The sequence below is a fragment of the Stutzerimonas sp. R40042 genome (genome assembly GCF_026642215.1).
In the GTDB taxonomy this organism is placed as follows: Bacteria; Pseudomonadota; Gammaproteobacteria; order Pseudomonadales; family Pseudomonadaceae; genus Stutzerimonas; species Stutzerimonas frequens.
Genome location: NZ_CP113258.1, coordinates 2,326,023 through 2,439,835, shown reverse-complemented (window position 1 = coordinate 2,439,835; position 113,813 = coordinate 2,326,023). Strand labels below are relative to the sequence as shown.

Sequence of the window (113,813 nt, the reverse complement as noted above, 5' to 3'; positions counted from 1 at the left end):
TCCAGTGCGCCAGCGGTGGCGAAGGGCAGCGGCGGCTGGTCGACCACGCGCGCGGCAAAGCCCAGGCGGCGCGCCGCTTCGGCTTCCTCTTCGATGGCTGACCGCCAATCGGCGGAGCAGGCGTAAGCGAAGGCGGACTGCCTTTGATAGTCGCAGTCGATGGCGTGGCTCGTGACCCAGTGGCGAATCCGCTCCACCGCCTCACGGTTGGCGTCGGCGTAGCACTGCGCCAACTCCTGGCCGAAGGTATCGATCAGGTAGCGATAGATCAGCGCATGCTGGGTGGTGATCTTTGCGGTAGAGCGTCCGGTGACCTGGCCACCCACTTCACGCGCCTCGAGTACCACCACGGACTTGCCGGCTTCGCACAACGTCATGGCGGCGCTCAACCCGACAATGCCGGCGCCAATCACCACCACATCGCACCGACTGTCGCCGGTCAGACGCGGAAAATTGCCTGGCGGCGCGCTGGCGCTCCAACAGCATTCAGGAATGGCGGATAGGGCAGGCATGGCAAGCTCCTTGTCGGCTGAGTCGATGGCTGTCCAGTTTCGCTAACCGTTGCAGCAACGGTGACGGGGCGCCCGGCACGGTGGCTGCCGGGCGGAGCGTGTGCGAAACATCAAGACCTAGGCAGTAGAACGACTCGCTCCGGTCAGGTTCCTGACCATCGGGCAGGGCATCAATGTGCAGCGGTTGGCTGCCGCGGATAGCCCCGTGTTTTGTCAGCCCTTGTTCAAGGGACGAGGGGCCGCGACGCCGCGGCAGTATCGAAACAATCGAAACAGACGTCTCCGCGGGCGTGCGCCACCTGGTCAGCGAGTGCGCACGCTAGCTGCGGGCGCGCTTCATGCACGCGAGATGCCGGTCATTGACCCGGTTGGCGAACCAGGCGGTGGTCAGGTTGCGGGTGATCTTCGGGCTCTCCAGCCGGATTCCCGGCAGCACCGCCCGAGGCAACGGCTTGCCGGCGCGCTTTTCGGCCAGTGCGAAGACCTTTTCATACAGGTCGGTTTCCTCGAAACCGTGGCTGTCGCCGCGCTCCAGCGCGTTGCGAATCGCCGTCTCGCTCATGTCCAGCTTGCCGGCGAGCGCGCGAACCGCACGCTCGGTCTGACCGGCCTTGCTGCTGCCGTGAATGATCAGATCGCCGTCGAGGGCCAGTTTGATGCCACTGGCACGGCTGACTGCGGCCTGAAACGCGGCGTTGCGGCTGGCGTACCAGCCGGCATTGAAGTCGGCGAAGCGGTACAGCGGTTCGCGATAGCTGGTCGGGTAGTCGAGCAGGTGGGCGATGCCGAAATACATGCCACCGCGGCGTGTGAAGACTTCGTCGCGAATCGAGCCTTGCCGTTCATAGGGGTAGGTCCATCGGCGGTCTTCGGCAAAGGCGATGCTGACCTGCATCGGGCCGCCGGTCTTGACCGGGTTGAGCGTGCCGAACAACTGCTTGCCGAGCGGCATGATGCCGACGAAATCATCGAAGATTGCACTCAACTGCTCTTCGGTGCGCACCGCCGCAATACGCTGGCTATAGGTCTTGCCGTTGGGCGACTTCACGTCCAGCGCCGCATCCACCACGAACCGTGGGACGTGCAGGCGGCCGGCACGCCGGTAGATTTCCTCTCGCGCGATCTTCGCCAGGCCGGGCACCGGCGGGGTCGCCTGGAACGTCGATTCCTGCACCGTCACGGCCAATACCGAGCAGATGTTTTCATCGTTCGGCGGAATATCCAGCGCATCGAAGGCTGAGTAGATGTCCCGAGCCCAACCCTGACGATCGGGAATGTCGGCGGGGATCAGGCGAACGATCTTGGCGCGGACTTCTTCCGGCTTGGGCGCGGGAGTCTCCGGCTGCTGGGAGCCACAACCGGCAAGCCCGAGCAACGCCGCTGCGGCGATTGCCGACAGGAATGAGCGGGTGTTGCCAGGTACTGCTCGGGTAGCGGCAGGGCGGTACGCCGTGCGGCAGGTAGAGATCGGAATGGTCATGCGGTCCTGAATGTAATGAGCCCTGGGGCTCGGACAGTAAAACAGCCGAAACCGTTCTGCCTCATTCAGAAACCGCTTGCCGGACACGGGCGTGCACCTGGCCCGTCCATGAGCCAGCGCTGCGACGCGCGGTCATTGCGGATCGGATACGCCACAAGGGCCTAGAAATCGTGGCAGTCCGGGCCTTGGCGCAGGTACGTGGTTTCGTGGGTTTCACCCTTGGAATCCACATAGGTCATCCGGGCCGTCACGACCTCGCAGCCGCCGGCAGGCACGTCTATCGAAATCACCTCGGCGATATCCAGTGTGTCGCCATATTTATAAGGCTTGGCTTCATCGGCGGCATACGCCAGCTGGGCACTTAGTGCCAGGCCGGCAATCCAGATCAGTTTGTTCACAGGTAACCTCCAGAGCGCTGCGCGCCCAGGTCGCTGGGACAGGGGGCAGCTTCTTGCGTGCAGCACCTGCCGGATGGCAGACGCCGGGAAATAAACGAGGCTGCCATGTGGGGAGGCAGCCAAAAGGTGGCAGGACGATCGATCGAAGGAGCGCTCGACCGACGAAGGAGCGGACTGGCTTCTAGCGTCTGTTGCCACCCGACAATTTTAGTGACCGACCAGCAGCGGAAAAACCGCACCAGCGGTGAAGCACCTTTACCCGCAGCGCAACAATCGGTCAGGCCCAATGGGCCGGGTCCTGCAGGATGCGGTGGTAGCCGGCGAATGCGCGCGGCAGCTCCAGCGCGAGAAAGTCGACCCAGGTCTTGATCTTCGCGTCGAGAAAACGCCGGGACGGGTAGAGCGCGTGGATCTGCTTTTCCTGCAGACGATAGCGGGGCAACAGGCGCAGCAGTGCGCCGCGCTGCAGGGCCGGAGCCGCGACATAGTCGGGCAGCAGGCAGATGCCCATGCCGGCCTCTGCTGCGCTGGCCATGGCCTCAGCAACGTTGACCTTGAACGCTTCGCCTGGACGAATCACGTCTTCGGCACCGTCTGCGATGAAGCGCCATTCATCCGCGAAGACCGGGTCTGCCAGACGCAGGCAGCGGTGCTGTTGCAGGTCGCACGGTCGCTGCGGCACGCCATGCTGCTGGAGATAGCCGGGCGCCGCGCAGACAACGTTGCCAACCTCACCCAGTCTCTGGGCGATCAGCTCGGAATCCGGTAGCTCGCGGGACAGCGTGATGATGACGTCGAGCCCGGCTTCCAACAGGTCGGGCTGGTGTTGCGAAAGGCTCAGGTCGAGGCTCACGTCGGGGTAGCGCTCAGCGTATCTCCCAGCCAGTCCCGCCAGCAGCTGGATGCCCAGCCCCGTTGTCGAGTGCACGCGCAGTCGCCCGCGCGGTGTCAGATGAGCCCCACAGGCTTCCGCCTGCGCCTGGTCCAGCTGCGCCAGGATCTCGCGCGATCGTTCGAGAAAACGTGCGCCGACCTCGGTCAGCGCCAACCGCCGCGTGGTGCGGTTGAGCAGGCGCGCATGGAGGTGGTTCTCCAGCTCCGCCACCAGGCGGGAAACCTGCGCGGTGGACATGTCGATCAGCTTCGCCGCGGCGGTGAAGCTGCCGGCGTCGACTACCCGGACGAATACCCGCATCGCTTGCAGCATGTCCATCGACTAGAACCTCGTTGGGTTATTGGCCAGGCACGTCCGGCAATGGTTTTTCAACACGCGCCGCCGCTTGCATGCTTTGCCAGCCGCCCCCCAGCGCGAGGAACAGGTTCACCTGATCCTGCGAAAGCTGAGCCTGGGATGCCGCCAGGGCGGCCTCGGCCGTTGCCAGGGTGCGCTCGGCGTCGAGGCTGTCGAGATAGGCCAGTCGTCCTTCCTGGTACAACCGGCGTGTGTGGTCCGCGGCGGCTCGCGCAGCATCGCGTGCTTCGCCCAGCGCCTGGTCACGATGCAGGTCATGGGCGTAGTGCGTGAGCAGGGTCTGGGTCTCGCGCAACGCGTCGAGCACAACGCCATCGAAGCGGGCGAGGGCGGCAGCGGCTTCGGCCTCGGTGGCGCGAATGCGCGCGCGATCGACCCGGGTCGGAAAATGCCAGCTGATCGACGGGCCGAATTCCCATCGACGGGTCACTGGATTACCGAGGTGTTCGAGCATTCCGGTGTAACCGGCCGCAGCGCCGAGACTGACCTGCGGATACATCATCGCCGTGGCGACGCCGATCTGTGCTGTGGCGGAGGCGAGTGCGCGCTCGGCCGCACGGATATCCGGACGGCGCTTGAGCAGGGCGGTGCCATCACCCAGCGGGATCGCCTGGCGCAGCTGTGGCGCGTGACTGCAGGCGCTGATCGTCTCGGGAAGGTCTCCGGGCGTGCGGCCGAGCAGGGCGGCGAGCTGATACAAAGCGGCCGCCTTCTTCGCTTCGAATGGCGGCAGTTCGGCACGCAGGGCCTCCAGCTGGGCGCGGGCGCGGGCCACATCGACTTCGTTGCCACGACCGCCCACGAACAGGCGCTCGGCGACATCCAGCTGTTGCTGCTGAATCGCCAGTGAATGCTTCGCTATCGTCAGTTCCTCGCTGGCATGACAGGCCGTCATGTAGCTGCGTACCACCCCGGCCACGGCAGTTATGCGGGCCGTGTCGAGCAGCGCGGCACTGGCGTCGGCATCGGCTCCCGCTGCTTCCGCGGCGCGATGCAGCTGACCGAACAGGTCGAGCTGGTAACCCACGCTGAGGCCGGCGTCAGCGAGGTTCATCACGGAAAGTTTTTCCTCCAGGGCCAGGGCTTCGCTGGACAGCTGGCCGCGTGCAACCGAGCCGTTGCCGCCGACCACGACTTCCTGCGCGTGGTGTGCCATCTGGAAGCCTTCATAGGCGCGACGCAGGTTGTGATACGCCTGGCGCACGTCGGCATTGCCGATCAGGGCTTCACTCACCAGCTGATTGAGCGTCGGATCGTCATAGAGCCGCCACCAATCGTCCGGCAGCGGCGCCTGTTCGACCCGCTCGTTGCCGGCCAGATCGAAGGGCTTCTGCGCAGCGGGCTGCAAGACCACGGCTTCGTCTGGCACGCGGTAGTCCGGGCCCACCGCGCTGCAGGCGGCGAGCAGCGTAGTCAGCGCGAACGGCAGCGTGCATACCGTGCGCCTCATTGGCTGACCATCGCCGATGTGTCGTGCGACCACGGCAGCACGGATAGCGTCGCCGTACGACCGACCACCAGGCGAATGTCGCTCTGCTGGCCGTCGTCCAGCACAACGCGAACCGGAATTCGCTGCGCCAGGCGCACCCAGGTGAAGCTCGGGTCGATATTCGGCAGCAGCGAGTTGCCGCGCACACGGTCGCGATCCTCGATGCCTGCGGCGATGCTCTGCACATGGCCACGCAGATGCTGCGCTTCGCCCATGACGTGGATGTCCACCGGCTGCCCGATCTCGATGGCGTGCAGCTTGGTTTCTTCGAAGTAGCCTTCGACGCGCAGTGAATCGGTATCGACGATCGACAGCACCGGTGTACCGGTTTTCACGTAATCGCCCACGCGCATCGTCTGGTCGCCGAGATAGCCATCCACCGGGCTGAGCACGGTGGTGCGTTCGAGATCCAGACGCGCCACGCCGAGGGCGGCCTCTGCCGTGGCCAGGGCGGCAGCGGCGCGCTTGACCTGGGTGTCGCCGATCTCGACGGTTTCCGCGGCGATCAGGTCTTTCAGCACCCGATTACGCCTGGCTTCGCGTTGCGCCTGGTCCAACTGCGCGCGGCGTTCGAGCACCGCGGCTCGGGCTTCGTCGACCGCCAGTTCGAAGCGTGCCCGGTCGATCACGAACAGCACCTGGCCGCGGCTGACCTTCTGGTTGTCGCGCACGTGCAGTTCGGTCACCAGCCCGGACACATCCGGTGCGACCTGAATGATGTCGGCGTGCACGTGGCCGTCGCGGGTCCAGGGTGCCTCCATGTAGTAGTCCCACAGGTGCAGGCTGACGACGACGGCGATGACAACCGCCAGCAGGGTCAGCAGCACCGAGCCGGCGGCGGGTATCCATTTCTTCACGATTCACATCCGGGGTAGGAGATTGAACAGGGCCCCGAGCACGATGATGTACAGGGCGAGGTTGAACAGCGGCGGATGCCAGACCCAGCGGTAGAAGCCGGTGCGCTGCAGCACGTTGGCGAGCAGGCTCTTGACGCCGTAGGCGGCCAGCATGGCAACCAGCAGGACCGGTACATAGACGCCGTACACATCGAGGTGACCGGTCATGCGTGCGCTCCAGCGGGGGAGAGGCCGGCTTCGGGTGGGGGGCCTCCCGGTGCCGCACGCACGCTGGCCGATGCGTCGGCGAAAAGCGCCAGTCGCAAGCCGTGCACCACCTGCGCCGCCTGGTGTGCGCTGGGCGAAGCATCGCGCTGCAAATCCAGCAATGTGGCCTCGAGTGCGTCGCGTAAGGGCTCCGGTGCCGGCAGTTGGCTATGCGCGGTGGCGCAGGCAAGGAAATGCGCGCGGATCATGCCCAGCACCGGCTCCAGCTTCCGCTCGATGGCGGGCGTCAGCCGCAGTTCACGCAGTTCCAGCAGGCGAAAACCGACGCGCAGCTCGCGCGTGGCGTCGTTCAGCGCCAGGCGATCGTCATCCAGCTGAGCCAGGCGTGGCAGCAGCTGGGCGATACGGTCGATGAAGCTTGAGACATCATCGGCTTCGTTGCGCCAACGTCGCAGGTCTGCCAGCGCCGCCAGGCTCAGCCAGCCGTGGCGTACCAATCGCCGCGCCGCCCAGAGCGTACCGAACGGCCGGGTCAGACGGGCCCAGACGAAGGCGAAGAGCACGCCCAGCGCGGTGGACAGCGCGATGTCGGCAAACAGCTGAAAATCGGCGCGGTAGCTGTCCTGAAGGGTGATGTTGGAGATCGTCTGCACCGCAATCACGATCACTGTTCCGGCGTGTTGCGGTCGACCGGCGAGGGTGCCCAGCAACAGCAGCGGCACGGCGAGCAGGATGGCCAAGCTGCCGAAATCGTGCACGTTGGGCATCAACGCGAAGAGGTAGATGCCGGCGGCCGTCGAGGAAATGAGCGTGGCGACCAGAAACGACTTGATGAACGGCGCCGGATTGTCCTGACTGGCGAAGAAACAGCCAGCCACCGCGGCGATGAACACGCCGCTATAGCCGTGCTCCCAACCGGATACGAACCACAGCATGCTCAGGCAGAACACCGACAGCGCTACCGAAGCCGCGGTGAATGCCAGTAGGCCGTAGTCATAGTGGCGTGGCCCGCCGACCAGTTGCTGTACGTGATAGCGCAGCGTCGGTACCGCCTCGGGATGGCCCTCATGAAACTGCTGGTAGAGGTCGAGGCAGTCCTGCCACAGGTCGATCAACGCGCGCAGCTGGCGCAGGCCACTGTCGATCGCCAGGGCATGCGCCGGATAGCTGTCGCCCAGCCAGGCCGCCAGCTGCAGGCTGCGTTGGCGCAGATGCTCGCCGTGCACAGCCTCGGCGTCGGACTGGATCCAGCGATCCACCTGCTGCAGGTAATACACCAGTTCCGGCAGCAAGCCCTGTAGCTCGGTTTGAAGTCGGTGCAGCGAGTCCGCGGTGGAGATTAGCTGGGGCATCAACATCGCCATCCGCGCGCGAAATTCGCGAGCATGAACGGTGGAGAAATGACTGCCGCTGTCGTGGCTGAGATGGCTGATCATCGCGTCCAACCCCATCACATCCATCAGCAGCGCATTCAGCGCACGCTGGTCGGCTTCGCCCAGGTGCTGGGTGTTGAGCATCCGGCTGACGGCACCACGCCCATCGCGCAACAGCAGGTGCATCTTCGCGGCAAGGGTCGGCGCGATGCGGCTGGGAAACAGCACAGCGTTCACCACGCTGGCGCAGACGATACCGAGCAGAATCTCCTCGGAACGCGCCAAGGCGACATCGAAGATGGTCGCCGGGTGGTTGACCTCGGCGAGGCTGATCAGCGGCACCGTATAGGCAGCGAGTAGAAAGATGTAGCTGCGTGGCGAGCGGTCCAGCAATGAGAGAAAGAGCAGGGCGCCGATCCACAACGAGATCGCCAGGCTCAGCATCACCGGTTGCTGAGCGAACGTCGGCAGAAGCACGACCGAAGCGGCTGCCCCGAGCAACGTACCCAGCGCGCGATAGATCGCTTTCGAACGCGTCGCCCCGGACAATGGATGCGACACGACATAGACCGAGGCCATGGCCCAGTAAGGGTTTTCCAGCGGTATCGCCAGTGCGATGTACAGCGCAAGCAAGGCGGCAATCAGCGCCTTGGCCGAAAACAGCCATTCACGCCAGGTCGGCATATTCATAGAGTTCGTTTTTTTGGGGCGTGGGCCAGAGGCGGGAGAGGGCGCGGCCGTCACGCTGCAACACAGATGGTTACATTTAACGTCAAAGGCGTATGACAGACTGAACAACCACTAGGACAAACAGTGCAATTTTTTCGCGCCGGGCACCGGCACGACGGCAGGAATTCATGAGTAAACGCATTCCCAACTATGCCTTGTACGGTCAGGCTGCATTGCCCGCATGGCAGGACCTGCTGCACCTGGAGTGGATCAACGAACGCGGCGACATGCATCAGCGCGAAATCAAGCCGCATCAGCATGACTCGCTGCTGCAGATCGTCTATGTGCGAAGTGGCGAGGGGGAAGTTTCGCTGGAGAACAGCCGCATGGGCTTCCGTGCGCCGTGCCTGATCCTGCTGCCGCAGCGCACCGTGCATGCCTTTCGCTACAGCCCCGAAACTGACGGGCCGGTCATCACGGCAGCACAGCGCCCGCTGGAGTCGATGGCGCGGATCCTGTCCAGTGAGCTGCTGGCCTTGATGCAACGTCCGGCCGTAGTGCCGCTGCCGTGGGATGCAGACGGCGAAGAGCCGATTTGGCCGCTGATCCAGCTGATCCAGACTGAAGCGCAGAGCCAGGAACGCGGCAATGTCGCCGCCGGGCACGCATTGTTGCTCGCGCTACTCGTACATGTCGTCCGGCTGGAACAGCCAGTGCCGATGGCTCGTCCAGCCAATGGCAGGCGGTCCCGGCTGCTGATCCAGTTTCGCGAGTTGGTCGACACGCATTTCAGACAACATTGGCCGCTTGGCCTGTACGCCGAAGCGCTGGGAATCACGCCAGTCACGCTGGGCCGAGCCACTCGCGAAGGTCTGGGTGAATCGCCGACCGCGATCATCAGCGAGCGAGTCGTTCGCGAAGCACAACGTCAGCTGGCGTATACCGCGCTCGACATCCAGCAGATCGCCCGCGATCTGGGGTTCGACGACGCGGCATACTTCAGCCGTTTCTTTCGCAAGCAGACCGGCCTCAAACCCAGCGAATTTCGCTCAGCGTTTCGAAATGCGGAAACTGGTCAGCCGAACAGGCAGCATGCTCAGGCAAAGGATTCACCTGAGAGCTGAAGCGCTTTGGAGATATTGAGGCGAAAGTGTCGTAAACACTTAATTGCAAGAATACTTATATCATTGATTTTTCTGATTATTTTTTTACGCACCTGCGCCAGCTGTCTGAAAAATGTGCGTTTTTTTGCATTTAGATATCATTCTGCTTGAATTATTGCATTTAGATAAAATGCAGATCGTTAATGATTATTCAAAAAAGCGACCGCTTTCTCTATGAAGGGAAGGTGTGGACCTACGCAGCGTCCCTTACAGAAACATCAGTGCAGCTGTACTGCGAAGCAGATCATCTTTTTGTTGAAGCCGACTTATCGGATATTGAACTTATTTCTTTTGCCTCCCCATCAAACGAGCGGCCAAGTAAAGATTTGGCTGGAGCATCGTGGGAGGAGTGGGAGCTGGCTGAGTATCGGTATCTTGCGATAAAAGAATATTTTCATAATATTGAAGATAATGAGGCGTTCGAAAAACTGCAGGCAGCTTTATCGTTAAGTGAGTCTCGTGTTTATGTGCTTTTAAGAAACTATAATGATGAGGAAGGGCCAAGTAGCCTTTTGAGATCAAAAAAGGGGAGGAAAACAGGTTCTAAGTTTATCGCTTACAATATAGAAAGCATAATAAGTTCGGCTATTGATCACGAATGGAAAGGCCCTGGTAGCACAATTAAGAAGGTTTTTCTAAGGGCCGAAGAAATGTGTCGGGCAGCTGGTGTGCCTCGCCCCTCCTATGGAACCGTTAAAAAAAGATTGAAAGAGCGCCCCGAGTCGGATTTGGCAAAATTGTCCATAGGCGTCAAGAGGGCAAATGATAAGCACTCAGCTCGACCCAAGCATAACAATTCACAAAGGCCACTCGCAAAGTGGCAGATGGACCACTGCGTTATAGACTGCATCATCGTGGATGAAAAAACACGCAAACCGTTATGTCGACCTTGGGCGACGTTGATTATTGATTTGCATAATCGAGTCGTCCCCGGCTATTACTTATCGTTAAATGCCCCAGGGGCATATAACGTGGCAATGGCAATCACACATGCGGTATGTCCTAAGGGGAAATGGATTGAGGCACTTGGTGATGAAGATATTAAATACCCCTACTACGGTAGGCCAGAAGAAATCGCCATGGATAACGCCAAGGAGTTTAAGTCACAATTCTTTAGAATTGCCGCCAAGAAGAATAAAATACACTTAGCGTGGCGACCAATTGGTAAACCTTGGTGGGGAGGGCATATAGAGCGTCTGAATGGCACTTTGGCGATGAGCTATATTCACTTTCTTCCAGGAACGACACTTTCAAACGTAGTGCTGAGGGGGGACTATGACAGCGAGGGAAAAGCCTGTCTAACGTTTGCCGAGTTTAGATTATGGTTCGCACGTGCAATCCAGTCGTACCATCACAGTGAGCACCGTATGCTGGATGGCATGACACCTCATGAAAAGTGGATTGAAGGCTGGACAGCAGAAAATGGAAAGCTGTCTCACCCAGCCTTGCTCGCTAATCCACAAGAATTTTTTATTGATTTTCTACCTGAAGAGTCGAGGGTCATAACGCGCCAGGGGATAATGCTTTGGAATATCAACTACTGGTCGCCGTCATTGGCTTCCTGTATATCGGGTAAAAAGTGCTCGATCAAGTACAACCCCAATTCATTGCGGCATATATGGGTTAATCCTACTGGGGAGCGATATATACAAGTACCGTATAGCGACATAACCAGGCCGGATATAAGTATTGAAGAATATCGAGCGGCCAAAAGGGAGGTTAGAAGGGATAGGCGCGGTGCGGCCAAAGTAACCTCTGATGAGGTTTTTTTGATGATTCAGAAAAATAGAGCGCTGGTCGAAAATTCAAAGAAATTAACTAAGCAAGCTAAGAAAAAAATAGAACATCGGGAAAACGCCACTGGTTTCGACCGTGCCTCTGGGGTGATCGAAATGCCTGTCGCGACTGTTAATATCGATGACGATGATTATGATTCCCCACCCAAAATATTTCCTGTGGATGCATGAGGCATTAAATGAGCGAGTTGGAACGCTACCCGCATGTAATTCCAAGTCGTCGTAGCATTGTCGACGCTGATGACGCTACGCGCATCCGTATGATTAACGAAGATGTTTGGATTGAATACCCGCTCGCTGCAAAAATTTTGGGACATGTTAAATACATGTTGCAGCTACCTATAAAGCAGCAATCACCTTGCTTGCTGATTCATTCAGGTGGGGGGATGGGTAAAAGCGCTCTTTATCAAAAAATATTGAGCTTGTATGGATTCGGGCGAAGCTCAGGGGCTACGCTGGCGTCCATGACTATCCGAGCAAAGCATGCCGCAGGCCATCGTATTTTTAGTGATGACCTTATTGGTGCGGTTACGGGTAACATGTATAGGAGTAGTCGATTAGAGGACGAGAAACTTTCTGCTGCTATTGCTTCCAGAGATGTTAGGGGTATCGTATTGGATGAGGTCAACGATATGCTACACGCTAATCGATCTGATCAAGCCAGAAATATGAAATTTATTAAGGAGTTGTCGGGTGCTCCGTACCATCTTATGGTCATTGCGATTGGCACCCATGAATGCAATGAAGCAATCAATTCAGATCGACAGTTTGCCAGACGGTTTTCTAGAATTGAATTGACGCCGTGGCGGGATGAGCAAGCACTGCGATCTTTTATAGCGACGTACACGATGACTTTCCCGCTGAAGTCGCCCTCTGATGTGGGTAAATCGGCAATCGTCAAATACTTGGTGAGCGAATCAGATGGTGTGCTTGATACTATTGTGAAGATGCTTTGCAATGCCGCCTCTTGGGCGGTACTTGAAGGGCGTGAAGAAATTGATCTGGAGTTGATAAAAAAAGGGCGGGAGATGCCGATAGCGAAAAAGGACTAAACAGTGAATGAGATGCTTGGCGATGAAACTATTTCTTCTTGGGTGGAGAGACATTTGTTTTATGCGTCTCTGGGTGGAGAAAATCAAATTTTTCGCGGTATGAGAGAATACTTAGATAGTCGGACTAATAGTGACGCCGACTATTATACCGATCAGGACTTTGGTCGCTTGGTTTCGACGCTGCCTTGTATTCCTCGGGATCTTAGTTTGCATAGGACCCCCATGACTTCATTTATGCTAATTCCTTCATTAGAGCGAATTAATTTCTGCCCAGCTTGCGTGAAGGATGACCTTAAAACTAAGAAAACTGCCATTTGGCGAGAGCAATGGGCATTTGGATGGTATGTGATTTGTGTGAAGCACCAGTGCGCGTTGTGTTCATTGGGTACAGAATATCGTTGTGGAAGCACGAAGTACCGGGCTGAAAACGCTTGTCGGTTTTTGATCGAGAATAGGTATATAAGTTCTGAAAGTCACTTGGAAAACGAATGTCATTTTTCGTCAGAGTTATCTAGCTACAGGCCGGCGGGAGCGCTCGTTAATGAAATTAATGGCCTTGCTTTTATAATGCAGGCAAGAATTCAACTGCTAATCACATACAAGCCATCTATAGCAAACGCTGAATTGACTCTCATCTATGATTTGATGAAGGTTATGCTGAGAAGTCATGTGAGAAGGATTGAGGCTCCACCATTTTGTTATCAGCTGGTCAAAAAAATCACAGGACGGAACTTTTCAATCCCTCGCCAGTTTTCTGGTGATGCCTCAGTTGCGTTGCTTGGGGTTGCACAGGTGATCGAACCTTACCCTCGTTTGCTTGCGATGGCTTTAAGCGCGTTTTTACTTGAGTTGCCTGGGTCGCAAGCGCGCTGGTTGCGTGCCAGTAAATTGTTTGCCGAAATGGGTATGTTAGTCCCAGGAGAGAAGAAACTGCTGTACACGGCGCTCGCCGGCCCCTCCGAATTTGGGATTAAAAGCTGGTTTTCCAAACGTACTTTAGTGTATCCCATTGAACTTCGGGGGCTATGTCGAAAGTTTTGTCTCGATTCATGATGCCTGCGGCGAGCGCTGCGCTCTAGAGCCTAGACATGACGGCTCAGGTAACCCTGCCAACCTGCATGCGCGAGTATTGATTCCCGATCCCAACTTCCGCCCCCTTCGTTAGCGGTCAATCCATTACGCAAACCTGTGCTGGTGATGCGAGCGTTAACCCCCGAATTACTCGCAATCGTTTCAAGAATAAGATTAATCGACTGCGAATTAATTTTGTCATTTTTAATCTCTCCCCATCTATTTATTGGCCGCAACAGAGGCCCTCTATTAGAGAGTATCACTGCCATCCATTCTTTAGTCGCCCTCACTGGGCAATGATGCTTCAGGTAGGGAACCAGCACTTTAACTTGATGATTAGTGGAGGAGGAAAGATTGATCAGCATGCCTTGGGTGTTTGATATCTCTAGATCGGTTATCTCCAAGCCCACGATTTGCTTGGCTGAAAGCGAGCACCAATAACCCAGGAGCAGGATCACTCGGTCACGTAGCGACCGTAATTGTTCGTTGCTGGGTGGGAGCAGCAGGTTGCTATGCTCATCGTGCGCATCCTCATTAAGATAATCATCCATTATAGTTAAGTCATTAAATGTCACCGACTGGCGACGACAGGGAACATGGCCGCTTGTTCTTTTGATGTGAGCCATGAATTCACGGATGACCTTATCCTTTGTTGGGTCTGCGAAACCTTGGTTGCTATGCCAGTTTGATAGAGCGGACAAGTGGATTTGAAGCGTGCCCGGTGAAAATGAATTTCTGGAGGCCGATAGGTAATCTACGATTGCTGCTACAGAGGTGGGCAATTGTCTCCCACAAGTGTAGCGGTAGTAATTTACGGCCGTTTTGTAGGCTCTGGCGGTTTTGGGGCTGAAATGCGGCGGAGTCGCTAAGCGCTCATTAAGAAAACCCTTGTTTATGAATGCTTGCTCAGAGCTTGATTCATCACCTTTATTGCCGCTCATGCTTGTTAGCTCTTCAATATTTTTTAAATGGTAGTCACTATCAGCTGCCTTCCAAAATCAACGGGGTTGGGTGCGGGTTAGCGCTGTATGGACTCATCTTGGGTGGCGCGCTGAGTGAATGTCGGAATTTACCTAATAAGTTGTGATGAAGGTTGTCCGTACTGTACTCATCCTTGAGATTAGCTAATGGTAGAGGGTGATACCACTACGGAAGGAGCATTGTGGCTTTGCTGTTTAGTAGTGCGCCAGCTTCAAAGTAGCTCATCACGGTGTCAACACTGCGGTGCTCGGTCATCGCCATCACCTCGCCCAACGGCACGCCCTGACGTCCGGCCTCTGTGACAAACCCCGACCTCAAGCTGTGCGCCGCCCAGTCGCCGTCGAGGCCCGCCAGTAGCGCTCGGCGCTGGACAATACGCGCCACCTGGTCACAGGACAGTCCAGCGCTTCCTACCTTGCCGCCCTTATACAGCCGCCGGAACAGCGGGCCGGATTCGGCCGGTGCGGCCTCCAGCCAAGCCGTGAGGGCCTGTGCTGCCGGCCCGCGCAGCGGTTTCTCGCGGCGGACTCCGCCGGTATCGGTCTTGGTCGTGCCCAGCGCATAGAACCAGGTATCAGCATCCAGTTGCCGCACATCAGTGACTTGCAATCCGACCACTTCGGAACGTCGCCGCCCGCCACCACTCCAGGCTAACAAAAGCAGGGCGCGATCGCGGATCCCGCGCACACCGTCGGTGCAAGTGGCGAGCAGCGCTTGCAGCGGCTCGAGGACGATGGCGGTTTTCTTGCGCACCGATACGCCTTGACGCGACTGGGCTTTGCGCGCTTCGCGCAGCAAGGTCTTCAGTGCCGCCGCCTCGGTTGGACTGTCCCAGCCGTTAATCCGGTGCCATTTACCGAGTACCGCCAGGCGATGGCTGACGGTGTTGTAGGCCAGGGGGCCGAGTTTGGCTTTGACCCTCGCAGCCACCAGCGCGGCGTCGATGGTCGGTGGCAAAAGGTGCACCCAGCCACCGTCAGCAGTCGGACGAGCCAGGTGGTCAACCACAAACTGTACGGCCACCGTGGAGGGCAGGGCCTCAGCGCCCAGCGCCTGGCCGTAGCGCAGTTGCAGCCACGCCGACCAGTAGGCGAGGGCGCTGCGGTAGCTGCGCACGGTGTTGGCTGCAGTACCAGCGGCGATGAACGCCGCTGCTGCTTCCTGAGCGTTGATCGCTAGAAAATGCAGATCCAACGGCGTTTCGCTAACCAGCGACAACTGATCTGTAATATTTAATACGTTCAACGTATTATATTTCCAATATTAAAAAAATAAGATCGGATAATATTTCATTATCAGACCTAATATAGCCGGAGGTGACCCGTGGCGATAGGCGTACCCGAAACTGACGTATTCGCTGCTGCAGACGCTGTGCTTGCCCGAGGGGAGCGACCGACTGTTGAGCGAGTTCGGCAGGAGCTAGGTCGCGGTAGCCCGGCGCGAGTGGGAGGGCTGCTCGATCAATGGTGGGCGCGGTTGGCTGAGCGGCTGAATGGCGAGACCCGCCTGCCGGCGCTGCCGAGCGAGGTGTCGCAGGCCTTTGTCGCCATCTGGCAGCAGGCGACACACTTGGCCCAGGGTGCCGCTGAACAAGCGCTGGCTGAGCAACGCCAGGTGCTGACCGCCGAGCGCGAGCAGCTCGCGGCGCTTGAAGACCAAGCCCGCCAGGATGCCGCCCAGTACCGTCAGCTGGCGGCCGAGGCGGTGGCCGGCCGCCAGGCGGCGGAGACGCGCCTGGCCGATCTGGAGTTGCTGTTGGCCCAGCGCGTGGCACAGATCGAGGACTTGCGCCAACAGCGTGAAGAGCTAGTGCGCGAACGAGGCGAGGCGCACCTACACGGCCAAGGACTGCAGCAGCAAGTGCGGGATCTGGCGCTCAAGCTCCAACAGGACCGGGTTGACCACGCGACCTACGTGCGCGGCGTTGAGGAGCGGGCCTACCGCGAGATCGACCGTGCCCGGGAGGAGAGCAAGAGCCGCGCTGTGCAGCTTAAGGCAGCACGTCGGCAACTGGACGACCTGCAACGCCGCCTGGAGGCGCTGCACAGCGGACTGAGCGAAGCCAAGCAACAGGCGGCAGCACAGCAGGCGCGGGCCGACACCCTGGCCCAGCAATTGTTGCAGCGACCTGCTGGGGCGGGGGTAAAGCCCAAGATGCGCAAACGCACCACCTCGGCCTCTAAGCGCTCAAGCTGAGTAGGCGAGGGCGGCGGCATCGTCTGCAACCGAAAACTCAGCGCCCTGCGCAATTTAAAATACTGAGCACATTCGATGCATCTCTGGGTGCCAGGCTGCATCGGCCCCTCCATTGCGAGGGCTTATTGTTGGCGAGCCGATTACACAGCCAGGCAACACGCAGGAATAAACAAAGGCTGGGTTGCAGCAAGTCGTAGTTTCGTGAGCGGCGGACCGGAATTTGGTGAGCGCTGCTGACCTGAAATGCAACCGATATGTGATGAACGCTCCAATTTTCGTGACCTCTATAGCCATTGGAGCATGCCAAACGTCCGAAAATCGCTGAAATCAGGGCACCGGAATTAGCTGAGCGCTTAAACAGCACTATTGGGTTCCCGAACCCAGCATCAAGCACGCTATCAGCCACAAATCTGCAGCTGGGTTTCATGACATTCTCTAAACGCTACCCTGGCTTACCCCCGCTCCGGTAGACATCCCCGGCCTATGCTTTGAGCATAGGAGGAAGTCTATGAGCGTCTGCACTGCCCCCTGAAAATAAAGTGCCCGACGCAGTGCATCGGGCATGTTGCGTACTTCGAATATAGCTAAACAATGTAAATCTATATTAGAACCAAATATCTAATCGATACCTTAAAGACAGGCCTACTCAGGTTTTTTCCATCGACCCGGATTCCATGCCTTGTGGTCAAGGTCAAGATCTGGAAATTTGCCAGGATCGAAAAGCGGCCTCTCGATACCCGCTTTCAACTGCGTGCGAAAATCATTAATCACGCGTATCGCCGTGGGGAACAACATCAGGATCGCCACTAGATTCACCAATGCCAGAATGCCCATCATCGGGTCGGAGAAAAAAAATATCGAAGTTGCGCCTGGGGCTGTCGCGCCTACGAAGATCAAACCGAGGATCAGTACACGCAGTATCAACAACGCCCGTTTGGACTTTGTGATTGCTGCCAGTGCACTCTCCCCCAAATAGACGTTGTAGATGATCGACGAAAACGCGAAGAGAAGGATCGCGAACGTCAGTGCATAGCTCGACCATTCGCCAAGATGACTGACCAACGATTGCTGTGTCAGAACCACACCGTCTACTGCGGCCGCACCGGGAACATACACGTCGCCTAACAAGATGATGAAAGCAGTGCAAGAGCAGATCACTATCGTATCGATGAAAACTGAGAATGATTGCGTGATGCCCTGGCTGACTGGATGGTGTACGAGTGCAGTCGCTGCCACGTTCGGCGCGGAACCCAGACCTGCCTCGTTAGAGAACAACCCACGTCGCAAACCCTGTGCAATTGCAGCCCCCATACCTCCGGCGACTACTTCTTCAAAGCCAAAGGCGCTCGAAACGATTTGGGCAATAAGAGACGGAATCTCGCCGAGATTCATCAGGATAACGATCAACGCAAGGGCTAAGTAACCAAGCGCCATAATTGGTACAACGACATCGGCAGCCTTGGCGATGCGCTTGATGCCGCCGAAGATTACAAATCCCGTGACGATAGTCAGCAGAGCGCCCGTGACATAGCGGCTAATGCCCAGCGAGTCCTGTACCGCGCCTGCAACGGTATTACCTTGAAACGCATTAAAGCCAAGTCCAAATGCCGCCAATAGACAGACCGCATAAATAATTGCAAGCCAATTGTATTGCGCCCCTAGACCATGCCGAATGTAGTCTGCTGGGCCGCCCCGAAAGGAGTTTTCGCCATCCGTACGCTTATAAAGCTGGGCAAGTGTGCATTCGACAAGGCTTGTCGCCATACCCACTAATGCTATGCACCACATCCAGAACACGGCACCAGGTCCGCCGAGTGTTATCGCTACTGCTACACCGGCAATGTTACCGCCACCAACACGCCCTCCCACAGATACCAATAGTGCTTGACGGGCGCTCAAACTGTTTGGGTCGTTGTTTTGATACTTCGGTAGCAACACCCGGAACATACGGCCAAAGAACTCGACCTGAACGAATCCGGACATAATCGTGATAAATACGCCGAAGACTACAAGAATGGGGATGAGTGACCACCCCCACGTAAGGCTGTCGACGTAGCCGAACAGTGTTTGCAAAGATTCCATCTGTCTCTCCGATTATTGTTTTTGCGGGAGCTGTTTTGATAACGCCGCGAATAGTTGGTGAGGGGTGTTACATCGATAGATCGATCCATAAACGCGCGAGTGCTGCTTCCGGCGTCTCTGTGCCGCCGTTTTCCACTCCGGCGCGCCATAAGGCTCCACCGGCTGCGTATGCTCCTGGATGAAGCCCACCTGCCTCGCACTGGCTGACCGCACGAATGCGGCAACCACTTGCGACAGCCTCCTTCAGAACTGACTCGAGAAGTGGATCCGACATGACCGTTCCTGCTCCAAAAACCCGCAACACAGCACCGTCGAGCTTTTTCAGAGCAGCGCCCACAGCCGAGGCAGGTAAGCCAGGGGACAGAGTCAGGATTGCCAGATGTTTAGCCTTAAAGCAGCATCGACGTGGCAGCTCGGCTTCAGGGAGCTGTGGCACAGAGCGAAAAGCGTCGGCATCATGAGAGTTGTGTTTGATCAGCCCACCGGCTGGTAGGAGCTTGCTGGCGAAGGCAAGCCAGACTCCGGCTCGATTCTCGCTCGCCGCCTTGAGCGCCAGTAAAAGGTTTCCTTCGGCGTCGCCACCGGTATTCAGTGGGAGCATGGAGCCGCAGAGAACAACTGGAACGTCAATTCCGCTCAGAGCTAGAGACAGTGCTGCCCCAGTGAAGGCCATCGTGTCTGTGCCGTGGGTGATGACGAACCCATCGCACTCAGAGCCGGTGATGAGATCGATCATCCGGTTCCAGTGCGTGAAGCTGACTTCTGCGCTATCCACGAGCGGATCAAATGCCAGTACCGTGACATTGACATCGTCTGGCGAGAGACTTTCGATCGCTTGTTCAAGTACACCTTGCGCAGGCGTCAACCCATCCAGCCCAGGCACCATGCCGATAGTTCCGCCGGTATGCAGTACAACCAGCTTTTTTACAGTTTCTGTATCGGGGGCCTGATCCAGTGTCGGCGACCTCGAAGCCTGTAGCATGTTTACCCCGTGACTCAAGGTGATATTCGCGGCCGTTCCTGTTGAGGTGCTAGGGAACTGCATCTTGTTCATACCTGCAGCTCCACATCACGCCCGACCTTTGGTGTGGTAACAATTTCGCCTGAACATGAGCAGGCGACTAATGCGTCAGCAACCAAGTTGGTTACATCAACGAGGGTCTTTTCAGTTTGTATATCTGCAATCAGCGGCAGCTCCGTGCACGCCAGAATCAGGACATCCGAAGTGAGAGCATCAATGATCTGCTTGAACCTCGGACGAAGTGAGGGATCGTCGCTGCCCAGACGTTTCACGTCTTCGATGAGGACATGCAGATCCTTTGGGCTTTCAGGAAGCTCCACTTCTGTCAATTTGCTCAGGTCGCGATAAGCTGACCACTCGCCCATTTCTGTGACAGGAGCTGCGCCAAGAAGCGCCAGGCGAGTCACCCCGGAATCATTGATCCAACGCTCAAGCACCGACTGAAAAGAGATGAGCTCTGCACTCAAGTTCAGCTCGGCGATACGCGGCGCGAACCAATTCAATGTGTTGCAGGCTATGGCATAGGCATCAACCTGAGGTGCAAGTATGTTCAAAGACTGGCGCATGGCTGACCACACTGCTTCTTCGTTCGCAGCAAGGTCCATGGACAACCCCAACAATGGTTCCGAGACCACTACCATTCGTGGCGCATCGAGGTCGCCCTGAAAGCTTTTACCAATCGATTTTTTGTTACGTTTGAGGATCTTTGCCCACAGATCCAAGCCTGCTTCCGGGCCTGACCCTGTGATAATTCCGATAGTCGCGCGGGAGTGGGTACTAAGCATGACTTCCGACCGCATGAGGTGCTCCGAGAAATGGGTGGATTCCCGGACAAGGTTACTCAGAGCTCGGAGTGCTCAGTATTTGGCAAACAAATGAATTTTGATGCATTGTGATGCTTTTAGAGAGCCACTTAGCACCATGTGTTGGCGCTGATGGAAAATTGACCCACCCTGCCGATTGAAATTTGACCCAGGGCGGATTGCTGATTTTGTTACCAGCAACTGTGGATAAGTCTACCAGCGCAGCTGCTTTTGAACCCACTCCCTCGCTGTCCCAGTTCAGCTGTTGAAGACCTGCCACATGCAGCCATGCAGCAGGCCGTCGTCACCATGAAATCAGAACGACTCATCGTCCTCCGGTTCCTGGCCGCCCTTACGCTTTCGCTCCCGTGATTTGATCTTGGCCTGGGCCGCCAAGCTACTGTGTTGCAGGCGATAGGACTCGTTACCGGTTTCGACGATGTGGCAGTGGTGGGTCAGCCGATCCAGCAGGGCGGTGGTCATCTTGGCGTCGCCGAACACGCTCGACCATTCGGCGAAGCTCAGGTTGGTGGTGATCACCACGCTGGTGTGTTCGTACAGCTTGGACAGCAGGTGAAACAGCAACGCACCGCCAGCCTGGCTGAACGGCAGATAACCCAGTTCGTCGAGGATGACCAGATCCATGCGCAGCAGTGCCTGGGCGATCCGCCCGGCTTTGCCGTCGTGTTTTTCGCGCTCCAGCAGATTGACCAGATCGACCGTGGAGTAGAAGCGCACGCGCTTGCCATGCCGGGTGATGCCGGACACGGCCAGCGCGGTGGCTAGGTGGGTTTTACCGGTGCCTGGCCCACCGATCAGCACCACGTTCTGCGCGGTGTCGGTAAAGGCCAGGCTGGCCAGCTCGCTGATCAGGCGTGCGTCGGCGCTAGAGGCGTTGAAATCGAAGCTGGCCAGATCGCGGTGCATCGGCAGCTTGGCCATGTTCATCTGGTGGCTCACCGAGCGCATGGCGCGATCTGTGTGCTCTTGTTCCAGCAGGTGTTCGAGCAGCCACTTGGACGAGGCTGTGTTCGACTCACCCTGTGCAGTTAACTCCGCCCAGGCCGTGGCCATGCCGTGCAGGCGCAGCTCCTTGAGTTCCGCCATCAAATCACGCATGACCGACCTCCTCGGCCTGGCCACGCAGGCGGTCGTAGCGCGCCGTGTTAGCGACGGGGGCTTCCTTGAGCGACAAGTGGGTTTCGACGCTGGGTGGTGGTTCGGTCGCGGCCAGGCGCGCCACGACATTGAGGATGTGTTCGGCGCTCAGGCTGCCGCTCTCCAGTACCAGCTCAACGGCTACCAGCACGGCATCGAGCCCGGCGACCGGTACGGCAGCCAGAACTTGCGCCATGATCCGGTCACCGCCGGCATGACGCCCCAGACCGTGCTTAAGCTGACGCAGCGGCGCCGGCAGATCAGCAAAGGGCGCGCCGTTGCGCAGCGCACCGGGCTTGCGTTCGATCAGCGGGAGGTAGTGCTGCCAGTCATAGCTGACCTGGTCGCGATCCAGCAAGCGGACATGGCTGGCGATCAGCGCGTCGTCAGCCACCACCTCGATTCGCGTCGGATACAAACGGCTGCTGACCCACTTACCCGCGTACTCACACGGCACCGAGTAGCGGTTGCGCCCGACGCTGACCAAGCAGGTGCTGGAGACCCGCGCAGGCCGCTCGACGTAACCGTCGAATGGCGCTGGCACAGGCATCAGTTCAGCGCGCTCCAACTCAAGCACTTCGGCCACACTCAGCCCGCTGTATTGAGGGTGCGTCAGCTCGTTCCAAAGCGCGCGGCAGCGCTGGCCCAGCCAGGCATTGAGTTCCTCGAAGGAGTGAAAATGACAGTCCTGGGCGTCTAGCCAGATGCGCCTACGGCTGTCTTGCACGTTCTTTTCAACGATGCCCTTTTCCCAACCAGCGGCGACGTTGCAGAAGTCCGGATCGAACAGGTAATGCGCGCACATCACCGCAAAGCGCGCATTCACCGCCCGGCCTTTGCCCTTATTGACCTTGTCGACGGCGGTCTTCATGTTGTCGTAGATGCCCCGGCGCGGCACGCCGCCCAAGGCGCCGAACGAGCGTGTATGGGCGTCAAATAACATCTCATGGCCCTGGCTCGGATACGCCACAAGCCAGAACGCACGGCTGGCACACAGCTTCAGATGTGCCACCTGCATACGCCGGTAAATGCCGCCGACCAGCAAGTCTTCCTCGCTCCAGTCAAACTGAAACGCCTCGCCAAGAGCAAAGGTCAGCGGCACAAAGGCCTGCGACGCCTTGCCCTGTCCCCCTCGCCAGGCACGGATAAACGCGGTGAGCTGGCTGTAGCCACCGTCATAACCTTCGGCTTTGATTTGCGCCAACAGCGCCTTGGCACTGCGCCGCTGTTGCTTGGGCCGCAGCGAATCGGCTTTTAGCGCCTGCTCCAGCGTGGCGTGAAAAGGGCTGAGTTTGTTGAAGATCGCGCGGCGTTGGTAGACCGGCGGCTTGGCCTCAGGTGCTCTGACCCACTTGCGAATCGTGTTGCGCGCCAACCCGGTGCGCTTGGCTATCTCATGCAGCGACAGCTTGTCGCGGAAATACATCCGGCGGATTTTGCCCATCATTTCCATACTGATCACCCTGTGTTCTCCTGCTCAAAAATTGAGCAGAAGCAGTTGAACACCTGGGTCAGTTTTCAGTCGGCAGAACAGCCTCTACTGGGTCAGTTTTCGGTCAGCGGCAACACGCAAATCCAACTGTAGATGGTGGGTTCGGGCTTCATTACGCCTAAATCACAGCTAAATGCATATGCGTCTAGCATGGGGTAGCAACGCAGGACGGCTTGCCGGTACGGGAAAGCCAAATTCGAGCAAACACCGATTCGAATGCCTTGCTCTTGGAGCAGTTTCACCGCTTCGAGCCCGTCAGGATATGCCTCAACGGCTGCGATCTCTTCTGCCAGGACAGTTTCCAGAGTGCTCAATTGTTCAGGGCTTGCAGTGATCCCCAAATGCGCTGCGGCTTGCGTCAACGTTATCGCAGATTTCATCAGGAAAGACGCGTCGTCCGGGCGGGGGCGCCGCCCATGCGCCTTTCCGATCTTCATCAACTGTCGGTACGGATGCGACCCATCTTGAATCTTTATCAGTGTCCCGAAAGCATCAAAAATGACGGCTTGTATGGTCATTAGACATCCCGTCACGACAGGGTATCGAAGGCTGGCGCATTCAACCGACGTGCTTGATTGGCCCCGAATACTTCGCTATAGCATGATTATTGGTTACTAGGATGAAGCCTTCCGAAGCTGCTTGTCCAATGAGCATCCGATCAAATGGGCGCTGTGAAGGAGAGGCGAGGCCGCAGCCTTAATGGCGTGTCGGCTGGTCATGGACAGCTCCTTGTAGTCGCCGTCCAGAAGAGACCTTCTTAGTACTCCTGAATCGAACTGAAAGCTGGCTTTGCTCATCGCGTTTTTGGCCGATTTTCCAGCTGCTAGCGGCGCTGATGAACAGCTCATTGGCGCGATCCTCGATCATCTCCACAGCCCCGAGTTAGCTAACCTACTTAGTCTATCCCCTCGTTGGAGGGGCAGCTGTCATGGTCAATTGCAGGCTGTAAATAATTGCGGTTTTTCCGTGACGCTGCGGTTATATGAAATTATGGCTCAGCCATAATTATTGCTGAGCCATAATTTTCATCATTTTGTGGCCTCGCCGTACAGCTCGACGCGTGGCGCGCTTCGTGCGTGCACTAGATGGGTAGCTAGGTGTTAGTGAGCAGATCTCAGCGTACGCAGACTTTCTCGAACCTGCCCCTCGCTACAAATTACTCAGATCATCCGCTTTCGTTTGCAATTTAAGCAGTCGCGAGGAGTCGCGGTACCCTTCCGCGTCACCGACGCGCCTCGCTTGTGGTGATTACCAACGGTGCGAAATTTCAAAATTCGAAAAGAAGACTCCGAGCCGGTTGGATCAGCTTCGCATCGTCCGTGGAGATATGTCTTGATCTCAAATAGTCATTGACCGCGCCCAGGGTAAGTCCGATAAGGATTATCTTCTTGCTCTTCTGGTGCATGAGTTCTGGCAATCCTTGTCAATATATACGTATTACAAATACCGACGGTCAGTGGTTGGCTTTTTCTTTTCTAAAAGTGCTTGACGGGCGGTCGTTGGAGCTGGATTATTTTATTGCATTGGTTTCAGGTTGCTGTTTTTTGTCCAATACTGAGCGTAGTGGGGCGACGCCATAGGCTTGCATTGATGAATAAAGTACTTAGTTTAATAATGGAGGTTGATGGGGTTGCGCTGTTCGCCTTTTAGACTCAGGCCATATATCAAAAGTCAGAACTGACGCTCATTGGGAAGCAAGCTTTTCATACTTGGTAATTTTGTCAAGGTAGGGAAGTTTTGCCCAGATTCTGCCTCTAGACATCTATGGTTCAGATAGAGAGACGGTATGGACGATTTAAAGAAAATATCTCATTTGTTATACGCCCCGGGTGAGGTAATGCCTGGTATCGAGATGTCGTTAGCAGAAGCGTGCGCGCGTGGTTCAGCGGCTGCGTTGCATGACGAGGTGCCTTTCTGTGTTGTGCGTGACTGGATCTGGATCGATCTCATCGTGCCTGACGCGATACGAGAAACGTTACAGGCGTCCGGGCAACAGCCCGCGATGGTGTATGCCGGCCGCGTGTTGTACGACAGTGCCAACCGTTTCCAAGAGGGTGACTGGGTGCGTACAACACAACTGATTGAGTTTGCCGATGGGTGCATTTTCAGAACGCGCAATACGCGATATGTGCTTGCTGGCCCAGGGGCTCGCAAAAGCGCCGAGCTCACTACTGTGTTGAAGATTTTTTGATGCGTAGACAGATATTGGCGGGCATGGACGTACCAGACAACCGACACCCCGATGTGCCTTGCGACGTCTGTGGTACCTCCATGCGAGTGCCTGGGTACGGCGAACAGTTCGGTGTGCTGCAAGCGCACTGGGGATACGGCGCGCGACATGACGGTGAGCGTTATCGCGTACGGATGTGTGAAACCTGCTTCTTCATGACCTTGGCGTATTTGCGACAGGAGCGACGCATACATCATTTGTTTGGCGACGCCCCGCAGCATGAAGACTACAAGTTTGGGCGTATTGCTCGAGACGATTATTGGTTGGACAGCTAGCCGTTAGTGGGGGGGAGGCAACGAGTTTTGATCCGAATTTGGGTGCTGACGTGATGGGTTCAACTAAACGAAGTATCAACCAAGCACGTGATGTATCTGGCGCGTTGTCGCGAGCAATGGATATGTCTTTTGGTAGGGAAGTTACGGCGTATCTCACGGACGCTTATTTAATCGCAGGCTGTTGTATCGGCGTGGTTCATCGTCACGTGCGGGCGGATGTGTATGGAAGGTTTCAGGACGGTCACCGGGTTCGGACCTCCGATGTACTGAAAGCTCATGAGCAAGGCGGGTTTTGGGCGCTGTTTACCGCCACGGGCAGCTTGTACGTTATTGTGACTTTCAAAGAAGACGGCGGGCGTCTGTCACTGGATTGGCTGTTGGCACAGAGGGCAAAAGGCTTACACGCAACCCCGGTAACGATTCAGTGATCCGTTTCTCGTGTCACTACTATAAAACGGAGCCCACGGTCCGTGCTGATGCTCGTAGGTTTATATCCTCTGAGGAAAAGAAGGGCGGGTGTCATGCAGGTAAAGCGTTGGGGACAACTTGATGCGCTTCGTCAACAACTTGGCGAAAGTCGCTGGTTACTTTGCGTGGATCTGGAAGCGACTTGCGATGACTACCCTGCCGACCTAAACGAGGCGGCCCGGAACGCTCACGTATTGGAGGTCCAGCGCGACGAGATGGAGACGATCGAAATTGGCATCGGGCTGTTGGATGTTCAGTTGGAGTACAGGATTGTCGATCATTTCGGACAGTTTGTCTGGCCGCTACTTCGCCCCACGCTAACTGAGTTTTGCACGGGGCTGACCGGCATATCTCAATCTGACGTCGATACTGCAAAGCGTTTCGCGGAGGTACAAGATCAGCTTGGTGAATGGCTGAGGCCGCGAAATACAGAAGGCTGGCGCTGTGCCGTGGCGGCGGCTGCGGTGTGTGCAAGGTGCAGATCACCCAGGGCAGCTACGAGGCGAAGGTGATGAGCCAGGCCCACGTCAGCGCCGAGGAACAGGCGCAGGACATAGTGCTAGCCTGCCGGATCATGCCGCACAGCGACATTTGCCTGCAGGTGCTCGGCAAGATGAAGGAGCGCGTATGCGCCCGAGCGGCGCCAGTTTCGGAAGCTTAAGGACCGAGGCGGCCGCTGCAAGGCTAATGGACCACACCGTTGTTTCTCGTTTTCTTGCATGGCCATTCGGTCTGGACGAGCTCCCTAGTACCGGGTGCTTACGTTATAGAGGCTGCTATGGGGGTACCGACGAGAACTCGCGCCATCAACTCTTGGATCAATCGAGGAAGGCCCGGCGGGTCTATAGAGATTCACGAGGTAGCTGCTCAGATTGTTGACATTCAGGCACTCCTCGACGCTGCGCGTGAAGTGCTAGGCGGACGTGATTTCGGGATTGAGCGACTAGAACAGGCGTTGCTGTTCTCCCAGCAACTGCCCCTATTTCAACAGGACCAACAGGACCAACAGGAATCATCGCTGGCGTCTTGGCTGAACACGATGTTGCGCGACGTCCTTGGGGGCGCGCATATCATCGTGGAACGAGGAGCTGCGTTGATTCATCACCTCCAGCCAGCCTTCCAGAGTCGACGGTTAGCCCTTCCTTCTCGCGGCTGTTGAGCCGGGCGCCGCGGAAGGTTGTTGCAATGGCCTGCTGTAGTTGTTCATCAGGACTGGCTTTTCTAGTCGCCCGCACTGGCCACGCGGACCAATGCGGGGAGGTTTGGGGGCGGGCGGCGGTCAGTCGGCTTCGCTGGGGCGCTGGGCGCGCACCCCGGGGGAGGCGAAGCGCAGCAGGTGGGTGCGCTCGATCAGCAGGTACAGCACGGCGCCAGCGGCCAGGCCCCAGCCCGCGCCGTACACCGCCAGCACCACACCCATGGTGCCGGCGATACCGCGTTCGGCGTTGTTGTTGAGCTGCTCGAAGCCGACCATCAGGCAGATGTAGCCGGTGAGGATCAGCGTCAGCGACAGGGCGATCGGCAGCACCGGCTGGAAGAAACTCACCAGCGGCAGGACGAACAGCGCGAGAAAGCCGGTGATCCAGAAGGTGCCGGCGCCGCTGTAGATCGACTCCATCGCCTTGCGGCCGTACTTGTAGCGCTCGGCCATGGTCGCCGCCACGGCCGTCCACAGCGGGCCGGCCAGGCCCGGGTAGGGCGCGAAGAAGGCATGCAGGGCGTTGCGGATGGCGCACACCAGGTGGATGCGGTCGACGTTGATCTCGATCTTCTCGTCGGTGCGCAGCTCGTCGGCGCGCTGCATCAGCGACTGGCCGACGATGATGTCGCCGAAGGCGATGATGTAGGCGATCACCGCGGTGGGCACCGCCAGCATGAACACCTGGGCGTCGGGGAAGCCGGCGGTGAAGGGCAGGTACTGCCAGAGCTGGTCGAAAGCCGGCGCGGTGATGCCGAAGCGCACGTCCGGCATCCTGTACTCGCCCACCGCGATGCCGGCGACGATGGCCACGATCATCCCCGGGACCATGCCGTAGTTGACGATCTTGCGCGCCAGCGGCACCCGCTCGGTAAGCCCGCGGAACGACACCGAGAACATCAGGTACAGGCAGATCAGGCTGCCCAGCACCAACGAGATCGGCGTGTTGGCCAGGCGCCCGCCGGTCTCGATCTCGCCGATCAGCGCGGCGATGCCGGCGCCGATGATGATCCCGCCCTTCATCGAGTTGGGCACGATGCGCACCATCACGCTGCCCAGGCGCGTGACCCCGAGCAGGAAGAAGATGACGCAGACCAGGATCTGCAGCGCGAACAGCGCGCGGATCGCCTCCGGCCCCGGCTCGAAGTTGCCGAGAAACAGCAGCACCACCGGGATGCCGGGGGTGATCCAGCCCGGCACCAGCGGCACGCCGAGCAACGCCGGCAGCATGAAGCCGATGCCGCACACCACCACGTAGGCCAGCGCCACCTCGTAGGGCAGGCCGAGGTATTTCTCCAACAGCGGGATCATGCCCAGGCTGACCACGAACATGATCAGCGCCTGGAGCATCTCCGCGGTTTCCCAGCGGTAGTGCACGAAGGGCAGGCGAAGCTTGAACGGTCCGGCCTTCCAGCAGGGTTGTTCATCGCCGTCGTTACGTTTGTACAGTTGCATGGAGCCTCCGTTGACGCCGCGTGGCGCCTTCTTGTTGTTGTGAACGGATGCCGCCGGCAGCCGCCATCCCTGCAACGGGATGGCAGTACCAGGCAGAAAAAAGAGGGGTCAGGCCAGATTGCGCAGAGGTGCAGGCTGGGGTGGCGACAGGTCGCGTGCCCGTTCGCGCAGGACGTACTTCTGGATCTTGCCGGTCGAGGTCTTGGGCAGCGCCCCGAATATGACGGTGCGTGGCACCTTGAACGAGGCCAGGTGCTCGCGGCAGAAATTGATGATGGCGTCTTCGTCGACGGCCTGGTGATCGGCCTTGAGGTTGATGAAGGCGCAGGGGGTTTCGCCCCATTTCTCATCCGGTCGAGCCACCACGGCAGCTTCCAGCACGGCAGGATGGCGGTACAGCACACCTTCGAGTTCGATGGTGGAAATGTTCTCCCCGCCGGAAATGATGATGTCCTTGAGCCGATCCTTGATCTCCACGTAGCCGTCCGGGTGGCAGACGGCCAGGTCGCCGGTATGGAACCAGCCACCTTCGAACGCTTCGGCCGTTGCACTGGGGTTCTTCAGATAACCCTTCATCACCGTGTTGCCGCGCATGAAGATCTCGCCGATGGTCTGGCCGTCGCGCGGGGTCGGCTCCAGGGTTTTGGGATCGGCCACCATCAGCCCTTCCAGGGTCGGGTAGCGCACGCCCTGGCGTGCCTTGATTTCCGCGCGCTCCTCCAGAGGGCGTTCGTCCCATTCGGCATGCCAGGCGCAGATGGTGACCGGCCCATAGACTTCGGTCAGGCCGTAGACATGCGTCACCTTGATGCCCATTTCCTCGACTGCGCCGATCACCTTGGCCGGCGGCGCGGCGCCGGCGACCATGGCGTGCACGGGGTGGTCGATGGCGGCTTTGGCCGAAGCGGGCATGTTGACCAGCGCATTGAGCACGATCGGCGCGCCACACAGGTGAGTGACCTGATGCTCGCGAATCAGCCCGAGAATCTTCTGCGGGTCGACGCGGCGCAGGAACACATGGACGCCGGCCAGCGCGGTAATCGTCCATGGGTAGCACCAGCCGTTGCAGTGGAACATCGGCAGCGTCCAGAGATACACCGGATGGTTGCCCATCGCCCAGGTCATCTGGTTGCCCAGCGCGTTCAGATAGGCGCCGCGGTGGTGATAGACCACGCCCTTGGGGTTGCCGGTGGTGCCGGAGGTGTAGTTGAGGCTGATCGCCTGCCACTCGTCTTCCGGCCACTGCCAGGCGAACGCCGGGTCGCCTTCGGCGAGCAGCGCTTCGTAGTCGAGGCTGGAAACCGGCTCGCCTTCGCCGTACTCGGGGTCGTCCACATCGATCACGAGCGGCGGGTGATCGAGCATCCCGACGGCCGCGCGCACGACCGAGGAGAACTCGCGGTCGGCGATCAATACCCGGGCCTCGCCATGCTGCAGCATGAAGGCAATGGCTTCGGCATCCAGTCGTACATTGAGCGTATTGAGCACCGCGCCGATCATGGGCACGGCAAAATGGGCCTCGAGCATCGAGGGGATATTGGGCAGCATCACCGCGACGGTATCGCCCTTGCCGATACCACGCCCGGCCAACGCAGAGGCCAGGCGTCGGCAGCGCATGTAGGTTTCGGCCCAGGTGCGACGGATCGAACCGTGGATCACGGCGGGGTAATCGGGATAAACGCTGGCGGTGCGCTCGATGAAGCTGAGCGGACTGAGGGCAACATGGTTGACTGCGGCGGGCGCAAGGCCCTGTTCGTAGATGGTCATGCAAGACACCACTTGGCTGATTATTAGCTCTTGTTCTGCATCGCCTGGGAGCTTCTCCCGGGCGGCTTGCAAATCTTATAGATCAGTCGGAAGGCATATGGAAGTATTGCTGGGCGAATATGGTAATACTCCTATATCTATTTCCGTGCGGGCCAGGGGGTTTCTCCCGGCCAACCTTTCAGACGGATTGCTTATGAGCACAACTCCCGTTCGCCTTCACACCTGGCTGCGTCTGCAGCGTGAACAGGTAGCGCTCGACGCGCGCGCCGATGCCCTGTGCCGGGTGCTGCGCGGCTGCGCCGGGGTACGCCAGGCGTACTACATGACCTGGCAGGCCGGTGCCGGCATCTACACCCATGAGGGCAGTGGCGCACAGCTGCCTCCCGGCCTGGGTGATCCGCTGCAGGCCAGTGATCGCCTGCTGCATGAGCGGCTCGGCGGCGAGGGCCTGCTCGACCTCGCCGTTGTCCGTGGGCTGGACTGCTGGCTTGCCGGCCGCCTGCGCCGGGCAGGTATCGTTCAGGGCGCCGTGCTGGCGCTGGATCTGGATGAAGCCGTACCCGGGTTGTTGCTGCTTGCCACCGATGGCGATGTCGGTCCCTGCTCGCTGAGCTGGGTACGCGAGCTGTTGCTCAGCCTGCTCGCATGCGCGAGCGGCCTGGCGCGTCAGTCGCCGTTGCTCGGCCTGGATCCGCAACCGAGCCTGCTGCTGGACGAGCACGCGTATCCCGTCGAGCTGAACGCTGCCCTGCTGGCGCTGCTGGCCGATCGCCCTCTGGATGAGCTGCTGCGCTTTCTGCCCGTCAATCACGCCGCGCTGGTCGGCGCTTGTCTGGCGCAACAACGGGCTATCGAAGGGGTGGAGGCCGAATACGACCAGCGCATCCTGATCTGGACCTTTGTTCCCGACCCCGCGCAGAACCGGGTGCTCGCGCGCTGTCGAGAGGCGACCGCACAGGTCCTGGCCGAGCGGGATGCGGCACGCGCCCGGCGTCTGTATCGGCTGATCACCGAAAACACCACCGACCTGATCTCCCGGCACGCGCCCGATGGACGCTTTCTCGACGCCTCGCCAGCGGCCTGGCGGCTGCTCGGCTATTGGCCGGAGCAGTTGCGTGGCCAGCTCGTGGAAACGCTGTTCCACCCCGAAGACCGGGCCCAGTTGCCGGCGCGCAGCCGCGACGCGCTGGAGGTGGACGGCTATCACACGATGACCTACCGGGTGCGCCATCGGGATGGTCACTACCTGTGGTTCGAGACCGCCAGCCATGCCATCCGCGAGACCTATACCGGCGCGGTGGTCGAGGTGGTCAGCGTGTCGCGCGAAATCACCGCGCGGGTGCAGGCCGAAGAGAACCGCCGGCGTCTGGCCGAGGTGGTGGAAGTAAACACTGACCTGGTGTTGTTCATCGATGCCGAGGGGCGGGTGACGTATCTCAATCCGGCGGCAAGGCGAGCGCTGCGTCTGCAGGATGGGCAGATGCCGGCGCTCGATGCGCTGTTCGATACCGAGGTACTGGCGCTGCTGCACGGAACCGGCCGCACGACCGCCGAGCGCGAGGGCGTCTGGAGCTGCGATTCGCGTCTGCTCGCACAGGACGGCGGTGCCTCGGTGCCGATTTCCCTCGTGCTGCTGGCGCATCGGACGACCGGCGGCGAGCGTTATTACTCGCTGGTGGCCCGCGACATGAGCGAGCGTGAGCTGCGCGAGGCGCAGCAGCGGCGCCACCAGGACGAGCTGGCGCATACGGGGCGCCTCATCACCCTCGGCGAGCTGGCATCCGGCATCGCGCATGAGATCAACCAGCCGCTCGCGGCGGTGGTCAACTACGCCAGCGCCAGCCAGCGCTACCTGCAGAGCCTGGGGCAGAATCCGCAAGCAGCCGAGCGCGTGGCCCAGGGCCTGGAGCGGATTACCGAGCACGCCAACCATGCCTCGGAGGTGATCAAGCGCTTGCGGGCGTTCCTGCGCAAGGGGCAGCGGCGCATGCAGCCGCTCGATGTCGCCGAGGTCGCGCGCGACGCGGTGCGCCTCTGCGCGTGGGAGACCGCTGCCGCCCAGGTGACCGTCGAGCAGGTGCTGGCCGCCGACCTGCCACGGGTCTATGCCGACCGCGTGCTGCTCGAGCAGGTCTTGATCAACCTCTTGCGCAATGCGATAGAAGCGAACCGCGAAGCCCACCCGGGGCAGCCGTCGCGTATCGTATTGCGCGCCGAGCGACAGGCCGATGAGGTGGTCCTGGCCGTTGCGGACCAGGGCCGTGGGTTGGATGAGCAGGAACTCGAGCAGGCCTTTACGCCGTTCTTTACCCGCAAGCCGGACGGTCTCGGGCTCGGGTTGCCGATGAGCCGCAGCATCATCGAGGGGTTTGGCGGCGCGTTGCAGGGCCAGCCGGGCGAGAACGGAGGGCTCTGCATGCGCTGTTGCCTGCCGATCAAGACAATAACAACAGAGGAACGCTGATGAGCGATGCTCACGAGCAGGTGGTGTATATCGTCGACGACGACCAGGGCATGCTCGACTCGACGGTCTGGCTATTGGAGTCGGTGGGGTTGTCTGCCAGGCCGTTCATCGGCGGGCGGGAGTTTCTCGAAGCCTGCAATGGCGCGGATAACGCCTGCGTGCTGTTGGACGTCAGGATGCCGGGTATGGGCGGTCTGCAGGTTCAGGAGGCCATGCGCGCGCGCGGGCTGCAGTTGCCTGTGATCTTCGTCAGCGGCCATGCCGATGTGCCTATCGTGGTTCGCGCATTCAAGGCCGGCGCGGTGGATTTCATCGAGAAGCCCTACAACGAGCAATTACTGCTCGATAGCGTGCAGCAGGCACTCAGTCGTCAGGAACGTGCCGGCGGCACCGGCGAGCACGTCAGCCTGCAGGCCCGCCTGGACAGCCTGACCCCGCGAGAGCGCGATGTACTGCTGCCGCTGGTGCAGGGCTACACCACCAAGGAAATCGCTCGCCAGCTCGACATCAGCATCAAGACCGTCGACCTCTATCGGTCCCGGGTGATGAAGCGCATGCAGGCCGAGCGCCTGGCCGATCTGGTCGGCATGGCCGTAGCGGCACGCCTGGTGGATCCGCTGCGCTTGCGCGGCTAGGCGTTCAGGCCCGCGCTGCTTCCCGATAGGCGCGTGGGCTGTCGCCGGTCCACTGACGAAAGGCACGGGTGAAAGCCGAAGGTTCGGAGAAACCGAGACGCTGGGCGATTTCACTGATCGGCAGCCCAGCCTGACTGAGGTAGTGGATGGCCAGGTCGCGGCGCAGGCCATCCTTGAGCGCCTGGAAGCGGGCACCTTCGAGGGCAAGACGCCGCCGCAGGGTGCGCTCGGTGATATGCAGCGCCGCTGCCGCGGCTTCGATACCGAGGTCCCTGAACGCGCCATCGTATTGGAACAGGTCACTGACGCTGCGCGTGAAGGCGGCCTGGTAGGACGGGCGCGTGAACCATTCCAGCGGCGCCCGCCGCAGGTGTTCACGCAGCGTGGCGGGCGTCTGGACCACCGGCATGTCCAGGCATTGAGGGTCGAGCACCAGGCGGCAATCGGGCATCGAGAAGCGTGCCGGGCAGGGAAACATCAGCCTGTACTCGGCATGGTTGGCCGGTTGCGGGTAGTCGAAGTGCACCTCCCGCAATCCGATGCGCTGGCCCACCAGCCAGCTGGCGAAACGATGCCAGAGCAGCATGAACACTTCCCGCAAGAGATGCTCCGGGTCATGCTCCGGATCGGCCAGGCGCATCACGAAAGCGGTTTGCCCGCCATCGGCGGTCAGCTCCAGACGCAGCGAATCGTTGACCAGATTGTAAAAGCGCGCCATTCGGTAATAGACCGAGGCCAGGCGACGACAGCCGATGACCTGGCGGGCCATCAGGGCGAACACACCGTGGCGGCTACGGGAGGGCGCAAGGCCCATGAATTCGTCGTCGCCAACGCGCCATAGCGCCAGCATCAGCCGGCTGAACTGCAGTGAGGTCATGCGCATCTGCGCGTTGTCGAGCAGGCGCTGGCCGATGCCGGCTTCCTGCAGCAACGCCTGTTCGTCGAGCCCACTGCGCTGCGCCGCCTTGATGGCGCTGCAGGCGAAGTGGACCGAAATGCTGTAGCCCTCGTAAGACATGTGAGGCTCTCGGATTGTCCGTTTATGTCAAGTATTAGTCAGCTTTGGTTATGGCTGGCGCCTGCGTGAGCGGCGAAGCTAGCGGCGCTTTACGAACGAGCGAGCGGCGACGTGCTCGGCTGGTGCAGTGGCCGGCTCGAGGCCTTCCTGCGCGCTATCCGGCAACTCTACCTGAGCAGGGAGCCTTCCATGCAACTACGAGAGGTGGTGATCACCGGCGCTTTGCGCACGGCGATCGGGGATTTCGGCGGCAGCCTCAAAGACGCCAGGCCGAGTGAGCTGGCAACCCAACTGGTTGCCGAATCGGTCAAGCGCTACGGCGTGGCCCCGGCGAGCGTGGGGCACTGCGTGTTCGGTAACGTACTGCCGACCGAGTCGCGCGATCTGTATCTCTCGCGGGTGGCTGCGCTGGAAGGGGGCCTGACCGAGCGCTGCGTCGCCATGTCGGTGAACCGGCTCTGTGGTAGCGGCCTGCAAGCGGTCATCAGTGCGGCGCAGCAGCTTCAACTCGGCCTTTGCCAAGCGGCGATCGCGGGCGGCGCCGAGTCCATGAGCCGCGCGCCCTACCTGCTGCCCGCGGCCCGCTTTGGCCAGCGGATGGGAGACGGCCAGACACTCGACCTGATGGTTGGCGCGCTGACCTGTCCGATCAACCGTTATCACATGGGAATCACGGCGGAAAACGTCGCCGAGCGCTACGGCATCAGCCGTGCGCAGCAGGACGCTCTCGCCCTGGAAAGCCACCGCCGGGCGGCCCGCGCCATCGCCGAGGGGCGCTTCGCCGGGCAGATCGTCCCCGTGGAGCTGAAAACCCGCAAAGGCACGCGGTCGTTCGACACCGATGAGCACGTGCGCCACGACTGCACGCCGGAAGAGCTGGCGGCTCTGCGCCCGGCGTTCAAGCGCGAGGGCGGCACCGTTACCGCGGGCAACGCGTCTGGCCTGAACGACGCCGCCGCGGCGCTGTTGCTGATGGACCGCGATTACGCCGAGGCCAACGGCCACCAGGTCATGGCGCGGCTGGTGGACTACCAGGTGTCCGGCGTGGCACCCGAGATCATGGGCATCGGCCCGGTGCCGGCGGTGCGCGAGCTGCTGGCGCGCAACGGGCTGGAGATCGGGGATATCGATTTCTTCGAGCTCAACGAGGCGTTCGCGGCACAGGCGCTGGCGGTGGTGCAGCAGCTCGACCTGCCGCTGGAAAAGGTCAACCCCAACGGCAGCGGCATCTCCCTTGGCCACCCCATCGGCGCCACCGGGGCGATCCTGATGGTCAAGGCCGTGCACGAGCTGCACCGCAGCGGCGGCCGCTTCGCCGTGGTCAGCCTGTGCATCGGTGGCGGCCAGGGCATCGCCGCATTGCTGGAGTGCCTCTGATGACTCTTTATCAAGGGCAGGCGCTGCGCCTGGAAATGCTTGGCGACGGCTTCGCCGAGCTGGTGCTGGATGTCGACGGCTCGTCGGTTAACAAACTGGACCGCGCCACCCTGGCGGATCTGCGCGCGGCGCTGGAGGTGCTCGAGCACACCGCGTTGCGCGGGCTGCTGGTGCGTAGCGCCAAGCCGGCGTTCGTGGTCGGTGCGGACGTCAGCGAATTCCCCGCGCTGTTCGAGGCCGGGGAGGGCGCGCTGCACGCCTGGATCGAGCAGGCGCTGGACAGCCTCGGGCGCCTGGAATCGCTGCCCTACCCAAGCGTTGCCGCGATCAACGGGTTCGCCCTTGGTGGCGGCCTGGAGCTGGCGCTGGCCACCGACTACCGGGTGCTGGCCGAGGATGCGCAGGTCGGCCTGCCGGAAGTCACCCTGGGCATTTGCCCCGGCTTCGGCGGCACGGTGCGGCTGTCGCGCCTTGTCGGCGTGGCCGATGCGCTGGACTGGCTGCTCGAGGGCAAGCCGCGGAAGGCCGGGGCGGCGTTGACGGCCGGTGTCGCCGAACGTGTGATGCCCCCGGAAACCTTGCGCCAAGAGGCGCTGGCGCTGCTCGGTGAGGTTGCCGAGGGCGGCGACTGGCAGGCCTGGCGCGCACGCAAGCGTCAGCCGGTGGCTGTGCCGGACGGCATCGCCGCCCGTGGCGATACGCTCGACCCGCGCTACCCGGCGCCGCAGGCGATTCTCGCCGCGGTGCAGACCCACGCCGGGCTGCAGTTCGCCGAGGCGCTGCGAGTCGAGCGCGAGACCTTCGTGGCCCTGGCGCGTGGGCCCGAGGCGGCCTCGCTGGTCGGGCTGTTCCTCGCCGATCAGGCGGTGCGCAAGCAGGCCCGTCGGCATGCCGAAGGTGCCGCGCCGGTGCGCCGCGCCGCAGTGCTCGGCGCTGGCATCATGGGCGGCGGCATTGCCTACCAGGCGGCGGCCAGCGGCACGCCGATCCTGATGAAGGACATCCGTGCCGAGGCGCTGGAGCTGGGCATGCGCACCGCCACCGCCCAGCTCGACCGGCAGGTCGCCAAGGGCAAGCTGAGCGAGGCACAGAAGGCGGCGATCCTCGAGCGGATCACCCCGACGATGGACTGGCAGGGCTTCGCCGAGGTCGATCTGCTGGTTGAAGCGGTGGTCGAGCGGGCCGACGTCAAGGCCGCGGTGCTCGGCGAAGCCGAGGGGCTGGTGGCCGACGCCGCGGTGCTGGCCTCCAACACCTCGACCATTTCCATCGACCGGCTGGCCGAAGGGCTGCGCCACCCCGAGCGCTTCTGCGGCATGCACTTCTTCAACCCGGTACCGATGATGCCGCTGGTGGAGGTCATCCGCGGTCGCCACACCGACGACGCGACGCTGTCGCGCACCGTGGCCTTCGCCCTGGCGCTGGGCAAGACGCCCATCGTGGTCGGCGACTGCCCGGGCTTTCTGGTCAATCGGGTGCTGTTTCCCTACTTCAACGGCTTCAACCGGCTGCTGCAGGACGGTGTCGATTTTGAGCGTATCGACCGGGTCATGGAAGCCTTCGGCTGGCCCATGGGCCCGGCCTATCTCGCCGACGTGATCGGCCTGGACACCATGGTGCATGCCGACCGGGTGCTGCAGGAGGGCTACCCCGGGCGCATGGGGCATGACGGCGAGCCGGTGATGGAGCAGTTGCTCGCGGCCGGCTGCCTGGGCCAGAAGAACGGCCGCGGTTTCTACCTCTACGGCACCGATGAGCAGGGCCGGCGCCAGCGCGAGCCGTCGGCCGAGGCGCGGGCGCTGCTGGGTACGCCGGGCGCCGAGGTGAGCGACCAGGACATCGTCGACCGGCTGATGATCCCGCTGTGCCTGGAAACCGTGCGCTGCCTCGAAGACGGCATCGTCGCCAGTGCCGCCGAAGCGGATATGGGCCTGGTGCTCGGCCTCGGCTTCCCGCGCTTTCGCGGTGGCGCGCTGCGCTACATCCAGAACCAGGGGCTCGCCGAGTTCGCCGCCCGCGCCAGGCGCCATGCACACCACGGCGGGCTGTACCAACTCACCGACGAGTTCCGCGCGCGGCTGCACAGCGGCCAGCGCTACCACTAACGCACCGAGAGAAACGCACATGGCCGATTACGTCCATCCGTACCGCGACACCGAGTTCGTGCTCAATGAAGTACTGGGCTTCGAGCGCCTATGCGCCGAGCTTGGCCTGGGCGATATCAACAGCGAGCTGGCGGCGGCAGTGCTGGCCGAGGCGGGAAAACTGGGCGCCGAAGTGCTGGCGCCGCTGAACGCGATCGGCGACCGGGAAGGCGTCCGGCTGACCGAGCACGGCGTCAAGGAGGCGCCCGGTTTCGCCGACGCCTATCGGTTGTTCAGCGAAGGGGGCTGGTGTTCGCTTACCGCGCCCGAGGCGTTTGGCGGGCAGGCGCTACCGAGTGTGCTGGGGACCGCGGTCAGTGAGGTCTGGCACGCGGCGAACATGGCGTTCGCGCTTTGCCCGCTGCTGACCCAGGGCGCCATCGAGGCACTGGCGCATCATGCGTCGGCACCGTTGCAGGCACGCTATCTGCCCAGGCTGGTCAGCGGCGAGTGGACCGGCACGATGAATCTCACCGAGCCGGATGCCGGCTCCGATCTGGCGGCTGTCAAGGCGCGCGCGGTTCCCGAAGGCGAGCACTACCGCATCACCGGGCAGAAGATCTTCATCAGCTGGGGCGACCACCAGATGACATCCAACGTGATTCATCTGGTGCTTGCTCGCCTGCCGGATGCGCCTGCTGGCGTAAAGGGTATCTCGCTGTTTCTGGTGCCCAAGTTCCTGCCGAACGCCGCAGGCGAAGCCGCCGAGCCGAACGATGTGCGCTGCGTGTCGCTGGAGCACAAGCTCGGGATCCACGGCAGCCCGACCTGCACCATGAGCTTTGGCGAGCAGGGCGGGGCGATCGGCTACCTGGTCGGCGAGCCGCACGCCGGGCTGGCCTGCATGTTCACGATGATGAACCACGCGCGTCAGGCCGTGGGGCTGCAGGGCCTGGCGATTTCCGAACGCGCCTGGCAGGAGGCCCGCAGCTATGCCCGCGAGCGCTTGCAGGGCACCCAGCGCGACGGCAGCCGCTACCCGATCATCCGCTTCCCCGATGTGCGCCGCATGCTGATGCAGATGAAGGCCTCGACCGAGGCCATGCGCGCCCTGGCGCTGCTCGCGGCGTCCGAACTGGACCGCGCCCGCCATGCGCCCGACCCGGCCAGCCACCGTGCCCGCCAGGGCCGCGTGGATCTCTACACGCCGATCATCAAGGGATGGCTGACCGAGCTGGCGCAGGAGGTGACCTCGCTGGCCGTGCAGGTTCATGGCGGCATGGGCTATGTCGAGGAGACCGGTGTTGCGCGGCATTTCCGTGATGCGCGCATCCTGCCGATCTACGAGGGCACCAACGGCATCCAGGCGATGGACCTGGTAGGGCGCAAGACCCTCGCCAACGAAGGAGCGTTGCTGGCCGAGCTGCTCGATGACATCGACACGACCCTCGGCCACCTGCGCCAGGATGCGCGCTGCAGCAGGCTGGCGGCGCCGCTGGCCGAGGCGCTGGCAGCTGCACGGCGAGCGCGCCAGTACCTGCTGGAAGGTGCTGCAAGCGATCCCGCGCTGCCCGGCAGCGTCGCCTTCAACCTGATGATGCTGTTGGGTTACCTGTGCGGGGGCTGGGCCATGGCGCGCTCGGCGCTGGCCGCGTCCGCCGCGCTGGCCGCAGGGCGCGGCGATCCCGCCTTTCTCGAGGCCAAGCTGGTCACCGCGGGCTTCTACACCGACCACCTGCTGCCTCGCACCGGCGCCCTGCTTGCCAGCGTGCTCGCCGGTAGCCACAGCACCATGGCGCTCGTCGAAGAGCTTTTCTGAACCGACCCGGCAGGTGCTCGCCTTACCCGCCGGCTGGGCGGCGGGCATCCGCTCCCGTGAGATCGAGAGGTTTTCCACATGAAAGTACTGATCGCCGTCAAACGAGTGGTCGATTACAACGTCAAGGTCCGCGTCAAGGCGGACAACTCCGGCGTTGACCTGGCCAACGTCAAGATGTCGATGAACCCCTTCTGCGAAATCGCCGTGGAAGAAGCCGTGCGCCTGAAAGAGAAAGGCGTGGCCAGCGAAATCGTGGTCGTCTCCGTCGGCCCGAGCGCTGCCCAGGAGCAGCTGCGTACCGCCCTGGCGCTGGGCGCCGACCGCGCCGTGCTGGTCGAGTCCGCTGATGAACTCAATTCCCTGGCGATCGCCAAGCTGCTCAAGGCCGTGGTCGACAAGGAGCAGCCGCAACTGATCATCCTCGGCAAGCAGGCGATCGACAGCGACAACAACCAGACCGGGCAGATGCTCGGCGCGCTGACCGGCTACGCCCAGGGCACCTTCGCCTCCAAGGTGGAAGTCGCTGGCGACAAGGTCAACGTCACCCGCGAGATCGACGGCGGCCTGCAGACCGTCGCGCTGAACCTGCCGGCGATCGTCACCACCGACCTGCGCCTGAACGAGCCGCGCTACGCGTCGCTGCCGAACATCATGAAGGCCAAGAAGAAGCCGCTGGAAACCCTGACGCCCGAGGCGCTGGGCGTGACCACCACCTCGACCGTGAAGACCCTCAAGGTCGAAGCGCCGGCTGCCCGCAGCGCCGGTATCAAGGTCAAGTTCGTGGCTGAACTGGTCGAGAAACTGAAGAACGAGGCGAAGGTGATTTGATGGCTATCCTGGTTATCGCTGAACACAACAACGCGGTCCTGGCGGCTGCAACCCTGAACACCGTGGCGGCGGCCACCAAGATCGGCGGCGACATCCACGTGCTGGTCGCCGGCAGCGGCTGCGGCGCCATCGGTGAAGCGGCGGCCAAGATCGAGGGCGTGTCCAAGGTGCTGGTCGCCGACGACGCGGCCTACGCCAATCAGCTGCCGGAAAACGTCGCGCCGCTGATCGCGCAGCTTGTAGGGGAAAGTGGGGCGAAAAATTACAGCCACGTGCTGGCTCCGGCCACCACCAATGGCAAGAACTTCCTGCCGCGCGTGGCGGCGCTGCTGGATGTCGACCAGATCTCCGAGATCATCGCCGTCGAAAGCGCCGACACCTTCAAGCGCCCGATCTACGCCGGCAACGCCATCGCCACCGTGCAGTCCAGCGCCCCGATCAAGGTCATCACCGTGCGTGCCACCGGCTTCGGCGCGGTGAACGCCGAGGGCGGCTCAGCGGCCGTCGAGCAGGTCTCCGGCAGCGGTGACGCCGGCAAGTCCGCCTTCGTTGGCGAAGAGCTGGCCAAATCCGACCGTCCGGAGCTGACCGCGGCCAAGATCGTCGTTTCCGGCGGCCGCGGCATGCAGAACGGCGACAACTTCAAGCACCTGTACTCGCTGGCCGACAAGCTCGGCGCCGCAGTCGGTGCCTCGCGAGCCGCGGTCGACGCCGGCTTCGTGCCGAACGACATGCAGGTCGGCCAGACCGGCAAGATCGTCGCGCCGCAGCTGTACATCGCCGTCGGCATCTCCGGTGCGATCCAGCACCTGGCGGGCATGAAGGACTCCAAGGTGATCGTCGCGATCAACAAGGACGAGGAAGCGCCGATCTTCCAGGTCGCCGACTACGGCCTGGTCGGGGATCTGTTCGAGATCCTGCCGGAGTTGGAAAAGCTCGTCTGAGTCGAAGTAGGTATCATTAATCGAAACCATCGGCCTGTAGCCAACGGTAATAGGCGAACTAGGCGGCTGTCTGCGTTCCTTTGCCTGTCCTGAGAAATAGACCACTAAGGAGACGCTGAACAATTAGCCAATTCTCACCGTCCCCCTTTTTCAACCCGGTTTTTTCAACCTACCGGCCTTATTCTGCGTTTCTTGGGCCGATTTCTACCCTGATTTTGCTGATTAGCGGGCCAGCCCCGCCTTTCGGACGGACTTATCCCGCCGTCCGTTGCAAATACCGCTTGGCCAGTACCAGATTGGCCAACCCAAACAGACTGAACAACTGCGCCGTATTCTTTTCCAGTCCACGGTAGCGAACCTTACGATGATTGAAGCGCACCTTGATCACCTGGAAGGGATGCTCGACCTTGGCACGCAGCTGCGCCTTGGCGTATTCGACTTTGCGCTTGACTCGGTACAGCACGCTGTCTTTGCCGTGATGTTTGTAACTGCTTGGCCGTGCTGCAATCGACCAGACAACGTCCCGTTCAGCATGCTCCGGTCGCTTGGCCGCACCAGTGTATCCAGCGTCACCCGAAACATAGGTTTCGGCGCCGTGCAGCAACTGATCGACCTGGGTGACATCCGCCACGTTGGCGGCAGTCCCTACCACGCTGTGCACGAGTCCCGATGTGGCGTCGACACCAACGTGGGCCTTCATCCCGAAGTGCCATTGATTGCCTTTCTTGGCCTGATGCATCTCAGGATCACGCTTACCTTCTCGGTTCTTGACCGAGGGCGGCGCGGCGATCAGGGTAGCGTCGACGATAGTGCCTTCCTTGAGCAGCAGACCCCGGCTGGCCAGATGCTGGTTAATCGTTTCAAACAGCACCCGCGTTAGCTGATGGGTTTCCAGCAAGCGGCGAAATCGCAACAAGGTAGTGGCATCCGGTGCCGACTCACGGCCCAGGTCGATGCCGATGAAACCACGAATGGCCTGGCTGTCGTAGACGGCATCTTCGGTACCTTCATCGGAGAGACCGAAACACTGCTGCACGACATACATGCGCAGCATGCGCGACAACCCAATCGCAGGGCGTCCACGCTTGCCTGTGGTGTCGCTATAGAACGGCGCCACTTGCGCCTCCACTTGTGCCCAGGGCACCAGCTGTTCAAGGTCAGCCAGGAAGCGATCTCGGCGAGTCTGCTTTTTCTTGCCGGTATATTCGAGTTCGGAGAAGGTCTTCTGCACGCGCGTAACAAAGCTCATGGAGGGGGCTGGTTGAGGGGGCTCAGTGTGCCAAGGGTGGGGGCGGCTGGCTATTTATGCAGTGTCTCCCTAACGGTTGTTTCAGGGAAATACGGTGGTGTACGAATTGACGACGGTCTTCGCAACTCTCTGCGGAGCAAGCACTTGCTCCGCTATGTTGTCTGCTGGCTATAGTATTGCTTAATGGTTATATGGGGCGCCTCGAGGCGGAAATACTGGATGACGGTACTTCTGCTGTAGATGAACCATGATCCATGCGCCTTTGTTGGTTCAATCTATAAAGCGTGCGTCGGTTGCCGAGCATTGCTAAACGAAAGGCTACCGCGAGACAGAAAAGATTTGAAGTGAGCAGCCTTCAAGTTAATCAGGTGGACTACAATAAAGCCAACGTCTAACCGAGTCGGATGAAGTCAATTTAGTCGGTTAAACGTCTTTATCTATAGCGCGCCTGCGGTTGCATGCGGCTTTTGATTAGGAATGCAATGGCGGGACATTAGCGCTTGCACGCTTACCGTGACGCATTGAAACCTAAAATATCCAGTTGCTCGGTCAGCCAGCGATGTGCCTGATATGTACTCTGAAATTTACGAGCTAGGATGCGTACACCTTTATCTACGTTACAGTCACGGAGCGTGAGGCCAAGACCTTCTTCGTCGATTTCGTAGGTCTTTGCTTTCATATCGCCGAGCCGCATTGCAAGCAGCTTAACATCATCGAGTGAATGAATGGGGGCGATGCTGTGCTTGCGCACGTAGGAGCGTACCTGCTCTGAAAGCTCATTGAAGTCATCTGCATTAATGCGGTGGACTATATCATCTGAATCTGGGATTTGCTCCGGATAGTCATCATCAAGTGATACGTAGTGTTCCACACCGTGAATGCTTGCTACTAGGTATTGACCGCCGACTTCGTCGCGCTCGCAGTTAAGAATTAGGACAGACATGTTTTTTCCTCAGGTTGTTGTTCTGTTCATAATTCTAAGTTGCTCCGCTTTAAAAAGGCAATAGGCTATACTGTATTTTTATACAGCTCTCACGGTTAACGCCCCGGAGGCCGTTCGGCTGGCTATCTAGTAGCGTGTCCGACCCAAACCCATAATTTAAAATTGGCACAAGCAGTATGCCGTGGGCAGTGGTGTCTCGGTAGGCGATTGCCCCAGTCCGTCGCCGACCCAAACTGTGAGCACAATTTAAAATCACTCCACTTGCTTCTGGCATTTTAAAATGTGAATCGGCTGTAAGAATGGGAGCACCTGCTCATACCCAGCGCTATCCAGTCGGCCTATGTGCTGCTCCCGGCCGGTCGTCTTGTGGGATCCGGTTAACATGGTGCGTCCTTGGCCAACGAACCAAAGTCCGGAATGCGATATAGAAAGGATAGAATTTTTGCACCTTTGCAATGTTTGGCTTTTGGGGTTATATAAAAAATAATGCTCTGGTTGTTGTTTTTTTGTTTTCGTATTTGCAATAATTGATTGTGTGGCATGTGTCACGCAAATAATAATTAGAAGAATAATATGAATGCAGAGACTCAAAGCGCCTATATTAGTTTGGCCAGTAATTTTTATGCGACTCGGATGCAGGGCGTTGAGCTTGATGAGCTCAATATTATTGGTGCTTTACTACGGGCGGCCCCTGATTACCGCCCGGATTATTATCGGCGCCTACGTAACGCTTTGGCGTTTGATCAAAAGCATCGAGGAAATTTCTGGGCTGCCCAAGAAATCAATCGTACGCTCAATCCGGTCACTGTGTTAAATCTGCCGCGAAAGAAAAAGCAGCGACGTCCGCAGAAGCTTTCTACCGCTGATTTCGAAGCGTGGCTACGGTGTCTGGCTGAACGAGATATGCCTGTCGAAGCGGGAGCTTTAATGGTGATATCTCTTACCGGAGCGCGACCATGCGAGCTTAACGGAATTTCTATCGATGGCCGGCGCATCCATATATCCGGTGCAAAGCTTAGCCACAACGGTTTACGCGGCGCTAGCCGAACGCTTGAGGCTGATGGAGACGTCTGCAATATCTTGAGAAACGCTCTCGCTGCTTTTAAATGTCAGCCGCGCAGTATGGATTCAATACGCGTTGCGCTTCACCAAGTCGCTACTGAGCTATTCGGTAGGAGGAAGGTGCCGAGTATGTACACACTTCGTCACCAGTTCGGCTCAAATCTGAAAGCCTCAGGCATGTCCGCAATAGAAATGGCATACGTCATGGGGCACCAGGCTACCGATTCGATTAGCCGCTATGGCGATAAAAGATTTGGACGTGCAGAAGCGGTTAAGGTTAAGCCTGCAAGCGATGCTGACTTTTCAAAGGTGAGAGATACAGTGCCTGCTCGAATGCGTGCGGACGCCGTGGCTCTTAATGATCAGCGAGACTTGGATCGTAGGACTGAGGTCGCTGACGGCTGAGGTGATGTGGTCATTTCAGCGGACAATCATGAATTCCTTAGGCTATAGAGCGTTTGTATCTAGCTCTGGTTTTGATAGCGGTTTCCACCTTTACGTCGTCAACGCTCAGGTATCTGTTCGTTTTGTCGAACCATTGCATCGCCCTTTGTGATTGGCGTATAAACACACAAACACCTATTAGCGGAGAACGCTATGAATACCATTCGCTGGAATGTCGCCGTCTCGGCCGACACCGACCAGTCGCTTCGGATGTTTCTGGCCAGCCAGGGCGGCGGCCGTAAGGGCGACCTGTCGCGCTTCATCGAAGAAGCGGTACGGGCACACATCCTGGAGCTGAGCGCTGAGCAGGCCAAGGCCGCTAACGCCCATCTGAGTGAGGCAGAATTGACCAACGCGGTTGACGAAGCGCTCGACTGGGCACGTAAGCGCTGATGCGGGTCGTGTTGGATACCAACATCCTGTTCAGCGCCCTGATCTCGCCACATGGCGCGCCCGATGCGATCTACCGTGCCTGGCGGGCGGCGCGTTTCGAGGTGGTGACCTCGCGGATGCAACTCGATGAAATTCGTCGAGCCAGCCGCTATCCCAAGCTTCAGGCCATCCTACAGCCCGCCAAGGTGGGCGCCATGATCAATAACCTGCAACGGGCTGTGGTACTGGAGCGCCTGACCATCGAGGTCGAAGCCGATGATCCGGATGACTCGTTTTTGCTGGCCATGGCCTTGGCGGGCGATGCGGACTACCTGGTAACCGGTGATCGCCGCGCCGGCCTGCTGCAACGCGGGCACATCGAACGCACGCGGATCGTCACGCCCGCCGTGTTCTGCGTCGAGGTGCTGTGATCAATGCCGGTCGGTTTTCTGACTCAAGAGCAACGCGACGGTTTTGGCCGCTATGTTGATTCGCCCAGCCGTGAAGAGCTGGAACGTTACTTCCACCTGAGCGATGAAGACCGTGAAGCCATCCAGGTGCTGCGGGGTAACCATAACCGTCTGGGTTATGCCGTTCTGCTGACCACCGTCCGCTTCGTTGGCGTTCTGCCGGACAAGCCCGCCGCCGTGCCGGTGGAAGTCCTGCAGGTGCTTTGCCGACAACTGGCGATTCCAGACCCCGACTGCCTCCAGCGCTATAGCGATCATCGCCGCTGGATACATGCCACCGATATTCAGAACCGCTTTGGCTATCGTCATTTCACCGATCCGGGCATCGGCTTTCGCTTGAGCCGCTGGCTGTATGCCCTCTGCTGGACGGGCACCGACCGGCCGGGAGTGCTGTTTGAGCGAGCCACCTCGTGGCTGTTCACACAGAAAGTCCTCCTGCCTGGTGTGTCTCAACTAGAGCGCTTTATCGCCCAGTTGCGCAGTCGGGTCGAAGAACGCCTCTGGTTTACGCTGGGCCGCAGCGTGACTGAGGAACAGCGATTGCAACTGCAAGACTTGCTGACGGTGGCCGAAGGCAACCGCAGCTCCCGGCTGGATCAATTGCGCTCCGGCCCGGTCATGGTCAGTGGCCCCGCGTTGATTCGGGCACTGCGCCGGCTCGATGACGTGCGCGGCATCGGCATCACCTTGCCGGCGGCGGCGCACATCCCTCCCAGCCGTATCGCCGCCCTGGCCCGCTTCGCCAACACGGCCAAGGTCACCGCGATTAATCGGCTGCCGGCGTCGCGGCGGATGGCGACACTGGTGGCCTTCGCACTCTGCCTGGAGGCGACTGCGCACGACGACGCACTGGAAGTCCTGGAGGCCTTGCTGCGCGACCTGTTCAGCAACGCGGAGAAGGCCGACAAGAAAGCCCGCATGCGCAGCCTGAAAGACCTGGATCGGTCGGCCGCGACGCTCGCCGCCGCGTGCAAGGTCGTGCTGGACAGCTCGATCAGCGATGACAACGTGCGCGCCCGGCTGTTCAACGACCTGCCGAGGACCACCCTGGAAAAGGCCCTGGAAGAGGTCAACGCGCTGATCCGCCCGGTAGATGACGTCTATTTTCTTGCATTGGAAGCGCGCTACCGCAGCGTGCGCCGCTTCCTGCCCGACCTGCTCAAGCACATCCGCTTCGGCTTCAGCCCGGCCGGCAAGGGCGTGGCGGCTAGTCTGGAGTGGCTGCAACTGAACCTGCCGCGCCGGAAGCCAGAGGATGACGCGCCGCAGGAGATCGTGGCCAAGGCTTGGCAGAAGCACATCACCCGCGAAGATGGCTCCCTCGACATGGGTGCCTATGTGTTCTGCACGCTCGATGCGCTGCGCACGGCCCTGCGCCGCCGCGATGTCTTCGTCTCGCCCAGTTGGCGCTATGCCGACCCGCGCCTTGGCCTGCTCGACGGTGCCGAATGGCTGGCGGCGCGACCGATCATCTGCCGGTCACTGGGCCTGACCATCGACGCCAAAACCACCCTGGACGCCTTGTCCGTCGAGCTGGATGCAACCTGGCTGGCAGTAGCCGCGCGCCTGCCCGACAACCCGGCGATTCAACTGAGCGAGAACACCGAGGGCAAGACCGAACTGTCGCTCGGGGCGCTGGACAAGCTGGACGAGCCCTGCTCGTTGCTGCAACTGCGGGCGGCCGTGTCTGACCTGATGCCGCGTGTCGATCTGCCGGAAATCCTCTTGGAAATCGCCGCCCGCACTGGCTTTTCCGAGGCCTTCACCCATGTCTCCGAACGCAATGCACGCGCCGACAACCTGGTCACCAGCCTCTGCGCGGTGCTGTTGGGCGGGGCCTGCAACACCGGCCTGGAGCCCTTGATCCGCACCGACAACCCGGCGCTGCGCCGTGACCGGCTGTCCTGGGTCAGCCAGAATTATATCCGCGACGACACCCTGTCAGCGGCTAACGCCATCCTGGTCGGAGCGCAAAGCCAACTGGAACTGGCCCAAGTCTGGGGTGGCGGCGAGGTCGCCTCCGCCGATGGCATGCGCTTCGTCGTACCGGTGCGCACCGTGCATGCCGGCCCCAATCCGAAGTATTTCGGCACCGGCCGGGGTGTCACCTGGTACAACCTGATTTCCGACCAATTCTCCGGCCTCAACGCCATCACCGTGCCCGGCACGCTGCGCGACAGCCTGGTGTTGCTGGCGGTCGTGCTGGAACAGCAGACCGAGTTGCAGCCGACGCAAATCATGACCGACACCGGGGCCTACAGCGATGTGGTGTTCGGGCTCTTCCGCCTACTTGGCTACCACTTCAGTCCGCGGCTGGCCGATGTCGGCGGTACCCGCTTCTGGCGCACGCGCCCGGACGCGGACTACGGCAAGCTCAACGGGCTGGCCCGCCAGTCGGTCAAACTCGACCTGATCGCCGAGCACTGGGACGACCTGCTGCGCCTGGCCGGCTCGCTCAAACTCGGCCGGGTGCCGGCGACTGGCATCATGCGCACGCTGCAAACGGGAGATAGACCCACCCGGCTGGCCCAGGCGCTGGCCGAATTCGGGCGGATCGAAAAGACTCTGCACACGTTGACCTATATCGACGACGAGTCCAAGCGCCGCGCCACCCTGACCCAGTTGAACCGAGGCGAAGGCCGGCACAGCCTGGCCCGCGCCGTGTTCCACGGCAAACGCGGCGAGCTCCGCCAGCGCTACCGCGAAGGCCAGGAAGACCAGCTCGGTGCTCTGGGCCTGGTGGTGAACATCATCGTGCTGTGGAACACCCTCTACATGACGGCGGCCGTGGAACGGCTCAAGCAGCACGGCTATCCAGTGCTGGAAGAGGATTTGGCCCGGCTATCGCCGCTGATCTACGAGCACATCAACATGCTCGGGCGGTATTCCTTTGCGGTACCGGAAGAAGTTGCGCGCGGCGAGCTGCGGCCACTGCGTAATCCAGACGACGACCTGTGATCCCCCTAAACGCTATGAGCAACACCCAAGCTGCTGCTGGATCGGCGGGCACTTCACCGAGCCGAACGAACAGAAAACGCAGCAATCCCCTGGGTTGGGGCGCAGCAGCGCCTTGCAGTTGCTGCACTCGTAATAGAACTGGCAGGCGTCCGTGGGCATGGTTTCCGGCTTGGCGAAGCCGCAGCGCGGGCAAGTCAGCACGGACTCAAGGACAATGGCGCTCATCGTGACCTCACTTCTGCACTGTGGAGGGGTATCCCGCGTTCGCGGTCGCCTCAGTCAGTGCCTCGGGCTGGGCCTTATCGGGATCGTAGGTGACGGTCGCCGTCTTCTGGTCGAAATTGACCTGGACGTCACTCACGCCGGACACCTTCTCCAGCGACTTCTTGACCGTGATCGGACAGAGTCCGCACGTCATGTTCTGCACGTCGAGCGTGACGGTTTTCGGGGGAGCCGCCAGCGCCACGAAGGGCAAGGCGAAAAGCACGGCGATCAGCAGTTTGCGCATGGTTAATCTCCTTCAGTAGAACAGCGGGGCGAGCCACGGCACGGCCAATAGGCCGAGCAGCAGCACGCTGACGATCCAGAACACGAGTCGCTGTCGCACGAGCGTGCGCGGATCGGCGCAGGGTGTACCTGGCGTACAAACCTGTGGCACCAGGTAGAGCTTGCGGAATGCCAATCCCAGGAACAGTAGAGTCAACCCGATGAAGAGGGGGCGTAGTGGCTCCATCATGGTCAGAGCGCCCACCCACGTACCGCCGACACCGAGTGCCAACAGCACCAGTGGCCCGACACAGCACACCGACGCACCGATGGCGGTCAGCGAACTCGCGACCAGCGAGCCTTTCCCGGTGAGTTGCATCCCCATTCCCATCTCCTGAGCCTGATTGCCTAGGTGCTATTCTAAACTCCGTACCAAAGTACGGAATCAAGGAGAAAGTGATGGCCACAGAGCTGACCATTGGCAAGCTGGCAGACGCCGCCGGGGTGAACGTCGAGACGATCCGCTACTACCAGCGACGCGGGCTGCTGGATGAACCAGCCAAACCCTTGGGTGGCCATCGGCGCTATCCGGTGGACATGGTGAAGCGACTGCGTTTCATCAAGCGGGCTCAGGCGCTGGGTTTCACGCTCTCGGAAGTCGGTGGACTGCTGACGCTGGATGAGTCGTGCGCCTGTGCCGAAACGCGAGCACGGGCTGCACGCAAGCTCGCGTTGATCGAGCAGAAGATGGCCGACTTGGTCGTCATGCAGCAACTGTTAGGCGAACTGGTGCAGCAATGTGATGCGGGAGACGGCGGAACGATCTGCCCGATCATCGAGGCACTGATCAGAGAGTAATGCCTGGCGGGTGAGCTGGAGATCGGAAAGCCCCTTTACGGTGGGATTCAGAGCTTACGTTGGTTTTTGGTTCCATTGCTCCCCAAACCCCGAGTTCCTTGACGTGCTGCAGCAGGGTGCCGCCCACGCCGTGGACGATGCACTTGGGCACGCCGGTGGTGCCGCTGGAGTAGAGGATGTATAGCGGCTGGTCGAAGGGCACGGCGGTGAATTCGGGTTCGCCGCCGGGGCGGTAGAAGTCCTGCCACAGCGACACTCGGGCCTGGGTGCTGAAGTCGGCGGGCTTCGCCTCGGGCCGGGAGTAGGGCACGACGACGAGTTGCTCCAGGCTCGGCAGGCGTTCGAGGATTTCACCCAGCTTGGCGGCCAGGTCCAGATTCTTGCCGGCGTAGCGGTAGCCGGCAGCGGCGATCAGCACCTTGGGCTCGATCTGGCCGAAGCGGTCGATCACCCCCTGGGTGCCGAAGTCCGGCGAACAGGACGACCAGGTGGCGCCGAGGCTGGTGGCGGCGAGCATGCCCACCACCGTCTGCCAGGTGTTGGGCATAAAGGCCGCGACCCGGTCGCCGACGCCCACGCCAGCCGCGCGCAGGCTGCGCTGCAGGCCAGCGACATGCCCGGCCAGCTCCAGGTAGCTGAGCTGCTCGCGGCTGCCGTCTTCGCCCACGGCCACCAGCGCCGGATGCGGGTCGCGGCGGCGCAGCAGGTGTTCGGCGAAATTCAGCCGGGCGCCGGGGAACCAATCGGCGTCGGGCATGGCCGGGCCCTCGCGCAGCACCCGCTCGGCGGGCGCGCTGAAGCGAATCTCGAAGAAATCGACGATGGCCTGCCAGAAGGCCTCGCGCTGTTCGATGCTCCAGGCGTGCAGGGCCGGGTAGTCAGCCAGTTCGAGGCCGTGGCGCCGGTTGATCAGGCGGCGGAAGGCATCCAGGCGGGTAGCGGCGATACGTTCGGCGGAGGGCGTCCAGAGAGGCTGCTGCATGGCCGGTCCTCGTCGTTGCTTGTCGGTACTTTCTACCCTAGCGCAAGCGGACGGGGTTGCCTTGACGCGCAGCGACGCTTATCGCCACGCGACCGACCTTCTGCCGCAGTGACGCCACCACGGCAACTGGCGCGAAACGCAAGGTGGCTCGGAGCGTAGGGTGGATCACGCTTCACCGATCCACCATGGCGTGACACCGTGGTGAGGATTGGTGGATGAACAAAGCGTCATCCACCCTACGGGCTTATCGGCTCAGGCGTGCGCGCGCCACCCGCGAACCGTTGGCCTTGCCCAGCACCTCGCAGATGCGCTGGCCGGCGGCGATCAGCTTGTCCATGTCGATGCCGGTGTCGATGCCCAGACCCTGCAGCATGTAGAGCACGTCCTCGGTGGCGACATTGCCGGTGGCGCCCTTGGCGTAGGGACAGCCGCCGAGGCCGGCGACCGAACTGTCGAACACCTGGATGCCTTCGAGCAGGCTGGCGTAGATATTGGCCAGGGCCTGGCCGTAGGTGTCGTGGAAATGTCCGGCCAGCAGGTGGCGGGGGATGTCGCGGCCGACCACGTTGATCAGGTGGCGGGTCTTGCCCGGCGTGCCGGTGCCGATGGTGTCGCCGAGCGATACCTCGTAGCAGCCCATGGCGTACAGCTCGCGGGCGACGCTGGCGACCTGCGCCGGGTCGATCTCGCCGTCGTAGGGGCAGCCGAGCACGCAGGACACATAGCCGCGCACGCGCACCTTGGCGGCCTTGGCCGCCTCCATCAGCGGCACGAAGCGCTCCAGACTCTCGGCGATGGAGCAGTTGATGTTCTTCTGCGAAAAGGCCTCGCTGGCGGCGGCGAATACCGCCACCTCTTCGACCTCGGCCTGCAGGGCGGCCTCGAAGCCTTTCAGGTTCGGCGTCAGCGCGGCGTAGGTGACGCCCGGCTGGCGCTGGATGGCGGCGAAGACGTCGGCGGAGCCGGCCATCTGCGGCACCCATTTGGGCGAGACGAAGCTACCAACCTCGACATAACCGAGGCCGGCGGCGCTCAGGTCGTCCACCAGGCGCACCTTGTCGGCCACGCTGATCGGCTGTTTCTCGTTCTGCAGGCCGTCGCGCGGGCCGACTTCGACCAGGCGTACGGATTTGGGCAGGCTCATCGGGGTTCCTCGTATGTATCCGTTGTCATCGCGCGTGCGCGGTGGCGTAGGGTGCGCCGTGCGCACCATGGGGTTTGGCTATCTTAGGGCGCTTGCTGCGCATGACGCACGACAGCGTAGGGTGGATGTCGCTTTTTACATCCACCAACGCAGCCGTTGGTGCGCAAAGCCTAGGCGGCCCCGCGACACCCTACGACAATTCCACCAGCACCGCGCCGTCGCCGACCAGCTCGCCTTCGCGGCAGTAGATGGCCTTGACCGTGCCGGCCTCGGGCGCGCGGATGCTGTGTTCCATCTTCATCGCTTCCAGCACCACCAGGGCGGTGCCGGCCTCCACGGCCTGGCCCGGCTCGACCAGTACGCGGACGATGCTGCCGTTCATCGGCGCGGTCAGGCCGCCGTGCTGATGATGGCTGGCCTCGGCGGCGGCGATCGGGTCGAAGCGGCTGACCGCGTGCAGTTCTCCCTGCCATTGCAGGTACAGGGTGTCGCCCTGGCGGATCGCGGGCAGGCGCTGCTGCGCCGCGCCGGGCACCAGCAGGCTGTCGCCCTGCAGATGCGCCTGGCCGCTGGCGCGCACCTTGCGGCTGCTGCCCTGGCAGCTCAGGTGCAGTTCGATCTCCGCCGGGCCGCCGCTGCGCCAGCCGCTGCGCGCGGCCCAGGGCGAATGGGCGTCGTCGGCGCGACGGTGTGCGGCTTCGCTCTGGATAAAGGCATCGGCCGCCAGTTGCCAGAAGGCCTCCGGCAGCTCGCTGGGCGGTGGCAGCAGCTGCGCCTCGTGGCGCGGGATAAAGCCGGTGTCCAGCTCGGCGGCGGCGAAGGCCGGATGGGCCAGCACGCGACGCAGGAAGGCCAGGTTGGTCTTGACCCCGCCGACCAGGGTTTCGTCGAGCATGGCCAGCAGGCGCAGGCGCGCTTCCTCGCGGTTCTCGCCCCAGGCGATGACCTTGCCGAGCATGGGATCGTAGAAGGGCGAGACCACATCGCCCTGGGCCACGCCGCTGTCGGTACGTCGGCCGGGGCCGGCGGCGGCTTCGCGGTACAGCGCCAGGGTGCCGGTGGCCGGGAGGAAGTCGTGGTCCGGATCTTCCGCGTACAGGCGCACCTCGATGGCGTGGCCGTTAAGCGGCACTTGTTCCTGCGTGATCGGCAGCGCCTCGCCGCGGGCGACGCGAATCTGCCAGGCCACCAGGTCGAGGCCGGTGATCAGCTCGGTGACCGGGTGTTCCACCTGCAGGCGGGTGTTCATCTCCATAAAGAAGAAGTCGCCGCGCTCGTCCAGCAAAAATTCCACGGTGCCGGCGCCGACGTAGCCGATGGCCTGGGCGGCCTTGACCGCCGCCTCGCCCATGGCGCGGCGCAGTTCGGGTGACAGGCCGGGGGCGGGGGCTTCTTCCACCACCTTCTGGTGGCGGCGCTGGATCGAGCAGTCGCGCTCGTTCAGGTACAGGCAGTGGCCGTGCTGGTCGGCGAATACCTGAATTTCCACGTGGCGCGGTTTGAGTACGTATTTTTCCACCAGCATGCGCGAGTCGCCGAACGACGACTGCGCCTCGCGCTGGGCGCTGGCCAGGGCCTCGGCCAGCTCGCTTTCGCGCTCGACCACCTTCATGCCCTTGCCGCCACCGCCGGCAGCGGCCTTGAGCAGCACCGGGTAGCCGATGCGCTCGGCGGCCTGGCGGAAGGTGTCGATATCCTGCGCTTCGCCGTGATAGCCGGGCACCAGCGGCACGCCGGCGGCCTCCATCAGCGCCTTGGCCGCGGACTTGCTGCCCATGGCGTCTATGGCCGAGGCGGGCGGGCCGAGGAAGATCAGCCCGGCTTCTTCGATGGCGCGGGCGAAACCGGCGTTTTCCGAGAGAAAGCCGTAGCCGGGGTGGATGGCCTGGGCGCCGCTGGCCCTGGCCGCGTCGATCAGCTTGTCGATCAGCAGGTAGCTTTCCGCCGGCTTGGCGCCGCCCAGATTCACCGCCAGGTCGGCCTCGCGCACATGCCGCGCCGTGGCGTCGATGGCGCTGTGCACCGCCACGGTACGGATGCCCATGGCCTTGGCCGTGCGCATCACGCGGCAGGCGATCTCGCCGCGGTTGGCCACCAGCAGGGTGTCGATAGGCTTGAGGTTCATGCTTGTTGCTCCTGCCAGGCGGGCGTGCGTTTGTCGAGGAAGGCGCGCAGGCCTTCCTGGCCTTCGGCGCTGACGCGCAGACGGGCGATGGCGTTCTCGGTATAGCGGCGCAGGGCCGGCGTCAGTTCGCCGCTGCCGACTTCGCGCAGCAGGTCCTTGCTGGCGCGCATGGCCTGCGGGCTATTGAGCAGCAGGTTGGCGATCCAGGCCTCGGCCTGGGTATCGAGTTCGGCGGCCGGGCAGGTCTCGGCGAGCAGCCCGAGCTCGCGGGCGCGGTGGCCGTCGAAGCGCTCGGCGGTCAGTGCGTAGCGCTTGGCCGCGCGTTCGCCCAGTGCTTGGACCACGAAGGGACTGATCACCGCCGGGGCCAGGCCGATACGCACTTCGGACAGGGAGAACAGGCTGTCCTCGGCGCCGATGGCCATGTCGCAGCAACTGACCAGGCCCACCGCACCGCCGAAGGCCGCGCCCTGCACCACGGCCAGGGTGGGGATCTTCAGGGCGGCCAGGTTGTACATCAGCTCGGCCAGCTCGCGGGCGTCATTGAGGTTGGCGTTGTAGTCGAGCTCGGCGGCCTGCTGCATCCAGGCCAGGTCGGCGCCGGCAGAAAAGTGCTTGCCGCGGCCGCGCAGCAGCAAAAAGCGCAGGCTCTTGTCCTCGCCAACGGCGTCGAGGGCGAGGATCAACTCGCGGATCATCGCGGCGTTGAAGGCGTTGTTCTTCTCCGGGCGGTTGAGCCACAGGGTGGCAAAACCGCGCGGGTCTTTTGCAAGCTCGATGGTGGTGAAGTCGGTCATGGTCATTCCGTAGGGTGCGCCGTGCGCACCGATACATTGGATTCGGTGTGGGAGGGGCTTTAGCCGCGACCTGTAGCGCGGTTGTCGCGGCTGAAGCCCCTCCCACGGATTACATGCGGAACACACCGAAACGGGTCGGCTCGATCGGTGCATTGAGGCTGGCCGACAGGGCCAGGGCCAGCACTTCGCGGGTCTGCGCCGGGTCGATCACGCCGTCGTCCCACAGTCGGGCGCTGGAGTAGTATGCGTGCGCCTGCTTCTCGTACTGCTCGACTATGGGCTGCTTGAGGCGCTGCTCGTCCTCGTCCGAATAGTGCTGACCGGCGCGCTCGGCCTGCTCGCGCTTGACCTGCACCAGCACGCCCGCGGCCTGTTGCGCGCCCATCACGCCGATCTTGGCGTTGGGCCACATCCATAGAAAACGCGGGTCGTAGGCGCGGCCGCACATGCCGTAGTTGCCGGCGCCGAAGCTACCGCCGATGATCACGGTGAACTTCGGCACCTGGGCGCAGGCCACGGCGGTGACCAGCTTGGCGCCGTGTTTGGCGATACCGCCCTCTTCATATTTTTTCCCGACCATAAAGCCGGTGATGTTCTGCAGGAACAGCAGCGGAATGCCGCGCTGGCAGGCCAGTTCGACGAAGTGCGCGCCTTTCTGCGCCGACTCGGCGAAGAGGATGCCGTTATTCGCCAGGATCGCCACCGGGTAGCCGTCGATGCGGGCGAAGCCGCACACCAGGGTGGTACCGAACAGCGCCTTGAATTCATCGAACTGCGAGTCGTCGACGATACGGGCGATCACCTCGCGCACGTCGAACGGCTGCTTGGCATCACTCGGAATCACCCCGTACAACTCCTCGGCCGGGTAGCGCGGGGCGATGGGCGCGCGGGCGTCGAGCTGGCCGAGCTTGCGCCAGTTGAGATTGGCGATGCTGCGCCGGGCCAGGGCCAGGGCATGTTCGTCGTCGTCGGCATAGTGGTCGGCCACGCCGCTGGTCTTGCAGTGCACATCGGCGCCGCCCAGCTCCTCGGCACTCACCACTTCACCGGTGGCGGCCTTGACCAGAGGCGGGCCGGCCAGAAAGATCGTCGCTTGCTGGCGCACCATAATGGTCTCGTCGCTCATCGCCGGCACGTAGGCGCCGCCGGCGGTGCAGGAGCCCATCACCACGGCGATCTGGGGAATCCCCATTGCGCTCATATTGGCCTGGTTGAAGAAGATCCGCCCGAAATGCTCGCGGTCGGGGAACACCTCGTCCTGGCGCGGCAGGTTGGCGCCGCCGGAGTCCACCAGGTAGATGCACGGCAGGCGGTTCTCGCGGGCGATGGCCTGGGCGCGCAGGTGCTTTTTCACGGTCAGCGGGTAGTAGCTGCCGCCTTTTACCGTGGCGTCGTTGGCCACGATCATGCACTCGACGCCTTCGACCCGGCCGATGCCGGCGATCACCCCGGCGGCGGGTACCTCTTCGCCGTAGACCTCGTGGGCGGCGAGCTGGCCGATCTCCAGGAAGGGCGAGCCGGGGTCGAGCAGGCGGTTGATGCGTTCGCGCGGCAGCAGCTTGCCACGCGCGGTGTGGCGCGCCTGGGCCTTCTCGCCGCCGCCTTCGTGCAGGCGGGCGAGCAGGGCGCGCAGGTCGGCGACCTGCTCGAGCATGGCCGCGCTGTTGGCGGCGAACTCCGGGGAGCGGGTATTGATCTGGGTATGCAGGATGGCCATGGTCGCTTCCTGTAGGGTGCGTCGTGTGCACCCTGCCGTTGTTTTGGTGCGCATGGCGCACCCTACGGATTACTTGGTTTCGTTGAACAGCTCGCGGCCGATCAGCATGCGGCGGATCTCGCTGGTGCCGGCGCCGATCTCGTAGAGCTTGGCGTCGCGCAACAGGCGGCCGGCCGGGTACTCGTTGGTGTAGCCGTTGCCGCCGAGCAGCTGGATGGTGTCCAGGGCCATCTTGGTGGCCATTTCGGCGGTGTAGAGGATCACCGCCGCGGCGTCCTTGCGCGATTCCTCGCCGCGGTCGCAGGCCTTGGCGACGTTGTACAGGTAGGACTTGGAGGCGTTCATGCCGGCGTACATGTCGGCCAGCTTGCCCTGCACCAGCTGGAATTCGCCGATGGACTGCTTGAACTGCTGGCGCTCGTGCACGTAGGGCAGCACCACGTCCATGCAGGCGCTCATGATCCCGGTGGGGCCGCCGGAGAGCACGGTGCGCTCGTAGTCCAGGCCGCTCATCAGCACGCGCACACCGCCGCCTTCGCTACCCAAGATGTTTTCTTCCGGCACCTCGCAGTCTTCGAACACCAGCTCGCAGGTGTTGGAGCCGCGCATGCCCAGCTTGTCCAGCTTCTGGTGGCGGGAGAAGCCCTTGAAGTCGCGCTCGACGATAAAGGCGGTCATGCCGCGCGAGCCGGCGTTGATGTCGGTCTTGGCGTAGATCACGTAGGTGTTGGCGTCCGGGCCGTTGGTGATCCACATCTTGTTGCCGTTGAGCAGGTAACGGTCGCCGCGCTTCTCGGCGCGCAGCTTCATCGACACCACATCGGAGCCGGCGTTGGGCTCGCTCATGGCCAGGGCGCCGACGTGCTCGCCGGAGCACAGTTTGGGCAGGTACTTGAGCTTCTGCTCGTGAGTGCCGTTCTTGCGGATCTGGTTGACGCACAGGTTCGAGTGCGCGCCGTAGGACAGGCCAACCGAGGCGCTGGCGCGGCTGATCTCTTCCATGGCCACCACGTGGGCCAGGTAACCCATGTTGGTGCCGCCGTATTCCTCTTCCACGGTCATGCCCAGCAGACCCATGTCGCCGAACTTGCGCCACATGTCCATGGGGAACTCGTTGTCGCGGTCGATCTGCGCCGCGCGCGGGGCCAGCTCGGCCTGGGCGAAGTGGTGGACCGCATCGCGCAGCATGTCGATGGTTTCGCCGAGGCCGAAGTTGAGGGTGGGGTAGCTCATGGGACACCTTTTGTTGTTTTGGGGTGCGCCGTGCGCACCGGGTCGGTTGGGGGGGCGCGACGCACCCTACATGTCGGTTTCGGCCAGGGCTGCCAGGCAGCGCTCCTCGGCGGTATCGAGCTCCAGCTGCATCTGCCGGATGTCCAGCAGCTGCTGCTCGAGCTGGGCGCGGCGTGCGGCGATCTTTTCCATGAAGGTTTCCAGCTGCTTGCGGTTGCCGCTGCTGGGGTCATAGAGGTCGATCAGCTCCTTGCACTCGGCCAGGGAAAAACCGATGCGCTTGCCGCGCAGGATCAGTTTCAGGGTGACCAGATCGCGGGGGCTGAAGATGCGCTCCTGGCCGCGGCGCTCGGGGGCGAGCATGCCTTGCTCCTCGTAGAAGCGGATGGCGCGCGGCGTCACGTCCAGTTCGCGGGCCAGGTCGGAGATGGAGTAGGTGGTGGGCATCGGGGTGCTCTCGTTTACCTTTACGTTAACGTAAAGCTGGAAAAGCACCCCTGTCAAGTACGGACGATGCCGTCAGAAGGTGTGAACGGCCATGCCGAGCGCGCCAGCCAGCGCGCCCAGGACCATCTCCTGCTGCAGGCGCAGGCGGCTGGCGGGCTCGTCGCAGGCAGCCTGGGTCCAGGCCGGCAGCTGGTTGAGCAGCGAGACGATGGCCCGTACCGCGCCGCGACGGACAGCGTCTGGCGCCTGGCCGCACAGCGGCGCCACGGCCTGCAGCCAGTGCTGTTCGTAGCGCTCGCGCAGCTCGAGGATCTGCTCCAGCGGCTCGGGTGGCAGGCAGCACAGCTCGTATTCGGCCAGACGAAAGTGCAAGGGCATGCTCTGGTGCAACTGCAAGTGGCGTTCGAGCAGCGCGCGCAGCCGACTCCTGGCGTCGGGCTGGCTCTTGAGCAGTTGTTCGGCGCCCAGCGTCAGGGCGCTGTAGAACTCCTCGATGAACTCGAACAGCAGCGCTTCCTTGCTCTCGATATGGTTGTACAGCGAGCCGGCGGCGATACCCATATGGGCGGCCAGGTCACGCATGCCGACGCGACTGAAACCACGCTCGGCGAACAGCTCCAGCGCCGCACGCTGGGCATCCTGATAGCGTATTCCGGCCTTGCTGCGCGGCGCCGGGCGTGCCACCGGGCTAGACACGGAACTGCTCCGGGGCGCTGTCCTCGGCCTGGGTGACGTTCTGGTTGATATCTTCGCTCACGTGGACTTGCTCCAGGGTAGTGCTGGCGATGGATGTGGTGAGGTCGCCGAGATTGCGCAGCGCCTCGCCGCTTGCAGGTCGAGCCCGGACAACTCCGCGGCAGGTTCGGCAGAAGGGCGGGTGCGTGGCGCCCGCCGTTGCGTCAGAGCGGGTAGTGCGCCAGCTCGCGGGCGATCAGCAGGCGCTGGATCTCGCTGGACCCCTCGTAGATCTGGGTGATGCGCGCGTCGCGGTAGTACTTCTCCACCGGGAAGTCCTCCAGGTAGCCGTAGCCGCCGTGGATCTGGATGGCCTTGGAACACACCCATTCGGCCATTTCCGAGGCGAACAGCTTGGCCTGCGAGGCCTCCGACAGGCAGCTCAGGCCGGCGCTCTTCAGCTGCGCGGCATGCAGGATCAGCAGGCGCGCGGCGTTGAGCCGGGTGTGCATGTCGGCCAGCAGGTTGGCCACGCTCTGGTGCTCGGCGATCGGCTTGCCGAACTGCACGCGCTCGCGCGAGTAGCCCAGCGCCGCCTCGAAGGCCGCGCGGGCGATCCCCAGGGCCTGGGCGGCAATGCCGATACGCCCGCCCTCGAGGTTGGCCAGGGCGATGGCCAGGCCCTTGCCGCGCTCGCCGAGCAGGTTGTCTTGCGGAATGCGGCAGTCCTGCAGGGTCACCGCGCAGGTGTCCGAGGCCTTGATGCCCATCTTGTGCTCGCTGCGCTCGACCACGAAGCCGGGAGTGTCGGTCGGCACCAGAAAGGCCGACAGGCCCTTCTTGCCCAGCGCAGGATCGGTGACCGCGAAGACGATTGCCAGCTGCGCACGCTTGCCGTTGCTGACGAACTGCTTGGCGCCGTTGAGCACCCAGTGACCGTCCTGCAGCAGCGCCTGGGTGCGCAGGTTGTTGGCCTCGGAGCCGGCCTGCGGTTCGGTCAGGCAGAAGCAGCCGATGGCCTGGCCGCTGGCCAGCGCCGGCAGCCAGGCGTCCTGCTGGGCCGCGCTGCCGTACTTGAGCAGCGGCCCACAGCCCACCGAGTTGTGGATGCTCATCAGCGCGCCGAGGGCGCCGTCGCCGGCGGAGATTTCCTCCACGGCCAGGGCATAGGCCACATAGTCGGTGTAACTGCCGCCCCAGGCATCCGGCACCACCATGCCGAGCAGACCCAGTTCGCCCATCTGCGCCACCACGGCGTCGTCGATCCAGCCGGCCTGCTCCCAGGCCTGGGCGTGCGGCGCCACCTCGCTGCGGGCGAAGTCGCGCGCCATGTCGCGGATCATGCGTTGTTCTTCGGTCAGTTGCAGATCGTTCATCATGTTCTCCTGCGCTCAGGCGGTGCGAAGGGGCTTGCCGGAGGCCGGGCGGAAGCCGTTGAAGAAGGCCTGCACCCGCGCCGGCGCCAGCTCATCCAGGGTGGGCGGGTTCCAGCGCGGCTGCTTGTCCTTGTCGATGATCAGGGCGCGCACGCCTTCCATCAGGTCGCCCTTGGCGAACCACTGGTAATCCAGGTGCAGCTCCAGGGCGAAGCAGTCGGCCAGGCTCAGGTAGCGGCCGCGGCGCAGCAGCTCCAGGGTCACCGCCATGGCCAGCGGCGAGCGGCTGTCGAGTACGCGCAGGGTCTCCTCGGCCCAGTCGCGCAGCTCCGGGCGGCTCTCGCGGCGCAGCGCGTCGCGAATCGCCAGCAGGTCGGGCAGGGCGAAATGCTGGTCGATCGCCGGGCGCAAGGCCTTCAGCTCGGAACCGGGGATGCGCACGGTGGCCAGCTCGGTGAGCAGCGCGCGCAGGTCCTCGTGGGGCGAGTCGCTCCACTGCAGCTGGTCGAGACGGGCGTCCAGCTCGGCGAGCCGTTCGCTGGCCAGGCAGTAGTCGGCCAGGTCGGCGTAGAGCGCGTCGGCGGCGCGCACCTGCACGCCGGTGACACCCAGGTACAGGCCCAGTTCGCCCGGCAGGCGTGGCAGGAAGTAGCTGCCGCCGACATCGGGGAAGAAACCGATGCCGACCTCGGGCATGCCCATCCGCGTGCGCTCGGTGATCACTCGCAGCGAAGCGGCCTGGGCCAGGCCCATGCCGCCGCCCAGCACGTAACCGTCCATCAGCGCCAGTACCGGCTTGGCGTAGCCGTGCAGGTATTCGTCGAGGGCGTATTCCTCTTCGAGGAACAGCACGTTCTGGTTGTCGCCGGCACGCTGGCTCTCGTACAGCATGCGGATGTCGCCGCCGGCGCAGAAGGCCTTGCCGCCGGCGGCACGCAGGACCACGGCGACTATCGCCGGGTCCTGCTCCCAGGCCCAGAGGTGGCGGCAGAGCAGGCGCACCATGGGCAGGTCGAGGGCGTTGAGGCCCTCGGGGCGGTTCAGCGTCAGATGGCCGATGCCGTTGCGCACCTCGGCCAGTACCGCTTGCTCCTGGCTCATGTTCAGGCTTCCCGACGGAACAGGTTGATGATCGCGGAGAAGTCCAGGCCGCCATGGCCCTGCAGGCTGAAGGTCTGGTACAGCTGCTGGGCGGTGGCGCCAAGCGGCACCGGCTGGCGCGCGTGGCGTGCGGCATCGGTGGCCAGGCCGAGGTCCTTGAGCATCAGGTCGCTACCGAAGCCACCGCTGTAGCCGCGTGCGGCGGGCACGTTGTCCAGCACGCCGGGGAAGGGGTTGTACAGCTCCGAGCTCCAGCAACGACCGCTGGAGGTGTTGATGATGCCGGCCAGCACCTTGGCGTCCATGCCCAGGGCCACGCCCAGTGCCATGGCTTCGGCGACGCCGACCATGGAGATGCCCAGCAGCATGTTGTTGGCGATCTTGGCCACCTGGCCGTTGCCGGCGCTGCCGCAGTGCACCACGTTCTTGCCCATGGCCGAGAGAATCGGCAGGGCCTGGTCGAACACGCTGACCGAGCCGCCGACCATGAAGGTCAGGGTACCGGCCGCGGCGCCGCCGGTGCCGCCGGAGACCGGTGCATCGAGCATGGGATTGCCCTGGGCGATGGCCAGGGTCGCCACCTCGCGGGCGCTCAGCGGGTCGATGGTGGAGCTGTCGATCAGCAACACGCCCTGGCCGACATGGGCCAGCAGGCCGTCCTTGCCCAGGTAGACCTGTTTCACGTGGGCGGCGGTCGGCAGCATGGTGACGATCGCCTCGACCCCGGCCTTGGCCACCGCGGTGGGCGAGGCGGCGGCGCTGGCGCCGGCCTCCACCAGCGCGGCGACCGCCTGGGTGAAGGGGTCGAAGACGGTCAGGCTGTGGCCGGCCTTGAGCAGGTTGCGGGCCATGGGGGCGCCCATGTTGCCGAGGCCGAGAAATCCGATATGCATGGTGGATACTCCGTAGATGAGGGTGGCGGCAGCGATTCAGTGATGGCGGAAGTTCGGCGCACGCTTGGCGACGAAGGCCTGCATGCCTTCCTTCTGGTCGTGACTGGCGAACAGCGAGTGGAACAGGCGGCGCTCGAAACGCACGCCTTCGGCCAGGCCGATCTCCTCGGCGCGGTTGACGCATTCCTTGATCATCATCGCCGCCGGCAGCGATTTGCCGGCGATGCCGCGGGCCGCTTCCAGGGTGCGTTCCAGCAGCTCGGCGGCCGGCAGCACGCGGGCCACCAGGCCGGCACGCTCGGCTTCTTCGGCATGCAGCTGGCGGCCGGTCAGGCACAGCTCCATGGCCTTGGCCTTGCCCAGCGCGCGGGTCAGGCGCTGGGTGCCGCCGATGCCGGGGATCACCCCCAGGCTCAGCTCCGGCAGGCCGAAGCGGGCGTTGTCGGCGGCGTAGATGAAGTCGCACATCAGCGCCAGTTCGCAGCCGCCGCCCAGGGCGTAGCCGGCCACCGCGGCGATGATCGGCTTGCGCCGCGCGGCGATGCGGTCGGCGGCGGCGAAGAAGTCGTCGAGGTAGATCTGCGGGAAGCCCTTGTCGGCCATTTCCTTGATGTCGGCGCCGGCGGCGAAGGCCTTGGCCGAGCCGGTGATGACCAGGCAGCCGACCTCCGGGTCGGCCTCCAGGCGGTCGAGGGCCTGGTTCAGTTCTGCGATCAGCTGGCTGTTCAGCGCGTTGAGGGCCTGCGGCCGGTTGAGGGTGATCAGGCCGACGCGCTCGCGCACCTCGACCAGCAGGGTTTCGTAGTTCATCGGCGTGTTCCTGGCGGGGCCGGCGCGCGGGCGCCGGCCCGGGTGGTCATTTCAGGGTGATGGTGGTGTTCACCGCACCGCCGTCGGCATCCTCGTCGAACCAGCGCTGGGTGACGGTCTTGGTCTGGGTGTAGAAGGTCACCACCTGCTTGCCGTAGGGGCCCAGGTCGCCGAGCTTGGAGGCGCGCGAGCCGGAGAAGGAGAACAGCGGCACCGGCACCGGAATCGGCACGTTGATGCCCACCTGGCCGACGTCGATCTCTTCCTGGAAGTGCCGCGCGGCGGCGCCGGAGCGGGTGAACAGGGCGGTGCCGTTGCCGTTCGGGTTGGCGTTGATGATGTCGATCGCCTCCTGCAGGCTGGCGGCCTGCATCACGCACAGCACCGGGCCGAAGATTTCCTCGCGGTACACGGTCATCTGCGCGGTAACCCCGGAGAAGATGGTCGGGCCGACGAAGTTGCCGTCCTGATAGCCCGGCACGTGCGGGTTGCGACCGTCCAGTTCCAGCTTGGCGCCTTCCTCGACGCCCTTGACGATCAGGCCGGTGATGCGCTCCAGGGCGGCGCAGGAGATCACCGGGCCGATATCGGTGCCCGGCTCGGTGCCGGCGTTCACCTTGAGGGTCTTGGTGCGTTCGATCAGCTCCGGCAGCCAGGCCTGCGCCTCGCCGACCAGGATCACCACCGGCAGGGCCATGCAGCGCTGGCCGGCGGCGCCGAAGGAGGCGCCGAGCAGGTTGTTGAGGGTCTGCTGCTTGTTGGCGTCGGGCAGCACGATGGCGTGGTTCTTCGCTCCCATCATGCACTGGGCGCGCTTGCCGTTCTGGCTGGCGCGGTTGTAGACGTGGGTGCCGACCTGGGTCGAACCGACGAAGGACACCGCCTTGATGTCCGGGTGGTCGCACAGCAGGTTCACCGCATCGACCCCGCCATGGATGACGTTGAGCACGCCCTTGGGCACGCCGGCCTCCAGGGCCAGTTCGACCAGGCGCATGGTCACCAGCGGGTCCTGCTCGGACGGCTTGAGCACGAAGGTGTTGCCGCAGGCGATGGCCATGGGGAACATCCACAGCGGGATCATCGCCGGGAAGTTGAACGGGGTGATGCCGGCGCATACGCCCAGGGGTTGCAGCAGGGTGTAGGTGTCGACGCCGCCGGCGACGTTGTTGGCCAGCTCGCCCATCTGCAGGGTGCCGATGCTGGCGGCATGCTCGACCACTTCCAGGCCGCGGAACACGTCGCCTTCGGCATCGGGCAGGGTCTTGCCCTGTTCGGCGGTGAGCAGGGCGGCCAGCTCCTTGATGTTGTCGCGGATCAGTTGCTGGTATTTGAGGAAGATCCGCGCGCGGGCGCCGATCGGGGTCTTGCGCCAGGTTTTGAAGGCTTCCTTGGCGGCGGCCACGGCGGCGTCCATTTCGGCGGCGGTGGCGAAGGGCACGCGGGCCAGCACCTGCTGGGTGGCCGGGTTGACCACGTCGCGCCACTGGGTGGTCTTGGATTCGACGAATTCGCCGTTGATGAGCAGCTTGACGCTGGGAACGCTGGAAGAGGTCATTTTCGGTCCTGCCTGCTTTCTTGAGGTCGAGTGGGTCCCCTCGGCCGGTGCGGCCGAGCGGTCGGGGTGATTTGCGGAGGGCCGGCGCGCCGGCCCGGTTTCAGCCCTTGAGCTGCGGGAAGTCTTCTTCGAAGTATTCCTGCGCGCCGCGTTCGCCCTGGCGGCGCTGCACTTCCATCTGCCGCAGTTCGACCCGGCGGATCTTCCCGGAGATGGTCTTGGGCAGCTCGGTGACGAACTCGATGCGCCGCACCCGCTTGTAGGGCGCCAGGTGCTCGCGGGCGAAGGCCAGGATGTTTTCCGCCAGCGCGGCGCTGCCGGGTTCGTCGTGGGCGAGGATGAGGAAGGCCTTGGGCACGGCCAGGCGTACCGGATCCGGGCTCGGCACGACCGCCACCTCCATCACCGCCGGGTGCTCGATCAGTGCGCTCTCCAGCTCGAAGGGGCTGATGCGGTAGTCGGAGGCCTTGAACACGTCGTCGGCGCGGCCAACGAAGGTGACGTAGCCGTCGGCGTCGACCGACGCGGTGTCGCCGGTGCGGTAGTAGCCGCCGCGCATCACCTCGGCAGTCTTCTCCGGGCTGTCCTCGTAGCACAGCATCAGGCCCAGCGGATGGGGCTCCAGCGGCAGGGCCACCTCGCCGTCGCTGGCCGGCTGGCCGTCGGGGTCGAGCATGCACACCCGGTAGCCGGGCAGCGGACGGCCCATGGACCCGGGTTTGAGCGGCTGGCCGGGGGTGTTGCCGACCAGGGCGGTGGTTTCCGACTGGCCGAAACCGTCGCGCAACCACAGGCCCCAGGCATGCTGGATCTGCTCGATGATCTCCGGGTTGAGCGGCTCGCCGGCGCCCACCAGTTCGCGCAGGCGCAGGCGGCCTTTCAGGCTGGCCAGGTCTTCCTGGATCAGCATGCGCCATACCGTGGGCGGCGCGCACAGGCTGGTGACGCCGTATTTTTCCAGCACGCCGAGCAGGGCCGGAGCGCTGAAGCGGGCGACGTTGTGAATGAAAATGCAGGCGCCGGCGTTCCACGGCGCGAAGAAACAGCTCCAGGCGTGCTTGGCCCAGCCCGGCGAGGAGATGTTCAGGTGCAGGTCGCCCGGCTGCAGGCCGATCCAGTACATGGTCGAGAGGTGGCCGACCGGGTAGCTCTGGTGGCTGTGCAGGACCATCTTCGGTTTGCTGGTGGTGCCGGAGGTGAAGTACAGCAGCATGGGGTCGGTGGCCAGGGTGGTGCCCTCGGCAGTGAACGCGCTGGCGTGCTCCGCGTAGGTCTGATGCGGCGTCCAGCCCGCCACCGGTGCACCGACGCAGATGCGCGTGCAGCCTGCGGCCAGGTCGGCGAACTTGCCGGTGTGCTCGCTGCCCACCACCAGGTGGCGCACCTGGCCGCGATCGATACGGTCGCGCAGGTCCTCGGCGGTGAGCAGGGCGGTGGCCGGGATCACCACGGCACCGAGCTTGAAGGCGGCGAGCATGGTTTCCCACAGGGCGATGTGGTTGCCCAGCATCAGCAGCATGCGTTCGCCACGGCGCACGCCGAGGGCGCGCAGGTGGTTGGCCACGCGGTTGGAGCGCTCGGCCAGTTCGGCGAAGCTGTAGCGCTGCTCGCTGCCGTCTTCCTCGACTATCCACAGCGCCGGCGCCTGGTTGCCCTCGGCCATGGCGTCGAAGTAGTCCAGTGCCCAGTTGAACTGGTGCAACTGCGGCCAGCGGAAGTCGCGCACCGCGGCGGCGTAGTCGGTGCGGTGGGCCAGGAGGAAGTCGCGTGCGGCGACGAAGGGTTGGCTGTTGCGGTTCATGGCGGTTCTCCTGCGATCGGCGCGGTACGGGCGGTCAGGCGGCGCGGTGGCCGGCATGGACGAGGCACATGCGGGCGGTCGATGGCGGGAGGAGGGTGGCAGCGGAGGATGGTTTCATGGCGAGTGCCCTTGTTTATTTTTGTTGGGACTGGCCCGGTTTTATCACCAGGCTGGTGAGTCCAGTATAGGTAGGCATTGTTAGGATAAGAACACGTATGGATTCAGGTGCGATATGCAAAAATGTTGCATGTCCCGCAGCGATGTCCCCCATGGCTTCTCGACGGTCCGGCCCGGCGGTGGGGGTGAAGGGAAGGACCTGATACGCAGGCATAAAAAAGCGCGACGCAAGGAACTTGGTCGCGCTTGGGGCCTTACGCCCCAGGGAGGCGCCAGGGGTTGGCGCCACGTGGGTCGCGTCAGTGACTGCTGGCGGCGGCTGCGCCGAAGCCGGTCTGGGCCCGCACGAACTGGTCGGCGTAGGCGGCGCGCTCGGCCTGGGCGCGCTTGCTGCGGTCCAGCTTGGAGACCAGCACTATGGTGACGAAGGCCAGCGGCATGGAGAACAGCGCGGGCTGGTCGTAGGGGAACAGCGCCTCGGCATGGCCCAGCACGCCGACCCACACCGAGGGCGAGCCGATCACCAGGGCCAGGGCGCTGATCAGGCCGGCCAGGCCGCCATAGACCGCACCACGGGTGGTCAGGCCGTCCCAGTACATGGCCATGATCAGCACCGGGAAGTTGGCCGAGGCGGCCACGCCGAAGGTCAGGCCGACCAGGAAGGCGATGTTCATCTGCTCGAAGAGAATGCCCAGGCCGATGGCGACCATACCGATGGCCACCGTGGCGATGCGCGAGACGCGCATCTCGTCCTTCTCGTTGGCGCGGCCTTTCTTCAGCACCGAGGCGTAGAGGTCATGGGAGATGGCCGAGGCGCCGGCCAGGGCCAGGCCGGCGACCACCGCGAGAATGGTGGCGAAGGCCACGGCGGAGAGGAAACCGAGGAACAGGTCGCCGCCCACTGCCTTGGCCAGATGCATGGCCACCATGTTGCCGCCGCCGATCAGGGCGCCACCGAGCTTGCCGTCGACGAAGTACTGCGGGTCGCCGCCGACTATGACGATGGCGCTGTAGCCCAGGGCGCAGACCACGAGGAAGAAGAAGCCGATGAACAGCGTGGCGAACAGCACCGAGCGCCGCGCCTCGCGGGCGTTGGGCACGGTGAAGAAACGCATCAGGATGTGCGGCAGGCCGGCGATGCCGAAGACCAGGCCGAGCGACAGCGACACCGCATTGATCGGGTCGGCCAGCAGGGAGCCGGGGCCCATGATCTGCGCGCCGCTGGCATGCAGGGCCACGGCCTGCTCGGCCAGCGTCTCGAAACTGAAGTCGAAACGCGCCAGTGCCAGCACTGCCAGGGTAGTGCCGCCGCCAAGCAGCAGTACCGCCTTGGTGATCTGCACCCAGGTGGTGGCGAGCATGCCGCCGAAAATCACGTAGACCAGCATCAGCGCGCCGACCACCACTACCGCGGTGCTGTAGTCGAGGCCGAACAGCAGTTTGATCAATTGGCCGGCGCCGACCATCTGCACCACCAGGTAGCAGCACACCACGGTCAGCGAGCCGAGCGCGGCGAAGCTGCGCACGCGGGTCTGGTCCAGCCGGTAGGAGACGATGTCGGCGAAGGTGTAGCGACCCAGGTTGCGCAGGCGCTCGGCCATGAGGAAGGTGACGATGGGCCAGCCAACGAAGAAGCCGATGATGTAGACGAAGCCGTCGTAGCCCCGGGCGAAGACCAGGCTGGACAGGCCCAGCAGGGTGGCCGCCGACATGTAGTCGCCGGCGATCGCCAGACCGTTCTGGAAGCCGCTGATACCGCCGCCGGCGCTGTAGAAATCGGCGGCCGAACGGGTGCGCCGCGCCGCCCACCAGGTGATCGCCAGGGTGGCGAGGACGAAGACGAAGAACATGCCGATGGCGTGCAGGTTGAGCGGCTGTTGCTCGGCCGTCAGGGGGGCGGCCTCGGCCAGTGGTGCACAGAGCGCGAGCAGAAGGGCTGGACGTTTCATACCTGGGACTCCTCGAGGATCTGCGCGCTGATGGCGTCGAAATGCAGGTTGGCGCTGCGCACGTACCAGGCGGTGAGCAGCCAGCACAGCAGGATCAGCGCAGCTCCCAGCGGCAGGCCCAGGCTCAGGTGGCTGCCGGCGTACAGCGGCAGGTGCAGCCAACCGGGAGCGAAGGCCACCAGCATGATGAAGCTGTAGTAGAGGGCCAGCACCAGGGCGCTCAGGGCCCAGGCGAGGCGCGCGCGGCGGCGGGCGAGGCGCTGGAACTTGGGATTGCTGCGGATCAGTGCGCAGGTCAGGGCATGGTTGGCGTGGCTGCTCATGCTGGTGCTCCGTGGTTGTTGTTGTCGGATTGCTGCAGATGTCGTCGCGTGTGGGACGCGGACGCTGGGTACGTGGGAGAGCAGTGCCCGGGCGGGTGGGGGGAGGCGGGTCGTCGTCGACGGCGCTGCCGCGGAGCGATCCGCAGCCGCCGCACACGCCGGTGATGGACCATGCGTTCATGCGCTAAGCCCTGAATTGTTGTTGGAGGGGCCGGCCCGATCTGGTCAGGCGTTGTGACAGGGAGTATATGTAGGCGTATTTACTCTATGAATTGACAAATAAGCCTGACTCATATGCAAAAAAGCACAGCTATGGAGCGAATCAACTGGGACGACCTGCGCTTTTTCCTCGAGGTGGCGCGCAGTCGCACCGCCAGCGCGGCTTCGCGTCGGCTGGGAGTGGACTACACCACGGTGTCGCGGCGCATCCGCGGCCTGGAACAGAGCCTGGGCGCGCTGCTGTTCGAGAAGTCACGCAGCGCCGGCTTCGTCCTGACCAGCGAGGGGCAGCGCCTGCTGGGGCACGTGGAGAGTCTGGAGGGCACGCTGCAGGTCGCCTGCGAACAGGTCTCCGGCAGCACCGGCGGGCTCGCCGGGCATCTGCGCATCGGTTGCACCGAGGCCTTCGGCTCCTGCTTCGTCACGGCGCAGATGAGCCATTTTCTCGACCACTACCCGAACATCTCGGTGGACATCCTGCCGGTGCCGCACTTCATCAGCCTGTCGCGGCGCGAGGCGGACATCGCCATCACCCTGGAACGCCCGGAACGCGGCCCCTATGTCTGCTCGCGGCTGTGCGACTACCGCCTGCGCCTGTACGCCACGCCCGGCTACCTGGCCAACCACGCGCCGATCCGCAGCCGCGACGACCTGGCCGGGCATGCCTTCGTCACCTACGTCGAGGATCTGGCGTTCAGCTTCAAGCTGCTGTACCTCAACGACCTGCTGCCCGGTGCGCACAGCCGCCTGCGCAGCACCAGCGTGGTCGCTCAGTACCACGCGGCCCTGGAGGGCCGCGCGCTGGCGATACTGCCGTGTTTTCTCGCCGGCCCCGATCCGCGCCTGCAGGCGGTACTGCCGGACGAAGTCGAGGTGATGCGGCAGTTCTGGATGTACTACAGCGAGGATCTGCGCAAGCTCAAGCGAGTCACCCTGGTGGCCGAGTACCTGCGTGCCTGCGCCGAACTCAATCGCGACCTGCTGCTGGGCGAGTCGACGCAGATGGTCTACCTGCCGAGTCTCTAGGCCGACGGGCGCCAGCGCGAATCGGCAGGCGCGCCGGTGGCCAGGCAGAAGCAGCCGGCGGCGGGCGAGCCCAGCGCCAGCAGGGCCCGATCCAGGGCCTCCGAATCGAGCGCGGCCACCGCCTCGCGCAGCCGCTGCAGTTGTCCAGCGTCGTCCCCAAGTTGCCAGAGCAGGGTCGCGGCCTCGCCCGGGGCTAGTTTTGCGGGGGCGAGACGGGCCAGCAGCAGTTCGCGCTGGCGCGCCAGGTCGAGACCTGCCAGTGGTACGCGCTGGGCGTCGATAAAGGCCTGCACATGACCGAGCAGCGTGTGGGCGTCGGCGTATGGCGATTGCACGGCGAACAACAGGCCATCCAGCCCGGCCAGGCGCCGATGACCGGCGAACACGCCGTAGCCCAGCCCCAGTCGCTGACGCCAGTGGTGATGGAAGGGCGCCTGCAGCCACTGGCCGAGCAGGCGCGCGGCCGCCTGTTCGGCGGCACTACCCTGGCCGCTCGGAACGAACAGCAGCAGCGCCTGTTCGCCGGCCATCGGCTCGACCTCCAGCCACAGCCGCTGCTCCAGTCGCGGGCGCTGCGACGGCCAGCGCCCGGCTTGCCCCGGCGCCGCGTTCCACAGCGCACAGACCGCGTGCCACTGCGCGTCGTCCAGGCCCAGGGCCAGGCCGTCGCGGCGGCAATCGCTCAACCTCACCGGGTCGCCAGGCGGATGCAGCTGGCGCGTCAGCTCGCTTTCCAGGCGTTGCCACAGGCGGCGCAGGAACATCGCCGCGGATGGCGAGGGCGTCGGCGCCGGCTGGGGAAGCGGGGCATTGTCCAGGGCGTCCAGGCTGGCGCGCAGCAGGTCCGGCAGCAGCGGCGCGGGTCCGCTCAGGCGCAACTCACACAGCTCGCCGCCGGAACTCAGACCCAGCTCCAAGCCGGCGCGCCGGGTCGTCGTGGCGAGCGCTTGCACGGCGCCCTGCAGCAGGCCGCCGGGCGGCGAGTAGCCCGGCGCTGCCTGCCAGCGTAGAAACAGCGCTCCATAGGCATGGCCGCCGGGCAGGCGCTCGCGGCGCAGGCCTGTGGCATTGCTCGGCGCCGTCGTACCGCTCGGGCCACGCTGCTGCAGCCAGGGATTGGCCGAGAGCAGCTGCCAGTGCGGCGGGGTGGCCGCGTGCCGCGCCACTGCGCCGCACTGGCCGACCAGACGCAGCAGGTTGCCGAGCTGCAGCTGGGGCAGGATCTCGCGCAGTACGTCCTCGTCCGGCGCCGGCGTCTCGCCGACCTGCAACCAGTGGCGCAGCAGACCCAGCGGTTCCACCGTACTGGCCTGGCGCGCCAGCCATCGGCGATGTTCGGTACTCAGCGCGCCCCAGTCCTGGCGGGCGAAGAACGCCAGCCAGTCGAACAGCAGCTCGAGCACCGCGGTTTCGCCGTCCGCGGCGATGCTGCCCAGGTCGAGTTGCAGCAGTGCCTGATCCTGGTGGTGGTAGGCCAGGCTCGCCTGTACCGGACCGCCCAGGCCGCGTTCGGCCAGGCTGGCGGCCCAGCCGCCGGGGGCGTCGTGCTGCAGTTGCTGGCAGAGCCACTGCAGCGCCGGCGCGGCGCCGTCCGGCAGTTGCTGCAGGGTAAACAGCAGGCACAGACCGGGGCGCGCCATCGCCACGCGGCTGTGGCGCGGCGGCAGCAGGGCCGGCGGCGGCGGGCGCGGCGTGGGCGTAGCGGCACGCAGGCGATTGCCCTCGCGTTCGGCGAGCTCGCGCAATTGCTCCGGCGGCTGCGGGCCGAGCAGCACCAGGCGGGCCTGGCCGGCGTGGTAGAAATCCCGGTGGAAGCGGCGCAGGGCCTGCTGAAACCCCTCTTGCTGCAGCGCCAGGCTGGCGCGCTCGCCGGCGTGGCAGCGCGCCAGCGGGTGCCGCGCCGGCACGGCCTCGGCCAGGGCCCGGCTGGCGGCGCTCAGGTCGTCGCGCGACCAGGCCAGGTATTCGGCGTGCAGCACCTCGCGCTCGGCGTGCTGCTGGCGCAGATCCAGGGTCGGCGCGGCGAGCATGTCGCACAACCGCGCCAGGCCGGCGTCGACGGCGGCCGTCGGCAGCTCGAAGAAATAGTCGGTGTGGCGTTCGCGGGTGCTGGCGTTGGCCTGGCCGCCGTGCTCCATCGTCAGGGGCAGCAGGCCGTCCTGCGCAGCGAAGTGGCGGCTGCCGAGAAACACCAGGTGTTCGAGGAAATGCGCCAGTCCCGGGTACTCCGGCGGTTCGTCGTGGCTGCCGGCGCCGATGCGCAGGGCGGCGCCGCAGCGGTTCAGCCAAGGCGCGTGCAGCAGGGTCACGTGCAGGCCATTGCTCAGGCGCAGGTGCTGCACGTTTGGGCTGGGCATTCAGCGAACCCGGGCGATCAATCGTGAGGTGGCGGCGTTGCGAAAGGTCAGCTCGGCGATGGCTTGCTCGGCCTGCTCGGCCTCATCGCGGGCGGTGAGGATCACGCCGTGATGGGCCGACTTGCTGCACACCGGGTCGGCGTTGCTGGCGTCGCCGGTGAGCAGGAAGGCCTGGCAGCGACAGCCGCCGAAGTCCTTGTGCTTCTCGTCGCAGCTGCGGCAGGGCTCGGGCATCCAGGCGTCGCCGCGGAAATGGTTGAAGCCCGGCGAGTCGTGCCAGATCTGTCGCAGCGGCATCTGCCGCACGTTGGGGAACTCGATCGGTAGCTGCCGCGCGCTGTGGCACGGCAGCGCGGTGCCGTCCGGGGTGATGTCGAGGAACAGGCTGCCCCAGCCGTTCATGCAGGCCTTGGGGCGCTCCTCGTAATAATCCGGGGTGACGAAGATCAGCTTGCACGGGTGGTTCTCGACCGCGAGCCTGTCACGCCATTGATTGGTAATGCGTTCGGCGCGTTCCAGCTGCGCACGGGTCGGCAGCAGCCCAGCGCGGTTGAGCTCCGCCCAGCCATAGAACTGACAGGTGGCGAGCTCGACGAAGTCTGCCTCCAGCTCAAGGCACAGCCTGATGATGCGCTCGATATTGTCGATATTGTGCCGGTGGGTGACGAAGTTGAGCACCATCGGATAGCCGTGGGCCTTGACCGCACGGGCCATCGCCAGCTTCTGGGCGAAGGCCTTCTGCGAGCCGGCCAAGAGGTTGTTCACCTCCTCGTCGGCGGCCTGGAAACTGATCTGGATATGATCCAAGCCCGCCGCGGCGAACTCGGCGATGCGAGCCTCGGTCAGGCCGATGCCGGAGGTTATCAGGTTGGTGTAGTAGCCCAGGCCACGTGCCGCCGCGATCAGCTCGGCCAGATCCTGACGCACTAGCGGCTCACCGCCGGAAAAACCCAGTTGCACCGCGCCCAGCTCACGGGCCTGGCGAAACACCTCGATCCACTCGGTGGTCGACAGCTCGGTGCCCTGCTGGGCGAAATCCAGCGGGTTGGAGCAGTACGGGCACTGCAGCGGGCAGCGATAGGTCAGTTCGGCCAGCAGCCAGAGCGGCGGGCCGAGCGGGGTGTCAGGCGAGTTGCAGCCAGAACTTGTCACGGGCCACCTCCATAAACTGTTCAACGTCGTCGCCCAACTCCGCGACCTCGGGATAGCGCGCCTTCAGTTCGGCGACGATGGCGGCAACGCTGCGTCGACCGTCGATCAGGCTGGCGATGGCGCCGGCGCTGTCGTTGAGCTTGACCATGCCCTCCGGGTAGAGCAGTACATGGGCCTGCTGCGCCGGTTCCCATTGCAGGCGGTAGCCGGGGCGCAGGCGCGGGACCAGGCGACGGTCGAAGCCGCTCACAGGGCGATCCCCCGATGCCAGACGCGTTCGGCGGTCACCGTGTGGTACGGCGGGCGCTGCAGCTCGTAGGCCATGCTCATGGCGTCGAGCATGCTCCACAGCACGTCGAGCTTGAACTGCAGGATATTTAGCATGCGCTCTTGCGCCTCGCGGGTGCGGTAGTGCTCCAGGGTGATGCGCAGGCCATGCTCGACGTCGCGCCGCGCCTGGCTCAGACGATTGCGGAAGTAGTCGTAGCCGGCCGCGTCGATCCAGGGATAGTGCTGCGGCCAGGCGTCCAGGCGCGACTGGTGGATGGTCGGGGCGAACAGCTCGGTCAGCGAGCTGCTGGCCGCTTCCTGCCAACTGGCTCGGCGGGCGAAGTTGACGTAGGCGTCGACGGCGAAGCGCACACCGGGCAATACCAGCTCCTGCGACAGCACCTGCTCGCGCTCCAGGCCAACCGACTCGGCCAGGCGCAGCCAGGCTTCGATGCCGCCTTCCTCGCCTGGAGCCCCATCGTGGTCGAGGATGCGCTGAATCCACTCGCGGCGGGTTTCCCGGTCCGGGCAGTTGGCCATGATCGCGGCGTCCTTGAGCGGAATATTGACCTGATAGTAGAAGCGGTTGGCCACCCAGCCCTGGATCTGCTCGCGGCTGGCCCGGCCTTCGTACATGACCCGGTGGTAGGGATGGTGAATGTGGTACAGCGCGCCCTTGGCGCGCAGCGCCTGCTCAAATTCGGCAGGTGTCATGGCAGGTTGGCTCATCGACGCTCCGGATTTTTGTTGTTGGCCCGTTACAGGTGGATGCTCATGCCATCGAACGCGACCTCAATGCCGCGGGCGTCCAGTTCGGCACGCTCGGGCGAGTCCAGGTCGAGAATCGGGTTGGTGTTGTTGATATGGATCAGGATCTTGCGCGCCGCCGGCAGGCCATCGAGCACCTCGAGCATGCCGCCTGGGCCGCTCTGCGGCAGATGGCCCATCTCGCTGCCGAGCTTGTCGCCCACCTCGCACCGGCGCATCTCGTCGTCGCGCCACAGCGTGCCGTCCACCAGCAGGCAATCGGCGCGGCGCATCCAGCCCAGCAGCGGCTCGTCCACCTGACCCAGGCCGGGGGCGTAGAACAAGGTTCCCCCCGTGCGCAGGTCCTCGATAAACAGGCCGATGTTGTCGCCCGGATGCGGATTGCCGCGGTGCGGCGAATACGGCGGCGCGCTGCTGCGCAGGGCGATGGCGGTGAGGCGCAGCCCAGGACAGGCGGGGATGGTGAACGGCTTGGCATCCAGCTCGATCAGCTGGTGCTGCAGGCCGCCGTTCCAGTGGCTGAGCATGTTGAACAGCGGAAAGCCGCTGGTCAGGTCCTGATGGACCATCTCGGTACACCAGACCTGGTGCGGGCAGCCTTCGCGCAGGGTCAGCAGGCCGGTGCAGTGATCGATCTGGCTGTCGAGCAGGACGATGCCGGCGATCGCCGTGTCGCGCAGCTGGCGCGCCGGTTGTAGCGCCGGGAAGGCCTCGAGCTGGGCGCGGATGTCCGGCGAGGCATTGCACAGGACCCACTCGCCGCCGTCATCGGAAAGGGCGATGGACGACTGGGTACGCGGCTGCGCCCGCAGGGTGCCGGCGCGCACGCCGCGGCAGTTGCGGCAGTTGCAGTTCCACTGGGGAAAACCGCCGCCGGCGGCGGAACCGAGAATCCGAATATGCATCTGGGCCTCGCGCGGCAAAAATCAGGCCCCGGCAGGCCGGGGCGGGAAACGCGGCGCGCCCGGCGCGCCGCGGCAGGCTCAACGGTTGGCGAAGTACAGGGTCACTTCGAAGCCGATGCGCAGGTCGGTGTAGCTAGGTTTGGTCCACATGCTGCTGTTCCTCCGGTGCTTGGGGTGGTGTCCACGGGCGGGCCGAGCCCGCCCATGGGGGTCAGGGTCTGGCGGCTTGCTGCGCCTTGAGATGGTCCTCGTACTCGCGGCTCATCACATAGGCCTTGATCTGTTCCACCTCGGCCGCGCTCAGCGAGTTCTTGAAGGATGGCATGCCCAGCGGACGGAGGATGCCGTCCCGGACGATCTGCTGGAAGTTGTCGCGGCGCCATTGATCCGTATGGCGCAGGTCGGGGATCAGGCCGCCGCTGACGGCGCCGACGCCGTGACACATCGAGCAGTAGTTGCCGTACAGCAGCTTGCCGGCGTCCAGGTCCGCGGCACTCGCTTGGACCGCTTGCGGCGTGCGCTGCACGGCGGCCGTGGTCGCCTGCGGCAGCGGCGGCAGGCTGCTCTGGCCGCCGAGCTTGAACACCAGCAGGCGGCTGAGGTTGCGCACCCCGGGCGCCAGCGCCGCGTCGCCGCCGAACAGCGGCGCCACGCCGCCCCAGCCGGCCATGACCGCCACGTACTGTTCGCCGTCCAGGCTGAAGCTGATGGGGGCGGCGACTATGCCGGTCTGCGCGGCGAAGCTCCACAGGCGCTGTCCCTTGTCCGCCGAGTAGGCGTGCAGCTGGCCGTCGGCGGTGCCCTGGAACACCAGGTTGCCGGCGGTGCTCAGGGTGCCGCCGTTCCAGTAGAAGCTATGCGGCACGCGCCAGGCCTCGCGCTGGCGTACCGGGTCCCAGGCCAGCAGGGCGCCGCTCACCGCATCGCGGGGTATCTCGTGGGTGTCGCTGAAGCCGGTACCGGTGTTGAAGCCGTCGATCTTTTTGAACGTGGCCCCCTCGTTGCGATAGACGCCGGGGATTTCCTGGTAGGGGATGTACATCAGCCCGGTCTGCGGGTTGAACGACATGGAGTGCCAGTTGTGCGCGCCGAACGGGCTCGGCCACATCACCACCTGCTCCTTCTCGTAGCGCGAGCCGGGCACCTCCACCGGGCGGCCGGTGGCCAGGTCGACCTTCTCGGCCCAGGTCACCTTGCCGAACTTTTCCGCCGAGAGCAGTTCGCCGGTGGCGCGATCGAGCACATAGAAGAAGCCGTTCTTCGGCGCCTGCATCAGCACCTTGCGCGGCTTGCCGTCCAGCTCCAGGGTGGCCAGGGTGATCTGCTGGGTGGCGGTGAAGTCCCAGGTTTCGCCCGGTGTGGTCTGGTAGTGCCAGAGCAGCTTGCCGCTGTCCGGGCGTAGGGCCAGGATCGACGACAGGTACAGGTTGTCGCCGCCGCCCGGACTGCGGATCTCGCGGTTCCACGGCGAGCCGTTGCCGGTACCGATGTACAGCAGGTCCAGTTCGGGGTCGTAGGCCATGCTGTCCCACACGGTGCCGCCGCCGCCGAGCTTCCAGTACTGGTCGCCCTTCCAGGTCTTGGCCGCTTCGGCCAGTTCGGGGTGCTCGTAGGGCTGGGCCGGGTCGCCCGGCACCGTGTAGAAGCGCCAGGCCATCTTGCCGGTCTCGGCATCGTAGGCGGAGAAGAAGCCGCGCACGCCGTACTCGGCCCCGCCGTTGCCGATGATCACCTTGCCCTTCACCACCCGTGGCGCGCCGGTGATGCTGTAGGGCTTGGTCGGGTCGGTGGTCTGTTCGCTCCAGACCTCGCGGCCGGTCTTGGCGTCCAGGGCGATCAGGCGACCGTCCAGGGCTCCGACGTAGACCTTGCCGTTCCACAGGGCGACGCCGCGGTTGACCGCGTCGCAGCAGGCGTAGCGGGAGCGGCCGCGATCCACTTGGGGATCGAACTGCCACAGGCGCTTGCCGCTGCGCAGGTCCACGGCCATCACCCGGCTCCAGGACAGCGAGGCGTAGAGCACGCCGTCGGACACCAGCGGGGTGGCCTCCAGGCCACGGTTGTTTTCCAGATCCATGTACCAGGCCAGGCCCAGCTTGCCGACGTTGCCGGCGTCGATCTGCTTGAGCGGGCTGAAGCGCTGCTCGGCATAGGTGCGGCCATGGCTGAGCCATTCGCTGCCGTCTTGCTCGCTGGCACGGATGGCGGCCTCGTCGACCTTGGCGGCCTGGGCGCTACCGGCGACCAGCAGCGCAGTCAGCATGCAGACGAGACGGCGTGATTGAGGGAGGGTAGGCATCACGTGAAACTCCTGTTGTTGTTGGAATGGGAAGGCAAGCGGCGGTGCTTAGAAAACGTGTAGCAGGCGCAGGTTGACCCGTCCCTGCTCCTTGAAGCCATTGTCCACCGAGAGGTCGCGGCCGAAATTGACCAGCAGCTGGTCGCGCGGGGTGAAGAACCAGCTGGCGCCGACGCTGAACTTGCTGGTGTTGGGTTTATCGTCCATGTCCAGGCCGTCCACCTCGGTCTCGCCGCCCCACAGGCGCGAGACGCCGGCGCGCAGGTCGAAGCGTTCGTTGACGTGGTAGCGCAGGAACGCCTGGGCCTGGAACAGCGGCTTCTGCTTGAGAGTCTGGCTGGCGGGGCCGAAGTCGTCGTTCTTGCCGAAGAAGGTCACGTCGCCCACCAGGTCGAGGCTGAACTTGTCGCCCAGGCCCTCGATGTAGCCGGCCTGCAGCGCACCCTTCCAGCGGTTCTCGCCGAGGTTGATGGCGCGGTCGTTGTCGTAGCTGCCGGTGGGCAGCCAGAGGTAGGGGGTGATGCCGAAGTAGCGGCGCTGTTCCGGCTGGTTCACCAGCCATACGGTGGCGGCCAGGATCAGGTCGCCGGTGCCGCTGTCGCTGCCCAGGGTCGACAGATCGTCCTGGGCGCGCACGTTGCCGAAGGGCAGGAGGAACTGCGGGTCGACGATGTAGCTGCCCAGTTCCATGAAGTGCACGCCGCGCAGGATGCCGATGTCCGAGTCCAGGCCGGCGTCCAGCGGCAGCTTGTCGCCGTTGGCGTAGAGGCGGTTGCGTTCGGCGTGCTGGTAGTAGAGCAAGCCCAGGTTGGTGCCGGCAGGCAGGGCGGTGTAGTCGCCGGCGTCGACGTCGACCGCCGAGGCGCTGGCGGAGAAGCCGGCCAGCAGGCCGAATAGGGAAGCATGCAGCCACTGCCGGGCCAGTTTGGGCCGAGCCGCATTTGTGCTCAATTTCATGACATCACCTTTATTGTTTTTGTTTAAGATCATAGTGCTACCGGGTTTCTCTCCGGACGCTGTGAGGTCATTGAGCAGAGTCTATGCCAGCTTTTTTATTTCGGCAAAAAACCAATCTAAATCAATGACTTATATAACAACAAGAGTCCTCTAGCAGGGCGCGAGCACCGCCTCGCCGTAGCGCTGTTTCAAACTGAGACAGTGGCTCGGGGCCGGGCTGGCCCAGTTCGAGACACCAGGCCGTGAGACATATGCCATGCACAGATCCAGTGACCCCGCCGCGACGCCCACCTCGGGCAAGCATCTGGTCGATTCACAGGTGGTCGCCCGTTCCTGGCAGCGTTCGCAGCACTACGGCCTGTGCCAGCGCGACAAGCTACTGTTCGAGGCACCACTGGTGGCCAGCGGTAAGCAGATCGCCGAGCGCGACCGCCTACTGCTGGGCTGCGCCATGCCCGAGATGCAGCAGCTGCATGCGGCGCTGGCACCGCAGGATTGGGTGCTGGCCTGCATCGACCTGGAGGGCGTGGTGCTTAGCAGCCTGAGCGGGCGCGGCGCCGGCACCCGCGAGCTGAGCCAGGTATTTCGCATCGGCGCGCAGATTTCCGAGCAGAACGTTGGCACCACGGCTCCGGGCTGCGCCCTGGCCGAGCGCGAGTCGGTGTTCTTCGTCGGTGAGGAGCACTATCTGGAGGAGGCCCGCCAGTTCTCCTGCCTGGCCACGCCGATCTTCGGCCTGGACGGCGGCATAGTCGGGGTGTTGGACGCCAGCAGCCGGCAGGGCGCGCCCTCTGTCTACACTCTGGAGTCGCTGGTGTTCGCCGCCCGCGCCATCGAGAATCGCCTGTTCGCCCAGCTCGGCGAGGTGCTGCTGGTGCACCTGCACCATCGTCTGGACATACTCGGCACGCCGCTGGAGGGGCTGCTGGCCTTCGACCCGGCGGGCAAGCTGCGTTGCGCCAACCGCATCGCCGGCCAGTTGCTGCATCTGGGCGAGGTGCGCGCCGGCCTGGACTTCGCCGAACTGTTCGACATGCCCTTTGCCCACGCCGCCTGTTATCGCCGCCACGATCTCAGCGCGCCGCTGCGCCTACGCAGTCACCATGGCGGCGAACTGCACGCTTGCATCACCCAGGACTCGCCGCAGCGGACGGCACCGACGCTTGCCGAGACGCCGCGTCCGCGGCGCACCGCCGAGTCGCTGCCGGCCCCGCAGAGCGGCCCCTGCCTGCAGGACCCGGCGCTGCAGGATGCCCTGGCGCGGGCGCGCAAGGCCTTTGCCCGCGATATCCCGGTGCTGATCAATGGCGAGACGGGCACTGGCAAGGAGGTCTTCGCCCGCCTGCTGCATGAGGGCAGTGCGCGGGCCGGCGAAGCCTTCGTGGCCATCAACTGCTCGTCGATTCCGGCCAGCCTGATCGAGTCGGAGCTATTCGGCCATGTCGAAGGCGCCTTCACCGGCAGCCGCAAGGGCGGCGCCATCGGCAAGATCGAGCAGGCGCACAAGGGCACGCTGTTTCTCGACGAGATCGGCGACATGCCGCTGGAGCTGCAGGGCCGTCTCTTGCGCGTGCTGCAGGAGCGCAGCCTGAGCCGCCTGGGCAGCAACCAGCTGATCAAGGTGGACTGCGCGCTGATCTGCGCCACCCACCGTGACCTGCAGCAGCTCAGCGCCGAGCAGGGCTTTCGCGAGGACCTCTACTACCGCATCAACGGCCTGCGCGTGAGCCTGCCGGCACTGCGCGAGCGGCGCGACCTGGCGGCGCTGATCCAGCACCTGCTGCGCGCCGAGACCGACGCACAGCAGCCTCTCCAGCTGAGCCCAGCGGCGCTGCAGGCGCTGCTGGACTATCACTGGCCGGGCAATATCCGCCAGCTCTACCAGTGCCTGCGCCTGGCTGCGGCGCTGGCCGAGGACGACGGCGAGATCGGCGTGCAGCACCTGCCGGACGAGGTGCGCGCCGGCCGCGGCGAACAGGCCGCGGCGGTGGCGAACGAAGGGCTGACGGCGGAGGCGGGGAGTACGCTGCAGCGTGCCGAGGCGCGGGCCATTCGCGCCGCGGTGGAGGCCGCCGGCGGCAACCTCTCGGCCGCCGCGCGCAGCCTGGGCATCGCCCGCGCGACGCTGTATCGCAAGCTCAAGGGAATGGAGCAGGGGTAGCGAGCCGCTTGCCTGCGCGGCGGCCGTCGCCGAAGCGGCGAATCAGCCCGCGGTGGTGGGATCGATGATGCCGCGCACTTCGGCCACCTGGTTGACCGGGAAGCCGCCTTGCGCGGCATGCTCGCGTACCTGGGCCTCGGTGGCGGCGATGTACAGGCAGTAGACCCGGTCGTCCGTCACGTAGCTGTGTAGCCACTGGATCTGTGGCCCCATGGCGTTGAGTACGGCGCAGGAGCGCTGCGAGATGGCCTGCAGCTCCTCGACGGTGAGCTGCCCGGCGCCGGGAATATCGCGCTCGATCAGGTATTTCGGCATGTCGGTTTCCTTGTCGGTTGGGGCGCCACTGGCGCGCCCGGAAGAAAAAGGGCAGGGCGCCGCTCGGGACGGCATCCCACCTGCAAAACTCACAACTTGATCATCACGGTCTTCAGTTCGGTGTAGTGCTCGATGGCGGCGGCGCCCATCTCGCGGCCGATGCCGGACAGCTTGTGGCCGCCAAACGGCAAGACCGGGTCGAGGGCGCTATGGCAGTTGACCCACACAGAGCCGGAGCGGATGCGCGGAATCATCCGGTGCACCGCTCCGAGGTCATTGGACCAGATGCTGGCACCCAGGCCGTAGGGGTTGTCGTTGGCCAGGCACACCACCTCGTCGATATCGTCGAAGGGCATGGCCACCAGCACCGGGCCGAAGATTTCTTCTTGCACCAGGCGGTGGCGCTGGTCGACGTCCACCAGCACCGTCGGCTGGACGAAGTAGCCGGGGCCGAAACCTTCGCCGCCGCAAGCAACGGTGGCGCCCAGCTCGCGGCCCAGGTTGATATAGCCGGTGACCCGATCCTGCTGCTTGGCGGAGATCAGCGGGCCCATCTGCACGCTGGGGTCGAGGCCGTTGCCCAGCTTCATGCCGTTGGCGATGGCGGCGATGTCGGCCACCACGTTGTCGAAGTGCTTGCGCTGCACGTACAGGCGCGAGCCGGCGCAGCACACCTGACCCTGGTTGAAGAAGATGGCGCTGGCGGCGCCGGCGGCGGCCTGCTGCAGGTCGGCATCAGCCAGCACGATGGTCGGCGATTTGCCACCCAGCTCCAGGGTCACGCGGGTCATGTTGTCCATGGCCGCCTTGCCGATCTGCTTGCCCACCTCGGTGGAGCCGGTGAAGGTCAGCTTGTCCACTCCGGGGTGGCTGGACAGCGCCGCGCCGGCGTTCAGGCCGGTGCCGGTGACCACGTTGAACACCCCGGCCGGGTAGCCGGCCTCCTGAACCAGCTCGGCGAGCTTCAGTGCGCTCAGCGGGGTTTCGTCGGCCGGTTTGAGCACCAGGGTGCAGCCGCTGGCCAGCGCCGGACCGAGCTTCCAGCAGGCCAGCAGCAGCGGAAAGTTCCAGGCCACGATGGCGCCTACCACCCCCACCGCCTCGCGGCGGATATAGGCGTGGAAATCCTCGTTCGGCATCAGGGGCAGGGATGGCTCCACCGTGCTGCCCTCGATCTTGGTGGCCCAGCCGGCCATGTAGCGCAGAAAGTCGATGCACAGCTGTACGTCCATGGCGCGGGCCACCTGGACGCTCTTGCCGTTGTTCAGGCATTCCAGCTCGGCCAGCACGTCGGCGTCACGCTCGATCAGGTCGGCCAGGCGCCACAGCAGGTTCTGCCGTTCGCGCGGGCGGGTGCGGCTCCAGGCGGAGTCGTAGAAGGCAGTGCGGGCGGCCTGCACGGCGCGGTCCACGTCCGCGGCGCTGGCCGAGGGGACGCTGGCCAGCGGCTCGCCGGTGGCCGGGTTGCGCACCTGCAGGCAGTTGCCGTTGGCGGCATCCAGCCATTGGGCGCCGATCAGCATGCGTTGCGGTCTGGCGAGGAAATCGAGGGTTTTACGGTGGAGCGGCAGGGTTGCCATGGGCGAAGCCTCTTGTCGTGGTCTTGTGCCGGGGGCTTGAGCAACGCCTGTGCCACTGTCGGCAAAGCCTTGCCAGGCGCCGTCGAGGGCGGCTCTGCCGATGAAAGTGGAGAAATCCGGCTGTATCGAAGCCATACAGCTGTCGCAAAACGAGACAGTGACGCTGCCCGCCGGAAACCACGCAACCTGCGCAGGAGCCGGGAACCGGCGGCTTGCGCCTGCTTGGCATGCTTCCTGTTGGGAGTGCCGGCGATTTCCGCGCTCGCGGATTTCCCATAACAAGCACAACAAGTGGGTACCGACATGACTCAGCTCAGCTACACCCGCGGCCCGCAGGACAACCCCCTGCTGGCCATGACCATCGGCGAAGCCTTCGATGCCACGGTGCGTCTGCACGCTCGCCGCGAGGCGCTGGTGGTGCGCCATCAGAACCTGCGTTACAGCTGGGGCGAACTGGCCGAGGTGGTCGAGGACTGCGCCCGCGGCCTGCTCGCCCTCGGCCTGCTGCCGGGCGACCGGGTCGGCATCTGGGCACCGAACTGCGCCGAGTGGTGCATCGCTCAGTTCGCCATGGCGAAGGTCGGCGCGATCCTGGTCAACATCAATCCGGCCTACCGTCTTAGCGAGCTGGAGTACGTACTGAAGCAGTCCGGCTGCCGCTGGCTGATTTGTGCCGAGCAGTTCAAGAGTTCCGACTACCACGCCATGCTCGCCGAGCTGATCCCGGAGTTGGCCGATAGCCCGCCCGGTGGGCTGCATGCCACGCGGCTTGCCGACCTGCGCGGAGTGATCAGCCTGGGGCGCACGCCGACCGCCGGGATGCTCGGCTGGGCCAAGCTGCTTGGCCTGGCCGGGCAGATCTCGCGCGACGTGCTGCGTCGTCGTCAGGCCCAGTTGCAGTTCGACGACCCGATCAACATCCAGTACACCTCGGGCACTACCGGCTTTCCCAAGGGTGCGACGCTGAGCCACTACAACATCCTCAACAACGGCTACATGGTCGGCGAGAGCCTGGGCCTGAGCGAGCACGACCGCCTGGTGATCCCGGTGCCGCTGTACCACTGCTTCGGCATGGTCATGGGCAACCTCGGCTGCCTGACCCACGGCAGCACCATGATCTATCCGGGCGATGCCTTCGACCCGCTGAGCACCCTGCAGGCGGTGGCCGAGGAACGCGCCACGGTGCTTTATGGCGTGCCGACCATGTTTATCGCCGAGCTGGATCATCCGCGTCGCGCCGAGTTCGACCTGTCCAGCCTGCGCACGGGGATCATGGCCGGCGCCACCTGCCCGATCGAGGTGATGAAGCGGGTGATCGGCGAGATGCACATGGCCGAGGTGCAGATCGCCTACGGCATGACCGAGACCAGTCCGGTGTCGACCCAGACAGGCCCGACCGATGATCTCGAGCGCTGCGTCACCAGCGTCGGTCGCACCCAGCCGCACCTGGAGAGCAAGATCGTCGACGAGCAGGGCAACATGGTACCGCGCGGGCAGATCGGTGAGCTGTGCACCCGCGGCTACAGCGTGATGCTGGGTTACTGGAACAACCCCGAGGCCACCGCCGAGGCGATCGACGGGGCGCGCTGGATGCACACCGGCGACCTGGCGGTGATGGACGAGGCGGGCTACGTCAGCATCGTCGGGCGCAACAAGGACATGATCATCCGCGGTGGCGAGAACGTGTACCCGCGCGAGATCGAGGAGTTCCTGTTCGGCCACCCGGCGGTGGCCGACGTGCAGGTGGTGGGCATTCCCGATGAGCGCTACGGCGAGGAGATCGTCGCCTGGGTCAAATGCCATCCGGGGCACGAGGCCAGCGACGAGCAGTTGCGTGCGTTCTGCAAGGGGCGCATCGCCCACTTCAAGGTGCCGCGGCATTTCCTCTTCGTCGAGGCCTTCCCCATGACCGTGACCGGCAAAGTGAAGAAATTTCGCATGCGCGAGCTCAGCATCGAGCAATTGGCGCCGGCCAGGGCCGGCTGATGCTTGGCGGCGATTGTCTGCACGCTCGGCGCCTGCCACAGTGCGCGTCCAACACCTGCGGCAAGCACGGAGTCCGATGACCGCCAGCACCACCGAGAAAGGCACTATCTCTGTCCACCTAGTCGCCGAGGCGCTGCTCGAGCTGCGCCGCCGCGGCCTGCCCGACGAGCCGCTGCTGCAGCAGGCCGGCATCGCTCCGGCGCAACTGCAGCGGCCCTACGCACGGGTTTCCGCCCAGGCCTACGCGCGCCTGTGGCGGGCCATCGCCGCGGCGATGGACGACGAGTTCTTCGCCATGGATGGGCGGCGCATGAAGTCCGGCAGTTTCGCCTATATGGCCCACGCAGCGCTGAGCGAGCCGGACATCGGCAGTGCGTTGCAGAGCATGCTGCATTTTCTCGGCCTGGTGTTCGATGACCTGCAAGTGCGTCTGGAGCGCCAGGGCAGCCTGGCGCAGATCGTCCTCTACGAGGACGGCAGACCACCGTGCCGGGCCTTCGCCTGCTTTACCCTGTGGCTGATGCTGCACGGCCTGGCCTGCTGGCTGGCTGGACGGCGCATCGCCATCCTCGGCGTCGAGCTGCGCTGCTCAGCGCCGGACTATTGCGGCGACTACCGGGTGATGTTCAGCGACCACCTGCGCTTCGAGCGACCGCACAACCGCCTGTCGTTCAACGCCGACTGCCTGGCCCTGCCGGTGCGCCGTAGCGCACGCGAACTCAGGCGCTTCCTCGCCGGTGCGCCGGGCAACATCCTGGTGCGCTACCGCGACCCGCAGAGTCTGGGGGCGCGGATCAAGGCCTACCTGCGTAGCCTCAAGCCGGAACGTTGGCCGGACCTCAATGCGCTGGCCGGGCATTACTACATGGCCCCCTCGACCCTGCGGCGCAAGTTGGCTCAGGAGGGGCAGTCCTATCAGGGGCTCAAGGACCAGGTGCGCAGTGACCTGGCTATTGCTCGGCTGGACGACGGCGCGAGCAACTTCAGCGAACTGGCCTTTGACCTCGGTTTCGCCGATACCAGCGCCTTCTACAAGGCGTTCAAGAAATGGACCGGTACCACCCCGGGGCAATATCGCGCCCTGCATCACCCGGACTGAGCGGCGCTGTCCAAAACGCTCAAACCGATCGACGGCTTTCGACATTGCCGGCCGCCCCGGCTGGAGCGAGCATTCCCGGCACTCCACACAACAACAAGCCGGGAGCCCGATATGCACGATTACTCCACCGCCGCCCAGGCATTCGACCTCGACCAGGCGCTGGCCAGCGTCCTGTCCGGGCGTGCCGATGCGCTCAATGCCTGCATCGAATGCTGCGACCGGTATGCCGACAGCGGGCGCGTTGCCCTGTACTGGGAGGGGCGTGACGGTGCCAGCGCCACCTGGACCTTCGCCCAGCTGCAGCAGGCGTCGGCGCGCTTCGCCAACTTCCTGCACAGCCGCGGCGTACGTCCCGGCGACTGCGTGGCCGGCATGCTGCCACGCACCCCCGAGCTGCTGATCACCATTCTCGGCACCTGGCGCCTGGGCGCGGTGTACCAGCCGCTGTTCACCGCCTTCGGCCCCAAGGCCATCGAGCATCGCGTGAGCAGTGCCGGCACCCGCCTGGTGGTGGTGGATGCGGCCAACCGCGCCAAGCTGGACGAGGTGGTCGATGCGCCGCCACTGCTGACGCTGAACGCCGCTGCCGGCGAGGCGGACTTCTGGGCCGAGCTGGAGGGGCAGTCCGACCGCTTCGAGCCGGTGCTACGCTCGGCCTCCGACGCCTTCCTGATGATGTTCACCTCTGGCACCACTGGCCTGGCCAAGCCAGTGCCGGTACCGCTCAAGGCTATCGCCGCCTTTGTCGGCTACCTGCGTGACGCGGTCGACCTGCGCGAGGATGAGGCGTTCTGGAACCTGGCCGATCCGGGCTGGGCCTACGGTCTTTACTACGCGGTGACCGGGCCTCTGGCCATGGGCCACGCCACCACCTTCTACGAGGGTGCCTTCAGCGTCGAGAGCACCTGCCGGGTAATCCGCAAGTACGGCATCCGCAACCTGGCCGGCTCGCCTACTGCCTACCGTCTGCTGCTGGCCGCCAGGGACGAGGTCGAGTCTCAGCTCAAGGGCCAGCTGCGCGCGGTCAGCAGCGCCGGCGAGCCGCTGACCCCGGAGGTTATCCGCTGGTTCGCTGAGGGCCTCGGCTGCACCATCCACGACCACTACGGGCAGACCGAACTGGGCATGGTGCTGTGCAACCACCACGGCCTGGCCCACCCGGTGCGCCTTGGCGCCGCCGGTTATGCCGTGCCGGGCCACCGCGTGGTGGTGCTCGACGAGCAGGGCGGCGAGCTGCCGCCTGGCCAGCCCGGCGTGCTGGCGGTGGATCGGGGCCGCTCGCCGCTGTTCTGGTTTCCCGGCTACCTGGGCATGACCACCAAGGCCTTCGTCGGCGATTACTACCTGAGCGGCGACACCGTCGAGCTCAACGACGACGGCAGCATCAGCTTCGTCGGCCGTAGCGATGACGTGATCACCACCAGCGGCTACCGGGTCGGCCCGTTCGACGTGGAGAGCGCGTTGATCGAGCATCCGGCGGTGATCGAGGCGGCGGTGATCGGCAAGCCCGACCCCGAACGCACCGAGCTGGTCAAGGCCTTCGTCGTACTGCATGCGGATCGGGACGGCTGCGCCGAGCTGGCCGAGGCCCTGCAGCAGCATGTGCGCAAGCGCCTGTCGGCGCATGCCTACCCGCGCGAGGTGGAGTTCGTCACCGAGCTGCCGAAGACCCCAAGCGGCAAGATCCAGCGCTTCCTGCTGCGCAACCAGGAAGTCGCCAAGGCCCAGGCGGCCGCCAACCACTGATTCGAGGAGAACCACCGATGCATATTGCCGACTCCGTATTCCTGGTCACTGGCGCCGGCTCCGGCCTGGGTCTGGCCACTGCCCGCGAGCTGATCGGCCAGGGCGCCAGGGTCGTGCTGCTGGATATCAATGCCGAAACCGGGCACGCCGCCGCCGAGACACTGGGCGGCGGCGCTCTTTTCGTGCAGGCCGACATCTGCCGCGAAGAGGATGGCCGCGCGGCGGTTGCCGAAGCGTTGCAAGCCTTTGGCGCCGTGCACGGGCTGGTCAACTGCGCCGGTGTCGCGCCGGCCGAGAAGGTGCTCGGGCGCAGTGGCGTGCACGGCCTGGACAGCTTTCGCCGTACCATCGAAATCAATCTTATCGGCAGCTTCAACCTGCTGCGCCTGGCAGCCGAGGCCATGGCCCTGAATGCGCCCAATGCCGAGGGCGAGCGTGGGGTGATCGTCAATACCGCCTCGGTGGCGGCGTTCGACGGGCAGATCGGCCAGGCAGCCTATGCCGCCTCCAAGGGCGGGGTGGCCGCCATGACCTTACCGGCGGCGCGCGAACTGGCGCGCTCCGGTATCCGCGTGATGTGCATCGCCCCCGGCATTTTCGAGACGCCAATGATGGCCGGTATGCCGCAGGAAGTGCGCCACTCGCTGGCGACGGGCGTGCCGTTCCCGCCGCGTCTGGGCCGCCCCGAGGAGTACGCTGCGCTGGTGCGCCACATAGTCGAGAACGCCATGCTCAACGGCGAGGTGATTCGTCTCGATGGCGCGCTGCGGATGGCAGCCAAATAACGGACAGGTAGCCCGGATGCAATCCGGGACAGCGCCTCCCCGGATTGCATCCGGGCTACGGTGAACTGATCGGCCTAGCCGCGGCCCATGGCAAACCAACGATTTTCAGGAGAGACAACCATGTCCATTCCAACCGACCCGATAGTGATCGTCAGCGCCGCCCGCACCCCCATGGGCGGTTTTCTCGGCGACCTGGCCGGCCTTAGCGCCAGTGAGCTGGGCGCCGCCGCCATCCGCGCCACCCTGGAGCGCGCCGGCGTCGCCTTCGATGCCATCGATACCGTGCTGATGGGCTGCGTGCTGCAGGCCGGCCAGGGCCAGGCGCCAGCGCGCCAGGCGGCGCTCGGCGCGGGCCTGAGCCAGGCGGTGCAGTGCACCACACTGAACAAGATGTGCGGCTCGGGCATGCAGGCGCTGATGCTCGGCCACGACCAACTGCTGGCCGGCAGCGCCGAGGTGCTGGTGGCCGGCGGCATGGAGAGCATGTCCAACGCGCCGTACCTGCTACAGCGCGCCCGCGGCGGCTATCGCATGGGCCATGGCCAGGTGCTCGACCATATGTTCCTCGACGGCCTGGAAGACGCCTATGAGCGTGGCCGCCTGATGGGCACCTTCGCCGAGGATTGTGCGCAGAGCTACGGCTTTACCCGCGAGGAGCAGGACGCCTTCGCCCTGGAATCCCTGCGTCGCGCCCAGCAGGCGATGAGCGCTGGCCATTTTGCCGACGAGATCGTCGCGGTCGAGGCCCCGGTCGGGCGCGAGCGACGCCTAATCGCGGCCGACGAGCAGCCGCCGAAGGCCAAACCGGAGAAAATTCCTACACTCAAGCCCGCCTTCCGCGACGGCGGCACGGTGACTGCGGCCAACTCCAGCTCGATTTCCGATGGCGCCGCCGCCTTGTTGCTGATGCGCCAGTCCGAGGCGCAGAAGCGCGGCCTGAGCCCGCTAGCGCGCATCGTCGCGCATGCCGGCCATGCCCAGGCGCCGAGCCTGTTCACCACCGCGCCGGTGACCGCGATCCGGCGCGTGCTGGAGCGCAGCGGCTGGGGGTTGGACGACGTGGACCTGTTCGAGATCAACGAGGCCTTCGCCGTGGTGCCCATGGCGGCCATGCGCGAGCTGGGCATTGACCACGCCAAGCTCAATGTGCACGGCGGCGCCTGCGCCCTGGGGCACCCCATCGGCGCCTCCGGCGCGCGCATCCTGGTTACCCTGCTGGCGGCGTTGCAGCAACGTGATCTCAAGCGCGGCTTGGCCGCAGTGTGCATCGGCGGCGGCGAGGCCACCGCGGTGGCCATCGAGCGCATCTAGAGGAGCAGCGAGATGATTCCATCCGAACAGGACATCCAGATCCGCGACATGGCCCAGCAGTTCGCCCAGGAGCGGCTCAAGCCCTTCGCCGCCGACTGGGATCGCGAACACCTCTTCCCGGCCGAAGCCATCGCCGAGATGGGCCAGCTGGGCTTTATGGGCATGCTGGTGCCGGAGCAGTGGGGCGGCGCCGAGACCGGCCACCTGGCCTACGCCCTGGCGCTGGAGGAAATCGCCGCCGGCGACGGCGCCTGCTCCACCATCATGAGCGTGCACAACTCGGTGGGCTGCATGCCGATCCTGAAATACGGCAGCGAGGCGCAGAAGCAGCGCTTCCTCCGCCCGCTGGCCAGCGGCGAGATGCTCGGCGCCTTCGCCCTGACCGAGCCGCAGGCCGGCTCCGATGCCAGCGACCTGCGCACCCGCGCGCGACGCGACGGTGAGCACTACGTGCTGACCGGCAGCAAGCAGTTCATCACCTCGGGTAACCACGCCGGCATGGTCATCGTCTTCGCCGTCACCGATCCGGGGGCCGGCAAGAAGGGCATCAGCGCCTTTATCGTGCCGACCGACACGCCGGGGTTTTCCGTGGTGCGGGTAGAAGAGAAGCTCGGCCAGAACGCCTCGGACACCGGCCAGATCCAGCTCGACGAGGTGCGCATCCCGGCCGAGCTGCGCCTGGGCGAGGAGGGCGAGGGCTACCGTATCGCCCTGGCCAACCTGGAAGGCGGGCGCATCGGCATCGCCGCGCAATCCGTGGGCATGGCCCGCGCCGCGTTCGAGGCGGCGCGCGACTACGCCCACGAGCGGGTCACCTTCGGCAAACCGATCATCGAGCACCAGGCGGTGGCCTTCCGCCTGGCCGACATGGCCACCCAGATCGCCGTGGCGCGGCAGATGGTGCACCACGCCGCCAGCCTGCGCGAAGCCGGCCTGCCGTGCCTGACCGAGGCCTCGATGGCCAAGTTGTTCGCCTCGGAGATGGCCGAGCGGGTGTGTTCGGCGGCGATCCAGACCCTGGGCGGCTATGGCTACTTGAAGGACTTCCCGGTCGAGCGCATCTACCGCGACGTGCGCGTGTGCCAGATCTACGAAGGGACCAGCGATGTACAGCGGATGGTGATTGCGCGCAGCTTCTGACGCCCTATTTTTGGTTTTCCACGGAGTCTGGGGAGGGAGCGAGTTGACAGTGAATCGCCCCTACTGTCGTAAATAGTTTCAAGCGTCAGCATTAGGGGCGGAATCTACATCAGACAAGTGTCTGCTTCTGGCCGATTCAAGGCTGTTGCAACTGGCGACTCCCGGCCTGAAGCAGTTATTCGATTGAGACGGCTGATCATTAGCGGTCACTCACTTTCTTGGTGACTAACGCGGCATTCAGCGACTTGTTCGCTGCAATGCTTTGCATTGGAAAAAGGCAAAGAGTTGGAGCCGGTAAGTCGCTTAAACGCGTAGCCAAGGTGCACGCATATCAAATCCAAATCAGGGCAGGTATGTCTGAATCGGCATCATTACCAAGGCGTACCAAGCGGGCCATAGTCTGCGAAGAAGGGAGAAGAGAGAAGGGGGGTTCCATCGCGCAGCATGCAGTCCCGTCTACGTCTGGAACGCGAATGCCGGCGTGATCTCGTGATGTGCTTGGCTGGGTTGCGGTTTTAAAATTGACGAAGCCGAGAATGAAGAGAACAACTGGGCATATCTGCCGAGTCAATGTTATTTTGATCAGGCAGCCCAAGAGTTTCCTCTCCCGGGCATTAGTATCGGTGAAGAAACTTGGTTCAAGGCGACCTCTAGTAGGTCGCCTTTTTCATTTCCTGCGCGCCAAATTTATAACGTGTGATGGAGCTAAAGCCTTGAGAGCTCCGACACCCTCATCAGTCGCCTGGCAGCTCACTCAGAGCTCCCTACTATCTCTGTACGAATACGCGCAAAGAGTTGTTCCAGTGTGAGGGTGTCATCTACTAGAAGGTAGCAACGAGCCAGGATTGTCAAAGGGTGGACGCCCATTACAGAAGCAAGTTCATGCGTTTTTTCCAGGCTAGGTCCCTTTGTGCCGGCCTCCAGCTGGCTCAAGTACGTTTGGCTGCTGACGCCCCCAAAATCCTCTTGAATGAGATTTCGAGCTTTCCTAGTGTCTCTAAGTGCCATGCCAAACGCGCGCTTCAGCTCCATCTCTTTTTCTTCCCCGTAAAAGGGATGATGAAGCAGGCTTGAACCTCAGATCACCATTAACTATTGTTAATATTTTCAAGGGGATTGCTATGTTTATGACGTACAGGCATGCAGAGCTTCTTCCGGGAGGCATTCTTGGAGATCCTCGAGTACAGCACTGGCAGTTTGTAGAGCAGGATATTCATTGTCCGTGGTTTTACGTGGAGCTAGTTCGAGACTACGGAGATGAACAAGTAGGAAGCATGCTTATGATTCCGACGGTCCCAGTACTACAGCAGGTGCTCGGGGAGCTAGGCGACCGCTTATGGTTGTCCCAAGCATTTCTGGTGTCACCAGGCCACCTTAGGGGCGAAAAGAACTGGCTGATGGAGCCTCTTACTGAGGTGTGTATCGCAGAGGATGATGTGAACAACCATCCGGGTTACGTTTACAGAGTAGAAGGTGGGAGCAGTTACAGCACACATCCAGCATGTGGCAGGGCTAAGCTTCGGACAACTGAGGTCATTTTCTCCGCAGGACACCACCTTCGAGCCTAGTCCGAGCCCCCTGCAAAACTCGAAGCAAAAATTGCCAGGCAACCTAGGCGAAGTCCTGATCCAGATCGACTGGAGAAGGCGCGAGCTTCGTTCTCGCCACAACATTATCAAGCATAACTGCAGCCTAACGCTGATAGTTCGGTGTACTCATGAGCATGTACAGACGACACCAAAGTCGTGTTGTTAAAAGCGAGAATACTGAAGAAAGAATCGATGACAGCTTCGTAGCTCCATGTTTTTTATGATTATTTTTTTAAAGAAATAATTCTTTTTTTTAAAAGATTGCGACAGAAAGCTGGAGATGATCTGGTGGCGGGTAACGCCTAAGGCGCAAGGTCTAATTTCGCATAATATATATTATGTTAAATCTAATATGCCAAAGTAATACGGATGCGGAGCGTCCTGTCGATCGACAGCCCCGCCTTCGCCGAATGAATTGATGAAGGAGAACCCCATGAAACGTTTTCTGCTAGCCAGCGCGCTGAGCCTCTGCGCCTCTGCGCCTTTGTCGCCCGTGCCGATGATCTCGGTGTTACCGCTCAGGCCGTCTATGACCGCGTTCAAAAGAACGAATCGAAGCTGCTGTTCGTCGACGTGCGCGATCCAGTGGAGATCATGTTCGTCGGCTTCACCGATGCGGTGCATGTGAACGTCCCTTACCTGCTGGTGGACCGCAACACCTGGGACGAACAACGCGGGACCTACAAGGTCTCGCAGAACCCCAATTTCCTTTCTGAAATCCGCACGGAACTGAAGAAACGCGGCCTCGACGAGAACGCCGAGATCATCACCATGTGCCGCTCCGGCAGTGAACGCGGCAAGCCCAGCGCCGACTACCTGCGCGACAACGGCTTTCCCAACGCCCGCTACGTGATCGACGGTTTCCAGGGCCCAGCGATCAAGAAAGGCCCACAGACCGGGTTCCGGCTGCTGAGCGGTTGGCAGAATTCGAACCTGCCATGGTCGCCAAAGATGAACGCCGAAAAGATGTACCGCCCGTAACGCCGGCCCATCCGGGATATTCAGAAGAAACAAGTCATGTAGTCGATGGCTGACGCACCTCAACGTGCGGATACCGAAAGCCACGTAGCCTGACGTCAGCATCATGCTGGCCGGGGCGATGAACTATCGTTTCAGCAGAGGCTGTGCATTTTCGCCCCATGGAGACGGGAACGATGAATGTATTTCGCCGAGATCTGGCCTGGCTCGCATACCTGGCCCTTCTGCTGCCTGTTTCGTTGCTGGCTGCCACGGCCGACCATAGCCGCTTCAGGCAGTTGCAGGGACCATTCGCCAGCGGCGAAGAGGTCACCCGAGCCTGCCTCGGTTGTCATACCGAAGCTGCCTCTCAGGTGATGGCCACGCGTCACTGGACGTGGGACTACACCAACCCGGACACCGGCCAGCGTCTGGGCAAGAAGACCATGCTCAATGGCTTCTGCATCGGTGACCGCTCCAACGAAGCCTTCTGCCAGTCCTGTCACGTCGGCTATGGCTGGAAGGATGCAAACTTCGACTTCTCGGACGAAACCAAGGTCGACTGCCTGGCCTGCCACAACACGGGCAACTACCTGAAACTTGCCGGATTGGCCGGCCACCCTCCCCTGGTACGCACCGAAACCTCACCCGGCTCGGGCAAGTTCGTCGATCCGGTCGACCTGGCCGCGGTCGCCCGCAATGTCGGCGCAACCTCGCGCCGCACCTGTGGCACCTGCCACTACTACGGCGGTGGCGGCGACGGGGTAAAACACGGCGATCTCGACTCTTCGCTCAACGATCCTCCGCGCACCCTCGACGTGCATATGACCAGCGAGGGGCCGGATTTCAGCTGCTCGACCTGTCACGTCGCCGATGAGCACCGAATCGCCGGCAGCCGCATCAGTGTCACCGCCTCCGATCCTCACGCGGCGATCCTGCGCGGTGAGCGCAGCGCACGCAATCCGTCGACCTGCCAATCGTGCCACGGCGAGCGTCCGCATCAGGGCGACCTGCTACACGCCAGCCGGCTCAACGATCACACCCGCGTCCTGGCCTGCCAGAGCTGCCATATCCCGGCCTTCGCTCGGGGCGGCGTGCCAACGAAGATGGGCTGGGACTGGTCGACAGCCGGCAAGATGAACGCCGAAGGCAAGCCCTTCCTGACCCGAGATGCCGACGGTCACGTGATCTACGACAGCCGCAAGGGCGACTTCCTCCTCGCCGAGAACGTGGTGCCGGACTATGTCTGGTTCGATGGCACCGTCACTTACGTGCAGCCCGAGACCCGGATCGATCCGGATAGCCGGGTGCCGATCAATACGTTCCACGGCACGCCGGGCGCCGTGGATGCGCGGATCTGGCCGGTGAAAACTTTCCATAGTCGCCAGCCGTATGACACGGTGCATCGCACCTTGCTGGTCCCACATACCGCCTTACCCGATGACACGGCGTTCTGGTTCAACTTCGACTGGGCCAAGGCGCTGCAGGCCGGTGCCGACGCCACCGTTGCGCCCTACAGTGGTCAGTTCGGCTTTGTCGATACGCAGATGCTCTGGCCGATCACCCATATGGTCGCGCCCAAGGAGCAAGCGCTGGACTGCGCCCAATGCCACGCGGCTAAAGGGCGACTGGCGGCAGTGCCAGGCATCTGGCTGCCCGGCAAGGATCGCAATCCGCTGCTCGACCGTCTCGGCTTCGGCGTGGCCGGGCTGGCCCTGCTCGGCGTTCTGCTTCACGCAATGCTTCGCGGCATCGCCCATGCGCGCCGAAGGAGACACTGAAATGGCCGACCGCCTCTATCTGTTCACCCGCTTCGAGCGCTTCTGGCACTGGTCGCAAGCTGCGTTGATCATCACCCTGCTATTCAGTGGCTTCGCCATTCATGGCAGTCACGCCCTGCTCGATTTCCGCACTGCGGTCGAGGTTCATGAAATCGCCGCCTGGCTGCTCATCGCGTTATGGATTTTCGCCATCTTCTGGCACTTCACGACCGGCCAATGGAGGCAGTACATACCGACGCTGACCAATATCCAACGCGTGGCACTCTATTACGCGCGCGGCATCTTCATCGGCGCGCCGCACCCTTACAAGGTCACCGCCGAGCGCAAGCACAATCCGCTTCAGCGCATCGCTTACCTGGGCGTACTGGTGCTGATCAACCCGCTGATCTGGATCAGCGGGCTGCTCTATCTGTTCTGGGGCCGCCTGGAGCCTTTGCTGCCTGACTGGCTGGCCCTCGAGGCGGTAGCCCTGGCACATACCGGTGGCGCGTTTCTTATGCTGATCTTTCTGATCGTGCATGTGTATCTGACCACGACCGGGCATACACCATTGGCTCATATCAGGGCGATGATCACAGGCTGGGAAGAGCGGCATTGAGACGTTGCTCGACGCCATCACGTTGAGGCACCGAAGTGCCCCGATTCGATCGCTGCGAAAGGGATGCCTCTAGCCCGCTACAGCAGGTTCCGCCTCAAGCGGGTATTTGAGCCGTCGGCTTGCGCGCCACCAGATCGATCAGTGCGGACATTCCGCGGTGGCGGCTGCCCTCCTCTATGTAGGCATCGTATTCGGCCAGATGCAGGATCTGCAGGCCGGCGAAAGCCTCGCGCAGCGCTGCGGCGGTGTAGAGATTGGCCGGCTCCTTCGGGCCGCCGGTGGCGTAGCTCAACTGTTCGAGACGATAGCCTTCCAGCAGCAGAAGCCCGCCGGGCTTCAAGGCGCGCTGCATGTCGGCGAACATCTGCGCACGCAGCTCCGGGCCGACGAACTGGATGAATATCGCGACGATCGCGTCGAAGCGCTCGCTGCCCCAATCCCAGGTCAGCAGATCGGCGCATTCGTAAGCGAGGTTGACGCCCCGCTCGGCCGCCAACTGGCGGGCCTTGTCGATCGCCCGCGGCGCTGCCTCCACGGCCAGCACATCCAGCCCCAGCTGAGCCAACCAGACGCCGTTGCGGCCTTCGCCATCGGCAACAGATAGGACCTTCATGCCTGGCATGAAACGCTCTCGCTGGCTGGCCAGAAAGGCGTTTGGCTCTTTACCAAACAGATATTCCGCGTCGCTGTAGCGTTCGTTCCATTCTGCGATCTTTGGGTTCATGCGCCCTCCGGTTGAGCGTGAATTCGGCGTCGCCGACGCCTCTGGAAGCTGCCCGCAATATACCCCTTGCCGTATCCATCAGGGCAAGCCGCACGGCCACCGGTCAGCCGCCTGGTAGTTGCTCTGCTGGCAGTCAGTTGCGCGGCTGCTCCTGCAGGCAATCGTGCAGATAGGCGACAACGGCATCAATGCTCGTCAGCAACTGGTAATCGGCTTCCGGAATGTTCACCCCCAGTTGCTGGTGCAGCGCAGCGATGTAGCGCAGCCAGTCCATCGAATCGAGGTCCACCTCGTCGCGTAGCAGGCGGTCGGGGCGCAGGGTCTCCATGTCGATTTCCGGCGCGATGTGTTGCAACGCATCGAGTGCAATGTGGCGAATCTGCGCCTGGTCCATCTCGCTCTCCTGTCACAGGCTGTCTGGGCTCTGCAGCAGACGGTGCACTTCGGCGAGGAATCGCGCGCCGTAATGGCCATCGCTGACGCGGTGGTCCGCCGCCAGGCTTAGCGTCACGGTCGGCATCACGCAAAGCGCACCAGCCTGCGTCCATGGGCGCTCGGCAATGCGCCCGACGCCGACCAGCGCCACCTGAGGCGGATAGATGACGCCGAACACGCTATCAACGCCCTGCTCGCCCAGCTGGGTAACGGTGAGGGTCGCATCGCTCATTTCCGAGCTGCGCAACGATCCCGCGCGCGCACGTTGAACAAGATCGCTGAGCGCTTGCATCAGGTCCGGCAGCGAGCGATCGGCGACATCGCGAAGCGCAGGCGCAACCAGTCCGCCTCGTCGCAGTGTGATCGCGACCCCCAGGTGGATGCCTTCGGTAGGCTGGAAGGCGTTATCTCGCCAGTAGCCGTTGAGCTGCGGATAGTCACGCAGCGCCAACGCCACCGCCTTGAGCAGCACCACGCTGGCCAACAACCGCTGCTCGGGTGGGCGCTCGGCGTTGTAGTCCTGCAACCACTTGGCGGCTGATCCGAACGCCATGGTTTCGCTCAGGTAATAGTGGGGAATCTCGCGCTTGGAGCGACTCATGGCCGCCGCTATGGCCTGACGCATCGCCGTGTGTCGATCCACGGTTAACGTGCGGGCGGCGGCCGCGTCTATGTCCTGCAGCGTGATCGACCCCTGTGGGCCGCTGCCGGTAAGGCTTGCCGGGTCGATGCCAAGCTCGGCTGCGCGTTTGCGCGCCGCGGGCGAGATGCGCACACGCGCCGCCTCGCCCCCCGATTGGGCCGGCGGCGCCGCGCGCATTTCAGGCACGCTCGGTGCCTGCCGTGCCACCTCCGGAATCGTCTTCGCGCGCTGTGCCATGGCCGCCTCGCGGTTTTCGCCGGGTTCCAGCAGCATCGCCATGGCTGTACCGACCGGGATCTTGCTACCCGGTTCGACCAGCAGTTCGAGCACCTCGCCGCTGTGCCAGCACTCCACATCGACCGCCGCCTTGGCCGTGTCGACCACGGCGATCACCTCGCCCCGCTCGATATGCTCGCCGGGCTCGACCTTCCATTGCAGCAGCGTGCCCTCATCCATGTCCGCACCCAGCGAAGGCAACCTGAAGACGATCATGCACACCTCATGGCTGTGGTAGGGACTACTGGAGCAGCCGTCGGGCCGCTTCGACGATGCCAGGCACCTGCGGCAGAGCCGCATCTTCGAGGTGTTTGGCGTAGGGAATCGGTACTTCGGCACTGCATACCCGTGCCGGTGGGGCGTCGAGCTCGAAGAAGCCCTGCTCGATGATGCGCGTGATGATCTCTGCCGACAGGCTGCCGCTGCGCCAGCCCTCGTCCACCACCAACACACGATGCGTCTTGCGCACCGACTCGAGAATCGTCGCGTCATCCAGCGGACGCAGCACGCGCAGATCGACGACTTCCGCCGAAATGCCCTCGCCAGCCAGCTGCTCGGCCGCCTGCAGCGCCTTGTGCAGGGTGCCCCCGTAGGCGATCAGGGTCAGGTGCTCGCCCTACCGGCGCACTCGCGCCGAGTGAATGTCGACGGTCGCTGTGCCGTCCAGATCGGCTTCCTGGTTGTACAACTGCGCATGCTCGAAGATCAGCACGGGGTTCGGGTCCAATAGCGCCGGCCAGAGCATGCCGCGTGCATCCTCGACGGTCGCCGGAGCCAGAATTTTCAATCCGGGCACATGCGCGAACCAGCCCTCCAGGCTGTGCGAATGCTGCGCCGCCAGCTGCCGTCCGGCTCCGGTGGCCATGCGCAGCACCAGCGGCACGGAAAATTGCCCTCCGGACATATGCCTGAGCGTTGCCGCGGTGTTGATCAGCGGGTCGAGGGCCAGCAGGGCGAAGTTGACCGTCATCACCTCGATGATGGGCCGCATGCCGCCGAGCGCCGCGCCGATCCCGGCCCCCACGAACGCCAGCTCGGAAAGCGGCGTGTCGCGGATGCGCGCCTCGCCGAACTCGTCGAGCAGCCCCTTGGAGACGGCATAGGTGCCGCCGTAGCGGCCGACATCCTCGCCCATCAGGAACACGCGCTCGTTACGCTGCAGGGCATCGCGCAACGCTTCCCGCAGGGCTTCGCGGTAGCTGATCTGGCTGCTCATGGCTGCACCTGCGTGGCGTAGACGTCGCTACACAGCTGCTCGATGGGCTCGAGTGCGCCGGCTTCGGCGTAGGCCACGGCCTGCTCCACCTCCTGCCGCACTCCAGCCTCGATGGCGAGAAAGCCCGGCTCGTCGAGGACGCCCTGCGCCCTGAGCCGCGCGCTGTAGGTTTGAATCGGGTCGCGCTGCTTCCATTGCTCCACTTCCGCCTTGTCGCGATACAGCTCCGGATCGAACATGGAATGAGCCCGGAAGCGGTAGGTCTGCAGCTCCAGGAAGTACGGCCCTTGCCCGCTGCGCACGTACGCCACCGCGTCACGGGTGGCATCGTGCACGGCGACCACGTCCATGCCGTCTACCGCGCTGGCGGCCACCCGATAGGCCGCGGCCTTGGCACACAGGTCGGTCTGCGACTGCGAACGGGCCAGGGCTGTGCCCATCGCGTACAGGTTGTTCTCGCAGCAGAACAGCACCGGCAGCTGCCACAGGGCCGCGAGGTTCATCGACTCATGAAACGCGCCCTCGGCCATCGCGCCCTCGCCGAAGAAGCAGGCGCTGATGCGCGAGCCCTTCTGCATCTGCTCGGCCAGCGCCAACCCGACCGCCAATGGAAGGCCGCCAGCGACGATGGCGTTGCCGCCGAAGAAGCGGGTCCGCGCATCGAACAGGTGCATGGAGCCGCCGCGACCATGCGAGCAGCCCTCCTGCCGTCCGAACATCTCGGCCATGATCGAATTCATCGACACTCCCTGAATCAGCGCGTGGCCATGCTCGCGATAGGTGGCGACGATCGCATCATCGGCGGCCAGCGCATGCAGTGCCCCTACCGCCACCGCCTCTTCGCCTATGTAGAGGTGCAGGAAGCCGCGGATCTTGCCCTCGCCGTACAGCTCGGCGGCGCGCTCCTCCATGAGGCGGATACGCAGCATGTCGCGCAGCAGGGTCAGCGCCAGGTCCGGTGGATAGCTCACGGCAGCCGGCGTGTTCATCAGGGATTCTCCAGTGTCGAGGTATCGCCTTCCGGCAGCCCCAGCTCCCGGGCCTTGAGCAGCCGGCGCATCAGCTTGCCGCTGCGGGTGCGCGGCAGGCTGCCGAGAAACTCCAGTTCCTTCGGCGCGACGGCCGCCCCCAGGCGCTTGCGCGCATGGCCGATCAGCTCGTCGTGCAGCGCCTCGCTGGCCTCGCGGCCGCGCTTCAGTGAGACGAACGCCTTGACCGTTTCGCCCAGCAGAGGATCGGGCTTGCCGATCACCGCCGCTTCGGCCACCGCGGAATGCTCCATCAGCGCGCTTTCCACCTCGAACGGGCCGATCAGATGGCCGGCGGACTTGATCACGTCATCGCTACGGCCGATGAACCAGTAATAGCCATCGGCATCGCGCCGGGCCAGGTCGCCGCTCAGGTACCAATCGCCGGCGAAGCAGCGCCGATAGCGCTCCTCCTGACCGAGGTAGGTGCGAAACATGCCCGGCCACGGCTGTTTCAGGGCCAGCTCGCCGATCTCCTCGTCGCCAAGGAGGATCAGGCTGCCGTCTTCGCCGTGGCGGACGATCGCCGCCTCGATGCCCGGCAGCGGCTTGCCCATGGAGCCCGGCTTGATCGGCATGGCTGGCAGGTTGGCGATCATGATTCCGCCGGTCTCGGTCTGCCACCAGTTGTCGTGGATCGGCAGGCCGAGCACTTCCTTGCCCCACCAGACCGCCTCAGGGTTGAGCGGCTCGCCGACGCTGGCGACGAAGCGCAGCTGCGGATGGAAATGCCGGCGCGCCAGCTCCGGTCCGGCCTTCATCAGCATGCGAATGGCGGTCGGCGCGGTGTACCAGACGCTGATGCGCTCCTTCTCGAGGATGCCGTACCAGCGCTCGGCATCGAACTCGCCGCAGTCGACCACGCTGGTCACGCCCAGCAGCAGTGGCGCGAGGATGCCGTAGGACGTGCCGGTGACCCAGCCCGGATCGGCGCTGCACCAGTAGATGTCTTCCGGGTGCAGGTCGAGCGCGTACTTGCCGGTGACATAGTGAGTCAGTGCGGCGCCATGCACGTGTAGCGCGCCCTTCGGCGTGCCGGTGGTGCCGCTGGTGAAATGCAGCAGCGAGGGGCTGTCGGCCGTGGTCGGCACGACCTCGAAATCCTCGCTGGCACTGGACAGCAGCTGGTGCAGGTCCAGCGTGCCGTCGATGCCGGTGTGACCGCCGCTCTCGTCATAGATCAGCACATGCTTGAGCAACGGCAGCCGCTCGCGCAGCCCGGCGACCTTCTTGCGATACAGCGTCTCGCTGGTCAGCAGAACGCTGCACTCCCCCAGACGCACGCGAGTTTCCAGCGGCTCCGGGCCGAAGGCGGCGAACAGCGGCGAGACCACGCAGCCGTTCTTCAATCCGCCCAGCACACCGAGGTAGAGCTCGACGCCACGATTGCACAGCACGAACAGCCGTTCGCCCGGAGCGACGCCGAGTTGGACGAGCATGTTGGCGAAGCGATTGGTCTGGCGCTTGAGCTGCAGGTAGCTCAGCTCGCGACGGCTGCCGTTGCGTTCAAGGAAACGCAGGGCCGGATGGCCCGCCCGCGTGCCAACAGCGTGGCGATCGACCGCTTCATGAGCCAGATTCAATCCTCCCCCTGGCAGGCCGGTGAGCGCGCCGGCAGCGGCCTGCCAGCTGAACCGACTGACGTCGAAGGCCGCGTCGGGCCAGTTGGGTTTTACTGCCAGGTCCCGAGATGTTTTTTCAATGGTCGCTGAACGCATGAGGCGGTCCCCTGAGCAGGTCGTGCCGCGGTGCGACACCCAGGCAGATTGGCATGAGGCAGCACAGCCGCTATTCAGAGGCTAGAACTGAAATCGAAAAAGGGTTTGATCCCGATCAACGCCCGGCGACGGCCGTCCGGCAGTCGGGCACGCCGAGACGGGGCGACTAGACTCGCTGGCAGCAGGGCTTGATCCAGGCCCCGACCACCAGCTGGTGGCATCGCCACGCGCAGAGCCGACCGTGAGGAACAGATGAGCGATCAGCGAGAGGTCATCGACTTTCTTTCCCGCGCCGAAAGTTACGGGCAGGCCGGCGACAGCGTCGAGCGCATCGACACCCATGGCTCGTTGATCTTTCTGTGCGGTGAACGCGCCTACAAGCTCAAGCGCGAGATTGCCTATGCTTCGCTGGACTTCCGGACGTTGCACAAACGCGAGCGCGCCTGCCATGCCGAGCTGCGCCTCAACCGGCGGACCGCGCCGGCCATCTACCTCGAGGCGCGTGCAGTTACTCGCGGCCGTGACGGTCGGCTCGCCTTTGGCGGAGACGGCGAAGTGCTCGACTGGGTCGTGGTCATGCGCCGATTCCCTCAATCGGCGCTGTTCGAGCGCATGGCGCTGGCTGGCCGGCTGACGCCCCCGTTGATGCAAGCGTTAGGCAAGGAAGTCGCCCGCTTCCATGCCGCAGCGGAACGCACGCCGGCATTCGGCGGCAGCGCCGGGATTCGTCAGGCGATCGAAAGCAATCACGTCGAACTGGCTCGCTACCGGCAACTGCTCGACGCATCCAGCGTAAATGCGTTGTATCGCGACCAGCTGGGTCTGCTCCGACAGCAGGCTGCCGAACTCGAGCGGCGGCGCCTGGCTGGCCAGGTACGACGCTGCCATGGCGACATGCGTCTGGCCAATATCTGCCTGTTCGCCGGCCACCCGACACTGTTCGATGGCATCGAGTTCAGCGACGAGATCGCCTGCATAGACGTGCTGCACGACCTCGCTTTCGTATTGATGGACCTGCAGCACCACGGGCTTGGTGAGCTCGCGCCGGTGGTGCTGCGGGCCTATCTGGACGAAAGCGGTGAGGCGGATGATTGCCTGCCGCTGCCACTGTTTCTCTCGGTTCGCGCAGCGACCCGCTGCTTTACCCTGGCCGGCAGCTCCCTGCGCCAGTCCTCTTCCGAGGCGGCGCAGGCGAAGGCCAGCCAAGCCCGCGCGCTCTTGCAGCAAGCACAGCTTTATCTGCTGGATCACCAGGCCCTGGGCCTGGGTTATCCGCAGCTGGCATCCGACCCATCTCATTCCACCAGGAGCCGCTCATGAACGCACACTCCCCTCTCCTGTTCGCCCTGCATGGCAGCCGCGATTACGCGACGCGGGTCGCGCGGCACCTGGGGCTCGTGCTGACCGATCTGGAAGAACGGGCCTTCGAAGATGGCGAGCACAAGACCCGGGCGCTGACGCCGGTGGAGAATCGCAAAGTTGTCGTCTTCCACGGCTTGTACGGTGACGACGAGCGCAGCGTGAACGACAAGCTCTGCCGCCTGCTGTTCTTCTGCGGCGCACTCAAGGATGCCGGCGCGCGGCACGTCCAGGTGGTCGCACCATACCTTTGCTACGCCCGCAAGGAGCGTCGCACGCAGTATCAGGACCCTATCATCACCCGCTACGTGGCTGCGCTGTTCGAAGCCTGTCGGGTCGACCGGCTGACCACGCTGGAGGTCCACAACGTCGCCGCGTTCGACAACGCGTTCCGCATCCCGACCCGGCACATCGAGAGCGCCGAACTGTTCGCTGGTCACTTCGCCGGCCTGCCCGGCGACATCGAGCTGGTAGCCGTTTCGCCCGATGCAGGAGGCGCCAAGCGCGCCGAGTCGTTTCGCCGCGCGCTGGAGCGACATACCGGGCGTGCGGTCGGCAGCGCCTACATGGAGAAGTACCGCAGCAACGACATCGTCACCGGCGCCATGCTGGTCGGCAAGGTGCGCGACCGGATCGCGGTGATCGTCGATGACTTGATCAGCACCGGCGGCACGCTGCTGCGCGCCGGGCAGGCGTGTCGGGATGCCGGCGCGCGGCAGGTACACGCCGCCGCCACGCACGGCCTGTTCACCGGTGGTTCCGAAGTAGTGGAAAGCCCGGTATTCGATGGGTTGGTCGTTGCCGATACGGTGCCCCCGTTCCGACTTGACCCAGCGCTCGTCGCACGCCGTCTGACCATTCTGGATAGCAGCGCATCGGTCGCCGCGGCACTCGCCGCCGAGTACCGCTGACGCCATGGTTGTGGTGTCCACGCTGCTCGCCGGCGAATTCTTGGCTACAGTCATGCAAGGAGCCAGGAACCGCCACGCACGTCCGGGGGACCGTCATGGATGCCACGTACAAGGCCTGCAAGACGTTGAGATGCCGCGAGTGCTCGCTGCGCCGAATATGCCTGCCGGCGACACTGGAGGATGCCGAACTGCAGTGCCTGGAAGCGATCATTCGGCACAACCGGCGTGTCGCCAGGCAGCAGAACCTGTACCGAGTGAATGAACCGGCCACTCACGTTTATGCATTGCGCAGTGGATCGCTCAAGACCTATCTGACCGGTAGCGATGGCAAGGAGCTGGTAACCGGCTTTGTTTTCCCCGGCGAACTGGTCGGCCTGGATGCGTTCGCCGGCGATCGTTGCGTCAACCATGCCATGGCGCTGGAGCCTTCACTGGTGTGTGCCATTCCGGTCGCGGCGCTCGAAGAATTGCTGACCAACAGCGCACGGCTGCGCAGCCGCGTGCTCAAGTCGATCAGCCATGAACTGCTCGTCGAACAGGCACACCTCAGGCATCACCGCGAGAGCGCTGCACAGCGCTTCGTTGCCTTCTTCCTCGAGATTTCCGCACGCTTCGCCCGGCGTGGGCTGTCGGCAACGAGGTTCACGCTGCCGATGACCAGAGCGGAGATCGGCAGCTACCTGGGCCTGACCACCGAAACGGTCAGTCGCCTGTTCACCCGCTACCGCCAATTGGGGCTGATCGAAAGCAACGGCCGTGACATCCGCCTGCTGGATATACGCTCTCTGTGGAATGCCTGCGAAACGGCACCACTGCGGCTGTCGTGCGTGGCCGAGTAAGACATGGCAGGCGGTTGACCCCCATCAAGGCTCCGTCCTGCCGCGACGCAATAATCGGAACCCTACCCTCCTTCGTCATGCGGCCTGCCTGTGACGAAGCTACAGCCTGCCGCAGCGGAGGTTTGCCTTGCAGTCCTACGAACTACCAGCAGAACGCCTTTATCACGCCTGCGATGACGGGCAGCTGGACTTCTCGACGACCGAGGAGCTGGCCGAACTCGACGAGACCCTCGGCCAGCAACGCGCCCTCGGCGCGCTCCACCTTGGCATCGGTATGCGACACGAGGGCTACAACCTCTACGTGATGGGCGCACCGGGGCTGGGTAAGCACGCGATCGTACGCAAGCTGTTGCAGCAGCGTTCGGCCGAGGCACCGCAGGCGCAGGACTGGTGCTACATCAACAACTTCCGAGCACCGCACAAGCCGCTGGTGCTCTGTGTTCCGGCCGGAACCGGCAACACGCTGCAAGCCGACATGCGCCGACTCATCCGCACCCTGCTCGGTGCTCTGCCCGCGGCATTCGACAGCGACGACTATCGCAATGCGGTGCAAGCCATCAAGGACGAGTTCAAGGCGCGCGAGGAAACCCTGTTCGGCTCGGTCAGCGAGCAAGCCCGCCAGGCGGGCATCATGCTGATGAGCACACCCAGCGGCTATACCCTGGCACCGCTGCTCAAGAGCGGCGAAGTGATGGGCCCGGCGGAGTACGAGCAGCTCTCTGCCGAAGAGAAGCAGCGCATCGAGCAGAGCAGCGAAACGCTGCGCCAGACGCTGCGCCAAGGGCTGCAGCTGATCGCTGGCTGGCATCGGGAGCACGACAAGCGTATCGAGCAACTCAATCAGGAGACCACCAGCGCCACGGTGGACATCCATATGGCGGAGCTCGAATCGCGCTATCGATCGCTTCCGGGTGTGATGACCTTTCTCGCCGAGGTCAAGCTGGACATCATCGAACGAGGCGAAGACCACTTTGCCAACGTCGAGCCCGACAAGGTGCTCGGCAGCCACCGGCTGACGCCATTCAACCGTTACTTCGTCAACGTGCTGGTCGATAATTCCGGCAGCAGCGGCGCGCCTCTGGTCTACGAGGATCATCCGAGCTACCAGAACCTGCTGGGTCGCATCGAGCATCTGGCGCAGATGGGCACCCTGCTTACCGACTTCACGCTGATCAAGAGCGGCGCCCTGCATCGCGCCAATGGCGGCTACCTGGTACTCGATGCGCGAAAGCTGTTGAGCCAGCCGTTCGCCTGGGAGGCACTGAAACGTGCGCTGCAGGCGCGCGAGTTGCGGCTGCAGTCACTCGAGCAGGTGCTCAGCATGGCCAGCACCATTTCCCTCGAGCCGGACCCGATTCCGCTGAACGTCAAGGTCGTGCTGGTCGGCGAGCGGCGCCTGTACTACCTGCTGAACCAGTACGATCCCGAGTTCGCACTGCTGTTCAAGGTCGAAGCGGATTTCGCCGAGGATTTCGAGCGCACCCCGCAGAACATCCTGCTGTACGCGCGACTGCTGGCGACACTGCAGCGAAGGGAGAAGCTCAAGCCGCTGGAACGCGGTGCCGTTGCGCGGTTGATCGAGCATGCCTCACGCCACGTCGACGACGCCGAGCGCTTGTCCCTGCACCTGGCCAGCATGCTCGATGTGCTGCGCGAGTCGGATTTCTGGGCGAACGAGCACGGTAGCGAGCTGATCCGCCGCGAGGACGTCGAACGCGCCCTGGCTGAATCCATCCACCGCGCCGATCAGATCCGCGAACGCATGCACGATGCGGTACTGCGCGATCTGCGACTGATCGAAACCAGCGGACGTGCCGTGGGCCAGATCAACGGGCTGGCCGTGGTGCAGCTGGGCAACCATGCCTTCGGCCATCCGGTCAGGATCACGGCGACCGCGCGGCTCGGCGATGGCAAGGTCATCGACATCGAGCGAGAGGTCGAGCTGGGCGGTGCACTGCATTCCAAGGGCGTGATGATCCTGTCCGCCTATCTGGCCAGTCGTTATTCGCCTGAAGCGCCGCTGTCGCTGGCCGCCAGTCTGGTCTTCGAACAATCCTACGGCCCGGTCGAGGGCGACAGTGCCTCGGTGGCCGAACTCTGCGTGCTGCAGTCCGCTCTGGCCGGGCTGCCGCTGCGCCAGGATCTGGCGATTACCGGATCGGTGAACCAGCACGGCAACGTCCAGGTGATCGGCGGCGTCAACGAGAAGATCGAAGGCTTCTTCGACATCTGCCGTGCCCGTGGGCTGAGCGGCACCCAGGGGGTGATCGTGCCGGCAGGTAACGTCAAACATCTGATGTTGCGTCAGGATCTGCTCGCCGCCGTTCGCCAGCAGCAGTTCCACATCTACGCGGTCAGCGATGTCGACCAGGCGATGGAGTTGCTCACCGGATTGCCCGCCGGCACCGCCGACGATACCGGGCGCTATCCGCCCGACACGCTGAACGCCGCCGTGCAGCACCGCCTGGATGAGCTCAGCGAGCTGCGTCGGCGCTACATCCAGAGCGCAGGTAACGGCCGTGATCAGCGCGACGCGTGATCCAGCTGCTCCACGCCGGGTGCTGCTGGCGCTGGAACCGGCGGGCATCAACCCGGGCTCGTTGCAGATCGCCGTGCAGCTGTCACGCACCCTGCGTGCCGAGCTGACCAGTCTGCTGCTGGAGGATGTGGCCCTGCTGCGCGCCGCCGCCCTGCCCTTTGCCAGGGAAATCAGCCACAGCGGCACCGAGCGCATGCTGGACCCGGCAACGCTCGAGCGCAGCCTTCGGGTGCGCGCGGACCGCTTGCGCGAAGAACTGGCCCGGCAGATCGGTCCCAGCGGGATCGCCTGGTCCCTGCGCAGTCTGCGCGGTCCAGGCCTCGAGACGCTGTTGAACGAGATCAGACAAAGCGACGTGACGGTATTCGGCCGCGCTCAACGGACGCCCTGGCGTACCCAGCCGCCAGATCGGCATGGCATGGTGCTCTACCGCCAACCGTCAGCCCTGCAGAACGCCGCTATCGCAATGCAATCGCTGGATCGGGATGGGCGCCTCCCTGGGCTGGCCTGGGAGGCGATGCGCTGGGCTGGCACGGAACAGTCGCTGCCGTTGCTGCGTCGCCGCCAGCCAACCCTGGTGCTGCTGGCCGGTGCCGCTGGCGATTGGTCCGCGGCGGAACTGCGACAGCTGACCGAGCATCTGGATTGTCCGATCCTGCTGATTCCGCCGTTCTGACCGGCCCACGCTGCCGCTGATCGATCACGTCGGCAACGGCGGTTCATGGTCCTGCTTGTCCGGCACCTCGATCATCGTGGCTTCGGTCAGCAACAGCACGCTGGCAATCGAGACGGCGTTCTCCAGCGCCACCCGCACGACCTTGGTGGGATCGATGATGCCCGCTTCGTACATGTCGACATAACGGTTCGCAGCCGCATCGAAGCCGATATCGCCAGGTTCGGCCAGCAGACGAGCGACCACCACGCCATCATCCACGGCGGAATTGTCGGCGATCGTGCGTACCGGGGCCTCCAGGGCCCGCCGCAATATCTGCAGCCCGGTTCGCTCATCACCCTCGGCCTTGGCTTCCTCTGCGCTGAGCGCCGGGACGCCGCGTAGCAGCGCGAGCCCGCCACCCGGCACGATGCCCTCGGACATGGCCGCCTTGGTCGCGGAAATGGCGTCATCGAGGGCATCCTTGCGGGCCTTCATTTCCGACTCGGTCGGTGCACCGACGCGAATTACCGCAACCCCGCCGGACAGCTTCGCCAGGCGCTCCTGCAGCTTGTCGCGATCGTAGTCGCTGGTAGTCTTTTCAATCTGCGTGCGGATCTGCTGCATGCGCGCATCAATTGCCGAGCGGTCGCCCGCGCCGCCAATCAGCGTCGTATGCTCGCGATCGACCACCACGCGCTGGACGTGACCGAGCTGCTCGATCGCGATCTGTTCCAGGGCAATACCGAGATCAGCCGACACCACTTGCGCATCAGTGAGCACCGCGATGTCCTGGATCATGTCCTTGCGTCGGTCACCGAAGCCGGGCGCCTTCACGGCAACCACCCGCAGCACCCCGCGGATATGGTTGACGATCAGCGTCGCCAGCGCCTCTCCTTCGATGTCCTCGGCGATCAGCAGCAACGGCCGACCGCTCTTGGCGATGGTTTCCAGCAGGGGTATGAGGTCCTTGAGCAGTCCGACCTTCTGCTCGCAGAGAAGCACGAACGCGTCTTCCAGCACGGCCTCCATCTTCTCGCTGTCTGTGATGAAGTACGGCGAAACGTAGCCGCGATCGAACTGCATACCTTCGACCACGTCGAGTACGGTCTCGGTGGTCTTGGATTCCTCGACGGTGATGACGCCCTCGTTCCCGACCCGTTCCATGGCATCGGCCACCAGCTCGCCGGTTTCCGGGTCGTTGTGCGCGGAGATGGCGGCGATCTGCGCCTTTTCCTTGCGCGTCCGGATTTCACGAGACTGCTGATGGAGCGATTCGACCGTCACGCGCAGCCCCCTGTCGAGCCCGCGCTTGATGTCGATGGCACTGGCGCCCGCCACGACGTTGCGAATGCCCTCGGTGAGGATGGCATGAGCCAGAACCGTCGCCGTGCTGGTGCCATCGCCCACGGCATCGCCTGTCCGCTCGGCAGCCTGACGCAGCATCTGTGCACCCAGGTTTTCCTCGGGGTCTTCGAGCTTGACCAGTTTGGCGATCGTGACACCGTCGTTGCACACTCTCGGCGCACCATAGACGCTCTGGATCAGAACCGATTTCGATTTTGGGCCGAGGGTGATGCGGATCGCCTCGGCGAGTTGGTTGGCGCCGTGCAGCACTTTTTCGCGAGCGGCACTGCGAAACAGAAGCTTGGTATGGCTCATCGAACGCATCCTCCTGGGCATTGCCAGCAGCTTTGTTCAGAGTAGGCGCGCCGTGTTTGATCGGAATCAACGTCCGGTCTGTACGGGAGAACTGCCGGGTTGCACCAAGCGGCGTAATATGGCGCTTCTCTCAACCGGAACTGGAGTATTCACATGCTGCTTCGCTTACTGGCCGCAGGCGCCTTGACCGTGCTCTGCCAGCCTGCCTTCGCGCAGGATCACCACCATGATCACGCCCCGACGCAAGCAGCCCCCAGCGAGCTGGTGGTCAGCCAGGCCTGGTCGCGGGCGATGCCCCCCAGTGCACCCACGGGCGCGGTGTACTTCGTGCTGGAGAATCGTGGCGAACGAGCGCACAAGCTGGTCGGGGCGCAGACTCCGCGGGCCCAGAAAACCGAGCTGCATACCCATGTCCATCAGGGCGACATGATGAAGATGCAGCAGATTCCGTCGGTCGAGGTGCCGGCCGCGGGCAAGGTGGAATTCAAGCCCGGTGGCAACCATGTGATGCTGTTCGGGCTCAAGCAACCGCTGGTGGCCGGCGAGAGCTTCCCGATCACACTGCAGTTCGAAAACGGCAGCGAGCTCACCGCCGAGGTCAGCATCGAGGAAGACGCCCCGGTCAGTGGCGGCTCGGCATCAGGCCATCACCACTGAGCGTCGGCCAAGGGCATGCGACTGACCATGCCCTTGACCCGCTTCAGACAGCTGCAGGCGTACGCATGGTGACGAATTCTTCCGCTGCGGTCGGGTGGATGCCCATTGTGTCATCGAACACCTGCTTGGTGGCGCCGGCCTTCAGCGCCACGGCCAACCCCTGCATGATCTCCCCAGCCTCCGGCCCGGCCATGTGGCAGCCAAGCACGCGGTCGGTTTCGGCTTCCACCACCAGCTTCATCAGGCTTCTTTCCAGGCTGTCGGTCATGGTCAGCTTCATCGGTCTGAAGCGACTCTCGAAGATGGTGACCTTGTAGCCCTGCTCACGGGCTTCTTCCTCGGTCAGCCCTACGGTTGCCATGTTCGGCAGGCTGAACACGGCCGTCGGGATGGTGGAGTAATCGACCTTGCGGTACTGCTCGGGCTTGAACAGTCGACGGGCGACCGCCATGCCTTCGGCAAGCGCAACCGGGGTCAGCTGTACGCGACCGATCACGTCGCCGATCGCCAGGATCGAAGACACCGAGGTGCGGTACTCGTCATCCACTGCGATGAAGCCACGCGCATCCAGCGCCACGCCGGCTGTTTCGAGGCCCAGACCTTCGATCATCGGGCGGCGGCCGGTGGCGTAGAAGATGCAGTCCGCTTCCAGGGTACGGCCGTCTTCCAGGGTGGCGCGCAGGCTGCCGTCGGCCAGCTTGTCGATATGAACGATGTCGGCGTTGAACTGCAGGTCCACGCCCTTCTTGATCATCTCGTCTTTCAGATGGTCGCGTAGCGAGCCATCGAAGCCGCGCAGGAACAGCTCCCCACGGTAGAGCAGCTTGGTGTCGGCGCCACAGCCGTGGAAGATCGAGGCGAACTCGACTGCGATATAGCCGCCGCCCACCACCAATACCCGACGCGGCAAGGCATCCAGATAGAAGGCCTCGTTGGAGGTGATGGCATGCTCACGACCCGGAATCTCCGGTACGTGCGGCCAGCCGCCGGTGGCGATCAGAATGTGCTCGGCGCTGTAGCGCTTGCCGTCGACTTCGACGGTATGCGCATCGACCAGCCGCGCATGCGCCTGCAGCAGGGTCACGCCGCTGTCCACCAGGATGCTGCGATAGATGCCGTTCAGGCGCTGAATCTCGCGATCCTTGTTGGCGATCAGGGTTTTCCAGTCGAAGGTTGCGCCGTCGATGGTCCAGCCATAGCCCTGAGCCTGGCCGAAGTCCTCGGCATAATGCGCGCCGTAGACCAGCAGTTTCTTCGGCACGCAGCCGACATTGACACAGGTACCGCCCAGATAACGGCTCTCGGCAACCGCTACTCTTGCACCGAAACCAGCCGCGAAGCGCGCCGCCCGAACACCACCGGAACCTGCGCCGATGACGAATAGATCGAAGTCGTAAGCCATGTAGAGTTGTCTCCTTGTCTAGCGAACAGCATAACCCAGGCTTCTGACCCGATTCACCGAAGGAGTGCCGCATGCGCCCTACCCTGACTCACCTGGCTCTGCATGTGCCCGATCTGGACGCCTGCATTGCGTTCTACGCACGCTTTTGTGGCATGCGGGTGTTCCACGAGCGGCCCGGCAAAGGGTCGCGCATCGTCTGGATGGCCGAGCCCGGCAAGGAGAGCGAGTTCATCTTCGTGATCATGCCTGGCGGCGCGGATCGCGCGTTGGCAGCGAACGACTACAGCCATTTCGGCTTCGCGATGGCCAGTCGAGAGGAGGTCGATGCGGTCGCCGAGTTGGCGCGCGAGGACGGTTGCCTGATCTGGGAACCGCGCGACGAGCCGTATCCGGTGGGTTACTACTGCGGCGTGCGCGACCCTGCGGGCAACTATGTCGAATTCAGCTATGGGCAGCCGCTCGGGCCGGGTGCCGAAGCGTTGCCGGCACCCTGAAACGAACGGGCCACCCTGAGGTGGCCCGATGGGTTCAGAACGCCTTACCGGTCAGGTAGAAGTTCTGGTAGCAGAAGTTGGTCGCCTCGATGTATCCCTCGGCGCTACCGCAGTCGAAACGCTGACCCTTGAATTTGTAGGCCAGCACGCAACCATCCTGCGCCTGCTTCATCAGCGCATCGGTGATCTGGATCTCGCCGCCCTTGCCCGGTTCGGTCTGTTCGATCAGATCGAAGATGTCCGGCGTCAGGATGTAGCGACCAATGATCGCCAGGTTCGACGGAGCGTCCTCCGGCTTAGGCTTCTCCACCATGTGGCTGACGCGGAAGATATCGTCGCGGATCATTTCACCGGCGATCACGCCGTACTTGCTGGTTTCCTCCGGCGGTACTTCCTGGATCGCGACGATGGAACAGCGGAACTGGTTGTACAGCTTGACCATCTGCGCCAGTACTGGATCGCCGTCCAGGTTGATGCACAGGTCGTCCGCCAGCACCACGGCGAACGGCTCGTCACCGATCAGCGGGCGGCCGCTGAGGATGGCATGGCCCAGGCCTTTCATTTCCACCTGGCGGGTATAGGAAAAGCTGCACTCGTCGATCAGGCGCCGAATACCGACCAGGTATTTTTCCTTGTCGGTGTTGCGGATCTGATGTTCGAGCTCATAGCTGATATCGAAGTGGTCTTCCAGCGAGCGCTTGCCGCGTCCGGTAACCATGGCGATCTGCGTGAGCCCTGCAGCAAGCGCTTCCTCGA

Annotated in this window: 101 protein-coding genes and 1 pseudogene (2 of these 102 cut by a window edge); 40 read left to right on the top strand and 62 right to left on the bottom strand. The window is 63.5% G+C overall.

The window, feature by feature from the left end:
• The 8 genes from OUY36_RS11580 to OUY36_RS11545 all read right to left on the bottom strand — a co-directional run.
• On the bottom strand, nt 1-512 hold the start of the coding sequence (locus tag OUY36_RS11580; RefSeq protein ID WP_267934396.1) for an FAD-dependent oxidoreductase. 964 nt of this gene lie to the left of the window's left edge; the window shows 512 of its 1,476 coding nt (coding positions 1-512); the start codon lies at nt 510-512; the stop codon falls past the left edge of the window.
• A gap of 319 nt (nt 513-831) precedes the next feature.
• Nucleotides 832-1,992: a DUF1615 domain-containing protein gene (locus tag OUY36_RS11575; RefSeq protein WP_267934395.1), complete on the bottom strand. Its 1,161-nt coding sequence runs from the start codon at nt 1,990-1,992 to the stop codon at nt 832-834.
• 161 nt (nt 1,993-2,153) lie between these two features.
• Nucleotides 2,154-2,390, bottom strand: coding sequence for a DUF2790 domain-containing protein (locus tag OUY36_RS11570; protein WP_063542305.1), 237 nt, complete (start codon nt 2,388-2,390; stop codon nt 2,154-2,156).
• A gap of 277 nt (nt 2,391-2,667) precedes the next feature.
• Nucleotides 2,668-3,603 carry a LysR family transcriptional regulator gene (locus OUY36_RS11565; protein ID WP_267930477.1) on the bottom strand — a complete coding sequence of 312 codons (936 nt, stop codon included), beginning with the start codon at nt 3,601-3,603 and terminating at the stop codon, nt 2,668-2,670.
• 19 nt (nt 3,604-3,622) lie between these two features.
• Nucleotides 3,623-5,092 (bottom strand): efflux transporter outer membrane subunit, encoded by a 1,470-nt coding sequence (locus OUY36_RS11560; RefSeq protein WP_267934394.1) that lies wholly within the window; start codon nt 5,090-5,092, stop codon nt 3,623-3,625.
• The gene (locus OUY36_RS11555; protein WP_267934393.1) at nt 5,089-5,988 is read right to left on the bottom strand and encodes an efflux RND transporter periplasmic adaptor subunit; all 900 of its coding nucleotides are present in this window, start codon (nt 5,986-5,988) and stop codon (nt 5,089-5,091) included. The genes OUY36_RS11560 and OUY36_RS11555 overlap by 4 nt, the downstream gene beginning before the upstream one ends.
• Before the next feature lie 3 nt (nt 5,989-5,991).
• Nucleotides 5,992-6,195, bottom strand: coding sequence for a DUF1656 domain-containing protein (locus OUY36_RS11550; RefSeq protein WP_110776999.1), 204 nt, complete (start codon nt 6,193-6,195; stop codon nt 5,992-5,994).
• Nucleotides 6,192-8,258, bottom strand: a complete 2,067-nt coding sequence (locus OUY36_RS11545; protein WP_267934392.1) for an FUSC family protein — start codon at nt 8,256-8,258, stop codon at nt 6,192-6,194. The genes OUY36_RS11550 and OUY36_RS11545 overlap by 4 nt, the downstream gene beginning before the upstream one ends.
• Before the next feature lie 167 nt (nt 8,259-8,425).
• Between OUY36_RS11545 and OUY36_RS11540 the strand changes: the two genes are divergently transcribed.
• From OUY36_RS11540 to OUY36_RS11525, 4 genes are all read left to right on the top strand, one after another.
• Nucleotides 8,426-9,361 (top strand): helix-turn-helix domain-containing protein, encoded by a 936-nt coding sequence (locus OUY36_RS11540; RefSeq protein WP_156245724.1) that lies wholly within the window; start codon nt 8,426-8,428, stop codon nt 9,359-9,361.
• A gap of 182 nt (nt 9,362-9,543) precedes the next feature.
• On the top strand, nt 9,544-11,367 hold the full coding sequence (locus OUY36_RS11535; protein WP_267934391.1) for a Mu transposase C-terminal domain-containing protein: 1,824 nt from the start codon (nt 9,544-9,546) through the stop codon (nt 11,365-11,367).
• An 8-nt stretch (nt 11,368-11,375) separates the two neighbouring features.
• Nucleotides 11,376-12,248 (top strand): TniB family NTP-binding protein, encoded by an 873-nt coding sequence (locus tag OUY36_RS11530; RefSeq protein WP_042921379.1) that lies wholly within the window; start codon nt 11,376-11,378, stop codon nt 12,246-12,248.
• 12 nt (nt 12,249-12,260) lie between these two features.
• On the top strand, nt 12,261-13,301 hold the full coding sequence (locus OUY36_RS11525; protein WP_267938162.1) for a TniQ family protein: 1,041 nt from the start codon (nt 12,261-12,263) through the stop codon (nt 13,299-13,301).
• Between the two features lie 29 nt (nt 13,302-13,330).
• Here OUY36_RS11525 and OUY36_RS11520 read toward each other — a convergent pair whose 3' ends face one another.
• Nucleotides 13,331-14,260: a hypothetical protein gene (locus tag OUY36_RS11520; protein ID WP_267934390.1), complete on the bottom strand. Its 930-nt coding sequence runs from the start codon at nt 14,258-14,260 to the stop codon at nt 13,331-13,333.
• A gap of 205 nt (nt 14,261-14,465) precedes the next feature.
• Nucleotides 14,466-15,545, bottom strand: a complete 1,080-nt coding sequence (locus OUY36_RS11515) for a site-specific integrase (RefSeq protein WP_267934389.1) — start codon at nt 15,543-15,545, stop codon at nt 14,466-14,468.
• Between the two features lie 78 nt (nt 15,546-15,623).
• Between OUY36_RS11515 and OUY36_RS11510 the strand changes: the two genes are divergently transcribed.
• Complete coding sequence (locus OUY36_RS11510) at nt 15,624-16,496, top strand: DNA-binding protein (RefSeq protein WP_267934388.1); 873 nt, start codon at nt 15,624-15,626, stop codon at nt 16,494-16,496.
• 642 nt (nt 16,497-17,138) lie between these two features.
• Here the strand turns inward: OUY36_RS11510 and OUY36_RS11505 are convergent.
• The 6 genes from OUY36_RS11505 to OUY36_RS11480 all read right to left on the bottom strand — a co-directional run bounded on the left by OUY36_RS11505 (nt 17,139) and on the right by OUY36_RS11480 (nt 23,570).
• Entirely contained in the window at nt 17,139-18,578 is a 1,440-nt protein-coding gene (locus OUY36_RS11505) for an alanine/glycine:cation symporter family protein (RefSeq protein ID WP_267934387.1), read from the bottom strand.
• Nucleotides 18,579-18,645: 67 nt separating this feature from the next.
• Nucleotides 18,646-19,632 carry an asparaginase domain-containing protein gene (locus OUY36_RS11500; protein ID WP_267934386.1) on the bottom strand — a complete coding sequence of 329 codons (987 nt, stop codon included), beginning with the start codon at nt 19,630-19,632 and terminating at the stop codon, nt 18,646-18,648.
• A complete protein-coding gene (locus tag OUY36_RS11495; protein WP_267934385.1) occupies nt 19,629-20,321 on the bottom strand; it encodes an aspartate/glutamate racemase family protein in 693 nt (230 codons plus the stop codon). Before OUY36_RS11495 ends, OUY36_RS11500 begins: the two co-directional genes overlap by 4 nt.
• Before the next feature lie 396 nt (nt 20,322-20,717).
• A complete protein-coding gene (gene istB / locus OUY36_RS11490; RefSeq protein ID WP_013983804.1) occupies nt 20,718-21,521 on the bottom strand; it encodes an IS21-like element ISPst3 family helper ATPase IstB in 804 nt (267 codons plus the stop codon).
• Nucleotides 21,514-23,013 carry an IS21-like element ISPst3 family transposase gene (gene istA, locus OUY36_RS11485; protein WP_267938161.1) on the bottom strand — a complete coding sequence of 500 codons (1,500 nt, stop codon included), beginning with the start codon at nt 23,011-23,013 and terminating at the stop codon, nt 21,514-21,516. The genes istB and istA overlap by 8 nt, the downstream gene beginning before the upstream one ends.
• Nucleotides 23,014-23,105: 92 nt before the next feature.
• Nucleotides 23,106-23,570: an HAD family hydrolase gene (locus OUY36_RS11480; RefSeq protein ID WP_267934384.1), complete on the bottom strand. Its 465-nt coding sequence runs from the start codon at nt 23,568-23,570 to the stop codon at nt 23,106-23,108.
• Between the two features lie 1,268 nt (nt 23,571-24,838).
• On the opposite strand from OUY36_RS11480, the gene OUY36_RS11475 reads away from it, so the two are divergent.
• Genes OUY36_RS11475 through OUY36_RS11455 form a run of 5 tightly spaced genes read left to right on the top strand, consistent with a single transcriptional unit; the run spans nt 24,839 to nt 26,686 of the window.
• Nucleotides 24,839-25,243: a DUF6957 family protein gene (locus OUY36_RS11475; protein ID WP_011914493.1), complete on the top strand. Its 405-nt coding sequence runs from the start codon at nt 24,839-24,841 to the stop codon at nt 25,241-25,243.
• Complete coding sequence (locus OUY36_RS11470) at nt 25,243-25,557, top strand: hypothetical protein (protein ID WP_003291462.1); 315 nt, start codon at nt 25,243-25,245, stop codon at nt 25,555-25,557. The genes OUY36_RS11475 and OUY36_RS11470 overlap by 1 nt, the downstream gene beginning before the upstream one ends.
• Before the next feature lie 53 nt (nt 25,558-25,610).
• Nucleotides 25,611-25,985, top strand: coding sequence for a hypothetical protein (locus tag OUY36_RS11465; RefSeq protein WP_080505063.1), 375 nt, complete (start codon nt 25,611-25,613; stop codon nt 25,983-25,985).
• 48 nt (nt 25,986-26,033) lie between these two features.
• Nucleotides 26,034-26,537, top strand: a complete 504-nt coding sequence (locus tag OUY36_RS11460) for a 3'-5' exonuclease (protein WP_326491932.1) — start codon at nt 26,034-26,036, stop codon at nt 26,535-26,537.
• A complete protein-coding gene (locus OUY36_RS11455; RefSeq protein WP_226033825.1) occupies nt 26,435-26,686 on the top strand; it encodes a 2Fe-2S iron-sulfur cluster-binding protein in 252 nt (83 codons plus the stop codon). Before OUY36_RS11460 ends, OUY36_RS11455 begins: the two co-directional genes overlap by 103 nt.
• 618 nt (nt 26,687-27,304) lie before the next feature.
• Here the strand turns inward: OUY36_RS11455 and OUY36_RS11450 are convergent.
• Together OUY36_RS11450 and OUY36_RS11445 are read right to left on the bottom strand one after the other, a co-directional pair.
• Nucleotides 27,305-28,678 carry a solute carrier family 23 protein gene (locus OUY36_RS11450; RefSeq protein WP_042909937.1) on the bottom strand — a complete coding sequence of 458 codons (1,374 nt, stop codon included), beginning with the start codon at nt 28,676-28,678 and terminating at the stop codon, nt 27,305-27,307.
• Nucleotides 28,679-28,786: 108 nt separating this feature from the next.
• Nucleotides 28,787-30,445: an acyl-CoA synthetase gene (locus tag OUY36_RS11445; protein ID WP_042909936.1), complete on the bottom strand. Its 1,659-nt coding sequence runs from the start codon at nt 30,443-30,445 to the stop codon at nt 28,787-28,789.
• Between the two features lie 193 nt (nt 30,446-30,638).
• On the opposite strand from OUY36_RS11445, the gene OUY36_RS11440 reads away from it, so the two are divergent.
• Together OUY36_RS11440 and OUY36_RS11435 are read left to right on the top strand one after the other, a co-directional pair.
• A complete protein-coding gene (locus tag OUY36_RS11440) occupies nt 30,639-32,909 on the top strand; it encodes a PAS domain-containing sensor histidine kinase (RefSeq protein ID WP_079282612.1) in 2,271 nt (756 codons plus the stop codon).
• Complete coding sequence (locus OUY36_RS11435; protein WP_042909934.1) at nt 32,909-33,544, top strand: response regulator transcription factor; 636 nt, start codon at nt 32,909-32,911, stop codon at nt 33,542-33,544. The genes OUY36_RS11440 and OUY36_RS11435 overlap by 1 nt, the downstream gene beginning before the upstream one ends.
• 4 nt (nt 33,545-33,548) lie before the next feature.
• On the opposite strand, the gene OUY36_RS11430 is transcribed toward OUY36_RS11435, so the two are convergent.
• Nucleotides 33,549-34,562 carry an AraC family transcriptional regulator gene (locus OUY36_RS11430; RefSeq protein WP_042909933.1) on the bottom strand — a complete coding sequence of 338 codons (1,014 nt, stop codon included), beginning with the start codon at nt 34,560-34,562 and terminating at the stop codon, nt 33,549-33,551.
• 189 nt (nt 34,563-34,751) lie between these two features.
• On the opposite strand from OUY36_RS11430, the gene bktB reads away from it, so the two are divergent.
• From bktB to OUY36_RS11405, 5 genes are all read left to right on the top strand, one after another.
• Nucleotides 34,752-35,939, top strand: coding sequence for a beta-ketothiolase BktB (gene bktB, locus OUY36_RS11425; protein WP_042909932.1), 1,188 nt, complete (start codon nt 34,752-34,754; stop codon nt 35,937-35,939).
• On the top strand, nt 35,939-38,044 hold the full coding sequence (gene fadB / locus OUY36_RS11420; RefSeq protein WP_041110995.1) for a fatty acid oxidation complex subunit alpha FadB: 2,106 nt from the start codon (nt 35,939-35,941) through the stop codon (nt 38,042-38,044). The genes bktB and fadB overlap by 1 nt, the downstream gene beginning before the upstream one ends.
• 19 nt (nt 38,045-38,063) lie before the next feature.
• Nucleotides 38,064-39,842, top strand: coding sequence for an acyl-CoA dehydrogenase (locus tag OUY36_RS11415; protein WP_042909931.1), 1,779 nt, complete (start codon nt 38,064-38,066; stop codon nt 39,840-39,842).
• Between the two features lie 78 nt (nt 39,843-39,920).
• Nucleotides 39,921-40,670 (top strand): electron transfer flavoprotein subunit beta/FixA family protein, encoded by a 750-nt coding sequence (locus OUY36_RS11410; protein WP_042909930.1) that lies wholly within the window; start codon nt 39,921-39,923, stop codon nt 40,668-40,670.
• Entirely contained in the window at nt 40,670-41,614 is a 945-nt protein-coding gene (locus OUY36_RS11405; protein WP_042909929.1) for an electron transfer flavoprotein subunit alpha/FixB family protein, read from the top strand. Before OUY36_RS11410 ends, OUY36_RS11405 begins: the two co-directional genes overlap by 1 nt.
• A gap of 253 nt (nt 41,615-41,867) precedes the next feature.
• On the opposite strand, the gene OUY36_RS11400 is transcribed toward OUY36_RS11405, so the two are convergent.
• Together OUY36_RS11400 and OUY36_RS11395 are read right to left on the bottom strand one after the other, a co-directional pair.
• Nucleotides 41,868-42,863 carry an IS5-like element ISPsp6 family transposase gene (locus OUY36_RS11400; RefSeq protein WP_003282265.1) on the bottom strand — a complete coding sequence of 332 codons (996 nt, stop codon included), beginning with the start codon at nt 42,861-42,863 and terminating at the stop codon, nt 41,868-41,870.
• Nucleotides 42,864-43,371: 508 nt separating this feature from the next.
• Nucleotides 43,372-43,806 (bottom strand): hypothetical protein, encoded by a 435-nt coding sequence (locus OUY36_RS11395; protein WP_041110863.1) that lies wholly within the window; start codon nt 43,804-43,806, stop codon nt 43,372-43,374.
• A 573-nt stretch (nt 43,807-44,379) separates the two neighbouring features.
• On the opposite strand from OUY36_RS11395, the gene OUY36_RS11390 reads away from it, so the two are divergent.
• The 4 genes from OUY36_RS11390 (at nt 44,380) to OUY36_RS11375 (ending at nt 49,112) form a co-directional block, all read left to right on the top strand.
• Nucleotides 44,380-45,273: an integrase gene (locus tag OUY36_RS11390; RefSeq protein ID WP_003291594.1), complete on the top strand. Its 894-nt coding sequence runs from the start codon at nt 44,380-44,382 to the stop codon at nt 45,271-45,273.
• Nucleotides 45,274-45,465: 192 nt separating this feature from the next.
• On the top strand, nt 45,466-45,705 hold the full coding sequence (locus OUY36_RS11385) for a ribbon-helix-helix domain-containing protein (protein WP_003089107.1): 240 nt from the start codon (nt 45,466-45,468) through the stop codon (nt 45,703-45,705).
• Nucleotides 45,705-46,115 carry a putative toxin-antitoxin system toxin component, PIN family gene (locus OUY36_RS11380; RefSeq protein WP_003150546.1) on the top strand — a complete coding sequence of 137 codons (411 nt, stop codon included), beginning with the start codon at nt 45,705-45,707 and terminating at the stop codon, nt 46,113-46,115. Before OUY36_RS11385 ends, OUY36_RS11380 begins: the two co-directional genes overlap by 1 nt.
• A 3-nt stretch (nt 46,116-46,118) precedes the next feature.
• Nucleotides 46,119-49,112 carry a Tn3 family transposase gene (locus OUY36_RS11375; RefSeq protein WP_003299771.1) on the top strand — a complete coding sequence of 998 codons (2,994 nt, stop codon included), beginning with the start codon at nt 46,119-46,121 and terminating at the stop codon, nt 49,110-49,112.
• A 12-nt stretch (nt 49,113-49,124) separates the two neighbouring features.
• Here the strand turns inward: OUY36_RS11375 and OUY36_RS11370 are convergent, their stop codons facing one another.
• The 3 genes from OUY36_RS11370 to OUY36_RS11360 are packed head-to-tail and all read right to left on the bottom strand — an operon-like array spanning nt 49,125 to nt 49,983.
• Nucleotides 49,125-49,337 carry a GDCCVxC domain-containing (seleno)protein gene (locus OUY36_RS11370; RefSeq protein WP_003089113.1) on the bottom strand — a complete coding sequence of 71 codons (213 nt, stop codon included), beginning with the start codon at nt 49,335-49,337 and terminating at the stop codon, nt 49,125-49,127.
• 7 nt (nt 49,338-49,344) lie between these two features.
• Entirely contained in the window at nt 49,345-49,620 is a 276-nt protein-coding gene (merP, locus tag OUY36_RS11365) for a mercury resistance system periplasmic binding protein MerP (RefSeq protein WP_003150552.1), read from the bottom strand.
• A 12-nt stretch (nt 49,621-49,632) separates the two neighbouring features.
• The gene (locus OUY36_RS11360) at nt 49,633-49,983 is read right to left on the bottom strand and encodes a mercuric transporter MerT family protein (protein ID WP_003089115.1); all 351 of its coding nucleotides are present in this window, start codon (nt 49,981-49,983) and stop codon (nt 49,633-49,635) included.
• 74 nt (nt 49,984-50,057) lie between these two features.
• Between OUY36_RS11360 and merR the strand changes: the two genes are divergently transcribed.
• Entirely contained in the window at nt 50,058-50,456 is a 399-nt protein-coding gene (gene merR, locus OUY36_RS11355) for an Hg(II)-responsive transcriptional regulator (protein ID WP_003089120.1), read from the top strand.
• Nucleotides 50,457-50,541: 85 nt separating this feature from the next.
• Here the strand turns inward: merR and OUY36_RS11350 are convergent.
• The 16 genes and pseudogenes from OUY36_RS11350 to OUY36_RS11275 all read right to left on the bottom strand — a co-directional run.
• A pseudogene (locus OUY36_RS11350) lies at nt 50,542-51,438 on the bottom strand (AMP-binding protein); the annotation flags it as partial.
• A gap of 244 nt (nt 51,439-51,682) precedes the next feature.
• Nucleotides 51,683-52,582, bottom strand: a complete 900-nt coding sequence (locus OUY36_RS11345; RefSeq protein ID WP_023123350.1) for a hydroxymethylglutaryl-CoA lyase — start codon at nt 52,580-52,582, stop codon at nt 51,683-51,685.
• Nucleotides 52,583-52,772: 190 nt separating this feature from the next.
• Nucleotides 52,773-54,707: an acetyl/propionyl/methylcrotonyl-CoA carboxylase subunit alpha gene (locus tag OUY36_RS11340; protein WP_023123349.1), complete on the bottom strand. Its 1,935-nt coding sequence runs from the start codon at nt 54,705-54,707 to the stop codon at nt 52,773-52,775.
• A complete protein-coding gene (locus tag OUY36_RS11335) occupies nt 54,704-55,504 on the bottom strand; it encodes a gamma-carboxygeranoyl-CoA hydratase (protein WP_023123348.1) in 801 nt (266 codons plus the stop codon). The genes OUY36_RS11340 and OUY36_RS11335 overlap by 4 nt, the downstream gene beginning before the upstream one ends.
• A gap of 109 nt (nt 55,505-55,613) precedes the next feature.
• Nucleotides 55,614-57,221: a carboxyl transferase domain-containing protein gene (locus OUY36_RS11330; protein ID WP_023123347.1), complete on the bottom strand. Its 1,608-nt coding sequence runs from the start codon at nt 57,219-57,221 to the stop codon at nt 55,614-55,616.
• A 69-nt stretch (nt 57,222-57,290) separates the two neighbouring features.
• A complete protein-coding gene (locus tag OUY36_RS11325) occupies nt 57,291-58,454 on the bottom strand; it encodes an isovaleryl-CoA dehydrogenase (protein WP_042919589.1) in 1,164 nt (387 codons plus the stop codon).
• Between the two features lie 66 nt (nt 58,455-58,520).
• Entirely contained in the window at nt 58,521-58,901 is a 381-nt protein-coding gene (locus OUY36_RS11320; protein WP_003239740.1) for a MerR family transcriptional regulator, read from the bottom strand.
• A 72-nt stretch (nt 58,902-58,973) separates the two neighbouring features.
• Complete coding sequence (locus tag OUY36_RS11315) at nt 58,974-59,597, bottom strand: TetR/AcrR family transcriptional regulator (protein WP_023123345.1); 624 nt, start codon at nt 59,595-59,597, stop codon at nt 58,974-58,976.
• A 203-nt stretch (nt 59,598-59,800) separates the two neighbouring features.
• Nucleotides 59,801-60,952, bottom strand: coding sequence for an acyl-CoA dehydrogenase family protein (locus OUY36_RS11310; RefSeq protein ID WP_023123344.1), 1,152 nt, complete (start codon nt 60,950-60,952; stop codon nt 59,801-59,803).
• Between the two features lie 15 nt (nt 60,953-60,967).
• On the bottom strand, nt 60,968-62,053 hold the full coding sequence (locus OUY36_RS11305) for an enoyl-CoA hydratase/isomerase family protein (RefSeq protein ID WP_023123343.1): 1,086 nt from the start codon (nt 62,051-62,053) through the stop codon (nt 60,968-60,970).
• Nucleotides 62,054-62,055: 2 nt separating this feature from the next.
• Nucleotides 62,056-62,946 carry a 3-hydroxyisobutyrate dehydrogenase gene (mmsB, locus tag OUY36_RS11300; RefSeq protein WP_023123342.1) on the bottom strand — a complete coding sequence of 297 codons (891 nt, stop codon included), beginning with the start codon at nt 62,944-62,946 and terminating at the stop codon, nt 62,056-62,058.
• A gap of 36 nt (nt 62,947-62,982) precedes the next feature.
• The gene (locus tag OUY36_RS11295) at nt 62,983-63,756 is read right to left on the bottom strand and encodes an enoyl-CoA hydratase (RefSeq protein WP_003239749.1); all 774 of its coding nucleotides are present in this window, start codon (nt 63,754-63,756) and stop codon (nt 62,983-62,985) included.
• A 46-nt stretch (nt 63,757-63,802) separates the two neighbouring features.
• Nucleotides 63,803-65,311, bottom strand: a complete 1,509-nt coding sequence (locus OUY36_RS11290; protein ID WP_023123341.1) for a CoA-acylating methylmalonate-semialdehyde dehydrogenase — start codon at nt 65,309-65,311, stop codon at nt 63,803-63,805.
• A gap of 100 nt (nt 65,312-65,411) precedes the next feature.
• Nucleotides 65,412-67,112, bottom strand: a complete 1,701-nt coding sequence (locus tag OUY36_RS11285; protein WP_023123340.1) for an AMP-binding protein — start codon at nt 67,110-67,112, stop codon at nt 65,412-65,414.
• Between the two features lie 416 nt (nt 67,113-67,528).
• Nucleotides 67,529-69,178: a cation acetate symporter gene (locus tag OUY36_RS11280; protein WP_023123339.1), complete on the bottom strand. Its 1,650-nt coding sequence runs from the start codon at nt 69,176-69,178 to the stop codon at nt 67,529-67,531.
• Nucleotides 69,175-69,501 carry a DUF485 domain-containing protein gene (locus OUY36_RS11275; RefSeq protein ID WP_023123338.1) on the bottom strand — a complete coding sequence of 109 codons (327 nt, stop codon included), beginning with the start codon at nt 69,499-69,501 and terminating at the stop codon, nt 69,175-69,177. The genes OUY36_RS11280 and OUY36_RS11275 overlap by 4 nt, the downstream gene beginning before the upstream one ends.
• A 294-nt stretch (nt 69,502-69,795) precedes the next feature.
• Between OUY36_RS11275 and OUY36_RS11270 the strand changes: the two genes are divergently transcribed.
• On the top strand, nt 69,796-70,746 hold the full coding sequence (locus OUY36_RS11270) for a LysR family transcriptional regulator (RefSeq protein WP_031654918.1): 951 nt from the start codon (nt 69,796-69,798) through the stop codon (nt 70,744-70,746).
• On the opposite strand, the gene pqqF is transcribed toward OUY36_RS11270, so the two are convergent.
• From pqqF to OUY36_RS11230, 8 genes are all read right to left on the bottom strand, one after another.
• Nucleotides 70,743-73,103 (bottom strand): pyrroloquinoline quinone biosynthesis protein PqqF, encoded by a 2,361-nt coding sequence (gene pqqF / locus OUY36_RS11265; protein WP_267934383.1) that lies wholly within the window; start codon nt 73,101-73,103, stop codon nt 70,743-70,745. The two genes, OUY36_RS11270 and pqqF, sit on opposite strands and share 4 nt — an antisense overlap.
• Nucleotides 73,104-74,255, bottom strand: coding sequence for a pyrroloquinoline quinone biosynthesis protein PqqE (gene pqqE, locus OUY36_RS11260; RefSeq protein ID WP_023123335.1), 1,152 nt, complete (start codon nt 74,253-74,255; stop codon nt 73,104-73,106).
• Entirely contained in the window at nt 74,227-74,505 is a 279-nt protein-coding gene (pqqD, locus tag OUY36_RS11255; RefSeq protein WP_023123334.1) for a pyrroloquinoline quinone biosynthesis peptide chaperone PqqD, read from the bottom strand. Before pqqD ends, pqqE begins: the two co-directional genes overlap by 29 nt.
• Nucleotides 74,502-75,254: a pyrroloquinoline-quinone synthase PqqC gene (gene pqqC, locus OUY36_RS11250; RefSeq protein WP_267934382.1), complete on the bottom strand. Its 753-nt coding sequence runs from the start codon at nt 75,252-75,254 to the stop codon at nt 74,502-74,504. The genes pqqD and pqqC overlap by 4 nt, the downstream gene beginning before the upstream one ends.
• Nucleotides 75,255-75,283: 29 nt before the next feature.
• Nucleotides 75,284-76,198, bottom strand: a complete 915-nt coding sequence (gene pqqB, locus OUY36_RS11245) for a pyrroloquinoline quinone biosynthesis protein PqqB (RefSeq protein WP_155687753.1) — start codon at nt 76,196-76,198, stop codon at nt 75,284-75,286.
• 78 nt (nt 76,199-76,276) lie between these two features.
• Entirely contained in the window at nt 76,277-76,348 is a 72-nt protein-coding gene (gene pqqA, locus OUY36_RS11240) for a pyrroloquinoline quinone precursor peptide PqqA (protein ID WP_003239771.1), read from the bottom strand.
• A 61-nt stretch (nt 76,349-76,409) separates the two neighbouring features.
• Nucleotides 76,410-78,497, bottom strand: a complete 2,088-nt coding sequence (locus tag OUY36_RS11235; protein WP_267934381.1) for a PQQ-dependent dehydrogenase, methanol/ethanol family — start codon at nt 78,495-78,497, stop codon at nt 76,410-76,412.
• 48 nt (nt 78,498-78,545) lie between these two features.
• A complete protein-coding gene (locus tag OUY36_RS11230; protein WP_267934380.1) occupies nt 78,546-79,454 on the bottom strand; it encodes a transporter in 909 nt (302 codons plus the stop codon).
• A gap of 256 nt (nt 79,455-79,710) precedes the next feature.
• Here OUY36_RS11230 and OUY36_RS11225 point away from each other — a divergent pair, with 256 nt between their 5' ends.
• Complete coding sequence (locus OUY36_RS11225; RefSeq protein WP_267934379.1) at nt 79,711-81,615, top strand: sigma-54-dependent Fis family transcriptional regulator; 1,905 nt, start codon at nt 79,711-79,713, stop codon at nt 81,613-81,615.
• Between the two features lie 42 nt (nt 81,616-81,657).
• On the opposite strand, the gene OUY36_RS11220 is transcribed toward OUY36_RS11225, so the two are convergent.
• Nucleotides 81,658-81,930 carry a DUF4242 domain-containing protein gene (locus OUY36_RS11220; RefSeq protein WP_124086882.1) on the bottom strand — a complete coding sequence of 91 codons (273 nt, stop codon included), beginning with the start codon at nt 81,928-81,930 and terminating at the stop codon, nt 81,658-81,660.
• 89 nt (nt 81,931-82,019) lie between these two features.
• Nucleotides 82,020-83,510: an aldehyde dehydrogenase family protein gene (locus OUY36_RS11215; protein ID WP_267934378.1), complete on the bottom strand. Its 1,491-nt coding sequence runs from the start codon at nt 83,508-83,510 to the stop codon at nt 82,020-82,022.
• 303 nt (nt 83,511-83,813) lie between these two features.
• Here OUY36_RS11215 and OUY36_RS11210 point away from each other — a divergent pair, with 303 nt between their 5' ends.
• The 6 genes from OUY36_RS11210 (at nt 83,814) to OUY36_RS11185 (ending at nt 91,577) form a co-directional block, all read left to right on the top strand.
• A complete protein-coding gene (locus OUY36_RS11210; RefSeq protein WP_267934377.1) occupies nt 83,814-85,496 on the top strand; it encodes an AMP-binding protein in 1,683 nt (560 codons plus the stop codon).
• Nucleotides 85,497-85,572: 76 nt separating this feature from the next.
• Nucleotides 85,573-86,595 (top strand): AraC family transcriptional regulator, encoded by a 1,023-nt coding sequence (locus OUY36_RS11205; RefSeq protein WP_267934376.1) that lies wholly within the window; start codon nt 85,573-85,575, stop codon nt 86,593-86,595.
• Between the two features lie 111 nt (nt 86,596-86,706).
• Nucleotides 86,707-88,341: an acyl-CoA synthetase gene (locus OUY36_RS11200; protein WP_267934375.1), complete on the top strand. Its 1,635-nt coding sequence runs from the start codon at nt 86,707-86,709 to the stop codon at nt 88,339-88,341.
• 17 nt (nt 88,342-88,358) lie between these two features.
• On the top strand, nt 88,359-89,126 hold the full coding sequence (locus OUY36_RS11195) for a 3-hydroxyacyl-CoA dehydrogenase (protein ID WP_267934374.1): 768 nt from the start codon (nt 88,359-88,361) through the stop codon (nt 89,124-89,126).
• A gap of 120 nt (nt 89,127-89,246) precedes the next feature.
• Nucleotides 89,247-90,437, top strand: coding sequence for an acetyl-CoA C-acyltransferase (locus tag OUY36_RS11190; RefSeq protein WP_267934373.1), 1,191 nt, complete (start codon nt 89,247-89,249; stop codon nt 90,435-90,437).
• A 12-nt stretch (nt 90,438-90,449) separates the two neighbouring features.
• Nucleotides 90,450-91,577, top strand: coding sequence for an acyl-CoA dehydrogenase family protein (locus OUY36_RS11185; protein ID WP_267934372.1), 1,128 nt, complete (start codon nt 90,450-90,452; stop codon nt 91,575-91,577).
• Between the two features lie 750 nt (nt 91,578-92,327).
• On the opposite strand, the gene OUY36_RS11180 is transcribed toward OUY36_RS11185, so the two are convergent.
• Entirely contained in the window at nt 92,328-92,585 is a 258-nt protein-coding gene (locus OUY36_RS11180) for a helix-turn-helix domain-containing protein (protein WP_326491931.1), read from the bottom strand.
• A 917-nt stretch (nt 92,586-93,502) separates the two neighbouring features.
• A complete protein-coding gene (locus OUY36_RS11175) occupies nt 93,503-93,790 on the bottom strand; it encodes a hypothetical protein (RefSeq protein WP_267938271.1) in 288 nt (95 codons plus the stop codon).
• Here OUY36_RS11175 and OUY36_RS11170 point away from each other — a divergent pair.
• From OUY36_RS11170 to OUY36_RS11160, 3 genes are all read left to right on the top strand, one after another.
• Nucleotides 93,740-94,147, top strand: a complete 408-nt coding sequence (locus tag OUY36_RS11170) for a rhodanese-like domain-containing protein (RefSeq protein WP_267934371.1) — start codon at nt 93,740-93,742, stop codon at nt 94,145-94,147. The two genes, OUY36_RS11175 and OUY36_RS11170, sit on opposite strands and share 51 nt — an antisense overlap.
• 173 nt (nt 94,148-94,320) lie before the next feature.
• Nucleotides 94,321-95,904, top strand: a complete 1,584-nt coding sequence (locus tag OUY36_RS11165) for a tetrathionate reductase family octaheme c-type cytochrome (RefSeq protein ID WP_267934370.1) — start codon at nt 94,321-94,323, stop codon at nt 95,902-95,904.
• A 1-nt stretch (nt 95,905) separates the two neighbouring features.
• Nucleotides 95,906-96,502 (top strand): cytochrome b/b6 domain-containing protein, encoded by a 597-nt coding sequence (locus OUY36_RS11160; RefSeq protein WP_267934369.1) that lies wholly within the window; start codon nt 95,906-95,908, stop codon nt 96,500-96,502.
• 94 nt (nt 96,503-96,596) lie between these two features.
• Here OUY36_RS11160 and OUY36_RS11155 read toward each other — a convergent pair whose 3' ends face one another.
• The 7 genes from OUY36_RS11155 to acsA form a co-directional block, all read right to left on the bottom strand.
• A complete protein-coding gene (locus OUY36_RS11155; RefSeq protein ID WP_267934368.1) occupies nt 96,597-97,226 on the bottom strand; it encodes an SAM-dependent methyltransferase in 630 nt (209 codons plus the stop codon).
• A gap of 133 nt (nt 97,227-97,359) precedes the next feature.
• Nucleotides 97,360-97,620, bottom strand: coding sequence for an acyl carrier protein (locus OUY36_RS11150; RefSeq protein WP_267934367.1), 261 nt, complete (start codon nt 97,618-97,620; stop codon nt 97,360-97,362).
• A 12-nt stretch (nt 97,621-97,632) separates the two neighbouring features.
• Nucleotides 97,633-98,796, bottom strand: a complete 1,164-nt coding sequence (locus OUY36_RS11145; RefSeq protein ID WP_267934366.1) for a dihydrolipoamide acetyltransferase family protein — start codon at nt 98,794-98,796, stop codon at nt 97,633-97,635.
• 25 nt (nt 98,797-98,821) lie between these two features.
• Nucleotides 98,822-99,187 carry a transketolase C-terminal domain-containing protein gene (locus OUY36_RS11140; RefSeq protein ID WP_326491930.1) on the bottom strand — a complete coding sequence of 122 codons (366 nt, stop codon included), beginning with the start codon at nt 99,185-99,187 and terminating at the stop codon, nt 98,822-98,824.
• Nucleotides 99,188-99,196: 9 nt separating this feature from the next.
• A complete protein-coding gene (locus tag OUY36_RS11135) occupies nt 99,197-99,796 on the bottom strand; it encodes an alpha-ketoacid dehydrogenase subunit beta (protein ID WP_267934365.1) in 600 nt (199 codons plus the stop codon).
• Nucleotides 99,793-100,785 carry a pyruvate dehydrogenase (acetyl-transferring) E1 component subunit alpha gene (pdhA, locus tag OUY36_RS11130; protein ID WP_267934364.1) on the bottom strand — a complete coding sequence of 331 codons (993 nt, stop codon included), beginning with the start codon at nt 100,783-100,785 and terminating at the stop codon, nt 99,793-99,795. The genes OUY36_RS11135 and pdhA overlap by 4 nt, the downstream gene beginning before the upstream one ends.
• Nucleotides 100,785-102,542, bottom strand: a complete 1,758-nt coding sequence (gene acsA / locus OUY36_RS11125) for an acetate--CoA ligase (RefSeq protein WP_267934363.1) — start codon at nt 102,540-102,542, stop codon at nt 100,785-100,787. The genes pdhA and acsA overlap by 1 nt, the downstream gene beginning before the upstream one ends.
• Nucleotides 102,543-102,794: 252 nt before the next feature.
• Here acsA and OUY36_RS11120 point away from each other — a divergent pair, with 252 nt between their 5' ends.
• The 5 genes from OUY36_RS11120 (at nt 102,795) to OUY36_RS11100 (ending at nt 108,866) form a co-directional block, all read left to right on the top strand.
• The gene (locus OUY36_RS11120; protein WP_267934362.1) at nt 102,795-103,862 is read left to right on the top strand and encodes a phosphotransferase; all 1,068 of its coding nucleotides are present in this window, start codon (nt 102,795-102,797) and stop codon (nt 103,860-103,862) included.
• Entirely contained in the window at nt 103,859-104,812 is a 954-nt protein-coding gene (locus tag OUY36_RS11115) for a ribose-phosphate diphosphokinase (RefSeq protein ID WP_267934361.1), read from the top strand. Before OUY36_RS11120 ends, OUY36_RS11115 begins: the two co-directional genes overlap by 4 nt.
• A gap of 95 nt (nt 104,813-104,907) precedes the next feature.
• Nucleotides 104,908-105,651, top strand: coding sequence for a cyclic nucleotide-binding domain-containing protein (locus OUY36_RS11110; RefSeq protein WP_267934360.1), 744 nt, complete (start codon nt 104,908-104,910; stop codon nt 105,649-105,651).
• Nucleotides 105,652-105,778: 127 nt separating this feature from the next.
• On the top strand, nt 105,779-108,190 hold the full coding sequence (locus tag OUY36_RS11105) for a Lon protease family protein (protein ID WP_267938084.1): 2,412 nt from the start codon (nt 105,779-105,781) through the stop codon (nt 108,188-108,190).
• Nucleotides 108,171-108,866, top strand: coding sequence for a hypothetical protein (locus tag OUY36_RS11100; protein ID WP_156245846.1), 696 nt, complete (start codon nt 108,171-108,173; stop codon nt 108,864-108,866). Before OUY36_RS11105 ends, OUY36_RS11100 begins: the two co-directional genes overlap by 20 nt.
• A 24-nt stretch (nt 108,867-108,890) precedes the next feature.
• Here the strand turns inward: OUY36_RS11100 and groL are convergent, their stop codons facing one another.
• On the bottom strand, nt 108,891-110,504 hold the full coding sequence (gene groL / locus OUY36_RS11095; RefSeq protein WP_267938083.1) for a chaperonin GroEL: 1,614 nt from the start codon (nt 110,502-110,504) through the stop codon (nt 108,891-108,893).
• A gap of 153 nt (nt 110,505-110,657) precedes the next feature.
• Here groL and OUY36_RS11090 point away from each other — a divergent pair, with 153 nt between their 5' ends.
• Complete coding sequence (locus tag OUY36_RS11090) at nt 110,658-111,161, top strand: copper chaperone PCu(A)C (protein WP_267938082.1); 504 nt, start codon at nt 110,658-110,660, stop codon at nt 111,159-111,161.
• A gap of 43 nt (nt 111,162-111,204) precedes the next feature.
• Here the strand turns inward: OUY36_RS11090 and gorA are convergent, their stop codons facing one another.
• Complete coding sequence (gorA, locus tag OUY36_RS11085) at nt 111,205-112,563, bottom strand: glutathione-disulfide reductase (RefSeq protein WP_267938081.1); 1,359 nt, start codon at nt 112,561-112,563, stop codon at nt 111,205-111,207.
• Nucleotides 112,564-112,634: 71 nt separating this feature from the next.
• On the opposite strand from gorA, the gene OUY36_RS11080 reads away from it, so the two are divergent.
• The gene (locus tag OUY36_RS11080; protein WP_267938080.1) at nt 112,635-113,057 is read left to right on the top strand and encodes a VOC family protein; all 423 of its coding nucleotides are present in this window, start codon (nt 112,635-112,637) and stop codon (nt 113,055-113,057) included.
• 34 nt (nt 113,058-113,091) lie between these two features.
• Here OUY36_RS11080 and galU read toward each other — a convergent pair whose 3' ends face one another.
• On the bottom strand, nt 113,092-113,813 hold the 3' portion of the coding sequence (gene galU, locus OUY36_RS11075) for a UTP--glucose-1-phosphate uridylyltransferase GalU (RefSeq protein ID WP_011913243.1). Its footprint extends 118 nt past the window's final position; 722 of the gene's 840 nt are visible here — the last part of the coding sequence; its start codon lies beyond the right edge, outside the window — the gene reads right to left on this strand; it ends in the stop codon at nt 113,092-113,094.

Excerpts from the sequence above, each read along its gene's own strand:
- OUY36_RS11575 (WP_267934395.1), bottom strand. The coding sequence starts at position 1,992 with ATGACCATTCCGATCTCTACCTGCCGCACGGCGTACCGCCCTGCCGCT.
- OUY36_RS11565 (WP_267930477.1), bottom strand. The coding sequence starts at position 3,603 with ATGGACATGCTGCAAGCGATGCGGGTATTCGTCCGGGTAGTCGACGCC.
- OUY36_RS11560 (WP_267934394.1), bottom strand. The coding sequence starts at position 5,092 with ATGAGGCGCACGGTATGCACGCTGCCGTTCGCGCTGACTACGCTGCTC.
- OUY36_RS11550 (WP_110776999.1), bottom strand. The coding sequence starts at position 6,195 with ATGACCGGTCACCTCGATGTGTACGGCGTCTATGTACCGGTCCTGCTG.
- OUY36_RS11545 (WP_267934392.1), bottom strand. The coding sequence starts at position 8,258 with ATGAATATGCCGACCTGGCGTGAATGGCTGTTTTCGGCCAAGGCGCTG.
- OUY36_RS11540 (WP_156245724.1), top strand. The coding sequence starts at position 8,426 with ATGAGTAAACGCATTCCCAACTATGCCTTGTACGGTCAGGCTGCATTG.
- OUY36_RS11535 (WP_267934391.1), top strand. The coding sequence starts at position 9,544 with ATGATTATTCAAAAAAGCGACCGCTTTCTCTATGAAGGGAAGGTGTGG.
- OUY36_RS11530 (WP_042921379.1), top strand. The coding sequence starts at position 11,376 with ATGAGCGAGTTGGAACGCTACCCGCATGTAATTCCAAGTCGTCGTAGC.
- OUY36_RS11525 (WP_267938162.1), top strand. The coding sequence starts at position 12,261 with ATGCTTGGCGATGAAACTATTTCTTCTTGGGTGGAGAGACATTTGTTT.
- OUY36_RS11520 (WP_267934390.1), bottom strand. The coding sequence starts at position 14,260 with ATGAGCGGCAATAAAGGTGATGAATCAAGCTCTGAGCAAGCATTCATA.
- OUY36_RS11505 (WP_267934387.1), bottom strand. The coding sequence starts at position 18,578 with ATGGAATCTTTGCAAACACTGTTCGGCTACGTCGACAGCCTTACGTGG.
- OUY36_RS11500 (WP_267934386.1), bottom strand. The coding sequence starts at position 19,632 with ATGAACAAGATGCAGTTCCCTAGCACCTCAACAGGAACGGCCGCGAAT.
- istB (WP_013983804.1), bottom strand. The coding sequence starts at position 21,521 with ATGCGTGATTTGATGGCGGAACTCAAGGAGCTGCGCCTGCACGGCATG.
- istA (WP_267938161.1), bottom strand. The coding sequence starts at position 23,013 with ATGGAAATGATGGGCAAAATCCGCCGGATGTATTTCCGCGACAAGCTG.
- OUY36_RS11480 (WP_267934384.1), bottom strand. The coding sequence starts at position 23,570 with ATGACCATACAAGCCGTCATTTTTGATGCTTTCGGGACACTGATAAAG.
- OUY36_RS11475 (WP_011914493.1), top strand. The coding sequence starts at position 24,839 with ATGGACGATTTAAAGAAAATATCTCATTTGTTATACGCCCCGGGTGAG.
- OUY36_RS11470 (WP_003291462.1), top strand. The coding sequence starts at position 25,243 with ATGCGTAGACAGATATTGGCGGGCATGGACGTACCAGACAACCGACAC.
- OUY36_RS11465 (WP_080505063.1), top strand. The coding sequence starts at position 25,611 with ATGGGTTCAACTAAACGAAGTATCAACCAAGCACGTGATGTATCTGGC.
- OUY36_RS11460 (WP_326491932.1), top strand. The coding sequence starts at position 26,034 with ATGCTCGTAGGTTTATATCCTCTGAGGAAAAGAAGGGCGGGTGTCATG.
- OUY36_RS11455 (WP_226033825.1), top strand. The coding sequence starts at position 26,435 with ATGGCTGAGGCCGCGAAATACAGAAGGCTGGCGCTGTGCCGTGGCGGC.
- OUY36_RS11450 (WP_042909937.1), bottom strand. The coding sequence starts at position 28,678 with ATGCAACTGTACAAACGTAACGACGGCGATGAACAACCCTGCTGGAAG.
- OUY36_RS11445 (WP_042909936.1), bottom strand. The coding sequence starts at position 30,445 with ATGACCATCTACGAACAGGGCCTTGCGCCCGCCGCAGTCAACCATGTT.
- OUY36_RS11440 (WP_079282612.1), top strand. The coding sequence starts at position 30,639 with ATGAGCACAACTCCCGTTCGCCTTCACACCTGGCTGCGTCTGCAGCGT.
- OUY36_RS11435 (WP_042909934.1), top strand. The coding sequence starts at position 32,909 with ATGAGCGATGCTCACGAGCAGGTGGTGTATATCGTCGACGACGACCAG.
- OUY36_RS11430 (WP_042909933.1), bottom strand. The coding sequence starts at position 34,562 with ATGTCTTACGAGGGCTACAGCATTTCGGTCCACTTCGCCTGCAGCGCC.
- bktB (WP_042909932.1), top strand. The coding sequence starts at position 34,752 with ATGCAACTACGAGAGGTGGTGATCACCGGCGCTTTGCGCACGGCGATC.
- fadB (WP_041110995.1), top strand. The coding sequence starts at position 35,939 with ATGACTCTTTATCAAGGGCAGGCGCTGCGCCTGGAAATGCTTGGCGAC.
- OUY36_RS11415 (WP_042909931.1), top strand. The coding sequence starts at position 38,064 with ATGGCCGATTACGTCCATCCGTACCGCGACACCGAGTTCGTGCTCAAT.
- OUY36_RS11410 (WP_042909930.1), top strand. The coding sequence starts at position 39,921 with ATGAAAGTACTGATCGCCGTCAAACGAGTGGTCGATTACAACGTCAAG.
- OUY36_RS11405 (WP_042909929.1), top strand. The coding sequence starts at position 40,670 with ATGGCTATCCTGGTTATCGCTGAACACAACAACGCGGTCCTGGCGGCT.
- OUY36_RS11400 (WP_003282265.1), bottom strand. The coding sequence starts at position 42,863 with ATGAGCTTTGTTACGCGCGTGCAGAAGACCTTCTCCGAACTCGAATAT.
- OUY36_RS11395 (WP_041110863.1), bottom strand. The coding sequence starts at position 43,806 with ATGTCTGTCCTAATTCTTAACTGCGAGCGCGACGAAGTCGGCGGTCAA.
- OUY36_RS11390 (WP_003291594.1), top strand. The coding sequence starts at position 44,380 with ATGAATGCAGAGACTCAAAGCGCCTATATTAGTTTGGCCAGTAATTTT.
- OUY36_RS11385 (WP_003089107.1), top strand. The coding sequence starts at position 45,466 with ATGAATACCATTCGCTGGAATGTCGCCGTCTCGGCCGACACCGACCAG.
- OUY36_RS11380 (WP_003150546.1), top strand. The coding sequence starts at position 45,705 with ATGCGGGTCGTGTTGGATACCAACATCCTGTTCAGCGCCCTGATCTCG.
- OUY36_RS11375 (WP_003299771.1), top strand. The coding sequence starts at position 46,119 with ATGCCGGTCGGTTTTCTGACTCAAGAGCAACGCGACGGTTTTGGCCGC.
- OUY36_RS11370 (WP_003089113.1), bottom strand. The coding sequence starts at position 49,337 with ATGAGCGCCATTGTCCTTGAGTCCGTGCTGACTTGCCCGCGCTGCGGC.
- merP (WP_003150552.1), bottom strand. The coding sequence starts at position 49,620 with ATGCGCAAACTGCTGATCGCCGTGCTTTTCGCCTTGCCCTTCGTGGCG.
- OUY36_RS11360 (WP_003089115.1), bottom strand. The coding sequence starts at position 49,983 with ATGGGGATGCAACTCACCGGGAAAGGCTCGCTGGTCGCGAGTTCGCTG.
- merR (WP_003089120.1), top strand. The coding sequence starts at position 50,058 with ATGGCCACAGAGCTGACCATTGGCAAGCTGGCAGACGCCGCCGGGGTG.
- OUY36_RS11345 (WP_023123350.1), bottom strand. The coding sequence starts at position 52,582 with ATGAGCCTGCCCAAATCCGTACGCCTGGTCGAAGTCGGCCCGCGCGAC.
- OUY36_RS11340 (WP_023123349.1), bottom strand. The coding sequence starts at position 54,707 with ATGAACCTCAAGCCTATCGACACCCTGCTGGTGGCCAACCGCGGCGAG.
- OUY36_RS11335 (WP_023123348.1), bottom strand. The coding sequence starts at position 55,504 with ATGACCGACTTCACCACCATCGAGCTTGCAAAAGACCCGCGCGGTTTT.
- OUY36_RS11330 (WP_023123347.1), bottom strand. The coding sequence starts at position 57,221 with ATGGCCATCCTGCATACCCAGATCAATACCCGCTCCCCGGAGTTCGCC.
- OUY36_RS11325 (WP_042919589.1), bottom strand. The coding sequence starts at position 58,454 with ATGAGCTACCCCACCCTCAACTTCGGCCTCGGCGAAACCATCGACATG.
- OUY36_RS11320 (WP_003239740.1), bottom strand. The coding sequence starts at position 58,901 with ATGCCCACCACCTACTCCATCTCCGACCTGGCCCGCGAACTGGACGTG.
- OUY36_RS11310 (WP_023123344.1), bottom strand. The coding sequence starts at position 60,952 with ATGAACGATCTGCAACTGACCGAAGAACAACGCATGATCCGCGACATG.
- OUY36_RS11305 (WP_023123343.1), bottom strand. The coding sequence starts at position 62,053 with ATGAGCCAGGAGCAAGCGGTACTGGCCGAGGTGCGCAACGGCATCGGC.
- mmsB (WP_023123342.1), bottom strand. The coding sequence starts at position 62,946 with ATGCATATCGGATTTCTCGGCCTCGGCAACATGGGCGCCCCCATGGCC.
- OUY36_RS11295 (WP_003239749.1), bottom strand. The coding sequence starts at position 63,756 with ATGAACTACGAAACCCTGCTGGTCGAGGTGCGCGAGCGCGTCGGCCTG.
- OUY36_RS11290 (WP_023123341.1), bottom strand. The coding sequence starts at position 65,311 with ATGACCTCTTCCAGCGTTCCCAGCGTCAAGCTGCTCATCAACGGCGAA.
- OUY36_RS11285 (WP_023123340.1), bottom strand. The coding sequence starts at position 67,112 with ATGAACCGCAACAGCCAACCCTTCGTCGCCGCACGCGACTTCCTCCTG.
- OUY36_RS11280 (WP_023123339.1), bottom strand. The coding sequence starts at position 69,178 with ATGAAACGTCCAGCCCTTCTGCTCGCGCTCTGTGCACCACTGGCCGAG.
- OUY36_RS11275 (WP_023123338.1), bottom strand. The coding sequence starts at position 69,501 with ATGAGCAGCCACGCCAACCATGCCCTGACCTGCGCACTGATCCGCAGC.
- OUY36_RS11270 (WP_031654918.1), top strand. The coding sequence starts at position 69,796 with ATGCAAAAAAGCACAGCTATGGAGCGAATCAACTGGGACGACCTGCGC.
- pqqF (WP_267934383.1), bottom strand. The coding sequence starts at position 73,103 with ATGCCCAGCCCAAACGTGCAGCACCTGCGCCTGAGCAATGGCCTGCAC.
- pqqC (WP_267934382.1), bottom strand. The coding sequence starts at position 75,254 with ATGAGCCAACCTGCCATGACACCTGCCGAATTTGAGCAGGCGCTGCGC.
- pqqB (WP_155687753.1), bottom strand. The coding sequence starts at position 76,198 with ATGCATATTCGGATTCTCGGTTCCGCCGCCGGCGGCGGTTTTCCCCAG.
- OUY36_RS11235 (WP_267934381.1), bottom strand. The coding sequence starts at position 78,497 with ATGCCTACCCTCCCTCAATCACGCCGTCTCGTCTGCATGCTGACTGCG.
- OUY36_RS11230 (WP_267934380.1), bottom strand. The coding sequence starts at position 79,454 with ATGAAATTGAGCACAAATGCGGCTCGGCCCAAACTGGCCCGGCAGTGG.
- OUY36_RS11225 (WP_267934379.1), top strand. The coding sequence starts at position 79,711 with ATGCACAGATCCAGTGACCCCGCCGCGACGCCCACCTCGGGCAAGCAT.
- OUY36_RS11220 (WP_124086882.1), bottom strand. The coding sequence starts at position 81,930 with ATGCCGAAATACCTGATCGAGCGCGATATTCCCGGCGCCGGGCAGCTC.
- OUY36_RS11215 (WP_267934378.1), bottom strand. The coding sequence starts at position 83,510 with ATGGCAACCCTGCCGCTCCACCGTAAAACCCTCGATTTCCTCGCCAGA.
- OUY36_RS11210 (WP_267934377.1), top strand. The coding sequence starts at position 83,814 with ATGACTCAGCTCAGCTACACCCGCGGCCCGCAGGACAACCCCCTGCTG.
- OUY36_RS11205 (WP_267934376.1), top strand. The coding sequence starts at position 85,573 with ATGACCGCCAGCACCACCGAGAAAGGCACTATCTCTGTCCACCTAGTC.
- OUY36_RS11200 (WP_267934375.1), top strand. The coding sequence starts at position 86,707 with ATGCACGATTACTCCACCGCCGCCCAGGCATTCGACCTCGACCAGGCG.
- OUY36_RS11195 (WP_267934374.1), top strand. The coding sequence starts at position 88,359 with ATGCATATTGCCGACTCCGTATTCCTGGTCACTGGCGCCGGCTCCGGC.
- OUY36_RS11190 (WP_267934373.1), top strand. The coding sequence starts at position 89,247 with ATGTCCATTCCAACCGACCCGATAGTGATCGTCAGCGCCGCCCGCACC.
- OUY36_RS11185 (WP_267934372.1), top strand. The coding sequence starts at position 90,450 with ATGATTCCATCCGAACAGGACATCCAGATCCGCGACATGGCCCAGCAG.
- OUY36_RS11180 (WP_326491931.1), bottom strand. The coding sequence starts at position 92,585 with ATGGCACTTAGAGACACTAGGAAAGCTCGAAATCTCATTCAAGAGGAT.
- OUY36_RS11175 (WP_267938271.1), bottom strand. The coding sequence starts at position 93,790 with ATGCACCGCATCGGTGAAGCCGACGAACATGATCTCCACTGGATCGCG.
- OUY36_RS11165 (WP_267934370.1), top strand. The coding sequence starts at position 94,321 with ATGAATGTATTTCGCCGAGATCTGGCCTGGCTCGCATACCTGGCCCTT.
- OUY36_RS11160 (WP_267934369.1), top strand. The coding sequence starts at position 95,906 with ATGGCCGACCGCCTCTATCTGTTCACCCGCTTCGAGCGCTTCTGGCAC.
- OUY36_RS11155 (WP_267934368.1), bottom strand. The coding sequence starts at position 97,226 with ATGAACCCAAAGATCGCAGAATGGAACGAACGCTACAGCGACGCGGAA.
- OUY36_RS11150 (WP_267934367.1), bottom strand. The coding sequence starts at position 97,620 with ATGGACCAGGCGCAGATTCGCCACATTGCACTCGATGCGTTGCAACAC.
- OUY36_RS11145 (WP_267934366.1), bottom strand. The coding sequence starts at position 98,796 with ATGATCGTCTTCAGGTTGCCTTCGCTGGGTGCGGACATGGATGAGGGC.
- OUY36_RS11135 (WP_267934365.1), bottom strand. The coding sequence starts at position 99,796 with ATGAGCAGCCAGATCAGCTACCGCGAAGCCCTGCGGGAAGCGTTGCGC.
- pdhA (WP_267934364.1), bottom strand. The coding sequence starts at position 100,785 with ATGAACACGCCGGCTGCCGTGAGCTATCCACCGGACCTGGCGCTGACC.
- acsA (WP_267934363.1), bottom strand. The coding sequence starts at position 102,542 with ATGCGTTCAGCGACCATTGAAAAAACATCTCGGGACCTGGCAGTAAAA.
- OUY36_RS11120 (WP_267934362.1), top strand. The coding sequence starts at position 102,795 with ATGAGCGATCAGCGAGAGGTCATCGACTTTCTTTCCCGCGCCGAAAGT.
- OUY36_RS11115 (WP_267934361.1), top strand. The coding sequence starts at position 103,859 with ATGAACGCACACTCCCCTCTCCTGTTCGCCCTGCATGGCAGCCGCGAT.
- OUY36_RS11110 (WP_267934360.1), top strand. The coding sequence starts at position 104,908 with ATGGATGCCACGTACAAGGCCTGCAAGACGTTGAGATGCCGCGAGTGC.
- groL (WP_267938083.1), bottom strand. The coding sequence starts at position 110,504 with ATGAGCCATACCAAGCTTCTGTTTCGCAGTGCCGCTCGCGAAAAAGTG.
- OUY36_RS11090 (WP_267938082.1), top strand. The coding sequence starts at position 110,658 with ATGCTGCTTCGCTTACTGGCCGCAGGCGCCTTGACCGTGCTCTGCCAG.
- gorA (WP_267938081.1), bottom strand. The coding sequence starts at position 112,563 with ATGGCTTACGACTTCGATCTATTCGTCATCGGCGCAGGTTCCGGTGGT.
- OUY36_RS11080 (WP_267938080.1), top strand. The coding sequence starts at position 112,635 with ATGCGCCCTACCCTGACTCACCTGGCTCTGCATGTGCCCGATCTGGAC.